Origin of the sequence: Klebsiella sp. A-Nf5, assembly GCF_002810545.1 — a bacterium.
GTDB lineage: Bacteria > Pseudomonadota > Gammaproteobacteria > Enterobacterales > Enterobacteriaceae > Klebsiella > Klebsiella variicola.
On sequence record NZ_PIOG01000268.1, the window covers coordinates 341412 to 429285 of the forward strand.

Below are 87874 nucleotides of genomic sequence, written 5' to 3' on the forward strand. Positions count from 1 at the left end.
AGACTACACCATCCAGCTCAACAACAGCGTCGCGGCGATCACCGTTGACGCCCCGCCGATCCGCGTCGCAATCTGGGCAAACGGCATCAACCCCATTCTGTTTGACGCCGAGAGGATGGCCACATCTCCGGTTCCTCCAAGGCCGCTATGGCAGCTGGTCACAATGGCGGCTTCCACCGGATACATATTCAGGCGAGCAGCGATAAAGAAACCGCTCAGCGCCATGGCAATAACGATGGAGCCGCAAACCACGACGTAGCCAACGGAGAACACCGAGACCACGCTCTCCAGCGGCACATACAGCATGCCCAGGCCGATCATCAGCGGCCACACCAGCGCGGCGGAGACAAACTTGTAGCAGCTATGCGCCCCCAGTTCCATCGCCGCCGGGATAACTTTGGTATATTTGCAGAAGACGGCCGCCAGAATCATCAGCACCGGCCCCGGAATATGCACCACCTTCTCCAGCAGACCACCGACGATGAAAAACGCGCAAATCATCAGCAACCCGGCACCCATGAGCTGAAAATCGGTGGGTTGGGTACTCTGATGTTGCGCAAAGACGCTATTATCGTCATGGCTACGGATCAGCATCCCATTGCCGGATAGCGCCGGACGACGTGCGCCCATGCGCGCCAGAAAACCAGCGCAGATAATGGCGAAAATATTCCCAACCACCGCGGCCGGCGCCAGCTGGGCAACATAGACATCAGGCGTTTGCCCGAGAATGGCCGAATAAGCCAGCGACAAAGGCAGGATCCCTTCGCCGATGCCGCCGCCGATAATTGGCACGATAATAAAAAAGAAGGTGTGGTAAATACTGTAGCCAAATAAGCTGCCCACCAGCAGGCCGGTTAATATTGCCGCCGCGGTCCCCACCACCAACGGGACAAACATACGCACCATCCCCTGGATCAGAATAGTGCGATTCATTCCCAGAATACTCCCGACGACCAGACAGGCGATGACGAAATAGAGGAGATTGGCCTCTTTCATCAGCAAGTGCACAGTATCGAGCGTATGAGCTTCAAACACGCCAAAGTAGACCAACACTGAGGGCATCATCAGGCACAAGATAGCCGGCCCGCCAATGTCTTTTAATACTGGCACCATGCGGCCAATCTTAGCCAGCGCGAATCCCAGGGTCATAATGACCGCCAGTCCGCCAATCATATTTTTCGGTAGCAGACCCGCACTCGCGGAGAGCGCGACGATCGCAGCGATACCAATAAAGAGCGTTAACGGCACGGCACCAACGTCGATATTGGATAAAAATCGTGTCGATTGCCCGTTCGGTTGGGTTTTATCTATCGGGTGGTTGAGTGAATTATTTTCCATATTTTTACCTGAATGATAAGGAGGTAGCGTAGGGTAGTAACGCAATATTAAAATTTGCGTAGCAACATAAACGAAATAGCACTAAACACCGGCTCAACAAAATACACTCAAAACGGTAGCACAGGCGTTTAAAACAAAAAATGACAAACGGTTTTCCGCTGTCGGCTTTGTGACTAAACCATAAAGTTTATTTTAAGTAATTTAATTTATCGTCATAAAGCTAAAGTTAGCATCATCGATAATATTTGCATCTCATTCAAGCAACTCCATGATTTACCCCTGATTTACCCATTTGTAAGTAAAGTATCCGAGGCGAAATTATTTAAAGGCAGGCGACTGTGATGACTATCACCTTTTAAATATTACGGGATCGCTAGATTGGCGACACAACAACCCAATAAAATATGTCAGGACATCTTATGCCTTCACTACTCTTACAATCCCTTTTCCCATTGGTATTTATCATGCTGCTGGGATGGCTTAGCGGTAAACTAGGCTATACCCGGCGCGAGGATGCCTCCGTTCTTGCCACGGTGGTGATCCGCTTTGCGCTTCCGTTCCATCTTTTTATCGGCGCGTTAAATACCAATCCCGATAAAATTAAAAACTTCACCTTTATGGCGGTGTTAGTCATTGGCCTGATGGGATCCTATTTTCTCACGCTGCTGATCTCACGCTATGTTTTCCGTCATGATATTAAAACCAGCGCGATTCAGTCGCTGGTTTGCGCCTTCCCCGATATGGCCTACTTTGGTGCGCCCGTTCTGGCGGTACTGATAGGCCCGGAGGGTTTTCTCGGCGTGCTTATCGGAAACCTGGTGACCAGCGTATTGATGATCCCTCTGACTATCATCCTGATTCGCATGGGAGACAAGCACGGAAGCGCGGATGAACCCCAGCTTCATGCCGGGCAGCTGATCCTGCAAAACCTGCTGAAAGCCGTGAGAAACCCCATCGTCTGGATCCCGATTTCCGGCGTGTTGCTCAGCCTGGCAGGGGTCCAGTTGCCGCATATGCTCAGTATGCCTATTGAAATGGTGGGTAAAATCGCCGGCGGTCTGTCACTGTTCGCCCTGGGGCTGCTGTTTTACGGCGAACGCCCGACGGTCAATATTCAAACCTGTACCAATATCAGTATCAAAAATCTGATCCAACCGGCAATGATGGCCCTGGCCGGACTGGCCTTTGGACTCAGTCATACCTTAATGCAACAGGTTATTATCATCGGCGCGACGCCTTCCGCCATCGCCGCAGGGATGTTTGCTCTGCGCAGCGATACCTATATTGAGCCGGCCTCATCCTCTATTTTGCTGGGTACCGCCATCGGCGTCGTCACCGAAGGCATCATGATTTATCTCATTTCGTAATCACGGAAATAAAACACCAAGACATCAGGCAATGTTTTAATTTGATATTCAGGAGTCATCCAATGTTAGCCACAGAAACCTTATACACTCCCTATAACGGTGCCGTCCTGCTGGAAAATCCGTTATTAAATAAAGGCCTTGCATTTACCGAAAGTGAACGCACGGCATTTAATCTTCAAGGACTGTTACCCCATAATGTTGAAACCATTGAAGAACAAACCGAGCGCGCATGGGGCCAGTTTTGCCAGTTCAAAAAGAGTATTTCGCGCCATATCTATCTCAGGAATATTCAGGATACTAACGAGACATTATTCTATAACCTGCTGCGCAGCCATATGAAAGAAACGTTGCCGGTGATCTATACCCCGACGGTGGGAGAAGCGTGCGAACATTTTTCAGAAATATATCGCCGGGGACGCGGTTTATTTATTTCCTGGCCTAACCGTCACCAGATTGACGAAATGCTGCAGGGGTTTTCCCGCAATGATATCAAAGTCATTGTCGTGACCGATGGCGAGCGCATTCTGGGGCTGGGCGACCAGGGGATTGGTGGCATGGGGATCCCCATTGGCAAACTCTCGTTATATACCGCCTGCGGGGGTATTCACCCGGCATCCACGCTGCCCATTATGTTAGATGTTGGTACCAATAACCCGCAGCATCTGGAGGATCCACTGTATATGGGCTGGCGCCATCCGCGCATCAGCGACGAGCAGTACCTTGAGTTTATGGACATGTTTGTCCATGCCATTCAGCAACGTTGGCCGAATGTATTACTTCAGTTTGAAGACTTTGCCCAAAAGAATGCCACGCGACTGCTCAACCGCTATCGTCACCAGCTGTGCTGTTTTAACGATGATATCCAGGGTACCGCCGCCGTGACCTCAGGGACGCTGATCGCCGCCGCGGCCGCGGCCGGGACGCCGATCCGCGACCAGCGGGTAGTTTTCCTCGGTGGCGGTTCGGCCGGATGCGGCATTGCGGAAAAAATCATTGCGCTGATGGTGGATGATGGTCTCTCGGAGGAGGAAGCGCGCCGCCGCATCTTTATGGTTGACCGCTTTGGCCTGCTGACGGATGAGATGCCCAATCTGCTCGATTTTCAACGCAACCTCGTCACGCCGCGAGCCAGTATTGCCCACTGGGATACCGAGTCCGCCCAGCTGTCGCTGATGGATGTCGTACGCAACGTCCACCCTACCGTACTGATTGGCGTGTCAGGCCAGCCGGGGTTGTTTAGCGAGGAGATTGTGAAAGAGATGCATCGGCACTGCCCGCGTCCGATTATTATGCCGCTGTCTAACCCCACCTCCCGGGCCGAGGCCCAGCCGAAGGATTTGCTGGAGTGGACCCGGGGAAGCGCGCTGATCGCCACCGGTAGCCCGTTCGAACCCGTCTTCTACGACGGCAAAACCTACGATATCGCTCAGTGCAACAACGCCTATATTTTCCCCGGTCTGGGGCTGGGGATCCTCGCCAGTAAAGCGCAGCGCGTCACCGAAGCGATGCTGATCACCTGCAGTAAAACCCTCGCAGCCCACTCGCCTTTGGCGACCCGTGAAACCGGTGCTTTACTGCCGCCGGTTGAAGAGATTGAAATGATTTCCCGGGCTATTGCCGCAGAGGTCGCTCGCGCCGCGCAGCGGGACGGTGTCGCACCGCAGATTGATGAGGCACAGCTGGCGGCGAATATCGATAAAACCTTCTGGCGAGCGCGCTACACCGCCTATAAACGATCGTCATTCTGATCGTCATTCCTCAACTCATCTTGCGGGAAGTCGGCTGGCTTCCCGCCACACCGGGGAACCACGCATGTTCAATGTGCTGATCGTCGATGATGATCCCATGGTAGCCGAACTGAACCGGCTGTTTATCAGCCGGGTGGCTGATTTTCACTGCTGCGGGGTGGCGGCGACGATCGGCGGCGCCAAAGCGATGCTGAGCCATCTGGCGCAGGTCGATCTGCTGCTACTGGATGTCTATATGCAACAGGAGAATGGCCTTGACCTGCTGCCCTCGCTTCGCGCAGATGCGCGGAATATTGACGTCATCATGATGACATCTGCCGCCGATGCGCTCACGCTACAAACGGCGCTGCACTATGGGGTGGTGGATTACCTGATTAAACCGTTTCAGTTTCCGCGCTTTGAGGAAGCCCTGCAGACATGGCGCAACAAGCGTGAGGTGAAGCAGGCGAAATCCTGTTACGCCCAGGCGGATATCGACACCCTGCTGCGTCGCGGGATCCCGCAACAGGAAAGCGCCCGCCGCTTGCCGAAAGGGCTGACTCCGCAAACCCTTCGCCTGGTGTGCCAGTGGATTGACGCCCATCAGGCGGGCGATTTTTCGACCAACGAGCTGGCGGCGGCGCTGCAGATATCCAGGGTGTCATGCCGCAAATACCTGATTTGGCTGGAGCAGATAAACGTGCTCTTCACGACCAATCACTACGGTATCACTGGCCGCCCGGAGTATCGCTACCGGCTTGTCGTCGAGAACGTGATGTTACTGACGCAATATAGCCAGTGAGCCGGGAACGCCCACTGGCTCTCTTTTAGACTACTTCTTTGGGAACAGCTCTTTGCGTTTATAGGGCTCGATTTCACCCGGTTTGCGCGTTTTCAGCAGCTTCAGGATCCAGGTGTACTGCTCGGTGTGCGGCTTAACAAACACTTCCACTTCTTCGTTCATCCGCCGGGCGATCGTCGTATCGTCAGCGTCCAGCAGATCGTCCATCGGCGGGCGGACCAGCACCGTCAGGCGATGCGTTTGGCCATCATAGACCGGGAACAGCGGTACGACGCGGGCGCGGCATACCTTCATTAAACGGCCAATCGCGGGCAGCGTCGCCTTGTAGGTGGCAAAGAAATCCACAAATTCACTGTGCTCAGCGCCGTGATCCTGGTCGGGCAGATAGTAGCCCCAGTAGCCCTGGCGCACCGACTGAATAAACGGTTTGATCCCATCGTTGCGCGCGTGCATACGCCCGCCAAAACGACGGCGCACGGTATTCCACACGTAATCAAAGACCGGGTTACCCTGGTTGTGGAACATCGCCGCCATCTTCTGCCCACCGGAGGCCATCAGCATCGCCGGGATATCCACGCCCCAGGCATGCGGAACGAGGAAAATCACTTTCTCGTTATTACGCTGCATCTCGTCGATGATCTCTTTCCCCTGCCAGTCGACGCGGGCAAGGATTTTCTGCGGATCGCGCAGGCCCAGCTCGGCCATCATCACCATCGCCTGCGGCGCCGAGGCATACATGGCGTCGATGATCGCTTCCCGTTCGTGCTCGCTTTTTTCCGGAAAACAGTACAGCAAATTAATCTGCGCCCGGCGCCGCGAGCTTTTCGCCAAACGCCCTACGAAGCGGCCGAGTTTGCCGAGGATCGGATCGCGAAAGGAAGGCGGCGTCAGCGCGATGCCAGCGAAGGCAAAGACGCCCAGCCACGCGCCCCAGTAGCGCGGCAGTAAAAAGGATTTCTCAAACTTAGGGATAAACTCAATATTATTTTTTTTCGTTTCCATGCCCAATCCGCAGGTCGACTGCTTAATCAAGATAATGGGATAGTGTAGCGAGACGTTGGGTAACCTACAAAAGAAAAAGCCGGCGCCCTGGGGCACCGGCTTTCCACTGACCGGTAGTTAGTCAAACCGCAGCTGCGGGACGACCTCTTTGACCTGCGCCAGGTAATCGGTACGGTCGGAACCGCTCAGCCCTTCGGTACGCGGCAGCTTAGCCGTCAGCGGGTTGACCGCCTGCTGGTTGATCCACACTTCGTAGTGCAGATGCGGTCCGGTAGAGCGGCCGGTATTCCCCGACAGCGCGATACGATCGCCGCGCTTCACTTTCTGCCCCGGTTTCACCAGCAGCTTACGCAAGTGCATATAGCGGGTGGTATAGGTGCGACCATGGCGGATAGCAACATAATACCCGGCAGCGCCGCTGCGCTTGGCCACCACCACTTCGCCATCGCCGACTGCCAGCACCGGCGTCCCCTGCGGCATCGCGAAATCGACGCCACGGTGCGGCGCGACGCGCCCGGTGACCGGGTTCAGACGACGCGGGTTAAAGTTAGAGGAGACGCGGAACTGACGCGCCGTTGGGAAGCGCATAAAGCCTTTCGCCAGCCCCGTCCCGTTACGATCGTAGAATTTGCCGTCTTCGGCACGGATAGCAAAGTAGTCTTTACCATCGGAGCGCAAACGCACGCCCAGCAGCTGACTTTGCTCGCGCTTACCGTCGAGCATTTCACGCGACATCAATACCGAGAACTCGTCGCCTTTTTTCAGCTTACGGAAATCCATCTGCCACTGCATGGCCTTGATCACCGCGCTGATTTCGGTACTGGTCAGCCCGGCGTCGCGTGCGCTGGAGACAAAGCTGGCGCCGACGGTGCCCTTCAGTACATTGTTGACCCAGTCGCCTTTCTGCAGCTCGCTGCTCATTTTAAAACCGTTGTCCACACGGGTATAAGTGCGGGTTTCGCGGCGGGACATCTCCCAGGTCAGACTCTGCAGATCGCCGTCCGCGGTCAGAGTCCAGGAGAGCTGCTGGCCAATCTTCAGATTACGCAGCTCTTTATCGGCGGAGGAAAGCTGGGCGATATCACCCATATCGATACCGTACTGGTTCAGGATGCTGCTGAGCGTATCGCCGGTCGACACCACATATTCGTGACCGCCGGCATCGGTATCGGCCTTCTCGTCGAGCTCATCCTGAGGAATGGCTTCTTCTTCCTGCGGGGCCTGGTCGATCGGCTCGGAGGCTTCCGGCAGCAGGGAACGGATCTCGCTTTTTTCCAGTTCAATGGTTCTGACGATGGGGGCGGATTCCGGGTGGTAAATGTAGGGTCGCCAGACGGCGACCGCTAAGGTAAGAACGCTAAGCGACCCCAACATGACGCGATGAGGTCGTGGCAGATTGTTGAATGCCTGAGTGACAGCGCGGGCTATCTGTTGCACGTATTCACTTCCTCGTTAATCTCCTTTCAGGCAGCTCGAATACTGATTCGCCAGCTGGGTCAGGAATTGTGGGTAACTCGCTTTACCCAACGTAATTCCAGTACCCAGCGGATCCAGGGTTCCCATGCGCACAGAAGTGCCCCGGGCAACAGCTTCGATAACCGCTGGCCTGAACTGTGGCTCAGCAAAAACGCACGTGGCCTTCTGCTCAACCAGTTGTGTTCTGATTTCGTGTAAACGCTGCGCACCAGGCTGTATTTCAGGGTTGACGGTAAAGTGCCCCAGTGAGGTCAAACCGTAGTGTTTTTCAAAGTAACCGTAGGCGTCATGAAAAACGAAATAGCCCTTCCCTTTCAGCGGTGCCAGCTCATTGCTAACCTGCTTGTCAGTTGCCGCCAGCGCGGCCTCGAACTGCTGCAGGTTGCTGTCGAGTTTGGCTCGACTCTGCGGCATAAGTTCCAATAATTTATCGTGGATTGCAACCGCCGAAAGCCGCGCTATCTCTGGGGATAACCACAGATGCATATTGTAAATACCGTGATGGTGATCGCCGTCACTTTTTTCTGCTGCGCCGTGGTCATGACCATGATGATCGTCATCGTCGTCAGCGCCGGTCATCAGCAGCGGCTTCACCCCATCCAGCTCCGCGATGGTCACCTTTTTATTCGCCGCAATGCTTTGCGTCGACTTATCCATAAAGGCTTCCATTTCCGGACCAATCCATACCACTAAGTCTGCGTTCTGTAAGCGTTTTACATCAGAAGGCCGCAGTGAATAGTCATGCTCTGAGGCGCCGTCGGGCAATAGCACCTGAGTATCTGTCACCCCATCGGCGATAGCGGCTGCAATAAAGCCCAGCGGTTTCATGGAAGTCACTACGGCGGCGCTGGCCAGCGGAACCTGCGCGAACAAAAAAACAGCGCTAAGTCCAGCGCAAAGAAGCGTATTTTTATGTAACATAATGCGTCTAGTCATCGAAACGAGTGAATGTGATGTGATATTATAACATTCACTAGCTTGTGCAACCCTAAATTACTATGACAAACCTTGTTACGCTGGAAAATGTGTCGGTGGCCTTTGGCCAACGCCGCGTGCTGTCTGACATCTCGCTGGTACTCACGCCAGGCAAAATATTAACGCTACTGGGCCCGAACGGCGCCGGTAAATCGACCCTTGTGCGGGTGGTTCTGGGGCTGGTAGCACCGACAGAAGGTGTCATCAAGCGGGAAGAACGCCTGCGGATCGGCTATGTGCCGCAGAAGCTGCATCTTGACGCCACACTGCCGCTGACCGTCAGCCGCTTCCTGCGTTTACGCCCGGGTACCCGCAAAGACGACATCCTGCCGGCACTGAAACGTGTGCAGGCCGGGCATCTGATCGACGCGCCGATGCAAAAACTCTCCGGCGGCGAAACCCAGCGCGTACTGCTGGCCCGCGCCCTGCTCAACCGCCCACAGCTGCTGGTGCTGGATGAACCGACCCAGGGGGTTGACGTCAATGGCCAGGTGGCGCTTTACGATCTTATCGACCAGTTGCGCCATGAACTGGACTGCGCAGTGCTGATGGTATCGCACGACCTGCATCTGGTGATGGCCAAAACCGACGAAGTCCTGTGCCTGAACCAGCATATCTGCTGCTCCGGCGCGCCGGAGGTGGTCTCCATGCATCCGGAGTTTATCTCCATGTTCGGCCCGCGCGGCGCGGAACAGCTGGGGATTTACCGCCACCACCATAATCACCGCCACGACCTTCAGGGGCGAATTGTACTGCGTCGGGGAAACAGCCGCTAATGATTGAACTTCTGTTACCTGGCTGGCTTGCCGGGATGATGCTGGCCTGCGCCGCCGGTCCGCTGGGCTCCTTTGTGGTTTGGCGCCGCATGTCCTATTTTGGCGATACGCTGGCGCATGCGTCGCTGCTCGGCGTCGCTTTCGGCTTACTGCTTAACATCAATCCGTTTTATGCGGTGATCGCCGTGACCCTGCTGCTGGCCGGCGGGCTGGTGTGGCTGGAGAAACGCCCCCATCTGGCGATCGATACCCTGCTGGGCATCATGGCGCACAGCGCACTGTCGCTGGGGCTGGTGGTGGTCAGTCTGATGTCTAACGTCCGCGTAGATCTGATGGCATACCTGTTCGGCGATCTGCTGGCAGTGACGCCGCAGGATTTGATTGCCATCGCCATTGGCGTAGTGATTGTGATTGGTATCCTGCTCTGGCAGTGGCGACCTCTGCTGGCGATGACCATCAGTCCGGATCTGGCGTTTGTCGATGGCGTGAAGCTGCAGCGCGTGAAGTTGCTGTTGATGCTGGTCACCGCCCTGACTATCGGCGTGGCGATGAAGTTCGTCGGCGCGCTGATCATCACTTCCCTGCTGATTATCCCGGCAGCCACCGCCCGCCGTTTTGCCCGCACGCCGGAGCAGATGGCCGCCGTGGCAGTTGGCGTGGGCATGTTGGCGGTCACCGGGGGGCTAACCCTATCGGCCTTCTACGATACCCCCGCAGGGCCATCGGTGGTGCTGTGCGCCGCCGCGCTGTTTATCCTCAGCATGACGAAAAAAGCCGCCAGCTGAAAATGAAAAAGCCCGGTCATGCTGTTGACCGGGCCTCCACACGCACTGCTCTGCCGCAACGCACTATGGCATTTCCGGCGGCGTAATGCCGAAATGATTCCAGGCGCGCACCGTCGCCATTCTTCCCCGCGGCGTACGCTGCAGAAAACCCTGCTGAATTAAATAAGGCTCCAGCACATCTTCAATGGTTTCCCGCTCTTCGCCGATCGCGGCGGCAAGGTTATCCAGCCCCACCGGCCCACCAAAGAATTTATCTATCACCGCCAGCAGCAGTTTGCGGTCCATATAGTCGAACCCTTCCGCATCGACATTCAGCATATCCAGCGCCTGGGCGGCAATGTCGGCAGAGATGGTGCCGTCATGGCGCACTTCCGCGAAGTCGCGCACCCGACGTAGCAGACGGTTGGCGATACGCGGCGTGCCGCGTGAACGACGGGCCACTTCCAGCGCGCCTTCGTCGCTCATCTCCAGCCCCATATGGCGGGCGCTGCGGCTGACAATATGCTGTAGATCGGGTATCTGATAGAACTCCAGACGCTGCACGATGCCAAAGCGGTCGCGCAGCGGCGAGGTCAATGAACCGGCCCGGGTGGTGGCGCCGATCAGGGTAAACGGCGGCAGATCGATTTTGATGGAGCGCGCCGCCGGACCTTCGCCAATCATAATATCCAGCTGATAGTCTTCCATCGCCGGGTAGAGCACCTCTTCCACCACCGGCGAGAGGCGATGGATCTCATCGATAAACAGCACGTCGTGCGGTTCGAGGTTGGTGAGCATCGCGGCGAGATCGCCTGCTTTCTCCAGCACCGGGCCGGAGGTGGTGCGCAGATTCACCCCCATCTCATTGGCGACAATGTTCGCCAGGGTGGTTTTCCCCAACCCAGGCGGGCCAAAAATCAGCAGGTGATCGAGGGCGTCGCCGCGCAGTTTCGCCGCCTGGATAAAGATCTCCATCTGCGAGCGCACCTGCGGCTGGCCGACATACTCTGCCAGCAATTTTGGGCGGATGGCGCGGTCAACGGCCTCTTCTGCGCCGCTGCTGTCTGCCGAGATCAGCCGGTCTGCTTCAATCATCCCTTACCTCACAACGCGGCGCGCAGCGCTTCGCGGATTAGCGTTTCACTATTGGCGTCCGGACGCGCGATCTTGCTTACCATCCGGCTGGCCTCCTGCGGTTTATAGCCCAGCGCGACCAGCGCGGCAACCGCTTCCTGTTCGGCATCATCTGCCGTCGGGCCTGCCGGTGAAGTCAGCACCAGATCGGCCGCCGGAGTGAACAGGTCGCCGTGCAGCCCTTTGAAGCGGTCTTTCATCTCGACGATCAGGCGTTCAGCGGTTTTTTTGCCAATCCCCGGCAGCTTCACCAGCGAGGCGACTTCTTCCCTCTCAACGGCGTTGACGAACTGCTGCGCCGACATGCCGGAGAGGATCGCCAGCGCCAGCTTTGGCCCCACGCCGTTGGTTTTAATCAGCTCTTTAAACAGCGTACGTTCCTGTTTGTTGTTAAAACCATACAGCAGCTGGGCATCTTCACGCACCACAAAGTGGGTAAAGACTATCGCCTCCTGACCGGCCTCCGGCAGCTCATAGAAGCAGGTCATTGGCATATGCACTTCATAGCCGACGCCCGCTGTTTCCAGCAACACCAGCGGGGGTTGTTTTTCGAGAATGATGCCTCTGAGTCTGCCTATCACATGGGGCTCCTGCGTTATGGTCTAAGTATCTGGCGGTATCATAAAAAAAGGCTGGATAGATATCCAGCCTGATTTGCGATTATCGTAAGCGCCCTCGCGCCAGATTGAGCCGGGTCTCACTAATCTGAGCGGCATTCTGGCTAACATGGCAGTGGGTGATGGCAATCGCCAGCGCATCCGCCGCATCCGCCTGCGGATTGGCAGGCAGCTTGAGCAAGGTACGCACCATGTGCTGGACCTGGCTCTTTTCGGCACTGCCGATCCCGACAACGGTCTGCTTGACCTGGCGGGCGGCGTATTCAAACACCGGCAGCGACTGATTGGTCGCTGCAACAATCGCCACTCCCCGCGCCTGGCCGAGCTTTAACGCCGAATCGGCGTTCTTCGCCATAAAGACCTGCTCAATGGCGAAATAGTCGGGCTGGAACTGGGTGATGATCTCCGTCACCCCAGCGTAAATCAGCTTCAGCCGCGACGGCAGATCGTCCACTTTGGTGCGGATGCATCCGCTGCCAAGGTAGCTCAACTGCCGTCCGACCTGACGGATCACGCCATAACCGGTGACGCGCGACCCCGGGTCAATGCCGAGAATAATAGCCATCACGCGCCTCCAGTTAACCGTGGATGCGACTGCATCACAGGGTGGCTGCGACCTCGTCGGAGATCTCGCCGTTATGGTACACTTCCTGCACGTCGTCGCAGTCTTCGAGCATATCGATCAGACGCAGCAGCTTCGGCGCCGTCTCGGCATCCATATCCGCTTTGGTGGACGGGATCATCGAGACTTCGGCAGCGTCGGCTTTCAGGCCAGCGGCTTCCAGCGCGTCGCGCACGGCGCCCATCTCTTCCCACGCGGTGTAGACGTCGATGGCGCCGTCGTCATAGGTCACCACGTCTTCTGCGCCGGCTTCCAGCGCCGCTTCCATGATGGTGTCTTCATCGCCTTTCTCGAAGGAGATGACGCCTTTCTTACTGAACAGATAGGACACGGAGCCGTCGGTACCGAGGTTACCACCGGTTTTGGTGAAGGCGTGACGCACTTCCGCAACGGTACGGTTACGGTTGTCGGACAGACATTCCACCATTACCGCGGTACCGCCAGGGCCATAGCCTTCGTAAATGATGGTTTCCATGTTCGCGTCTTCATCACCGCCGACGCCGCGCGCGATGGCGCGGTTCAGGGTGTCGCGCGTCATGTTGTTAGACAACGCTTTATCAACGGCTGCACGCAGACGCGGGTTGGAAGCCGCGTCGCCGCCGCCCAGACGCGCCGCAGTCACCAGCTCGCGAATGATTTTCGTAAAGATTTTACCGCGTTTAGCATCCTGTGCCGCTTTGCGGTGTTTGGTGTTGGCCCATTTACTATGACCTGCCATAAAAAACTCTCCAAAAAGCGCGCCCTTTCAGGCGGCGTTAATTACAAATTCTTCAATCGCCTGCCGGTTGCTCCACGACTTGGTCAGCGCAGCGGCTTCCGTCGCGCTGACCCAGCGGTAGGCCAGATGTTCGGTGAAGGTAATCTCCCGCTCATGAGGCAGCGCAAGACAGAACCAGAATTCTGTATTGCGCTCTACACCCGGCGCATAGCGATGACGCAAATGAGAAAATATCTCGAACTCCACCGTGCGCTGACAGTCAATTAAGGTCAGTTGCTCGCAGGCAACATCAATGGCGACCTCTTCCTTTACTTCACGCGCGGCGGCCTGCAGCGCGGTCTCTCCTGCTTCCAGGCTGCCGGTCACCGACTGCCAGAACGCGGGATCGTCGCGCCGCTGTAACATCAGCACCCGTTTCGTATCTTCGGCGTAAATCACCACCAGCACCGAAACGGGCAGCTTAAATGACATATTACTTGTTCTCCAGAGACGCTTTTGTCTCTTTCTCCACAACCTGAATACCCAGTTCACCAAGTGAGGCAGGATTCGCGAAGCTTGGCGCTTCGGTCATCAGACAGGCCGCCGCGGTGGTTTTCGGGAAGGCGATAACGTCGCGGATGTTATCGGTACCGGTCAGCAGCATAGTCAGGCGGTCAAGACCGAACGCCAGGCCCGCATGCGGCGGCGTACCGTATTTCAGCGCATCCAGAAGGAAGCCGAATTTTTCACGCTGCTCTTGCTCGTTAATGCCCAGGATGCCAAATACAGTTTGCTGCATGTCGCCGCGGTGGATACGCACAGAACCGCCGCCGACTTCATACCCATTAATGACCATATCGTAGGCGTTGGCTACAGCCTCTTCCGGCGCGGCTTTCAGCTCGTCCGCCGTCATATCTTTTGGCGAGGTGAACGGATGGTGCATCGCCGTCAGGCCGCCTTCGCCGTCGTCTTCGAACATCGGGAAGTCGATCACCCACAGCGGCGCCCATTTGCTTTCGTCAGTCAGGCTCAGGTCTTTACCGAGCTTCAGACGCAGCGCGCCCAGCGCGTCAGCCACCACTTTCTTGTTGTCGGCGCCGAAGAAGATCATATCGCCGTCCTGCGCGCCGGTGCGCTCGAGGATGGCTTCCACGATCTCAGCGGTCAGGAACTTCGCCACCGGGCTGTTGATCCCGTCCATGCCTTTCGCACGCTCGGTCACTTTAATATAGGCCAGCCCCTTCGCGCCGTAGATCTTCACAAAGTTGCCGTATTCGTCAATCAGCTTGCGGGTCAGAGAGGCACCGCCCGGGACGCGCAGCGCCGCCACACGTCCTTTCGGATCGTTGGCCGGGCCGGCAAAGACCGCGAACTCCACGGACTTCAGCAGGTCGGCGACGTCCACCAGCTCCATCGGGTTACGCAGATCTGGTTTATCGGAGCCGTAACGACGTTCGGCTTCGGCGAAGGTCATGATCGGGAAATCGCCCAGGTCGACGCCTTTAATTTCCAGCCACAGCTGACGCACCATCGCTTCCATGATCTCACGCACCTGCGGCGCGGTCATAAAGGAGGTTTCCACGTCGATCTGGGTAAATTCAGGCTGACGGTCGGCACGCAGGTCTTCATCGCGGAAGCATTTAACGATCTGATAATAGCGATCGAACCCGGACATCATCAGCAGCTGTTTGAACAGCTGCGGGGACTGCGGCAGCGCGTAGAATTTGCCTTTATGCACGCGGGAAGGCACGAGGTAATCGCGAGCGCCTTCCGGGGTGGCTTTAGTCAACATCGGGGTTTCGATGTCGAGGAAGCCATGGTCATCCATAAAGCGACGCACAAAGCTGGTGATTTTCGCGCGGGTTTTCAGACGCTGCGCCATTTCCGGACGACGCAGGTCGAGGTAGCGGTATTTCAGACGCGCTTCTTCGGTGTTGACGTGATTGGAGTCCAGCGGCAGCGATTCTGAGCGGTTAATGATCGTCAGATCGGAGGCCAGCACTTCGATGGCGCCGGTGGCCATGTCCGCGTTGATGTTTTTCTCTTCACGCGCGCGGACGGTGCCAGTGACCTGAATGCAGAACTCATTACGCAGTTCAGAGGCTAATTTCAACGCATCCGCACGATCCGGGTCGAAAAACACCTGAACGATGCCTTCGCGGTCGCGCATGTCGATAAAAATGAGGCTACCGAGATCGCGACGGCGGTTGACCCAACCACACAGAGTCACCTGCTGCCCAACGTGGGACTGTCGAAGCTGTCCGCAATATTCTGTACGCATGAGATATCCCTTAACTTAGCCGTCGGCGGATTGTCGTCTGCCCTGCAGGCGACGAGGTCGCAGCTTTAGCTGATGTCACAACTGAATGAAAAAAGGCGGCTATTATACTGGAAATTCTGTCGTTCGATAAGTCCGACGCACGATGTACGCTGCTTTGCTGCGCGCTTAACGTCTACACTCACATAAATTAACAATATTTGTTACCCTTTTGCAGAAGCCGCGCAGGTATTGTAGCCGCCTGACAACAGAACAAGATACGGGGATACCATGTTAGAACTCAATGCAAAAAAAACGGCGCTGGTGGTGATCGATCTGCAGGAAGGCATTCTGCCTTTCGCCGGCGGACCACATCGGGCTGACGAGGTGGTGGCGCGTGCCGCTCGCCTGGCAGACCAGTGTCGACAACAGGGTTCACCGGTCATCATGGTCCGCGTTGGCTGGTCGGCCGATTTCGCTGAAGCGCTGAAACAGCCTGTCGACGCTCAGGCCGGGGCGCATACGCTGCCTGAAAACTGGTGGACCTACCCGGCCACGCTCGGTAAGCAGGAGAGCGATATCGAAGTGACCAAACGCCAGTGGGGCGCGTTCTATGGCACCGACCTTGAGCTTCAGCTGCGCCGCCGCGGTATCGACACCATTATTCTCTGCGGCATCTCCACCAATATCGGCGTCGAATCCACCGCCCGCAACGCCTGGGAGCTGGGTTTTAACCTGGTCATCGCTGAAGATGCCTGCAGCGCCGCCTCCGCCGAGCAGCATCAGGGCAGCATGACGCATATTTTCCCGCGCATCGGTCGGGTGCGCAGCACCGAGGAGATCCTCGCCGCGCTATGATTTATATTGGGCTTCCCCAGTGGTCGCACCCGAAATGGGTGCGCCTTGGCATCACCAGCCTTGAAGAGTACGCCCGCCACTTTAACTGCGTGGAGGGCAACACTACCCTGTATGCGCTGCCGAAGCCGGAGATAGTCACCCGCTGGTATGAACAGACCCACGATGACTTCCGCTTCTGCTTCAAATTCCCGGCCACCATCTCGCACCAGGCCGCCCTGCGTCATTGCGACGAGTTAAGCAGTGAATTTTTTGCCCGCCTGGCGCCGCTGGCCTCGCGCATCGGCCAGTACTGGCTGCAGCTGCCGGCGACCTTCGGTCCTCGCGATCTCCCCGCGTTATGGCAATTTCTCGACGGGCTGCCGACGGATTTCACCTACGGCGTCGAGGTTCGTCACCCCGAATTCTTCGCCAAAGGCGAAGCGGAACAGCAGCTCAATCGAGGGCTGCACGAGCGCAACGTTAACCGCGTGATCCTCGACAGCCGCCCGGTCCACAGCGCCGCGGCCACCAGCCCGGCAATGATCGACGCGCAGAAAAAGAAACCCAAAGTGCCGGTACATGCGGTGATGACCGCCCGGCAGCCGATGGTGCGCTTTATCGGCGGTGACGACATGGCCCACAACCGGGAACTGTTTCGCGTCTGGCTGCAGACCCTGCCGAAGTGGCATCAGTCTGGCACCCCGTGGCTGTTCCTGCATACCCCTGACATTGCTTACGCGCCAACACTGGTGGATACGCTGTGGAGCGATCTGCACACCGCCCTGCCGGCGGCAGGAAATGCGCCGTCGATTCCGCAGCAATCCTCCCTTTTCTGATATCCTGCTATCATAATCGGAGCCATCTGCCAGAGTTAAAGGGAGTTTTCGTATGGTCAGCGCGCTGTATGCCGTTTTAGGTGCGTTATTGTTAGTGAAGTTTTCTTTCGACGTGGTGCGTTTACGCACCCAGTACCATGTGGGCTACGGTGACGGCGGCTTTAGCGAGCTGCAGGTTGCCATCCGCGTTCACGGTAATGCCGTCGAATATGTGCCGATTGGCCTCATTTTGCTGCTATTTATGGAGATGAATGGCGCCCAGACCTGGATGGTGCACGTTTGCGGCATTTTATTGATTGTCGGGCGACTGATGCACTCCTGGGGTTTTCATCACCGCGTCTACCACTGGCGCCGCTCCGGCATGAGCGCGACCTGGTGCGCGTTGTTGCTGATGGTGCTGGCCAATCTCTGGTATATGCCCTGGGAGTTGGTTTTCTCCCTCCGTTAGCGCACAATACGCCGTTTTCGTTTTTTCGGGTTTAACGTTATGTCTCACCGCGATACGCTTTTTTCCGCGCCGATTGCCAGCCTCGGCGACTGGACCTTTGATGAACGGGTTGCTGAAGTCTTCCCCGATATGATCCAGCGTTCTGTGCCCGGCTATTCCAATATCATCTCGATGATCGGCATGCTGGCCGAGCGCTTCGTTCAGCCCAACACCCAGGTTTACGATCTTGGCTGTTCGCTGGGCGCCGCCACCCTTTCCGTGCGCCGCAGTATTAGCCATCCAGGATGTCGCATTATCGCCATCGATAACTCCCCGGCGATGGTGGAACGCTGCCGCCGTCATATTGACGCCTATAAAGCCCCGACGCCGGTCGAGGTGATTGAAGGGGATATCCGTGCGGTGGCCATTGAAAACGCCTCGCTGGTTATCCTGAACTTTACCATTCAGTTCCTCGAGCCAGGCGATCGCCAGGCGATCCTGAATAAAGTCTATCAGGGGCTCAACCCCGGCGGCGCGCTGGTGCTCTCGGAGAAATTCAGCTTCGAAGACGCCCACGTCGGCGAGCTGCTGTTCAATATGCATCATGATTTTAAACGCGCGAACGGCTACAGCGAGCTGGAGATCAGCCAGAAACGCAGCATGCTGGAAAACGTGATGCTGACGGACTCCGTGGAAACCCATAAAGCCCGCCTGCGTCAGGCTGGGTTTGAACATGCCGAACTATGGTTCCAGTGCTTTAACTTTGGCTCGCTGGTGGCAGTAAAATCCGGGGAGCAGGCATGATCGACTTCAGTAATTTCTATCAGCTGATCGCCAAAAGCCCGCTGTCTCACTGGCTGGAAACCTTGCCAGCTCAGGTAGCCGCCTGGCAGCGCGAAGCCCTGCACGGCAAGTTTCGCGAATGGGAGCGTGCCGTTGAGTTTCTCCCTGAATTAACGCCCTGGCGTCTGGACCTCCTGCACAGCGTCACCGCCGAGAGCGAAACGCCGCTTAGCGAAGGCCATCAGCTGCGGGTAGAAAATCTGCTAAAAAACCTGATGCCATGGCGCAAAGGGCCTTATTCGCTGTACGGCATTAACATTGATACCGAATGGCGCTCTGACTGGAAGTGGGAGCGTGTCCTGCCGCACCTGTCCGATCTCACCGGGCGGACTATCCTCGATGTGGGCTGCGGCAGCGGCTATCACATGTGGCGAATGATCGGCGCCGGCGCACATCTGGCGGTCGGCATCGATCCCACCCAGCTGTTCCTGTGCCAGTTTGAAGCGGTCCGTAAGCTGCTCGGTAACGATCAGCGGGCGCATCTGCTGCCGCTGGGTATCGAACAGCTGCCGGCGCTGGAAGCTTTTGACACCGTGTTCTCGATGGGCGTGCTTTACCATCGCCGCTCGCCGCTGGACCACCTGTGGCAGTTGAAAGATCAGCTAGCGCCGGGAGGCGAGCTGGTGCTGGAGACGCTGGTGGTCGAAGGGGATGAAAATACGGTGCTGGTTCCGGGCGAACGCTATGCGCAGATGCGCAACGTCTATTTTATCCCCTCGGCGGCGGCCCTGAAAATGTGGCTGGAGAAGTGCGGGTTTATCGATGTGCGCATCGTCGATGCCTGCGTCACCTCGACTGAGGAGCAGCGGCGCACCGAATGGATGACCAGTGAATCACTGGCCGATTTCCTCGACCCGCAGGATCAGCGCAAAACCGTGGAAGGCTATCCGGCTCCGCTGCGCGCGGTGATTATCGCCACCAAACCGGAAACGCAGCAGTCGCTGGCGAAAAAAGCGAGATAAAAAAAGGCCCCTGTTTAATGGGCAGGGGCCTGGTACGGGCAATCATCATATTGGGCGACATGATGTGCAGCAAAAAACCGTTTAACTTCTCCAGGCGGAGATAATCCTTTTCATCTCCGCCACCGCTTCGCCATTAACGGCGTAGCGCCTGTATTCGTCCGCATCAGGATCGGCTGACATCGAAACGCCTGGATGACGAAAGCGCATTTCCGATGGCAACCACTGGCCTGCAGAGCTATGAACCTCTTTCACCCCCGCCTGCAGAAACAGCGGCAGGTTCGCGGCGCGGACTCCCGCACCGGCCATAATGATTGGAGTATCCCCTGCGGCAATAAGTTCCGTAATTAATGAAATACCTTTCTCCGCTGAGGGTTGCTGACCGGAAGTCAGGATACGTTTAATCCCCAGCTCACCCAGTGTATTCCAGGCCTGACGCGGGTCGGCACACAGATCGAACGCGCGATGAAAGGTCACCGCCAGCGGCCCGGCCGCGGCCATTATTTTTTTCATCCGCGGAATATCCACATGGCCATCAGCATCCAGCACACCGGTCACCAGACCAGGGAACCCCAGCTCACGTACCATCTGAACATCGGCAAGCATCGAGGCGAACTCCGCCTCGGTGTAGCAGAAATCGCCACCGCGGGGGCGAATAATCGGATGCACCGGAATGGTCATCGCCTCGTGGACCGAGACCAGCACCCCATAAGAGGGCGTTAATCCCCCTTCCTGCGGCGCGGCGCAGAGCTCGATGCGATCGGCACCGCAGCGCTCAGCCTCCCGGGCGCACGCCGCGCTATAGCAACAGACTTCCAGTACCGCCATTTCCCTCTCCCTGATCCAGACCATCCTTCGAGCATGTCACGATTTCGCGCCACAGACGCCGCGCCGCTTCACACTGTTATGTATCAGCTTGCTCGCTGGCGACGATTTGTTCAATAGACCACGGATGAAATTTCACCGTCACGCTACCGTCGGTCACCGCCAGAGTGGGGTTCGGCAGACGCTCATGCTGCCCTTTCGGCGAACTGGTTTTGACGACGATCCCCGGCTGGCTGAGTCCGTCATCGGCCAGCAGCGCCAGAGCACGGGCATTTAAGGTTGCCGGATCGCCAGGCAGGACAATTTCAATATGCTCCCAGCCTTCATGGGGATAACGCTTTTCACCCGGCCACGGCAGCTCAATGATATGGAAGCGCCAGTGCGCCACGCAGACCGGCTCCGCCAGTTTGAACAGGCAAATGGGCCGGCCGTTGATCATATTCTCCGACAGCAGGGTTCCGCACTGTTCCAGACCGCGGCGCCAGCGTTCCGCCGTGGTATTCTGATGACAGCGCAGGGAGATATGGTCGGCATCAAGTCCGGCTATCTCCAGCCCCAGTCGCGCAGTGAAGCGCTGAAGCGCATCGGAAAATCGCGGGAGATCAGCCGTAATATCGGCCAGTTGTTCAATTTGCTGCCAGTTTGCCATGGGTTTACTCGTCAATGATGCTCGTCAGTAATGAAAAGGTAATTTACCGTGTTTCGGCCTGCGGACCAACCGCCGCCCTGCTGACGGGCAACCGAACGGCGATGGATTGCGCACGCCGCCGCGCCGCGCGCAATGCTGACGGACGGGGACAAATGCAGTATACTCCCGCCCTAATTTGTCCACATTATGGCGCCGCCTCCCTCGGGGGCAGGCGCATTACACGTAAGGTATTCCGGTGAATATTCAGGCTCTTCTCTCAGAAAAAGTCAGCCAGGCCCTGATCGCGGCAGGCGCGCCTGCCGATTGCGAACCTCAGGTCCGCCAGTCAGCAAAAGTTCAGTTCGGTGACTATCAGGCCAACGGCGTGATGGCTGTCGCCAAAAAACTGGGCATGGCGCCGCGACAACTTGCAGAGCAGGTACTGTCTCATCTTGACCTCAACGGCATTGCCAATAAGGTTGAAATCGCCGGGCCGGGCTTTATCAATATTTTCCTCGATCCCGCGTTTCTGGCGGACAACGTCAACCGCGCGCTGCAGTCTGAGCGCCTGGGCGTCACGAAACCGCAGGCGCAGACTATCGTCGTCGACTACTCGGCCCCCAACGTGGCGAAAGAGATGCACGTCGGCCATCTGCGTTCGACCATCATTGGTGATGCTTCAGTCCGTACCCTGGAGTTCCTGGGTCATAAGGTGATCCGCGCCAACCACGTCGGCGACTGGGGCACCCAGTTTGGCATGCTGATCGCGTATCTGGAAAAACAGCAGCAGGAAAACGCCGGTGAAATGGCCCTGGCCGACCTCGAAGGTTTCTATCGCGAAGCGAAAAAGCACTACGATGAAGACGAAGCCTTTGCCGAGCGCGCACGTAGCTACGTGGTTAAACTGCAGGGCGGCGATCAGTACTTCCTGCAGATGTGGCGTAAGCTGGTCGACATCACCATGTCGCAAAACCAAATCACCTACGATCGCCTGAATGTGACGCTGACCCGCGATGACGTGATGGGTGAAAGCCTGTATAACCCGATGCTGCCGGGGATCGTCGCCGATCTGAAAGCCAAAGGGCTGGCCGTCGAGAGCGAAGGCGCCACCGTGGTGTTCCTTGATGAGTACAAAAACAAGGAAGGCGAACCGATGGGCGTCATCATCCAGAAAAAGGATGGCGGCTACCTCTATACCACCACCGATATCGCCTGCGCGAAGTATCGCTATGAAACGCTGCACGCCGACCGCGTGCTCTATTACATCGACTCTCGTCAGCACCAGCACCTGATGCAGGCGTGGACCATCGTGCGTAAAGCAGGCTACGTGCCGGACTCTGTGCCGCTGGAGCACCATATGTTCGGTATGATGCTGGGGAAAGACGGCAAGCCGTTTAAAACCCGCGCCGGCGGTACCGTGAAGCTGGCCGATCTGCTGGACGAAGCGCTGGAGCGCGCCCGTCGCCTGGTCGCGGAGAAGAACCCGGACATGTCGGCTGACGAGCTGGAAAATCTGGCGAAAGTGGTCGGTATCGGCGCGGTGAAATATGCCGATCTGTCGAAAAACCGCACCACCGATTACGTTTTTGACTGGGATAATATGCTGGCGTTCGAAGGCAACACCGCGCCGTATATGCAGTATGCCTATACCCGCGTGCTCTCCGTCTTCCGTAAAGCCGGCATCGACGAAAACGCGATGAACGATGCGCCGGTGGTCATCGCCGAAGATCGCGAAGCCCAGTTGGCCGCGCGCCTGCTGCAGTTTGAAGAGACCCTCTCCGTGGTCGCTCGCGAAGGGACGCCGCACGTGATGTGCGCCTACCTGTACGATCTGGCGGGGCTGTTCTCCGGCTTCTACGAGCACTGCCCGATCCTCAGCGCGGAAAGCGAGGAGATCCGCAACAGCCGCCTGAAGCTGGCGCTGCTGACAGCGAAAACCCTCAAGCTGGGTCTCGATACTCTGGGTATCGAAACCGTAGAGCGTATGTAACCAGTAACCCGGCGAAAGCCGGGTTAGTTTTATTCGGCGCCCCGCCAGCGGGGCGCTCTGCTCAGAAATATTTACGCAGATACTCGGTCAGACAAAGGATCGCCATCGCCTGGCCATAGGGCATCGAGGTAAGCGGGATCTGGCGATAAAAATCAAGGTCTGACCCCATTCCGGTGCCAAACGAGGTCTGCAGCAACTCCCCCTGCGGCGAAATATTCTGCACAATCCCGCGAATCGCTTTTTCAGCCACCCCGGCATAGTGCTGCCCGACGTAACGCTTGCGCACCGCTTTGAGAATGCCGTAGGCAAAGCCGGCGGTCGCGGAGGCCTCAAGATAAGAGTGCGGATCGTCCAGCAGGGTATGCCACAGGCCGCTGTCGTCCTGGCATTTTGCTAAGGCGGCAATCTGTGCGTCGAGTACCGTCATCAGATAACGCCGTACCGCGTTCCCCTCGGGGAGATCCACCAGCTCCAGAAAATCCGGGATCACCATGGTGAGCCAGCTGTTGCCCCGCGCCCAGCGCGCTCGGGCAAAGTTGTGCCGCCCCTCATAGCTCCAGCCGTGAAACCACAGCCCGGTCTCCCGGTTCATCAGGTTCTGCACATGGAGCAGGAACTGATAGGTCGCCTCCTCCACATACTGCGGGCGATTAAGCAGCTTGCCAATTTTGGCTAACGGCAACACGGTCATCATCAGCGTGTCATCCCACATTTGCTGATGGTTCTCCTCCGCCAGGGTCATGTGCTGCATGCCGCCCTGCTCCGTTCGCGGCATCTCATGCATCGCCCACTCCGCCCAGCTCTCGAGCCACGGCAGATATGCCATACGGCCGGTCTCTTCAAAGCGGTAAGCCAGGGTCAGAAACGGGGCCATCGTATTGACGTTTTTGGTCGTTGCCCCCTCGGCGAAGCGGTCGGCAAACCAGCGATCGATGATATCGCACATCTCGATATCGCCGGTTTGCTGGTAATACTGATAGATGCCGTACAGCCCAACGCCGTGGGTCCACTCCCAGCCGGCCCAGCCTTTGGTATCGATCACGCGCCCGTCATCCAGGCGCAGTAAAAATTGCCCGCTCTCATCCTTAATATTCACCAGGTTTTGCGTCACGTTGCGGATCAGTGCCTGCAGTTCGCTGCGGGCGATAAAACGCTCAGGCTGACACAGTAATGGGCTATGTTTGACCGGCCAAACTTTCATGTTGTTAACCTCGGGTGTATGTCGAATTCAAAGCGCCGCCCTGGGTGAGCCCCGGGGCAGCAGGTTTATGACGATTCAGATAGCCAATATTGTTATTGCCCCACAGGCAGTCGTAAGGCATCCCCGCCAGCATCTCGACCACCGCGCGGTGTTCCGCACGGGTCTGTTCCGGCTGGGCACAGCCGAGATCGCGCATTCTGAGGGTTTCACTGCGCAGGATGCTATGGGTGTGCAGGTTGAGCTTGAAGCGTAGCGAGACGAGGAAGCCGCAGGCTAACACCACCAGGGTGCCGACGCTGAGGATCAGTAAAATGGTATGGCTCACGCCTGGCGGTTGTATTTTTTGCCCGGAAACAAACCCCGACAGTTGCATGATGATGCCCACCAGCATGACCGCCCCCGCCTGCGAGGCTTTGCGAGTCAGCGTCATGATGCCGGCAAAAATCCCTTCGCGGCGCTGGCCGGTGATCGCCTCGTCGACGTCGGCAATATAGGTATAGGTATTCCACGGCACGTAATTAATCCCGCCGCGTCCCAGTCCGGCGACAGCAGAGATGAGCAGCAATAAGGAATAGACGTCGCTCAGTCCGGCGTAATAGAGCAGCGCATACGAGAGCGAGCTCAGGCCAAACAGGACCACCACCATGCGGTAGGACGGCGCGGGGCCAAAGCGAATGCACAGCGGGATCATGGCGATCACCGCGATAAACTGGAAGATGGCCATCGTCCCCAGCAGATTCGAGGCGACAGAGGCTTCCTGCATCAGGACAAAGACCACGTAATAGGTAAACACGGCATTGAAGACGTCCTGGGCGATATAGCCCCCCAGATACATGCCGAGGTGCTGGCGGAAAATTTTTATCCGCAGCGTGGAGCTTAGCTCAATCACCAGGCGATTGAGGCTCTGGGCGAGGGTTAAGTTTTGTTTTTCCGCTTCCGCCCGCAGCGCCGCCTCTGACCACGCCTCACGCGGCCGTTCCCACGTGAAGCACCAGACGAAGGTCAGCATCACCGCGCACAGGATCGAGAACACCAGACTGGCATAAAAGAATGAACTGGCATTGTCTTTACCGAGCCAGGTGAGGAGGATCCCCGGCAGAAAGGAGGCTAAAATCGCCGACATTTGCGCCATCGAGATGCGTGCGCCGGAAAATTTGGTTTTCTGTTTAAAATCATCGGTCATCTCCGGCACCAGCGTTTCGTAGGGCACCAGAATCATGGTGTAAACCATATCAAACAGCAGATAGGTGACGAGGTAGTACCAGAAGCCCATCTCGCCGACCCACATCGCTGAATAGCTGAATACGCACGGGATACCGAGCAGAATAAAGAATTTTCTGCGGCCGAAGCGCTTGCCGAGCCAGGTGGTGCCGAAGTTATCGGTGAGAAAGCCCATCAGCGGGCTCACCACCGCATCCAGCACGCGGGCAGAAGCAAATATAAGCGTGGCCTCTATTGGGGAGAGTCCGCAGAAGGTGGTGTAAAAGTAGAGCAGCCATGCGGCGGTTAGCGCCGTCGTGCCGGCGCCGAGGAAATCGCCCGCGCCGTAGGCCAGGTAGTTAGCCAGTCCAATTTTTCGTGTTTTCATCGCCGTGATCCTGTGTCTTTTATTAAAAGAACGCCGACAATCGTTCCGGATTTGCCACCGGAAGGGAGTGGGTACCTGGCTACACTAAAAGCAGTGAAACGACGTTACCTTTGTGTTTTTGCCACGGAACAACCGCCGGTGGCAAAAGGACAAAGAGACGATGCCTCCACTTCACTCATTTATAAAACAGCATTTCTTTTAAATAAAAAGATGGGTTCATTTATGTGATCTTGTGGAGAAAACACGGACTGGCGAAGAGCGTCGCAAATCACGGGAGCAGCCCTTGCGCCGCTGGGGAAACAGGAGTAAAGAATGGAAGAAAGGGTTATTCCGCGTATCTCAAGGAGGCCTGATGCCTTATACACATCTGCTGGTTGCCGTCGCGCCAACGCCGGAGAGTCAGATATTAATTAAAAAAGCGGTGTCGATTGCCCGCCCCGTTAACGCGAAAGTGAGCTTTATCACCTTCGCCACGGACCCGGAGATGTATAACCAGTTCGCCGCACCGATGATGGAAAATCTGCGTGAGCTGATGCAGGAAGAAACGCGGGAGTTTCTCAATGAGCTGGCACGTCAGGCGGACTACCCGATAGAAAAAATGACCATCGCCTGCGGCGAACTGGGTCACCATGTCAAAGACTTTTGCCAGTCGCACAAGGTCGATCTGGTGATCTGCGGCAATCACAACCACTCGCTTTTCTCGCGCGCCACCTGCTCGGCGAAAAATATCGTCGGCAGTAGCGGCGTCGATGTCCTGCTGGTTTCCCTTGAAAAGGGCTAACGCCGGTTAGCCCTTTTCCTGAACTAGGCCAGTTTAGGGAAGGTGGCTATCTTCCCCCGCAGGCGGCTCTCCTCGCTGCGCGGCGAAATATGCTGCAGATCGTCGACAAAGCGCGCCTGCCAGTTATGAATATCATTCTCTCTGATCACCTCCAGCATCGCCGAATGACGGGCGATACGTTCCGCCAGCGGCATGCTGAGAGCACGATCCAGCGCGGTGGCCACCTCATCGCGATCGTAAGGGTTGACGATCAGCGCGCTGGTCAGCTCCTGCGCCGCCCCGGCAAACTGCGACAGGACCAGCACCCCGGGGTTATCCGGATCCTGCGCCGCGACATACTCTTTCGCCACCAGGTTCATGCCATCACGCAGCGGCGTCACCAGCCCGACGTCAGAGTAGCGGAAGACCTTCATCAGCAGCTTACGGTCAAAATGCTGGTTCAGGTAGTAGAGCGGGGTCCAGCCAAGCTGGCCAAACTGGCCATTGATGCGTCCGGATGCCGTTTCCAGCTGGTGACGGATATCCTGATAGGCCTGCACATCGCCACGGGAAGTGGGCGCAATCTGGGTATAACGGATCTTGCCATGATGCTGAGGGTACTTCTCAAGCAGCGTCTCATAGGCAAGGAATCGCTCCGGCAATCCTTTCGAGTAGTCAAGGCGCTCCACGGAGAAAATATTCTTCACATTTTTCAGCTCATTCTTCAGCTGGGCCAGCTTCGGCGGCAGCGGGCCTTTGGCGTTGCGCGTAATTTCGTCCGGATCGATCCCAATCGGATAAACCTCGGTACTGAACGCCTTACCCCATGCCTGATAGCGTTTGTCCCCGAGATCGGAGAGTCGGGTCTGCATGGCAATGCTGTCAAGAAAGGCGGTTCTGTCGCTTTCGGTCTGGAAGCCCAGCAGATCGTAATCGCACAGTTGCTCCAGCAGCTCGGCATGTGGCGGTAGCGCGTTAAAAATCTCCGGCGTCGGGAATGGAATATGCAAAAAGAAGCCGATCCGGTTGTTCACTCCGCGCTTACGCAGTTCACTGGCGAAAGGCAGCAGATGGTAATCATGGATCCACAGCGTATCGTCTGGCTCGATCAGCGGCAGAAGCTTGTCCGCCAACATCGCGTTAACCCGCAGATACCCCTCCCAGGCTTCGCGCTGGAAGCTGACCAGGTCAAGACGATAGTGGAAGGCCGGCCACAGCACGGCGTTGGAAAACTGGTTGTAATATTCATCATGGTCCCGTTCATTCAGGTTGAACGACGCCCAGGAGATATTTCCGCGGGAGACCTGCTTCAGCGGCTGCTGGTCATCGCCAATTTCGCCGCTCCAGCCAAACCACAGACCCCCCGCCGCTTTCAGTGCCCCCAGGATGCCGACGGCCAGACCGCCAGCACTCGATTTTTTATCGTCCGGTAAGGCGATACGGTTAGAGACTACGACTAAACGACTCATGGTCATCCCTCCTTTCGATTTGCGCGTCATACGCCAGATGTTGCACCCACGTCCTTACAGCGGCGGCATCCGCCAACCGCCAGTGCGCCTGAGTTTCCCCTGCGCCGACTTTTACCGACATCCCCTGCAGTTGATTAACCACGCTGAATCCCGCCTCGTCGGTCAAATCATCGCCGACAAAAACCGGTTCGCGACCGGCAAACGGCGCCTCCTGCATGAAGGCGCTGATCGCCTCCCCTTTGTTCACTCCGCGGGGTTTAATCTCCACCACGCACTTGCCCAGCTGCAGTGCCAGCAGCGGGTAGCGCTGAACGATGCGCTGAGCCAGCTCCAGCACCGCGCTCTGCTGCTGCGGAGCCTGACGGTAGTGCAGCGCGAAGGCCATCTCTTTACTCTCCAGCTCGCAGCCGGGAAGCGCCTGCAGCGCCGAGGTCAGTTCAGCCGCGATTTCATCGCGCAGCGCCGACGGCAGAGATACGATATAGGTTTTACCATTGATATCACGGCGTTCTGCCCCGTGAACACCGGCCAGCGGTAGCCGCCAGGGATGGGTTAGCGCGTCAAGTTCAGCCATTGAGCGCCCTGAAATCAATGCCACCGCCCCACCCTGCTGCTGGGCCAGCGCGTTGAGCGCCTGCAGCGTGTTGTCGGGTATCACCACCTGATCGGGGTGCGGTTGGATATCGGCAAGAGTACCGTCGAGGTCAAAGAAAAAAGCGTAGTTTCCGGTTAGCGCAGGCGGTACAGATATCTGGTTATCCACCCTGTTTCCTCCTTATCATGGCCAGCCGAAGCTGGTTGTTAATTATATGTTAGCCATGTAAGTATAGACAGTGTGACCAACCTCGCCATTTTTGATAATTACCGCCAGCGAAACGGGCGCTGGCGGTAATTACTCTGTAGACTTAAAAGTTCGGCCTAAAATCAGGCCGCACGTTTGGCTTTTTGTTTGTAGCGGTCAAAGATCACCGCCGCCAGCAGGATCACACCGCGCACGACGTATTGTGAGAATGGCGAGATGTTCAGCAGGTTCATCGCGTTCTCCACGGTCCCGAGGATCAGGATCCCGGCGACCACGTAGGAGATCTTGCCGATCCCGCCCTTCAGCGATACCCCGCCCAGCACGCAGGCTGAAATAACAATCAGCTCATAGCCAATCGAGGTCATCGGCTGGCCGCTGGTCATCCGCGACGCCAGAATGATCCCCGCGGCGGCCGATACCAGACCGGAGAGAACAAAGATAATAATCTTGGTGCGCACCACCGGGACCCCGGCCAGGCGCGCCGCCTCTTCATTGCCGCCAATAGCCAGCGTATTACGACCAAAGGTGGTTTTGTTTAGTAATAATCCGAAAACCACCAGGCAGGCGACCGTCAGCCAGATTGGCGCCGGCAGACCAAACCAGTTGGCATAGCCGAGGGTGAAGAAACGCTCATCTTCGATCCCCACCGCTTTACCGTCGGAGATAATGTAGGCCAGGCCCCGGACGATTTGCATCGTCGCGAGGGTGGTGATCAGGGCGTTAATCTTCAGGCGCGCAATGACAAAGCCGTTGACCAGGCCACTGACCGCGCCCAGCAGCAGGCCGGCGGCAATCCCCAGCCACAGGCTTTCGCTGAGATTAATCACCACCGCGGTGGTCACCCCGGCGCAGGCGATAACCGACGCCACCGACAGGTCAAAATCGCCGGAGGCCAGGCAGAAGAGCATGCCGCAAGCCACCATCCCGGACATCGAGATCGCCAGCCCCAGCCCCTTCATATTGACGAATGAGGCAAAGTTGGGCACAAAAATAACGCAGCCGATAAACAGCACAGCAAACACCACCAGCATGCCAAACTGATCCCAAATGCGGGCAAAGCTAAAGGCAGAGCGGGTAGCGCCGGACGTAGTCACTGATGACATCATTTACTCCTTACTCAGGCGACAGCCTGACTCACTTTTGGCATCGCAAGGCTTAACGCCTGCTGTTCATTGGCTTCTTCATGCAGCAGTTCGCCGGCGATTTGTCCTTCGCGCATCACCACGATGCGGTCAGCGACGCCCAGCACTTCCGGCAGGTCGCTGGAGGCAAACACCACGGCAACACCTGAGGCGGCGAGGCCATATATCACGTTGTAAATTTCATGTTTGGCGCCGACGTCGATGCCGCGGGTGGGCTCATCGAGCAGGATCACCTTCATCTCTTCCGACAGCCAGCGGCCAAGGATCGCTTTCTGCTGGTTACCGCCAGACAGGTTCATGATCAGCTGTTCCGGGCCCGGCGTTTTAATGTTCAGCGACTGGATATGCTGATCGGCGTTGTCCGCCTCCCAGGCGTTGTTGATCAGGCAGCCAGCGTGAATATGCTTGCGCCGGGCGCTGATATTGATGTTGTCGCGCACGGAGTGAACCGGAATAATCCCCTCCGCCTTGCGATCTTCCGGGCACAGCATCATGCCGGCCCGAATGGCCTGGGCCGGTTTACGAATGTCGACGGGCTGGCCATCGATATACACCTGACCGCCGGTGATCCGCGTCCCGCCAAATAAGCCTTTCATCAGTTCGCTGCGACCGGCGCCCACCAGCCCGAACAGGCCGACAATTTCACCACTGCGTACCGAGAGGCTGACCGGCGTACGCACGCCCGGCGCTTTGACCTCCTCCAGGCGCAGCCGCTCTTCGCCATAGGGGCGAGGCTTCCAGCCGTAAATATCCCCCAGATTGCGTCCCACCATTGCCTGGACCAGCGCGTCATGACTGACGCTCGGCATATCGTCAAAGGTGCAAACATAGCGGCCATCCTTAAAGACGGTGATGGCATCGCTGAGGGCGAAAATTTCTTCCATCCGGTGCGAAACATAGATGATGACCCGCCCCTCCTCCCGCAGTTCGCGGATAACGCGAAACAGGTTGTCTATCTCGCGGGCGGAGAGCGAACTGGTCGGTTCATCGAACGCGATGATCTTGGCGTTGCGCGCCAGCGCTTTGGCAATCTCCACCATCTGCCACTGGCCAATGGAGAGATATTTCAGCGGCGTCTCCGGGTCGATATCCAGCCCCAGATGCTCCAGCTGCAGGCGGGCCTCATAATTGAGCAACGATCGGTTGACGATACCGCCTCTGTGCGGCAGCTGGCCAAGATAGATATTTTCGGCGACGGTCATCTCCGGGATCAGATGCAGCTCCTGGTAGATAATCGCCACGCCAGCGTTCAGCGCCGCCATGGTATTGCTGAACGCCATCTGCTGGCCCCCGATCTGCAGGTGACCGGCGGTCGGGATGTAGTTACCGCTGAGAATTTTCAGCAGCGTCGATTTGCCTGCGCCATTTTCGCCCATCAGCGCGTGGATCTGTCCTGGGTAGCAGTCAAAACTGATATCGGACAAGGCCTTTACGCCAGGGAACGTCATGGTGATGCCGCGAAATGAGAGATAAGGGGTAGACTGTTGCATAACGACTCCGCTCTTCAGCACTCAGCCCCCGCCGCGGCGGGGGCCAGTTCAACCGGGCTGTTACAGCCCTTTTTTCGCCAGCTCTTCTTTGAAGTTATCGCGGGTAATCAGCACCACATCGGTCACCGCCGTAAACTTCGGCGGTTCAACGCCTTTGGTGACCCAGTTGTAGAGCATTTCGCTGGTTTTATAGCCATGAATATCCGGGCTTGGCAGCAGGGAACCATAGAAGCCGGTCGGTTGCGCCTTCGACAGTTCGTTGACCGCATCCACACCGTTGATGCCGATGCCAATCACATCCGGTGCTTTAAAGCCCTGGCCTTCAGTGGCACGCACGCCGCCGAGCACGGTGTTATCGTTCATCCCAACGATCAGCCAGTGTTTCACCTGCGGGTGCTGGACCAGCATTGAGTTACCGGCGTCAAACGCCCCCGGGATATCGTTAGATTTTGTCGGCACGCGGTAGATTTGCGCGTCCGGGAAGCCGGCTGCCTTCAGGGCATCAATGGAGCCGGTGGTGCGACGACGGGCGGTGTCCAGCTCATCGGCGGTGATAGCCATTACCGCAGTGTCTTTGACATCCCAGCCGCGTTTCTGCATCTCTTTATACAGCTCCTGCCCCTGGCGGGCGCCGATTTCGCTGGCCGCCATCATCACCAGCGGCACGCTCTCCATCGGTTTACCTTTGGCGTTGACGAACTGGTCATCGACGGTAATGACCTTCATGTCATAGCCGCGCGCTTTGGCGACAATCGCCGACCCGAGCTTGGGATCGGGGGTACAGATGACAAAACCTTTCGCGCCGCTGGCCGCCAGGCTATCGATCGCGTTGAGGGTTTTCTCACCATCCGGAACCGCAATCTTAATGACGTCAAACCCTAAATCTTTTCCTGCTTTATCAGCAAATTTCCACTCAGTCTGGAACCATGGCTCTTCCGGTTGTTTCACCAGAAAACCCAGTTTTAAATTTTCCGCCATAGCTGATTGTGACATAACCGCAGCGAGACCAATGGCCGCCAGCGCTTTAGTAAATTTGTGCATGGTAAACTCCAGCTTTAATTCGCTTTCATGTAGGGAAAAATCGGAATTAACAATTTTATCGGCATCAAAACAAGGCATTAGAAAAATCGCATTCCCCACTGCCGTTGTTAGAGTAGTAATACCCGGAAATTATTTCTCCATACGAGAGCATTATCACATCGCGGAATTACAGTAATTGCGTACATACATTTAGCAAAAAATGACATAAAAAAAGACATAATTGTCATACAATTTTAGCGACATATAGCAGGATCATCTATACCACCAGCAGACTTATCCTTGTGATGTCAGAGGGTGTTTAACGGAGGGTTACAACGCTGTTATCACCGGAGGTTGACGGCGTCGTGAAGGCCGATCGCGTTTTCACTTTTTCCTGTGACAAGCAGCCTCACACGGCTGGGCTACGTGGCCCACTTAATATCGCGAAAAAACGGATCTTTTGCGTAATTTATTCCGAATTAAAAAAAATATATTCCTCTTCAAAAAAAGCCTGCAACAAAAAATAAAAATAATTTTCATTAGCCTGAAACATTACTGTTGAAATAAGTTATTTCGCTCTGTTCTAAGAAAAATTTCGTAGTCAAATATCTATAACTTATCACTAGCCCGATGCCAGCAAGCCCCGCCAACGGCGCATAATCTCAATCCTGACGCTACTCACAAATAATGGTGTAACAAAACGTAAATTACCGCACTTGAGAGTTTTCTTAATTCCATTCAGCGAGTATTCTTAAATCGTCGGCAAACGGGAAAAATTACCCGACCATATGGAATGTGTAGAGTTTTATTATTCTGCAACAGTGCAGCGTGTCACTATTTTATCTTGCGGTTATCCGCAGGATCCGTTGACACGCATCAGTAACCCCTTCCAGGTTAATAAGGATATTTTTATGGCAGTTCCAGGAATGGCACAAAAGCTAAACACCCAAATGAACCTTGAGTTTCACGCCTCTAACGTTTACCTGAATTTAAGCGAGTGGTGCGCCCGGCATCGGTTCGACGGCGCCGCAACATTTTTGCGCACCCGCGCGCAAAGCAGCATCACCCTCACCATGCGCGTGTTTGATTATCTGAAAAAAGCCGGCAGCTGGCCGATAGTGAATCCCGACCACGCCTGTAATCCCGAGTGTACCTCGCTGGAAGATCTGTTTACCCAAACCCTGAGCGATTACCAACAGCGTAGCAGGATGCTGAGCGGTCTTGCCGAAGAAGCCAGAGCGCACAGCGACGATAACACCTGGCGATTTCTGACGCTGCTGGCGGAGGAGCAGCAACAGGATGGTCTGCTGTTGCAAAGCGTGCTTGAGGAAATCCGCAACGCCGATAAAGCCGGTCTCGGGATGGAGCAGACCGATCGGCGTCTGATGGCATTGGTCGGGGAATCGCGGAAGCCACATTAGTCGGACACTTCGCTCTGCCGGGGGAGCGCGACCGCGCTGCCCCGTCTCTCGCTTTAAATCAGTTATGTCAATTTTCCCACCTCATTTATTCCCCAATAGAATAAAAAAGTTTTAGCGCGATCGCATTCCCACGTCACCGCTATCCCTTCTCAGGGATTAGTGAGCGCGGTCACTTTTTATCAAGCCACAAAGAAATATAAAAACAGTGTTTCAAAAATATAAAACACGAGGTTTATTTTTTTATGGCTAGATATACGGCTTCAGCCCCTGAAGGGCTGCAGGGAAGACCGATCTTGTTACGCCATCAGTTAGCTTACGGCGGTGGTAATCTGTTGGGGAGTGGCGCACTGGCGATAAGCGGCGCCTGGCTGCTCTATTTTTATACGACCTTTTGCGGCCTGACGCTGATCGAGGCCTCATTTATCTTCTCCGTCGCCAGCATCATTGATGCTATCAGCAACCCGCTGATGGGTTATCTCACCGATAACTTTGGCAAAACGCGCTTAGGCAAGCGCTTCGGCCGCCGACGTTTCTTTCTGCTAATCGGTATTCCGCTGATGATGTTCTACCCGCTGCTGTGGGTGGAAGGCCTGAGTTTCTGGTACTACCTCTGCACCTATGTGGTGTTTGAGATCATCTACACCTCTATCATGGTGCCTTATGAAACGCTGGCGACAGAGATGACCGATGATTTCTCGCTGCGCTCAAAACTGACCGGCTATAAAGCCATTTTCGGCAAGCTAGCCAACTTCCTTGCGGCGTTTATTCCCGGACAGTTCATTCTGCTGTATGGCAAAGATTCTGCCACCCCTTTCTTCCTCACCGGTCTGACCTACGGCGCTATCCTGATCGTCGCGATTTCCTGCCTGTGGCTGTGCAGCTGGGAGCGCGAACGCGAGGAAGAAGTGGAAACCAGCGCGAAAAAAGGACTACTGAGCACCCTGCTGTCGCTGGCAAAAGATATGCGTTCCACCTTTTACCTGCGCGTATTCCGCAAACATCTCGGTATGTACCTGTGCGGGTTTGGCGCTGAATGGCTGTTTGCCTCCATCTTCACCTATTTCGTGATATTCGTTCTGCAGCATGACCCGGCGATGGTCGCCGGACTGAATAGCCTGAACTCGATTCTGCAGCTGATCTCTACGGCGCTGTTTATCGGCCTGTGCGTGAAAAAGGGCTTCAGCAAACCCTATATCCTGGCGCTGGGGATCGTGATTTTCGCGGTCCTGCTGTATACCTCGCTGTGGTTCTTCCATCTGCCGTCAGGCCTGGCGACGGTGCTGATGTTCGGCATTACCGTGCTGTTCGGCCTGGGTACCGGCGGGGTTTACTACATTCCCTGGACCGTTTACACCTTCCTGGCCGATGTCGATGAGATCTACACCGGACGCCGTCGGGAAGGGATCTATGCCGGCGCCATGACCTTCTCAGGGAAAATTCTGCGCTCGATTGTGGTGTTCTCGATGGGGGCGATCCTGAGCTTCTACGGTTTCCAGTCAAAAGCGCACAGCCAACCGGAAAGCGCGGTGACCGCTATCGCAGTGGTATTCTGCGTCGGGGTGATCGCGTTAGCGTTGGCCGCCATCGTCTTCAGCAAGCAGATGAAGCTGGATCGTAAAGCCCATCTGGTGGTGTTGCAGGAAGTCGCGCGGATCAAAGCGGGCGGAAAAATCAGCGATATCGCGCCGGATGTACGAGTTATCGTGGAAGATCTGGTCGGCCACCGCTACGAAGAGTGTTGGGGCAACAGCAAATTGTTCAAAGATACGGCCCCTGCGCCTGCGCAGACCGTGATTTCCCATTAAAGAAGAAGGCCCCGCCGGTGACCGGCGAGGCCTGTTATTAATGCGTTTCTTCCTGCGGGGTAAACTTCAGCTCAATCAACGCGATCGCTTTTTGCACCGCGCGAAGGGTCACCGGATCGGCAGAGGCCGGATGGCTGGCGAAGTCGATAGCTTTCAGCTGAGTGGTCATTTTTTCACGCACTTCCACGGGCGCAATGACGTCAATGACGTCGAGGATCTGTTTGATAACCAGCTGGCAGGCAACCACATCGGAAACCAGCTCATCGTGTTCGGTAAGATGTTGAGACATTAATTACTCCTTTTTTCAGGAGCGTAATAGTACCCTAAATCGTCACAGATAAAAAAACCTGCCGTCGCAGGTTTTTTTATCTGCCCTACTGGCTGGCGGAACTTCTCCTGCCGCTTTGCCCAGGTTCACACTCTTGATGGCATTAACAACATGACTACCACGATCTCTTCCAGAGACGAACGTGCTTTTTCAGCGCCTGCGCTGCTGGTGGCCGGTGCTTTTTTTATGGAGTTTCTCGACGGGACGGTGATCGCCACCGCGCTGCCCGATATGGCGAAAGATTTTGGCGTCACCGCGGTCGAACTGAATATCGGCATCAGCGCCTATCTGATCACCCTCGCGGTACTGATCCCAGCCAGCGGTTGGATCGCCGATCGCTTCGGCGCTCGCGCTATTTTTACCCTCGCCCTGGCGATCTTTACCCTTGCCTCGGTCTTCTGCGGCCTCTCCACCGAGGTGCATACCTTTGTCGCCATGCGTATCCTGCAAGGGATCGGTGGCGCGTTGATGGTCCCCGTCGGTCGCCTGGCGGTACTGCGAACCACGCCGAAACACCTGCTGATCAAAGCCATCGCTACCCTCACCTGGCCGGCGCTGGTGGCCCCCATTATCGGCCCGCCTTTAGGCGGCTTTATCACCCGGTACGCCAGCTGGCACTGGATCTTCTTTATCAATGTCCCGCTGGGCCTTGCAGCCATCATCCTTGCGCTGCGCATTATCCCTGATATTCGCGAAACGGAACGGCGCTCCTTCGATCTCACCGGCTTTATCACCACCGCAGTCGCGATGGTCAGTCTGGTCACCGCGATGGAACGGCTCGGCGATCGCCAGCCGCAGATCTGGCCGACGCTGGCCCTCGCCGCGCTTGGCTTCGGCTGTCTGGCATATGCTATACGCCACTTCCGCCGGGCGACGGCGCCGATGGTTCGTCTCGACGCGCTACAGGTACCTACGTTCCGGGTGACGATGTACGGCGGCTCGCTGTTCCGCTCCTCCATCAGCGCGGTCCCCTTTCTGCTGCCACTGCTGTTTCAGGTAGGGTTCGGCATGGATCCCTTCCACTCCGGCCTGCTGGTGCTGGCGGTGTTTGTCGGCAATTTGACCATCAAACCCGCCACCACGCCGCTGATCCGCTGGCTGGGCTTTCGCCGGCTGCTGTTGATCAACGGTGCGCTGAACGTCTGTTCACTGCTGGCCTGCGCGCTGCTCACGCCACAGACGCCGGTCTGGGCCATCATGCTGATCCTTTATCTCGGCGGGGTATTTCGCTCTATCCAGTTTACGGGCGTAAGCACGCTGGCTTTTGCCGATGTCCCCGCCGCGCAGATGAGTGATGCCAATACGCTGTTCAGTACCGCGTCGCAGCTGGCGGTAGGACTGGGGATCACGCTCGGGGCAATTGGTATTCGCCTGGGTGAGCAGGTCGGCGACTGGCTGCACCTTTCCACGCTGCCGGGGATCAGCTTTCGCCTGTCGTTTGTCTTTATCGCGTTGATCTGTCTGGTGGGGATGATCGACAGCCTGCATCTGGCCAAAACGGCCGGCAGCAGCGTGTCGGAGAAGAAGACATAAATGATGGAAGGGCCAGCGGCGCTGGCCCTGATGACGGTTAACCGACGATCTGGCGAACGAAGGCTTCGATGGCTTTATCCTGACAGTTTTCGAAGAAGCACTGCTGGAAGCGTGGGCCGGATACCGCGGTTTTCACCAGCTCCGGATCGATGGCGCGCAGGGTGTCGAGATAGTTTTCTTTTACCACTGCCGCTTTAACCTGGTTGAGGATCCCGGCATTTCGCACCTGCGGCTCTTTGCGCTCCGGCGGATAGCCTTCGCCGTTGCGGCCGGTAAACGCTTTTTCAAAGATAAAGCGTACATTCAGCTCCGCGCCCCAGCCGAAACCTTTGGCAAACGGCAGCGACAGCGCATTACCATTGTTGATCTGAGCAAACAGGAACGCGTCCGCCGGATCGATACAGTAGCCGCAGACCACGCCCGGGTGAATATTCAGCGACATCAGCGCTCCCTGACCGGTACCGCAGCCGGTGACCACGAAGTCGACCGCTTTCGAATTCAGCAGGATGCTGGCCATGATCCCGAGGTGAATGTAGGTCAGATGATGATCGTGCTCATCGCTCATACCGACGTTGTACACCGGGAATCCTTTTTCATCGGCAACGGCGTTAAGCTCCTTAAGGATGATGGCGTTTTTGTTCGCCTGGCTGTTCTCCATCATCAGTGCAATCTTCATGGTTTACTCTCCTGAATGCTGTGCGGGCCTGCCCGCAGAATGTCATTGGCGTTGACTGCACTCTACTACCTGAAAAACAAACTTTCAAATTTTATGAAAAGTTGTTTTAAAAATTACGCAGCGCTTCACACTTTCGCCCTCTCCGCCGGTCCAGTCGCCAGGTCCACGCCCCCAGGCAAGCAACCCCACCTCGCGGTTTGAACTTCGTCAGCCAGTTGGAAGGTCATTTGATTTTCCAATACGATTAATAATAAATTAAAACCATTCTCATTTATTATTAAACTGCCAATGCGTGTTATTCCCATTAGCATTTTAAATAAAACATTTTTAAATTTACTTTTTGCAAATAATTAAATAACAAATTATAGTGGCATCCTATAACATCTATTTTTAATTCCAGGAGCGCGACAATGCTGAAAACGGAAATGATCGACAAACTGAATGAACAGATGAATCTTGAACTTTATTCTTCTCTTCTTTATCAGCAGATGAGCGCTTGGTGCAGTTACCACAGTTTTGAAGGGGCTGCGGCCTTCCTGCGTCGCCATGCCCAGGAAGAGATGACCCATATGCAGCGCCTGTTCGACTACCTGACCGACACCGGTAGCCTGCCGCGCATCAACGCTATCGCCTCCCCGTTTGCCGAATATGCCTCACTGGACGAGCTGTTCCGCCAGACCTATGAGCACGAGCAGTTGATCACGCAAAAAATTAATGAACTGGCGCACGCCGCCATGACCAGTCAGGATTACCCGACCTTTAATTTCCTGCAGTGGTATGTTGCTGAACAGCACGAAGAAGAGAAATTATTTAAATCGGTGATTGATAAACTGACCCTCGTTGGAAAAAGTGGCGAAGGTCTGTACTTTATCGATAAAGAACTGGCGACCCTCGACACACAGAATTAATCTTCCGTGCCGCGACATCCCCATGTCGCGGCCCTTTTAATGCCGGCAAATCTTATTTTCTGCGGTAGTAAAGCCTTCCTCTCTGGCAATAAATTTGCCTTTTTTCTCTAAAAACGCCACCAGCTCTGCGGCGCTTAGATTCGCTGCTGAACAGGTGTGAAACCGCGCCTCTTCGCCAAAGCGATGGCGAATGGCGGCCTCCAGCGAGGCGACCGTCCAGGACTCACCCGAGGCGAGCATCATCTGCAGTACTTCATGACCATGAATAGAAGACATAACCCCTCCTGAAAACCACCAGCTTAGGCCAGCCATGCCATCGGCGCCTTGCGCCAGCGCAGGCTTTCCCCCCTTTAACTTCGTAAAGTTTACATTACACCCCTTGTAACCCTCATTTGACGAATGCCGTAATATCCCCTACTCTGCGCGGCATAATTTATTGTTATTTGCTGTAGGGATAGCGAAAAGCGTGAAAAACCGCACTCTGGGCAGTATTTTAATCGTAGCTGGCACCACTATCGGTGCAGGAATGTTGGCGATGCCATTGGCTGCCGCCGGCGTCGGGTTTACCGTCACGCTGGGTTTACTTTTCACCTTGTGGGCACTGATGTGCTATACCGCCCTGTTGTTGCTGGAAGTCTACCAGCACGTGCCTGCCGACATGGGGCTCGGTTCCCTGGCCGCACGCTATCTGGGCCGCTACGGGCAGTGGATTACCGGGTTCTGCATGCTGTTTCTGCTGTATGCCCTCACGGCGGCCTATATCAGTGGCGCCGGTGAATTGCTCGCTTCCAGCCTCAACCAGTGGCTGGACTGGCAGCTGCCGCCGGCGGCCGGCGTACTGTTATTTACGGCGCTGGGCGGGGCGGTGGTGTGCATCGGTACCTCGCTGGTCGACTTATTCAATCGCTTCCTGTTTAGCGCCAAAATTATCTTTCTGGTGATTATGCTGGCGCTACTGATGCCGCATATTCATCAAGTCAATTTGTTGACGCTGCCGGTTGAGCAAGGCCTGGCGCTGTCGGCCATTCCGGTGATCTTTACCTCCTTTGGCTTTCACGGCAGCGTGCCGAGCATAGTCAGCTATCTTGGCGGCAATATCCGCAAACTGCGCCGGGTATTTATTATCGGCAGCTTTATTCCGCTGGTGGCTTATATTTTCTGGCAGCTGGCGACGCTGGGGAGTATCAACCCTCCCGCGTTCACCGCCCTGCTGGCCAAAAACGCCGGTCTGAACGGACTGCTGGAGGCGATCCGCGAAGTGGTGGCGTCTCCACACGTGGAGCTGGCCGTACACCTGTTTGCCGACCTCGCGCTGGCGACCTCATTCCTCGGCGTCTCGCTCGGCTTGTTTGATTATCTGGCCGATGTGTTTCAACGCAAAAACAGCGTGAGTGGGCGTCTGCAGAGTGGAGCAATCACCTTCCTGCCGCCGGTGGCGTTCGCCCTGTTCTATCCACGCGGTTTTGTTATGGCCCTGGGCTACGCCGGGGTGGCGCTCGCCGTGCTGGCCCTGATGTTGCCTGCTCTGCTGGCAATGAAGAGCCGCCGACAACATCCGCAGGCTGCCTGGCGGGTGGTCGGCGGCGCGCCGGCGCTGTGGCTGGTTCTGCTGTGCGGGATCGGTATCGTGGCGATTCAGTTCAGTATCGTCGCCGGACTGCTGCCTGCGGTGGGATAAAAAAAGGGGCCGGCTGGCCCCTGGTTTTATTTTGCTAAGCAGCACTGCTTATACTTTTTTCCGCTCCCGCACGGGCAGGGATCGTTGCGTCCGACCTTCGCCTCATTTCTGACCGGTTGCTGAACCACCACCGGCTGCGGATTCGCCATCCAGTACTGGTAAAGCGCCAGCGCTGCCGGCGTGATACGCTCGATGCTGTCGATAAACTCATCCGCCGTCAGATTATCCAGCGCGGTAAACTGCGCCTCGCTGCCGTGGAGTGCAATCGCGTCCAGTGCCGGCTGAAGCTCAGCGGGCAGCGTCGACCAGTCGCTCAGCGCTACGCCGCGCAGGTAGCCAAAGCACCACTCTTCGACGATCGTCAGTTCCTGACCTTCCGCTTCGCGGGTGCCAAACAGCGGTTCGAACTGTTCGGGATAGGACTCCAGCCGTTCGGCGATGTCGCTCATATGCTGCAGCGTCAGATCGACAAAGCGATCGCGCTCGCGGTCATTGGCCCAGCGCGGCACATTGTCCACCCCGCCCCAGATGGCCACCAGCCACTGGGCTGGTTCGATATCAGTCGGTGCTGAGAGAATAGCCGTCAGCAGGCCATCCAGTTCAGACACATCCAGAATAGCGCCTTCGGTGGCGTATTTCGCCAGCGTTTCGTCCAGCCATTCCAGTTCGTTTTCGTTTAAAGGTCCGGTATTCATTCACAGGCTCGCATGGTAAAAATCGGGCCTACAGTAGCCGAATTGCCGACAGAAAGCCACCCGGCGCGGCAATCCGCCTGCCCATGCGCATCAGGCCAGGCCCTGCAGCGCCGCCGCCACGTCGCGAATGGCCTCCTCCCCTAACGGCAGCAAGGGCCGGGGAAGACAGTCAGGATCGCACAGCCCGAGAATGGCCGCCGCACTGGCTATCACCCGCAGGCTGCCGCCATAGCGGTCAAAGCATCGCCAGAGCGGGGTCAGCTGCGCATTCAGCGCCGCAACCTGCGCCGCGTCGCCAGTACGAATCGCCCTTACCAGCGCCCCCGAAAGTTGGGGAAAGAGCCCGCCGCAAACCGAGTACCAGACTTCGCAACCGGCCTGCAATCCCGCCGTCGCCAGGGCGTCGCCACTGGCGCCAAGCGTAACGCGGGCAGGAAGATGACGGCGCAGCGTTGCCACTCGTTCACGCGCCTGTGGCTCAGGCAAACCGGGAATTTTAATCGAGGCGATGGCCGGCAAGGCGGCGATGCGCCCCTGCAGCTCATCCGCCAGCGTGACGTGAGTAGTGCGGGGATTGTCATACAGGCAAACCGGAACCGAGACGTGCCGACAGACCTCTTCGTAAAAGGCAAAGATCTCCTCCGCAGAAAGCGGCTGATAGGACATCATCGGCAGTAATAACGCATCCGCCCCGGCCTGCTGGGCATCCTCCACCAGGCGCAGCACTTCGCTGGTGGCGATGGCGCCGACACCGACCATCATCGGGATCGACCCAACATGCGCTTTCGCCACCTGCACCACCCGCTTGCGCTGCTCACGACTCAGATAAGCGTAGCTGCCGGTCGAGCCCAGGATGCCCAGCGAGTCGACGCCGGTATCGGTAAGACGAGAGAGAATACGGATAAACGCCTTTTCATCAATATGCTGCTGATGCAGCGGCGTCAGCGGAAATGCGCAAAGCCCTGTGAACATGATGCCTCCGGCAGGCTGGGATACGAATCCGGTTGATAGTAGCAAGGAGAGATCGTTTTGTCCTGGGACAAATGAAAGGTTGACTGAACGGCCTAATCTGAAGGGTAGAAGAAGGTTATCTTACGAGGATGTCAGGAAAAGGGAGGGATAGAAACAAAAAAACCACCCGTAGGTGGTTTCACGACACTGCTTATTGCTTTGATTATTCTGCTTTTATCCCAATGGTACCCGGAGTGGGACTTGAACCCACACAGCGCGAACGCCGAGGGATTTTAAATCCCTTGTGTCTACCGATTCCACCATCCGGGCTCGGGATATAAAGTGGAGGCGCGTTCCGGAGTCGAACCGGACTAGACGGATTTGCAATCCGCTACATAACCGCTTTGCTAACGCGCCTTTAATACTGAAGCACCCGCAACTGCCGATGCTGATAATCTGGAGCGGGAAACGAGACTCGAACTCGCGACCCCGACCTTGGCAAGGTCGTGCTCTACCAACTGAGCTATTCCCGCATTATCAAGTTATTTGCTAATTACTTGATTTTGTTATCGTCTGGAAGACTGTGCTGCCGTTCGATGCGTTGCATTCTACTTATCTCTCGCGGTGAGTCAACGGTATTTTTCGCAACTTTGCATCGTTTGCTGAAAATAACGGCGAAACGATCACTGATCAAGCAAATCGCCGCGCGCTGCGTTCAGATACTGCAGCATCGACCACAGCGTCAGCACCGCCGCCACGAGGAAAAGCGCGATCCCGGCCCACTCTACCCACGGATAAGGACGCCACAGCATCCATACCAGGGCGGCCATCTGTGCGGTCGTTTTGACTTTGCCAATCCACGAGACCGCCACGCTGCTGCGTTTCCCCAGCTCAGCCATCCATTCGCGCAGTGCCGAAATAATAATTTCACGGGCAATCATAGTCGCCGCCGGCAGCGTGACCCACCAGGTGTGATAGTGCTCGGCAACCAGCACCATGGCGATAGCCACCATGACTTTATCCGCCACCGGATCCAGGAAGGCGCCAAACCGGGTGCTCTGATTCCAGCGACGGGCCAGAAAACCATCAAACCAGTCGGTCACGGCGGCGACAAAGAAAATCAGCGCGCAGGCAAACGGCGCCCAGCTAAAGGGGAGATAAAACGCCAGCACAAAGAACGGGATCAGGATGACGCGAAACAGAGTAAGCAACGTAGGGATATTAAATTGCATAGTGACGGGTAACTATCTGTTGTAAGTAAAAATTAGCCCTATGTTGCTACAGAGCCCCTAATGTTTCAACGAGTAGAAGATCTTTTCTGCCAGACCGTGAGAGATGCCCGGTACTTTGGCAATTTCCTCGACGCTGGCCTGCTGCAGCCCCTGCAGCCCTCCCATATACTTCAGCAGCATCTGGCGACGCTTCGGCCCCACTCCCTCGATAGTCTCAAGCGAGCTGGTGCTCTTCACTTTCGCCCGTTTTTTACGATGTCCGGAAATCGCATGATCGTGCGATTCATCGCGGATGTGCTGGATTACGTGCAGGGCGGGCGAATCCGGCGGCAGGCTAAACCCCTCACCTTCCGGTTCAAAGAATAACGTTTCCAGGCCGGCTTTACGATCGCTGCCTTTCGCCACGCCCAGCAGCAGCGGATGATGTTTATCCCAGGGAACGTCCAGTTCGGCAAACACCGCTTTCGCCTGTGCCAGCTGCCCCTTTCCGCCGTCGATCAGGATCACATCCGGAATTTTGTTGTCATCAATCACTTTACCATAGCGTCGACGCAGGACCTGATTCATCGCCGCATAGTCATCCCCAGGGGTGATGCCGGTGATATTGTAGCGTCGGTACTCCGCACGCAGTGGGCCATTGCTGTCAAACACCACGCAGGACGCCACCGTCTGCTCGCCCATAGTGTGGCTGATATCAAAGCACTCCATCCGCTTCACGGCCGGCAGCTCCAGCACGGTGGCCAGCGCCTGCAGACGCTGATGAATGGTCGACTGCTGAGATAACTTGGTGGTTAACGCCGTCGCGGCATTGGTGCGCGCCAGCTTAAGGTAACGCGCCCGGTCGCCGCGCGGTTTAGTCTGCACATTGATTCGGCGCCCCGCCAGCTCCGACAGCGAATCGGCCAGCAGCGTCTTATCGCCGAGGTTGAAGTCGAGCAAAATCTCGCCCGGCAGGGTGCGCATCTGGCTACCCTGCAGGTAGAACTGACCGACAAACGTCTCCACGACCTCTCCCAGCTCAGTGCCGCCCGGGACTTTCGGGAAGTAGCTCCGGCTGCCCAGCACTTTGCCCTGGCGGATAAACAGCACATGGACGCAGGCCATTCCGGACTCAAAGGCGACGCCGATAACGTCGAGATCGTCGCCGGTGTTAGAAACAAACTGTTTCTCCGTCACCCGGCGCACGGCCTGAATCTGGTCGCGAATGCGCGCGGCCTCTTCAAACTCCAGACTTTGGCTCGCTTTCTCCATTCTGGCGATGAGCTGGGTCAGGACCTGATCGTCCTTGCCGGCAAGGAACAGCCGTACATATTCAACCTGCTGAGCATACTCTTCTTCGCTGACCAGCCCCGCCACGCACGGCCCCAGACAGCGGCCAATCTGATACTGCAGGCAGGGACGCGAGCGGTTGCGATAGACGCTATTTTCACACTGGCGAACAGGGAAAATTTTCTGCAGCAGCGCCAGGGTCTCCCGCACGGCATAGCCGTTGGGGAAAGGACCAAAGTACTCGCCTTTCGCATGTTTGGCGCCGCGATGCATCGCCAGACGTGGATGAGTATCACCGCTGAGGAAAATAAAAGGATAAGACTTATCATCGCGCAACAGCACGTTGTAACGCGGCTGGTACAGCTTGATATAGTTGTGCTCCAGCAGCAGCGCTTCCGTCTCGGTGTGGGTGACGGTCACGTCAATCTGCGCAATCAGCGCCACCAGCGCTTCGGTTTTACGCGACGCGAGATTGCTGCGGAAATAGCTGCTGAGCCGCTTTTTCAGATCTTTGGCTTTGCCAACATAGATGACGGTCCCGCCAGCATCATACATCCGATACACACCGGGCTGGCTGGTCACCGTTTTCAGGAAAGCTTTTGCGTCAAAAACATCACTCACTGGCTTGCTAACGACTCCGCATTACACAGGCCATGGCGAATTGCCAGGTGGGTCAGCTCCACATCGCCATGAATGTTTAATTTGCTGAACATTCGGTAGCGATAGCTGTTAACCGTTTTGGGACTCAGATTGAGCTGCTCTGAGATCTCATTCACCTTCTGACCTTTGGTGATCATCAGCATAATCTGCAATTCGCGTTCAGACAAACTGGCAAACGGCGATTCCGTTTTTTCCGGTTCAATCTGACTTAGCGCCATTTGCTGAGCAATATCGGAAGCAATGTAACGTTGTCCGGACGCCACGCAACGGATCGCATTTACCACTTCCTGCGGCGCTGCCCCCTTACTGAGATAGCCCGCCGCCCCCGCCTGCATGACCTTGGCAGGTAGAGGATTCTCGGTATGCACGGTGAGCATGATCACTTTCGTGCCCGCCACGGAGCGCGCGATTTTGCGCGTGGCTTCAAGACCACCGATCCCGGGCATGTTCATGTCCATCAGGACGACATCTGCGGAATTAGCCCGGCACCACTTCACGGCGTCCTCGCCGCAACAGGCTTCGCCAGCGACTTTAATCCCTTTTATATCTTCCAGAATGCGTCGTATCCCTGCGCGCACCAGTTCGTGGTCATCAACAAGAAGAACGTTGATCAAAGGAATAATCTCCAGAATGAGGGATAACGCTACTGATACTTTATCTCCCACATATTACCGGGTTTTATTGCTAATTTAAAAGGCAAAAAAATGCCCTCGCCTCGATTTGACTCTCATTTATGGCAATGTCTGTGCACACACAGTGGAAAGTCATTGAGAACAGTCAGTTGCCATGGTCTTATTTTTTAACAATCCTCATACAGAAAGCACAAAAAACACAACAGATTACGTAGCGCATAAATAGGAGGCAAAATATGTAACAAATATTAACGTGCTAAATATATGGAATAAATTAATGGCAGTCTGGCGGCTATTACGTATTATCCGAAGCACGGAATCATTCACAGCTCAGATGAGAGAACAGAAATTAAGCACTCCTTTTTTTTCCGCCGCTTGTGGTATACTGCGCGGCCTTCACATTGGGTAAGGCGCATTAGCGCAGCGAGTAAACGAGGATATCGATGAGCACACCAGATTTTTCCACTGCAGAAAATAATCAAGAACTGGCGCAGGAAGTCTCCTGCATGAAAGCGCTGATAACGCTGATGCTGCAGGCGATGGGCCAGGCGGATGCGGGTCGCGTGATTATTAAAATGGAAAAGCAGATCGCGCAGATGGAAGATGAGGCTCAGGCCGCCGTATTCTCCAGCACCGTTAAGCAAATTAAACAAGCTTACCGTCAATAATCCTGTGCCGGCTGAAAGTATCCCTGACAGCCGGTGTCACGTCTGGCACGCAGAACGACAGGCGCTCTCAGATTAACCCTGTCGCCACCGCGTAACAGGCTATCTGCGTTTTGTTCGGCGCATTGAATTTCCGTTGCATATTCTTCTGGTGGAAATTCACCGTATTTTCCGAAATAGAAAGAATCATCGCCACCTCCGCCGAGGTCTTCCCTTCCGCGGTCCATTTCAGAATTTCCAGTTCACGGCGGCTGAACTTCATTTCCGGCGGCATCACCATCTCATCTTCCAGACGCAGGAGCGTCAACAAGCTTAGCTCTGTCAGCATGCGCAGGCGCATCTCCAGTTCATCTTCAGGATAAGCGTCCGGCAAACGGTTATTCGCGGAGACGGAGAGAAAACCCTGCGCATGGTTGGGCAAGGTCAGACACTGGGTCACCCCTTTTTTCAGACCATGATCGCGGGCGCCGTCCCATAATGCCGCCGCATCGCGAAACAACCCATCCTCCCATGGCAGATGACCACGCATAAAATTCTCCGGGCGTAATACCGGATCTATCGCGAAATAGTTCTCGGCCTGGTAGTGCGACATCCATGCGCGGGGATAGGTCGACTGGAAGGTGACGCGGGGGCGAGTGAAAGGCACCGGATGGCGTACACAAAGCGTGTAGTAATCATATTCCAGCGCTTCGGTTTCTCGTTGCAGGAGATTATAAACCTCCTCACCAGCAGCCACGGACTGAAATTGATGCAGCATATCCCGCCGCCAGCTGAAAAAATCATTGTCCCTCATAGCTGTGCAAATAACTCCTGATTGATAATCATTATTATAAATACAGAAAACTAACACATAAATCTTATTTATATGTATAAAATATTGTCGCCGTCGCATTTATTAGTCTGAAGGCTTGCCTTTTTCCCGTTCTCAGCGCAGAACCTCGTGCCCACTCTCTTGTCATTTTCTACACCCTACAAAGGGGGGATGGGAAGCGGTGTATACGGCCACCGGGAGAAATCGCACAAAGAGGTGACGACGAGCGTGACGCGCCGCAGGGAAGACAGGCTGTACGCGGCGGCCCTCCCCCGGGAAAGCCGCCGCGCCAGCACATGGTTTACTGCATCAGAAATTTTTCGAGGAACTGGCGAGTGCGCGGCTGCTGCGGGGAGGCGAACAATGCTTTTGCCTCTCCCTGCTCGACAATGCGCCCTTGATCCATAAAGATGGCCCGATCGGCAACGTCGCGAGCGAAACTCATCTCATGGGTTACAATAACCATGGTGCGTTTCTCCTGCGCCAGTTGCCGGATGGTGTTGAGCACCTCCCCCACCAGCTCAGGATCGAGGGCTGAGGTCGGTTCATCAAACAGGATCACGTCCGGACGCATGGCCAGCGCGCGAGCAATAGCCACCCGCTGCTGTTGACCGCCGGAGAGGCGACGCGGATAGCTATTCTCTTTACCGCTGAGCCCCACTTTCGCCAGCAGATCGCGCGCCCGCACAATCGACTCCTGCTTATCTTCACCTTTTACGATGACCGGCCCCTCAATAATATTCTCCAGCACCGTACGGTGGGGAAACAGATTAAAGTTCTGGAAGACAAAGCCAACATGCTGGCGTAGCCGGCGGATGAGTCCTTTCTGTGACCCCAGGCTGCGACCGGCGTCGATGGTCACATCGCCAACGCGGATGGTGCCGCTCTCCGGTTGCTCCAGCAGGTTGATGCTGCGCAACAGAGTGGTTTTACCCGAGCCGCTGGGGCCGATGATCGCCACCACTTCCCCTTTCTGTACCTCCAGGTCGATACCGTGGAGCACCGTCTGGCCATGGAATTTCTTCACCAGGCTTTTCACTTCTATCGCACTCATTTCGGATCACGCTCCTGGCGGTTCAGCTGGTTTTCAAAATAGTTCTGCAGCGAGGAGAGGACGGTCGCCATCACCCAGTAGATCAGAGAGGCCGCCAGATACATGGTGAAGACCTCCAGGGTTCGGGAGGTGATAAGCTGCGCCTGACGGAACAGCTCTGGCACCTGGATCGTCGCTGCCAGCGAGGTATCTTTTACCAGGCTGATAAAACTGTTGGACAGCGGCGGCAAAGCGACCCGTGCCGCCTGGGGTAAGATGGCCCGGCGCATTGTCTGCCACGGCGTCATGCCGATACTGGCCGCCGCTTCCCATTGCCCTTTGTCGATCGAAGCGATGGCCGCGCGCAGGGTTTCCGCCGCGTAGGCCGCCGTATTGAGCGACAGGCCGATCATCGCCGCCGGAATCGGGTCAAGCTCGATGCCAAACTGCGGCAAGCCGTAGTAGATCATAAACAGCTGGGCGATAAGCGGCGTGCCGCGAAAAATGGAGATATACATGCGCGCCAGCCATTTTACCGGCCAGAGGGGCGACATGCGCATCAGCGCCAGGATAAAGCCCAGCACCAGGCCGAAAAACATCCCGCCAATGCTCAGCTGCAGCGTAAAGACGGCCCCTTTGAGCAGAAAAGGAGCGGAATCGATGACCAGTTGGATACTTTCTTGCATGCTGTCGTTTCTGTATTAGAGGTGAGGATGATAGGCAAACAGCGCCGGCGCCCCGCCGGTATGGACGAACAAAATCGGTCCTTCATCCTTAAAACGCTTCTGCGTAATGCCGTCGATAAGCCCGGCCATCGCTTTGCCGGTATAGACCGGATCGAGCAAAATACCTTCCAGCTCCGCCAGTAGCTTCACGGCGGCCATGCCTTCCTCGTTCGGCGTACCGTAGCCTGGGGCAAAGTAATCATCCCACAGGGTGATGTCGGCTTTCGCCTGCAGCTCGAGGCTGTTGGCCACGGCCTGCTGCAGCGCCACCACTTTTGGCAGTTGGTCAGCTACAGAGCGCGATACCGTCACCCCAATCAGTTCCGCCTGCGGCATCAACTGTTCGAGCCCCACAGCCAGCCCGGCATGCGTACCGGCGCTGCCGGAAGCCACCACCACCGATGAGATCTCCACCGCGCCTTCGCACTGCTGGGCAATTTCCAGCGCGCTTTCCACATAGCCTAACGCCCCGAGCGCATTGGATCCGCCGACCGGGATGACGTAGGGGCGATATCCCTGCGCCTCGATGCGGGTCGCCAGCTCGTCGAGCTGAGCGGCAGGATTGGAAAGGGCATCGCACATCTCAACCTGGGTGTTAAACAGATCCAGCAGCAGGCGGTTGCCATTGCTCAGATAGTTCTCCGCCCGAGTGCCGATGGGGTTTTCCAGTAGCGCCACGCAGTGCAGCCCCAGTTTCGCGGCGACCGCCGCCGTCTGACGCACATGGTTGGACTGGATCGCGCCGGCGGTGATTAAGGTATCCGCCCCTTCGCGCAGCGCATCGGCGGCGAGAAACTCCAGCTTGCGCAGTTTGTTGCCCCCCATCGCCAGCGGCGTTGTATCATCGCGTTTGATAAAAATCTCGCGCCCAAGGTGATCGGACAAACGCGGCAGATACTCCAGCGGCGTCGGTGCGCCAATTAATTCCAGACGCGGAAAGCGGGTTAAATTTTGCAGTGACATGGCCCCTCCTGACTCAGTTATGCTTCATTATGCACACAGTTACGCGCTAAATAAAAAAAGGCGCTTCCAGGAGCGCCTTTTTTCACCACTGACCGTTATTTCGTCACGTCAGCGCCAAACCATTTCTCTGACAACGCCTTCAGGGAGCCATCTTTCTGCATATCCGCAATCGCGGCGTCTACCGCTTTCAGCAGATCGTCGTTGCCTTTGCGCAGCGCCACGCCAGCCTCCTGACGGGAGAACGCATCACCGGTTACTGCCAGCGTGTTGTTGGTTTTCTTCACCAGATCCAGCGCGGCCAGACGATCAACCAGAATGGCGTCAATACGGCCTACGCGCAGATCCTGGTATTTCGTCGGGTCATCATCATAGGTGCGGACATCAACGCCCTGGACGTTCTGACGCAGCCACTCTTCATAGTTAGTGCCCAGTCCGACGCCGACTTTCTTGCCTTTCAGATCCGCCGCGGTTTTAATCGCGCCTTCGTTACCTTTCTTCACCAGCGCCTGCACGCCAGAGATGGTGTACGGGGTTGAGAAATCGTATTTCTTCTTACGCTCATCGGAGATAGTGACCTGGTTAATCACCACGTCGATGCGTTTGGAGTCCAGCGAAGCCAGCATACCGTCCCATTTGGTCGGTTTGAGATCGGCTTTCACACCAAGATGTTTCGCCAGCTCGTTGGCAAACTCCACTTCAAATCCGGTCAGCTTGCCGTCATCACCCTGGAAGCTAAAAGGAGGATAGGTGCCTTCGAGGCCCACACGCAGGGTACCGCGCTCTTTAACCTGATTGAGCAGGTTTTCCGCTGCAAAAGTTTTCACGCTAACGCCAGCCATCAAAACAACGGCCATCGCGCCCATCAGCGCCTGACGACCCAGAAGTGCTAATTTCATAGATACCCCGAAGGTTAGGATTTTCCTGTAGTGTAAGGCGCTTAACAGCCTGACACCAACATCGTTACGCTACATCTTATGCCAATTTATTATATATGATCCCTGTTAGGGTATAGCGAAAATCAGGGCTTTCCTCACCCGTTTTGCGGGATATCTCCCATACTGCAAAGGTCAGCCTGTTGACGTCTGGAGCATGGAAGATGAAAAACCCCACTTTGTTGCAATGTTTTCACTGGTACTACCCCGCCGGCGGCGAATTGTGGCGTGAAGTCGAAGCGCTGGCCCCCAGTCTGAATGAAATCGGCATCAATATGGTCTGGTTGCCGCCCGCCTATAAAGGCGCCTCGGGTGGTTATTCCGTCGGCTATGACACCTACGATCTCTTCGACCTTGGTGAGTTTGATCAAAAGGGCTCAGTCGCCACCAAATATGGCGATAAAGCGCAGCTGCTGGCGGCGATGAAGGCTCTAAAAGAGCATGATATCGCCGTGCTGCTGGATGTGGTGGTGAACCACAAAATGGGCGCCGATGAAAAAGAAACCCTGCAGGTGCAGCGCGTCGATGAGCAGGATCGCACCCAGATTGCCGAGGAGATCATTGAATGCGAGGCATGGACTCGCTATACCTTTCCGGTGCGAGCCGGGCAGTATTCGCAATTTGTCTGGGACTACAAATGCTTTAGCGGCATCGACCACATTGAGAACCCGACGGAAGATGGCGTGTTTAAAATCGTCAACGATTACACCGGTGAAGGCTGGAACGAGCAGGTCGACGATGAGCTTGGCAACTTCGACTACCTGATGGGTGCCAACATTGATTTTCGTAATCACGCCGTTACCGAGGAGATCAAATACTGGGCGCGCTGGGTCATGGAGCAGACCGGCTGCGATGGTTTTCGTCTTGACGCCGTGAAGCATATCCCCGCCTGGTTTTACAAAGTGTGGATCGAGCACGTCCAGGAGGTGGCGCCGCAGCCGCTGTTTATTGTCGCGGAGTACTGGTCCCATGAGGTGGAAAAGCTCCAGCAGTATATCGACCTGGTCGAGGGCAAGACGATGCTGTTCGATGCCCCGCTGCAGATGAAATTTCATGAAGCCTCACGCCAGGGACGCGACTATGACATGAGCCAGATCTTCAGCGGCACGCTGGTGGAAGCCGACCCTTTTCACGCTGTGACGCTGGTGACAAACCATGATACGCAGCCGCTGCAGGCCCTTGAGGCGCCGGTTGAACCCTGGTTCAAGCCCCTTGCCTATGCGCTGATCCTGCTGCGTGAAAATGGCGTGCCGTCGGTCTTTTATGCCGATCTTTTCGGCGCATCCTATGAAGATACCGGCGGCGATGGACAAACTTACGCCATTGAGATGCCCGTTATCGAACAACTGCATGAACTGATCGACGCCCGTCAGCGCTTTGCTCACGGCGTGCAAACGCTGTGGTTCGATCACCCCAACTGTATTGCCTTCAGCCGAAGCGGCACCGACGAGGATCCCGGCTGCGTGGTAGTGATGTCCAATGGTGATGAGGGAGAAAAGACCCTGACTCTGGGCGAGAACTATGGCAATAAACGCTGGCGGGATTTTCTCGGCAACCGGGAAGAGATTGTCGAAACCGACGACGACGGTAGCGCGACCTTTACCTGCAACGGGGGCAGCGTGAGCGTGTGGGTGATGGAAGCCGTGCTGTAGTCAGCAGGCGATGCACCTGGCGGGCCGAACGGGCCCGCCGGAACCTCAGCGCGCGGAAGCCGGCGCGCTGACGGTCCCTGTCGTACGCGCTTTGGCCCACGCCTTTTCGCACTCAGGGGTGAGGCGTTCAACGCGGGTCAACGTCATACGGTCGTAGGAGAGGGTATTACCCTCACGCTCGATCGGATAGATATCCAGGGAAGCCGTAACATTGTAGATCTGGTTATCGCGGTTCATCAGTTTACCCGGCTGCGCGATCACGCGCTGCCACTGGCGGCAGTCGAAGGTATCCCCTTCTTTGGTGACGATCAGGCTGGCGATCGCGTCAGGGCTCATCATTTCACTCTGCGGCCCTTTCGATTGCCAGTAGCCCTCAAGGCCAGCCGGCGCCGGCGCTTTAACGACGTCATCGTAATGATCAACCTGCACACATCCGGCCAGCGCCAACACCATGCCAGCAAAAACTAACTGTTTCATCATTCATCCCACAAGCCGATAAAAAAGTATTGTGGCATTAAAGCGTTAAGCCTTCCACCCCCGCCCCCGGCGGAAAAACCGGGCAAGACAGAAGCCGGCAATCTGACCTTCATTTGAAATAAGGAAATTCCGAAAATAAAATATTGTTTGGGGCCTAACCATAGCATCTGTGGGCACTTTTTGTTTTTAATCCGCTCACACTACCGGTTCTCGACTTTACTTTAAGAGTTTTCCTGGCAAATTATATGCATAGATGCGGAATAGTTTAATGGAACTAATGGGTTCTTTCTTAAACCTACTATATACCGCTCGCAAGGACTGCTTCACAAAGTGAGTGTGAAGTGAATATCGTTACGTGTTGATTGAGGATGGGTCATGTCAACGATGATTATGGATTTGTGCAGCTATACCCGGTTAGGCTTAACGGGTTATCTGACCAGTCGGGGAATTAAAAAACAGGAAATCGTTGAGGTCCATAGCGCGGTAGATCTGCAAAAACATTGCGCCTCGTGCTGTCCGGCAGTGGTGTTTCTTAATGAAGACTGCTTCGTGCATGATGATGAAAGTAATGGCATTATTCGCCAGATCATTACGCAAAACCCGGCGACGCTGTTTGTTATCTTTATGTCGCTGGCAAACATTCATTTTGACCGCTATTTGCGGGTACGGAAAAACCTGCTGATCAGTTCTAAATCGATAACGCCAAAAGACCTTGATGTTATTCTGGTTAATTATCTTAAATACAAAAACAGCAGTCTGGGGCAATTAAATTTACCGACTTTATCGCTGAGTAAGACTGAATCCAATATGCTGCAAATGTGGATGGCCGGGCATGGCACGTCGCAAATTTCAACGCAAATGAACATCAAAGCGAAGACGGTATCGTCACATAAAGGCAATATTAAAAAGAAAATACAGACGCACAATAAACAGGTGATTTACCATATCGTTCGGCTTACCGAAAACGTCACTTCAGGTATTCAGGTGAACCTGCGCTGAAACAAACTGGCGGTGGTTCCGCCAGTCCCGTTTTATGAGGTTTCTTTTTCGACGAAGATCCCATCCGGGTGCCCCACTTCATTGAAAAACCAGATCCCTAAAGGATAGTCTTCCAGCGAAACCAGATACATCGTCCCTTCACTAAACGACTCAATTGCCAGCACTACCCCCGATCGACGTGGGCCACCGTCGGTCTTCACCGTGACACGATCGTTCACCTGCATATTCAATCTCCTCTATTTTTCAGCCAGTGTAGAACAAAACCACGCAACTCGCAGCGTTGCGGCCCATGACTGGTGTTTTTTTAGACTGACTATACTTAAAGAGGCTTGAGCGACGCTCAGCGAGGGGGTAATGATGAAGAATCGATTGACAGGCCAGGCCGGGAACGACGTTGATATCAATGTTGATGCTCTGCTGGCAGCGATTAATGAGATTAGCGAAAGCGAGGTCCATCGCACACTGGATGACCCGCATCGTGCCAGTATTGATGGTCGAGGAGCCCATACCTGGCGCGAACTGGCGGAGGCATTCGAGCTCGATATTCACGATTTCAGCGCCAGTGAAGTCAACCGCTAACGGTGGGCGAAAAAAATCCCGACTCGCAGGAGTCGGGATCAAACTTGCTAATGCAAGAAGCACTTGAAAATTCGTTACACCGGGAAATCCGATGCGTTAAAACATTATCCTCAATTATTTTGCATGACAAGAGATATTCATGGCGCAAATTATTGAGAATGTTGGCGCTTTGCAAGGAACAGGGCTACAAGGCTGATGCGAGAAGGCTTCGCCGCAAACCGGTTTCATTCGATAGCGCGATCCCTGTCGAACACTTTAAGAAAAATCTCATTTTAGCTGATTCTGGCGAAACGTTTTGCTCACGCTTCGCTGTCAAAGCAGACCTGATTGCGGCCGTTCTGCTTTGCCTGATAGAGACGACGATCGGCTACCGACTGCAAGGCTTCAAACTGATACTCCCCCTGCTCTTCACTGGCACTGACCCCCAGTGAGGCACTGACCCGCAGCGTCACATTGTTATGCAAAAAGACCTCCCGGCGCTGGATACGCAGGCGTAGCCGCTCTGCCACCACCGCCGCTTCCTGAAGCGTGGTATCCGGCATCACGACACAAAACTCCTCCCCACCCACGCGGCCCAGCAAATCGCCCTCACGAACGGTGCTGGCAAGGGTACTGGCCACCGTCGACAGCACTCTGTCGCCCGCCTGATGACCATAGCGATCGTTAATGCGTTTGAAGTGATCCAGATCGAGCTGGATCACCGCCAGCGGTCGTCCACTGCGCTGGCAGGCGCTGGCTACCGCCATCGCCTGTTCAAACAGCGCCCCGCGATTGAGCAGACGGGTTAAGGCATCGTGCCATGCCTGCCATTCGAGGGAGGTTTGCAGGACGCTCATATTGCGGACCATGCGGCGGATCACCAGCCAGGAGAGCAATAGCATCAAGGTGAAGAGCACCCACATCAGGGTCAGAGCGATGGTGATGGTACCAAAATTGCCCCGCACGCCTTCCCGCAGAGTGTGGATCCGCAGCAGCACGCCGTCAAAATTGCGCAGTTTGGCCCAGCTGATATAGCGCGTCAGCAAGCGCAGTCCCCCCTGGTTATCATGGACAAACGCACGGCTGAGCAGTTCTTGTTCACGGGGGGACAATAGGGTCAGAACATTCCCCGGCGCGGAAGAGGCCAGCAGGTTCAAATGGCTATCATAAAGCTGGTACTCCCCCTCCTGCCCCCCCTGCATAGCGCTGACCAAAAACGCTTTTATTTCACTGACCGAGAAGTCCATCGCCAGCACCCCGCGCCAGTAGCCGGCGAAATCCAGCGGTATCGAGGCGGTGACCACCTGCTCTTCCAGCTGTGGATCGTCGTCAGGAAAGGTTTGCCAGATAACGCCCCGCCCCGGATTATTCCGCTGGCTCTGTCGGGTAAACCAGAGGGCGCCGATGGCTTGCGAATAGTGGGTCATCACCTGTGACTCGTCCCGCAGCGGCAGGGTCGAGGTGAAAAAACCACTGCGGGAGATATACTGCATTCGCTCAGCGAAATCGCGGTTATGTTGCGTCAGATTCAACAGATACCCCAACTCCAGCGTCGCCATCAGTTCATCAGCCGCGAGCGGATCGTCTTTCAGCAGCATAGGGTTGTTGCCGACGACGCTGCCCGAGACGCCAAACACCGGCAGCGTACGACGGTTCGGCAGCGCCACACGCCAGGCCTCCTGGTGACGCTGGCTCAGATAGCGCTGGCTGGCACTACGCAATACGTCGATATCAAGCGGCTGTTCAAGCGCAGACTCCATGCCGTGGCGAAAAAACATCATCCGGTCGATGTTGAACTGCAGTAGTCCATCCATTTCATGGGCGACATTAGCCAGATTATTACGCTGATTGGCCACGTAGGCCTCTTCCAGGACGTTGATTTCACGCCAGATCAGTACCGTGGAGAAAAAAAGCACCACGATAAAACAAACGTTAACCACATGCGCCGGGCGAGTCAGGTGGCGGAGCTTTTTCATCTTCAACCGAAGTGGCTTATCCATCATTCTCTCGCAGTACGTAGCGCAAACCTGACGATGTCAGCGCCCCGGGTTCTGTCGATGCCGGGCGCGCTTTTAGCGTAGACGACGCAGCGCCGTCGCGCTGTATGCAACCACACTACTTCACCGACCGGCGCAGGCTGCTCACCACTTTCACGCCCGCCAGCACCACTGCGCCAATGACAAAACCCAGCACCAGGTTGGCAATGACCGGCAGCAGGGAAGCCAATATCCCGCCCAGCCCCGCGCTCCAGTGCTCAATGGCATGATGCAGTGGCGCAATGCCGTGAACCACAATTCCGCCGCCGACAAGGAACATCGCCAGCGTCCCAACGATGGAGAGCACTTTCATCAGCCAGGGGGCTACCACTAACAATCCTTTGCCCAGCCATTGCGCCAGCGCAGCGCGTTTCTCCGCCAGCCAGTAGCCCATGTCGTCCAGCTTAACGATCACGCCCACCAGACCATAGACCCCGATAGTGACCAGAATCGCGATCCCGGAGAGGATCAGGATCTGATTGAGCAGCGGCGCTTCCGCCACAATGCCGAGGGTGATGGCGACAATTTCCGCGGACAAAATAAAATCGGTGCGAATCGCCCCTTTCACTTTGTCACGCTCAAAGGCCAGCGGGTCACGTTCCGCCAGCGCCTGAAGACGCTGCTGCCGTTGCGCAGGATCCTCTTTGTGCTTGCGCGCCTCCAGGCTGTGAAGCACCTTCTCCACCCCTTCAAAACAGAGGAACGCGCCTCCCAGCATCAACAGCGGCGTAATCGCCCAGGGAATAAAAGCGCTGATCAATAGCGCCAGCGGCACGAGGATCACTTTATTAACGAACGAACCTTTCGCCACGCCCCAGACGACCGGCAGTTCACGATTCGCTCGCACGCCGGTCACCTGCTGAGCATTGAGCGACAGATCGTCCCCCAATACCCCGGCTGTTTTTTTTGCCGCCAGCTTGCCCATCACGGAAATATCATCCAGTAGCGTGGCGATATCATCGAGTAACGTTAAAAGACTACTTCCTGCCAAAATAATTTCCTTCTCTTTTCATCAATGTCTCCCTCGAGTATGCGTTAAAAAACGGCCGGTGCCCAAGGTACAATTAGTCAATATAAATTTAACAAACTCGCGCAAATTAAGCGCTCGCCAGCACGATAGTTTTCACGTTTACTATATGTCCCCTTTCTATCTCTGCACCGTCGTGAGGAAGTATGTCTACCCGTCAGCTGTTACCGCTTATCGGGGCGCTGTTTGCGCTGTATATCATTTGGGGCTCTACCTATTTTGCCATCGCCGTCGGCGTCGCCAGCTGGCCGCCGCTGATGATGGCCGGTATTCGCTTTCTCTCTGCCGGCGTGCTACTGCTGGGCTGGCTGCTGGCCACCGGCCATAAGCTGCCAGCGCGCCGGCCGTTGCTTAACGCCGCGCTGATCGGGGTTTTGCTGCTTGCCGTCGGCAACGGCTTCGTCACTCTCGCCGAACATCAGCACGTTCCGTCAGGGATCGCGGCGGTGATGGTCGCCACCGTGCCGCTGTTCACCCTGTGTTTCAGCCGCTTTTTCGGCATCGCCACCCGTAAACTGGAATGGCTGGGCATTGCCATTGGCCTGGCGGGTATCGTGATGCTCAATAGCGGTGGCAATTTAAACGGTAATCCGTGGGGCGCACTGCTGATCCTGGTGGGTTCGCTAAGCTGGGCGTTCGGTTCGGTTTACGGGTCGCGGATTGAGCTGCCAACCGGCATGATGGCGGGGGCTATCGAGATGCTCGCCGCCGGGATCGTCCTGCTGGTCGCGTCATGGCTGACCGGTGAGACGTTAACCCATGTCCCCTCATGGTCCGGGATCGCCGCCCTGGCCTACCTGGCTATCTTTGGCTCGCTAATCGCCATCAACGCCTATATGTTTTTGATCCGTAACGTCACCCCGGCGGTAGCCACCAGCTATGCCTACGTTAACCCGGTGGTGGCCGTCTTGCTCGGCACCGGGTTTGGCGGTGAAAGCCTGTCGCTCATTGAATGGTTGGCGCTGGCGGTGATTATTTTCGCCGTAGTGCTGGTGACGCTGGGAAAATATCTCTTCCCCGCTCGCAGCGAGGCTACTCCTTGTAAGGCGTCGAAGTAAACGCCAGCTCGCGGATCCCCTGCGTATCGATCTGCGCGTCGTGCCCGGCGCCGCAGATCCACTCTTCCAGACGCTCGGTGAGCGCTTCATCATTTAGTTTCAACCGGCCGCGCAGAGCGCATTCCCAGATGATAAGCACCCGCCAGCCCTGCTCAGCCAGCTGTTGCCGGTCGCGGGCGTCACGCGCCACGTTGCCGGCGATTTTATCCAGCCAGAACGCCGTCCGGGTGGCCGGTACCTTAAACAGATAACAGTCATGGTGATGCCAGAAACAGCCGTGAGTAAAGATAACGCAACGGTAGTCGGGCAAGGCGAAATCGGGGCGTCCCGGCAGCGCGCGATCCTGGGCGACAAAGGTGAATCCCGCCCCGGTCAGCAGCGCCGCTATCCGCTTTTCAATCGCCGTATCGCGCGTAGCGATAGCCCGCATATTTTTACTGCGCGTGGCTTTATCGTGAACATCCGCCATCGTTATCATCCGCTTCGCGACGCGCCACCGCCTGGGCGATACGCGGCGCCAGGAGCTTCGCCACCGCGGCGAAGACCGGAACCACCACCGAGTTGCCGAACTGACGATAGGCCTGGGTATCCGACACCGGAATGCGGAAACGCGAACCCTGGGGCGATTCAAAGCCCATCAGCCGGGCGCATTCGCGCGGTGTCAACCGGCGAGGCCGCCGCTGTTGGTTCTGCGGATCGTCAAAATACTGCTCGCCCAACGGCCGGTCCCAGCCGCGATCGACGAGAATTTCGGCACCGTCTTTATAGTAGCGGGCAGACAGCGTTCGAGCCACGCTGTGGGGATTACCGGGGTCTACCAGGCCATAACCAAAGCCATTACCCCGCGCCTGATGCTTGCGGGCATAACGATAGAGATATTTCCACAGCACCGGCGTAAGGATAAATTTGGCATCCACCGTCGGCTCCAGCAGCTCGCCAAACGTCGGCCGCACCGCCGGATAGAGCGCAGCGATATCGCGCAGCGTAAATCCTTGATGCAGCTGCAGGTCGCGGCGGAAACCCACCAGCACGATGCGCTCCCGGTGCTGTGGTAAGAAATGGCGCCCGTCGATGACCTTAGGGTCATCCGGCCCGGTATGCCCGGCATCGGCCACCTCATACCCCAGCTCATCCAGCGTCTGCATGATGATGCGGAAGGTGCGCCCCTGATCGTGGCTTTTGAGGTTTTTGACATTCTCCAGCACAAAAATCGCCGGCTGACGTGCGGCGATGATTCTCACCACATCAAAAAACAGTGTCCCCTGGGTTTCGCAGGCAAAGCCGTGCGCGCGGCCCATGGCATTTTTTTTGGAGACGCCGGCAAGTGAAAAAGGCTGGCAGGGAAAGCCGGCCAGCAAGACATCATGCTGAGGAATAGTCTCGCGGATATGCTGCGCCGCTTCGTCATCGCTGACGTCGGGGCGGTGGCTGAGCGTGACATCGCGGATATCTTCATTAAAACGATGCTGTTGCGGATCACAGTACCAGTTGGCCTTGTAGGTACGCACCGCGTGCTTGTTCCACTCGCTGGTAAAGACGCACTGCCCGCCGATGGCTTCAAAACCGTTGCGGATCCCGCCGATACCGGCAAACAGATCGACAAAGCGGAACGCATAATGCGGGTGATGAACTGGCGGCGCCGGCAGCAGCGTCGCCAGATGGGCGATCTCCTGCGGACGCAAACGCCCCGCCGCGCGGGGGAGCGCCGCCACGCGTTTGAGGATCGCCGCGCTCCAGTGCTGTTCGCCGACGCTTACCAGTTCGGCGACCAGCGTTTTCACATCATAGATCGTCATCAGCTGACGCAGCAGCGCCTGAGCCTCTTCCCCGGCCTGCTCTGCCAGCGGCAACGACCTGTTTTCCTTAATTAACTTTTGCGGCATATCCTCAACCAGCGCGGACGATTTTTGCAGAGAGTACCATAAATCACTGGTCGGTTGACGCCTGCGGTGCAAAGCGGCGCAAAACCGCTTCATCCAGCGCCTGCGGCTCCCCCTGCAGCTCGGCGCTGAGTTTGGCCATAAATTCGACGAGGAAACGGGCATTGTGCTGCGCCATCTCTTTTCCTCTGGCCGTCTGCATGGTCTCCGGCAGGCGCAGGAGTTTGCACTGGAAATGGTCAAGGGCATATCTGCGGTCATCCAGCGCCCGCCGGTCAGCAAAAGGATCTTCAGCATCAAACAAGATGGTATTCAGGGCGCCGGCGACGGCAAAGACGCGCGCCAGACCAATCGCCCCCAGCGACTCAAGACGGTCGGCGTCCTGGACGATTTTCGCCTCCAGCGTACGCGGGGGGATCGACGCGCTGAAGCTGTGCGCCTCGATGGCATGGCTGACCGCCGCGTAACGCTCCACGGGAAAATCGGCAAAAGAGGACTGCAGGATCGCGAGGGTTTTCTCGGCGGCCATCATCGAGGAACGGCTGCGCTCCGGATGATTCTTCGGCAAGCTGACGATGTCATGAAAATAGCAGGCCGTGAGGAGCACCAGTCGGTCGACTTCCTCCCCGGCGGCCAACTGGGTAGCCGTGGCCCAGACGCGACGAAAATGGGACAGATCGTGTGCGGCATCATCCTGCGCGTAATGCATCAGTATCCAGTGCTCAAATCGTTGCTGCCAGTCAACCAGGTCCATAGGCTTTCCTTTATGTGAAGGTCAGCCTCGAGCATAGCAACTTTACCGCTGATGATCCTGCTCGCCGCGAGACGGCCGGGTATACCAGACGACCGCCCCGAGGATCGCGCCAATGCCCGCAAGCACTAACATCCCCAACAGCGCACCAAGCCATTTACCTGCCGTGGTTCCAAAATCGCCCTCCACGCTGGCGCCGGGAACGCTCTGAATTTTTCCGACCACCCACCAGTAACGCACAATGACCCAGACACAATATCCGCAAAAAGCATACAACGCCCATAACGCGAGCTTCCCTCCGGGGCTGCGTTTTGCCTGCTCTTCCATCTCATTCCTCTCCGTGACACAACACACTACCGCCACTCAAAACGTGACAAGCGTCACATTATACCGTCAACCTGTGCAGCAGGCAGCAGTTTCATCCCCATCTTCTGCGTCAACCTGCGACTTATGCTGCCGGTGAGCGGGCGCTGAAGTGCTTTATTTATTCTTCTCCCCATGCAAAAAGTTTATTCCGTCGCGGGAGGTCGCTTATTGTATTGATAATGTATTGATTATTTTTCCCAGCCTAAAAGCAATTTTCGTGATGAATGATGCCTTGATGTTAATTCATACAACCCATTTCATTGAGTTAACAAAATCTATCAAATAACGTCATATCCTGTTGCTATATAACAAAATGATACCCCACTCAAAACCATTCATAAAAAATATAAAGAACCAAATAGAAATAAATTGAAATATTTTACATTATTTATTTACATCTTTTATTTTAAATAAAAATGAACTTAGTCGTTAGTATCTGATAGTCATTCCGGAGGGATTGTCATAATTCATAGAAATTATCATTAAAAGGGAATATATAATGAAAAGAAAAGTACTGGCACTCATGGTACCGGCATTATTAATGGCCAATGCCGTTAATGCCGCGGAAATCTATAACAACAACGGCAACAAACTGGACCTTTACGGAAAAGTTGACGGCCTGCACTACTTCTCTGACGACGCTTCAGAGGATGGCGATCAGACCTATGTTCGCTTTGGCCTGAAAGGCGAAACGCAGATTACCTCAGAATTAACCGGCTACGGTCAGTGGGAATACAATATTCAGGCAAATACCACTGAAAAAGAAGGCGCAAACTCCTGGACCCGTCTTGGCTTCGCCGGGCTGAAGTTTGCCGACTACGGCTCACTGGATTACGGTCGTAACTACGGCGTAGTGTACGACATCGAATCCTGGACCGATATGCTGCCGGAATTCGGCGGCGATACCTACACCCAGACCGACGTCTACATGACCGGCCGTACCAACGGCGTGGCAACCTACCGTAACAGCGACTTCTTCGGCCTCGTCGACGGTCTGCATTTCGCTCTGCAGTATCAGGGTAATAATGAAAACGCCGATTCTGGCGAAGGCACTAATAACGGCGGCAAACGTAAACTGGCGCGGGAAAATGGCGACGGTTTCGGTATCTCCAGCTACTATGACCTCGATATGGGGATCAGCGTAGGGGCAGCGTATTCGTCTTCTGACCGCACCCATAACCAGCTGGCAGAGGCTCGTAGCAGCCAGCGCTACGCCAATGGCGATAAAGCCGATGCCTGGACCGTCGGCGCGAAATATGACGCCAACAACATCTATCTGGCCGCCATGTATGCTGAAACCCGCAACATGACCTTCTACGGCAACGATAGTTTTGGTGGGATTGCCAACAAAACGCAGAACTTCGAAGTGGTCGCGCAGTACCAGTTCGACGACTACAATTTACCGCTGCGTCCGTCTATCGCCTATCTGCAGTCGAAGGGTAAAGATCTCTACACCTATTCTCGCTACGGCGACAAGGATCTGGTCAAGTATGTCGACGTGGGCATGACCTACTACTTCAACAAAAATATGTCCACCTATGTGGATTACAAAATCAACCTGCTGGATGAAGACGACCGCTTCTACAAAAACAGCGGTATCGCGACCGATGATATCGTCGCCCTCGGTCTGGTTTACCAGTTCTGATGCCCGTCAAAGCCCGCGTTCAGCGGGCTTTTTTATGTTCCCGCTCCGTTGAGATCACTCTTTTCGACATTGCCGCTTTCCAGGCGTACCTTCCCTCTTTATGATGCGTTTAAGCTCGTTCGGGCAAAAATCGGCGATAAGGTCCTAAAAGGATAACGCGCGCAACCGCGGCTCTACGCTGAAACCAGGACGATGATGATGGCGATACCCCAGCGCAGGCGTTATACCTGAAGCTAACGGTGTGATTGAAGGGGAATGGTCATAAAGAGAAAAGTGGCGGAGAGAGGGGGATTTGAACCCCCGGTAGAGTTGCCCCTACTCCGGTTTTCGAGACCGGTCCGTTCAGCCGCTCCGGCATCTCTCCGCTGTTGTGGTTGCTATAATGCCAGGATCTTTGGCATTTTAATAGCTCCCGTTTCGGTAATCGTGTTCAAGTGACGACTTTGCGAGCGATATGATGTTTAAATGGCCCTGGAAAGCAGATGATGAGTCCGGCAACGCAGAGATGCCCTGGGAGCAAGCGCTTGCCATTCCGGTTTTAGCCCATCTTTCACCCACTGAGCAGCGCAAGCTTACTCAGATGGCTGCCCGTTTCTTACAGCAAAAACGTCTGGTGGCCCTCCAGGGGCTGGAGCTCACCCCGCTGCATCAGGCACGCATTGCCATGCTCTTTTGTCTGCCGGTGCTTGAGCTGGGAATAGAGTGGCTGGACGGTTTCCATGAAGTGCTGATCTACCCTGCCCCGTTCGTCGTGGATGATGAATGGGAGGATGATATTGGTCTGGTCCACAACCAGCGGGTGGTGCAATCAGGACAAAGCTGGCAGCAGGGGCCTGTGGTGCTGAACTGGCTGGATATTCAGGACTCCTTTGATGCGTCAGGCTTTAACCTCGTGGTGCACGAGGTAGCGCATAAACTGGATGCGAGGAATGGCGATCGGGCCAGCGGCGTGCCGCTTATCCCGCTACGCGAGGTCGCTGGCTGGGAACACGATCTCCATGCGGCAATGAATAATATTCAGGATGAGATAGACCTGGTGGGGGAAAGCGCTGCCAGCATTGACGCCTATGCCGCCACCGATCCTGCGGAGTGCTTTGCCGTCCTCTCGGAATATTTTTTCAGCGCGCCTGAGTTGTTCGCGCCCCGCTTCCCCGCCCTGTGGCAGCGTTTTTGCCACTTTTACCAGCAAGATCCGCTGAAGCGGATACGTGAGAATGGCCTGCAGGATGAAGACGATCGGCGCATTGTTCACTAAAACAACGCCTTGAGCTAAATTTAGCCATTTGAATCAGCAGGTTAATTTTAGTGTTGACACAAAAATACGAGGCCAGTAGTATGCGCCTCGTTCACACGATTCCTCTGTAGTTCAGTCGGTAGAACGGCGGACTGTTAATCCGTATGTCACTGGTTCGAGTCCAGTCAGAGGAGCCAAATTTAAAAAAGCCTGCTTTCGAGCAGGCTTTTTGCTTTTCGGTTTTCATGCCTCTTCACGAATCTTTATACGATGTAGATTCAACAAGCTAGCGTGAAAAATTTTCCTGATGCATTTTCATTCCTTCCTCCGCATCAGGCAATATTCGGGGTCATTTCAGTTCGATTTTGCGGTGATCTATGTCTTTTGCGACACCAAACGCCGCAGTTTTAAGCCTACCGAAAAACCTTTTAAGTTTACTCAGCGGGACTGAGTTTCGCGCAGGCCGATGCAATGCGCCGTCCGGCTTCAGCTACCGTGGCGTTGTCTGTGGCAATCGATAATCGGAAATAGGGCGACAAGCCGTATGCGCTGCCGCCAACGCCGGACACGCCGCTTTCCAGCAGATAATCCAGCACGTCAGCTTCGTTTTCGATTTTCGCCCCGTCTGGCCGGTAACGTCCGATTAATCCGGCGCAGCGGCAAAAGACAAAGAAACCGCCCTGCGGCACCCGCAACTCCAGCCCGTCAATATTCGCCAGAATGTCGGTTATCACATCGCGCCGTTGCTGATAAGCCGCCACCTGTGGCGCAATAAAATCCAGCCCGCCGTTAAAGGCTGCCAGCGCAGCCGCCTGACTCACCGAACTGGCACCGGAACTGATTTGCGACTGCACCACGGTCATGGCGGCAATAAGCGCTTGTGGCCCGGCACCGAAACCAATCCGCCAGCCGGTCATCGCATAAGTTTTGGATACACCGCCCACCAGCAGACTGCGCCCCTGTAAATCAGGGGCCACGTTGAGCAGATTCTGGTGTTCACAGCCATCAAACAGAATGTGCTCATATAAGTCATCGAGCATGACCAGCACCTGCGGATGTCCGCGCAGGACGGCGGCCAGCGCCTGCAATTCCGCGGCGGAATATACCGCGCCGCTCGGATTACCTGGATGATTGAGCACCAGCCAGCGGGTGCGCGGCGTAATACTGGCGGCCAGCTGTTCCGGCGTCAGTTTGTAACCCTGTTCCAGATGACATTCGACCAAAACCGGTGTGCCACCATTAAAACGCACGCTGTCCGGAAACGTCGGCCAGTACGGAACCGGCACAATCACTTCGTCGCCATCATTGAGCGTAGCGGCAAAGGCATTGAAAATGACCTGCTTGGCACCGTTGGCAATCATAATATCGGCAACAGCGAATGGCAGCCGGTTTTCCCGCTGCAATTTCTGTCGCACCGCCTCACGCAGCGCTGGAATGCCCGGCGTCGGCGTGTATTTGGTTTCACCACCCGCAATCGCCTCGTATGCCGCCTGTTTAATGTGAGCGGGCGTATCAAAATCCGGCTCACCGGTGGTGAGATCCAAAATATCCACCCCAGCTTTTTTCAGGTCATTGGTGCGCTGTTTCGCCGCTGCATTGGCGGAAAGTGACACGCGCTGAACGCGGTCTGACAAAGAAATCGTCATCGTAATGTTCCAACGCTAAAGTTAAGACTGGCGGTTAAAGTCAGGCTCAGGCAGACCAAGGTTTTCACGCAGCGTGCTGAATTCATATTCTTCACGGAATAACCCGCGACGGCGCAATTCGGGGATCACCAGCTCAACAAACAGCGAAAGCTGTTCCGGCATCACTGCAGGCATGATGTTGAAACCGTCTGCCCCGCCTTCTTCAAGCCAGTGCTGGAAATCATCGGCGATAACGTCCGCCGTACCGACCAGTACCCGGTGCCCACGCGAACCGGCAGCAATCGCGGCCAGTTCACGCAGGGTCAGATTTTCGCGATACGCCAGATCGGTCAGCAGTTTCACTCGGCTCTGATTACCTTCACCAGCAGGCACATCCGGCACCGGTCCATCGAGCGGAAACGCACTCAGATCCATATTAAAACGGGTGGAAAGCTGGCGGATGCCGTTATCAATATCCACCAGCGAATTCAGTTCACGCCAGGTTTCATGCGCTTCTTCCAGCGTGCGCCCCACGATGGGCATTACGCCTGGCAAAATCAGCACGTGATCTGGATTACGTCCAGCCTCTATCACCTGCTGTTTCTGCGCACGGTAAAACGTTTGCGCTTCTTCCAGCGTGGCGGCCGCAGTAAACACGACTTCCGCCGTGGCCGCCGCCAGTTTCTGGCCGTCAGCAGAAGAACCGGCTTCAATAATGACCGGACGCCCCTGCGGCGAACGAGTGATATTCAGCGGACCCTGTACCTGAAAATACGTGCCCTGATGATTCACCGGCTGGATTTTCTCGTTCACGAAATACTGGCCGCTGGCCTTGTCCGGCTGCACCGCCCCCTCCTGCCAGCCTTCCCACAGTTTGAACGTCGCCTCGAGAAACTCATGCGCCACGGCATAACGTTCGGCATGCGTGGGCATATCATCGCGGCTGAAATTGCGCGCCACGTCAGTGGAAAACGACGTCACTACGTTCCACGCCGCGCGGCCGTGGCTGATGTGATCAAGAGAAGAAAAGCTGCGTGCCAGATTAAACGGATCGCTGAATGTCGTTGAAGCCGTGGCGGCCAGCCCGATATGGCGTGTTTGCACTGCCAGCGCCGACAGCAAGGTCAGCGGCTCAAGCCGCGCCATGGTGGACGGCAACCGGTAGACGCTGGTCGCCAGAGCATCGCCGACGAAGAACATATCGAACTTGCCCTCTTCGGCTTTTTTGGCGATCCCCGTCAGCCAGTCGATGTCGGTCGGCGAACCCAGGTTTTCAGTTAAGCGCCAGCCACTGACGTGATGCCCGAGCGGCTGTACAAACAGGCCAAGACGCAATTGACGGGTGTTTTTTGCAGAAGATGAATCAGAGGTCATGGCGTTATCCCTGTGAATAAGAGTGAGTTTCGGTTTTCTGCAGGGCTTTTTCGATATTTTCCGCTGCTATTGAAAACGGTAAACGGGCGGCATTTTCGGCGGAGAATTTTACTTCGCGGGCCATGGCCGCGATGATCGCCTCCCGGTCACCATTCAGTGGCGGCAATGCCAGCGGCGCGTCATATTCACGTAACAACGACAGCAACTGCACCTCCGGCTGGCCGTCATCGCTTTCCAGCAGGGACTGCACCAGCAACCCGAAACCCACTTTCTCGCCGTGCAGCCAGTCATGCAATTCCGGCTGATGGGTGAAACGGTTATGGATCGCGTGCGCCACGCCCGGCGCAGGGGTTTCATCGCGCATGCTGTTAGCCATACCTGCCACCGCGATATTGGCGTCGATAACTTTCATCAGCGCCGGTGTGACTTCATGGCGGGCGTTGTCCTGCACCGCCTGAGCGCCGTATTGTTCAAAGACGTCCACCGCCAGTTTTGCCGCCTGAACTTTCAGATTCAGCGCCAGACTGTCGTCGTTTTTCTGTTTATACGGGCGGAATTCGTACCATTTCGCCAGCGCATCCACGATGCCCGCTTTGAGATAACGCACATCGTTTTGCGCAATCACATTCGTGTCGACCAGCAGCATCAGCGGCATACGCGACAACGGCTGGCTGCGCACATGCCCGCCGTGCTCATTATAAATAATGCTGACCGGCGACCAGGCGGCACAGGTCGCGGCAACGGTCGGTATGGTCACCAGCCCGACGTGGGACAGCAGATTCGCCACCGCTTTGGTACAATCAAGCACCCGCCCGCCGCCAATGCCCAGTACCAGCGTGGCATTTTGTTCCCGCACGCTGTTCAGATGGGTTTCGATAGCCGCATCGGTACATTCCGTGGTGAGAAAATTGATCTGCCAGCGAATACCGGCTGCCTTCAGGCTGGTTTCCAGTTGCGGATTCACCGCCCGCCACGCTTTCGGGCTGGTGATGATCGCGACATCGGAGGAATGAACGGCAAGTAGCTCACCGGTGCGTGAAAGCAGGCCGGGCTGATGATGATAGGTCTGCGGTGATTTTATGGCGAACACATCGATGCCCTGTATTTGTCGTCTGGTTAAAGAGAAACGCCCCGTAATTAAACAGGAATTTGATATGGGATATATTCAAGTGTTATTAAAAGCATCCTACGAGAATTGAAAAAATTAACAAAGTGCTAAGTGGGGATCCTTATTAACTTATTCTCAATAGCATAGATTGATTTTTGCTATAGCCTATAAACCCCTTGCATGCTGTGCTGGATCAAAGAAATGATAGTGTCAGACAGGGCTAATTTAACGCAATGAAAACAGACGCATCTGGCATCTTCCCATACCTGATACGCCATTTCGATATCGTGTTTTTAATGACGACCTTAAAACAACGTTAATTATCCCTTATATAAGACGAGAGTATTATGTCCTCACATCCGATAGATTTTCTTTTACTTGGCAACAATTTTGGCACACCCGAAATGCGGGAAATCTGGTCAGAGCAAAATCGCCTGACACAGCAAATCAATGTCGAAGTTGCGCTGGCATTGGCCGAAGGTGAGCTGGGTGTGATCCCGCAACAGGCCGCGCTGAGCATTGCGGAGCTGGCCAATGCCAGCCAGCTGAATATTAAGGACATCGCCGCCTCCGGCGCGCAGATGAAACATTCTCTGATGCCGGTGCTCACTGCATTGCAACAGCAATGCGGTGACGCAGGGGAATACATTCATTACGGCGCAACCACGCAGGATATCATCGATACCGCCACCGTTTTACAGCTGGCACAAACTCTGAAAGTGATCGTCCGTGACAGCACCGCCGTGGCGAATGAGCTGAAAGCGCTGGCGCGTGAGCATCAGTACACGCTGATGACAGGCCGCACCCACGGTATGCAGGCGTTGCCCACCACGTTTGGCTTTAAAGTCGCCGTCTGGCTGGATGAGTTTATCCGTCATCTCGACCGTCTTGCCGCCATCACGCCGCGTCTGCTGACCGGTAATATCAGCGGCGCGATCAGTACCTACGCTGCGCTTGGCGAAGTGGGTCCGGAGGTAGAACGCCGCACACTGGCGCGCCTGAACCTCAGTACGCCGAATATCGGCTGGCAGGCTGCGCGTGACCGCTTTTCAGAATACGCCTCGGTGGCGGTGCTGATCAGCGGCACACTGGGCAAAATCGGCAACGAGCTTTACAACCTGATGCGCACCGAAATTAATGAAGTCGAAGAGCCGTTCAGCAGCGGGAAAATCGGCTCCACCACCATGCCGCACAAACGCAATCCCGCGGCCCTCGAAGGTCTTGCCAGCCTGACACAGCCGCTGTTGCACAGCGCATCACTGATTTATCAGTCGATGCACGTGGAGCATGAACGTGATGCGATGAGCTGGCGCGCCGAGTGGATCGCCCTGCCGGAAATCTCGATTTATCTCTCTGCACAGCTGCAAAATGCTCAGTCGATTCTCTCCGGCCTGACGGTCAATAAAGCACGCATGCTTGCGAATTTGCAAATGCAGGACGGCCTGCTGCTGTCCGAAAAAGTGATGTTTGAGGTCGGTAAAAAACTCGGTAAACAAACCGCGCATCATCTGGTTTATGAATGCGCCATGCAGGCGTTTGAAAAACGACACGCTTTTAAAACCGTTCTGCTTGCGCATCCGGTGCTGGCGGCCTGTATTACTGAACGGGATCTTGACCACTGGTTAGATCCGGCTCATTACACCGGCTGCGCCGCGCAAAAAGTCGATGACGTCATCCGCTTTGCCGAGCAGTCCGGTCATCTGACTTCTCCTGAGGGATCTGGGTTATGACACAATATTTCAGGCGGCTGACGCTGGATGATAAACACGATTATCTGACACTGATGCTGGCCGCCTACGCGCCAATCAAAGCGCTCGGGATTCAGTTTGATGCTGCCACCGCCGATCTGGTACGCGTGACACAACACCTCGACGATCATGCGGTGTTTGCGCTCTTTGATGACCAGCGGATGGCGGCTTCGGTTACCCTGCGCTTCCCGTGGGGCGCAATGCCCGGCCCTTTGGGCCTGCCGCATATTGGCTGGTTTGGCACGCATCCAGATTACGCCGGTCAGAGCCTCGGCAAAAAACTGTTGGGCTGGCTGGAAGACAACATTCTGATCCGCGAACTGAAAGCCCCGGCTTACTCACTCGGCACCGCCACCAGCCATCCGTGGCTGCGCGATATGTACCTGAAACTGGGTTTTCAGCCGGTCTTTGAAAGAGACCTCGGCAAAGGACACATCACGCTGTACCTGAAAAAAATTCTCGATGAAAAAAGCCACGCCCGCTGGCTGGAACGTCAGCCACCTACAGGAGTTTAAATGTTAGATATCACGCAGGAACATCAGCCACTGGCGGCGTTTATTCAGGATTTTCGCCACCACCTGCACCGCCATCCGGAGCTGTCCAACGACGAATTTAACACCACCGCCAGTATCCGGGCGGTACTGGAGAAGTATCAAATCCGCGTGATAGATTTGCCGCTCAAAACTGGTCTGGTGGCAGAGATTGGCGGCATCAATCCCGGCGAACTGGTGGTGCTACGTTCTGATATCGATGCCCTGCCGATTGAAGAAAAATCCGCTGTGGATTACACCTCGCAAAATCCCGGAGTGATGCACGCCTGCGGCCACGATTTCCACACCTCGGCGGCACTTGGCGCGGCGATTTTGCTGAAAGCGCAGGAAGATTCGCTTTCCGGCACGGTGCGCATTCTGTTTCAGGCGGCGGAAGAAACCGGTCACGGTGCGCCGACGCTGATTAGCACCGGCGCGCTCGATAACGCTGCCGTCATTTTCGGCATTCATAACGATCCCTCTTTGCCGGTTGGCGTTATCGGCAGCAAAGACGGCGCATTAACCGCCGGCGTGGATCGCTTTGCGATCGCCATCTCCGGTACCGGCAGCCACGCGGCGCGTCCACACGAAGGCAACGACCCGATTATTATCGCCGGACAGGTGATTTCCGCGCTGCAAACCCTGATCGCCCGCAACGTGCCGTCCGCACACAACGCGGTGGTTTCTATCACACAGGTTCACAGCGGGAGTACCTGGAACGTGATCCCGGATTCCGCCTGGCTGGAAGGCACCGTCCGCACCTTTAATCAGGACACACGGGAACTGATCGAACGCCGTTTGCGGCAGATTCTTACGGGTATCGCTGCGGCATTTGATACCGACATCAGCCTCGACTGGCAGCCCGGCCCGCCGTCAGTGGTCAATACGGCTAAATGGGTGGATTTCGCGCTGGCGCACGGTGAAGGCTCCGGCTTTGAAGCCCGTCGCGTTGAAGCCAGCCCGATAGGGGAGGACTTCGCGTTCTATCAGCAAAAATTGCCCGGCGCATTCATCATGATCGGCTCCGGCGGTCCTTACGCGCTGCACCATCCACAATTTCGCGTTGACGATCGCGCCCTGTTTCCGACTGCACATTACCTGTCGCAACTGGCGGTACAAGCGCTGCGCACTCTCAGTGCGGAAATAAACAGCAAGGATAAAAGCGCATGAATCGACAAGCAGGCACCGACTTGCCAGGCATGGATTCTCATCGTTGACCCTTGACGGGCACCCGATTTCAGACGCCCTGCTGGTGCAACTGCATGCGCTCTGCGAGCGTGAACCTTTCGTTAATTTATTATCTCCGGTCGCTCAGGCCTGAAACGGGGAATACACCGATGACATTAACGCCATCGCTGGCGAAACTTATCGTCAGCTCGTCCCCTTCCCCCGCGGCTCGTGAAGCAGCACGGGAAGGGTTGCTGGATTTTTTGGCGGTTACCCTGCCGGTTTTACGCGGCAACTTCCCCGATGCAGGACTGAACAGTTTGCATCAGGTTTACCGCGCTGACGATCCGCCGACCCGCGCGTTGCTGCTCGGGTATGTCGGGCACGCGCTGGATTTTGACGATTTCCATCCCGATTTTCGCGGTCACCCCAGCGTGGTGATTTTGCCCGCGCTTCTGGCGCTGGTCTCACAAAGACCCGATATCAATGGCGCACATTTTTTCGATGCGTACGTGACCGGAGTGGAAATGTCCGGACGCCTCGGGCTGGCCGTCGGTTCTCAGCATTACACCCTCGGTTTTCACAATACCGCTACGCTCGGCACGATTGCCGCCGCCGCTGCCTGCGCGCGGCTGGTGAATGCCACGGAAAGGCAAACGGCAGTGATTCTGGGTATCGCGGCGACGCAGTCTGCGGGTTTACGTGCGCAGTTCGGCAGTGATGTCAAACCGTTGCACGCGGGCCTGGCGGCGCAGACCGCCGTCATTGCCACACAGCTCACGCTGGCAGGCTTTCACGGCCAGCCGGACAACGTGCTGGACAGCTTTTTATCGACTTATTGCGCCGGTCAGCAGCAGCCGGAAAAACTTATCTCAGACTGGGGGGCGCCGTGGCGGATTATCTCGCCCGGTCTGGAATTCAAACCCTATCCGACCTGCGGAGGCACGCATAGCGCCGCCGATGCCGCACGAGCTCTCCGCCAGGAGTGGCTGCAAACGGGCAACGGCGCGGATGTACTGATCGCAGCCATCGAACGCATTGAAGTGTCTTTTCCGCCGGGCGGTGATATTGCGGCGTCGGTGCGAAAACCCAACACCGGCGTTGAAGCCAGGTTCAGTCTGGAATACGTGATTGCGGCATGTTTGCTGCGCGGAGAACTACGTTTAGAGGATTTCTCATCGGCGCCGGTGGCGACAGATATTGCCGCGCTGGCAGAAAGTGTGGCGCGTTGCCCGGATTTCTCCGCACCGCCGGACGAGCTGAACCCGGCCGCGCGTTTTCATCAGGTGACGGTGTTTTTGCGTGACGGCAGCGTGCTGCAACAGCGCTTCACGCGGCAGCAAAGCCTGGCGATCCCGTTTGATTTACCGGCAAAACTGCGTGCCTGTTTGCCCGACCTCACAGACGCAAAGCGGGTGGAGCTGGTGGCGCTGAGCAGGCTGGAAAACCGCGACAGTCTGCCGCGGCTGGTTGATATGTTATTTGCGAAACAAATTAACGCAGCGTCATTATAAAACCGTCGACAGGAAATTACGGACACGGACGTTCTCCGTTTCATCGAGTACACTTTTCGTTGGCCCCGACGCCACAATCTTGCCACCCTCCATAAAGATGACGTTATCTGCCACTTCTCGTGCAAAGCCGATTTCGTGGGTGACAATCACCATCGTTATCCCGGAGTGCGCCAGCTTTTTGATCACCTGCAACACTTCGCCCACCAGTTCAGGATCCAGCGCGGAAGTGGGTTCATCGAACAACATCACTTCAGGATCCATCGCCAGCGCACGGGCAATGGCTACACGCTGCTGCTGCCCGCCGGAAAGCTGCTGCGGCCAGTCATCTTCACGACTGGCTAACCCAACCTGCCGGAGCAACGCGCGGGCTTTACTGAGTACCTGCTCACGGTTTTGCTTCTTCACCCGCAAAGGCGCATCGGTAATATTTTGCAAAACGGTGCGGTGCGGAAACAAGTTAAATTGCTGAAATACCATGCCGGTACGGCTGCGCTGCGCGGCGATTCTGCGGCTGCTCAGTTCATACAATGCCTGCCCTTTCTGCTGATAACCCACCAGTTCGCCACCGATACGGATCGTGCCGCCATCCAGTTTTTCAAGATGATTAATACAACGCAGCAAGGTGGATTTCCCTGAACCGGAAGGCCCGAGGATCACCGTGACCGAACCGGCCGGAATATCGAGGCTGATTTCATCCAGAATGGTATTACCGGAGAAACGCTTAGTGACTTTGCGAAATTCAATGGCTTCACCCATGGCTGGTTTCTCCTGCGCTGATACTGGGGGTACTGACCGCGCCGGATGCCGACGCTTTCCCGGCTTTGCGTTTTACCTTGCGGTGACTACTGCGGCTGAAATGTCGTTCAACGTAATACTGAATCACTGAAAGCAATGATGTCAGCAGCAGGTACCACAACGTGGCGACCAGCAGCAGCGGGATCACTTCATAGGTGCGCTGATAAATAATCTGCGCGGAGAACAGCACATCCTGTAATGAAATCACCGAGACAACCGCTGTGGTTTTCAACTGACCGATCACTTCATTCCCGGCCGGAGGCAGAATGGCGCGCATCGCCTGCGGCAAAATGGTGTGGAGGAATATTTGTGCCGGGCGATAACCCAGAGCACGTGCAGCCTCGACTTGCCCGGTACCGACGCTCTGGATCCCGGCGCGGATAATCTCTGCGGCATAGGCAGACTGATGCATGACTAATGCAATCACGGCAGCACTGAACGGGCTAATCAGTGAGTTCGCAGAAGCGCTCCAGATCTCACCAACCCACGGCAGCGAAATCGAAATAGTCGGGTAAAGCGCGGCAATGTTGTACCAGAGAAATAACTGAACCAGCATCGGCACCCCGCGGAAAAACCAGGTATACCCCCAGCTGACAGCGACCAGCACCGGATTGGATGACAGGCGCATCAGCGCCAGGATCGTGCCGCCTGCAAAGCCAAAAATCACGGAAATAGCGGTCAGTTGCAATGTCATCAGTACGCCCTGAATGATCGACGGGCCGGTAAAGTTTTCGGCAATCACCGACCATTCAAAACGCGGATTGCTGAGCATGGAGTTCCCCATAGCCAGCAATATCAGCAATACGATCAGGGCGCTTATCCAGCGCCCGATATATTTTTTACCGATGATCCGCAGTTCTTCCGGCTGCTGATCGTGTGTTTCACTGCTCATCCGAAAATCTCTTCATTACGTTTTGACTCTTTGACTGCGCCAAAACCGATGGACCATTTATCGAGGATTTTCTGGTAAGTCCCGTCCTTGATCAGCGAGTTCAGGGATGCCTGCACCGCCTCTTCCAGCCCCGACTGTTTAGGGAACGCCACGGAGACAGGCGCATCATCAACATGAATAGTGCCGGTCAGCGTCAGCGGTTTGACCTGGCTAACCTGATAGGTCAGACCTTCATACGGGCCGAAGAACATCGGTACGCGACCGCTGACCACGGCCTGTACGCCTGAAGGGCGATCCGGGAATACGGCAATCTTGATCGGCGGCTTACCCGCATCAGTACAAATTTTGCTCGCAGCTTCAAGACGCCCAATCTGCGTAGTGCCCGCGCCGGCGCCCACTTCCTGCCCGCACACAGCCTCAAAAGAGGTAAATGGCGCAATATTGGCGTCTTTACGCGAGATGACCCCCAGGCGCGACGCATCGTAGTAACTGACGAAATCGACCTGCTCGAGACGTTTTTTGGTGGCGTTGATATTGGATAGTGCGACGTCATAGCGACCCGATTTCAACCCCGGAATAATATTGTCGAAACCGCCGGTATCCTGCCAGCGCACTTCCACACCGAGCCTTGCCGCCACGGCATTCATCACATCAATCTCACGCCCGGCAAGCGTTTTATTGTCTTCCTGGAAAAAAGTGGTTGGGGGCGTATTCGGATTGGTGCCTGCAACAATATATCCGCGTTTGGCGATATCCGGCGGAAGCTTACTTTTCAGCGCCTCATCAGCGGTGACATGAAAGGTGGTAGAAGACGGAACAACCTGCCCGGCAGCCCACGCAGAAGAGAGATTCCCGGCAATCAGCAAAGGAAGCAGTAATTTAGATAACGTCATAAAGAAGCCTTTTCCTGGTTAAAACCTGTAAAAACCACAAAAGAGGTGTGGTAAAAGAGGCAAGGCCATCAGAGGGGTTTTATCATTGATAGTGCAACACCCGCCCTGCCTTAGACATGATTCTGCGGGCATATGCCTTTTACTGACAAATGAGAAAAAGAGATAAAGATTTCGAAAAAATGGGAAAGTCAGGGGCGGGCTAAAGAACGCTTTTCATTCAAACTCAAGGTCAGCGCCGTGGGCTCGCAGCACTCGCTGGCTCAAAAGAATGTTAAACCACTCCCTTTGATATTCTGCGATTTTTAACCGTGCGCTCACGCCTGCTATGCGTCAGGTAAATCGCCTTGATACCAGAGGCAAGTCATTAGCCTGGCGCACGCGTACTGGTCAAACGCGCCTCATGGCTTCATCACGACGCGGCCAAGCGGTTTCGCTGTCTCAGCGAATTCGTGGGCCGCGGCAGCGTTAGCCAGGGGGAAGATACGGTCAATGACCACCTTGATACGCCCTGCTGCTACAGCCTGCAACAGGTCGTCCACACTGGCCCGCACGCCAGGCCTTGCAAAAAGGGGGCCCATGAAGACTCCCATGAGTGTCTGGTTAGACTGCATTGGCGACCACAAGTCGACAGTCAGACTCCCCCCGCCCGCATTACCGACGAAGACGAGACGTCCTTCCGGGGCAAGTGCAGAAAGCGAAGCAGGCAGCGTCGTCCCCACCGGATCGATGACGAGGTCAACACCGGTACCCTGGGTGTACTGTCGGACACGGTCTACGATGTTGTGCTCGGCACGATCCACGACATGATCGGCACCCAGTTCAAGCAACCGACTCCTGCGCTGCGTTCCGCTTGCCACGGCGATGACCGTTGCACCTGCTTGTGAGGCAAGCTGAACGGCCGCGAGCCCCACGCCACCCGCCGCGGCCTGAATAAGGACGGTTTCTCCGTGTCGGAGCATGCCTCGGGTGAAAAGACAATGATGCGCGGTTGCAAAAGAAATCGGTACCACCGCCGCTTCAGGCATCTCCACGCCATCGGGGATAAGCCAGGTGTGTTCCGCGGGTACCGCCCAACGTTCCGCATGTGATCCCTGCAGGTGAAAAGCAGCGACTCTGTCCCCAACCTTACGGCTACGGACATTCGATCCGACGGCAACCACTGTGCCCGCGGCCGCGTAGCCCACGACCCATGAAGGAAGCGGCGGCGGAGTTGAACGGCGGTTGATCAGATCGCCTCCTTCAATGGAGATTGCCTCGACAGCAATCAGGATATCGTCAGGCCCGGTGATCGGATCGGGGATATCGACATATTTCAGGACGCCGGGAGCGCCTGCCACGTCATAAACCGCTGCTTTCATAAATTGTCCTCTGTCCCCTCCGTTAATCCGCACCCGTCTGGCTAACTCTCCCGATCCAGCATAGACCTCCACAGGCAGCGCAGGCTGCCCTATTGAATTTTCGACTGGCGGAAAGACTCATAACGCTTAGGGCAGTCTGGCAATGACCTTTATCTCAAACGTGAATCCGTAAAGCCAGGTCACGCCGATCCCGGTCAACGTAGGGTAAGGCGCCTCCCCCCAATATTCTGGCAGAATACTCCAGATAGCGTCGAGATTTGACTCGGGATCGACGACAAAGAGGGTAACGTCTACCACGTCACCAAACGTGCAGCCCGCCGCCGCGAGCACAGCATTAAGATTATTGAACGCCAGCCTGACCTGCGCTTGCAGATCGTGCTCAGGCGAGCCGTCCTCGCGGCTACCAACCTGCCCCGAAACGAACAAAAAACCATTGGATTTGATGGCCGGTGAATAGCGATTGCGCTCATAGAGCGTCTGTCGACCGAAGGGAAAAACGGCTTCGCGTGCAGTCATGTTTGTACCTTTATCGTGGGGCGAAATCAGCCCGGTGAATATAAAGACACTTTACAGCGGCGAGATCGGGCGGATAAACAAGCGACTTTGTCCATCATTGTTTGTAATATCCAAACAATCGGTGAAAAGAGAGGATAAGGAATGGATCGTTTCGATGCGATGCGCGCCTTTGCTCGCGTGGTGGAGGCAGGTAGCTTCACGAAGGCTGCCCAAACGCTTCATATGAGCAAAACCACGGTGACGCAACTCATTCAGCAGCTGGAAGCGCGCCTGCGCGTCAAATTGCTCCATCGCACCACCCGCAAACTCGGTGTGACTCCTGATGGCGCGGTCTACTACGAACGCATCATCCGTCTCCTGGCGGACATGGAGGATGCTGAAAACAGCCTGTCCAGTGCGGCGATGACGCCCAGGGGACGGCTACGGGTGGATGTACCCAGCCCGCTGGCCCGCCTTATTCTGGTGCCGGCGCTACCGGCTTTCCACGCCCGCTACCCAGATATCCAGTTCGACATGGGTGTGAGCGACCGGGTGGTGGATCTGATCGGCGACAACGTGGATTGCGTTCTGCGCGGTGGTGAAATCACCGACCAGTCCCTAATCGCACGCCATGTCGGCGATTTGCAAATCGGCGTCTACGTCGCCCCCCGTTATGTTGAACGCCTTGGCGCCCCTGCGCACCCGCGAGAACTGCAAAGCACCGACCATCGCATAGTAGGATTCGTCTCCTCACGCACCCGTAAGATTGATCCTCTGGTTCTGCGCAGTGAGAGTGAACAGATTGAAATTACGGGCAATTATGTGCTTGCCGTAGATGACGGCAATGCTTACCTCGAAGCTGGATTAGCCGGGTTAGGCGTGATTGCGCTGCCAATCTATATGGCGGCAGCACATCAGGCTGTTGGCGCTTTGATTCCGTTATTTACACAATGGCGTATCAGCCCAATGCCCCTGCACCTGGCGTTTCCGCCGAACCGCCATGTCAACGGCAAACTGCGCGTTTTTATTGACTGGATCGTTGAATTGATGCAGCAGCATGTCCCCATTACCAACAATAAGTAACGACATCCCAACTCCCTGATTCGCTTATCAACGACGATGGGTGATCATTCCCGTTGTTTTGAACGAAAGTGAATAATAGAAATCGTTTTCCCAATTTAAATATTTATAACGAATCCGAGAACTATAATGCGGGATTGCCGTCCTATTCGGGACTCGCTGGAAATATTTCCCCTAACACTAGTCTGTTTGCCTAACTACAGTATTCATGGGATTACCGATGAGGTACACTTTATCTTTAATATCGTCATTCCCGCACCATTCATTATAATTATAGAAAATTGCATTTAATAAAATAAGGATATTAATTTATGATAAAAGGTATAAAAATTATCGTCACTGTAATTTTCGTGATTCTGGCATTGCTGAGCGGCATGATGAGCTTCATGATCGTCGGGATGGGGGTCAGCGGTAGTGGCTGTGGTCAGGAGTGTTTTGATAATATGGATTCTGCAAAACTCATTAGTATTATATTCTGGATATTGGCTATCATAAGCGGTATCTTCGCTTTCATGGACAATGGCAGCCAAAAAAAAGATCCTCAGTAACAATATTAAGTCCATAGATATATTTGCAGATTTTATCATCTCCTCCTGAGCATCTCCTGGCACCCTCATTAAAACGCCATCACCGCCACTGCTCATAAGTTAAGGATCGGTTTCCCGATCCTTATCCCCAACAACGTTGAATGCATCGACAGCAAAAGAGCCTTCTTACAATAACCGTTAATCAGGCTAAACGACCCGCTACAAACTCCCCTGCACCGCTGAGGCGCTAATATTCACCGGCATGCCGGAGCGGCGTTGCAGAGTTTGCTCGGCCTGCGAAGGACTCACTCCCGGCCCCTGGGTAAACTCGCGCAGCGCCGAGGTCATCGGTAGCGGGACCTTTCGGTCGGATTCAAATTCCGCCCGGTTGCGCGACAGCGGCTCGTGCACCTCCAGCCAATGGCTACCGTCCGGCTCCACGGTGTACTTCACCGGCTGATCGATCAGCTGGACGCGCGTCCCCACTGGTACGTTATCAAACAGGAATTTAATATCGTCATTGCGCAGGCGAATGCACCCCTGGCTGACGCGCAGCCCGATGCCAAAGTTAGCGTTGGTGCCGTGGATGGCATACAGCCTGCCGATGTAGATCGCATACAGCCCCATCGGATTATCAGGCCCGGGCGGCACCAGCGCCGGCAGGGTTTTGCCCTCTTTCGCATACTCGCGCCGGGTATTGGCGGTCGGAACCCAGGTGGGTCCCTCCTGCTTGCGCTCTACCGCCGTCACCCAGTTACGCGGGGTTTCGCGCCCGGCCTGGCCAATGCCTATCGGCAGCACTTCCACACTATTGCCCAGCGGCGGGTAATAATAGAGACGCATTTCGGCGACGTTGATGACGATCCCTTCGCGCACAGTGTCAGGCAGGATCAACTGTTGCGGAATAGTCAGCGTCGAACCGGAGTGCGGCAAATAGACATCGACGCCGGGGTTGGCCTCCAGCATATTGCTCAACCCCTGGCCGTACTGGGCAGCAAAACTTTCCAGCGGTTGGGTGTTGTTCTCCGGGACGGCGATGGTAAATGCGCTGCCCACCAGACGGCTTCCCTCCGGCGGCAGCGGGTAGCTGACGGCCAGTGCGCCGTGGCTGGCGAGCAGCATCAGCGCAGAACAAAGTAATTTCACACGCCGCATCGTCATTTTCCCTTCCTCAGTCGCGACTCTCGTGTGTGAATTATAGCGTTATTTCCTCGCCTCGATCCGCTGACCCACCATGACTTAAATCTGATAGTCGATAGCAGCCTCTTCCGGCTCCATCGCCTGACGCTTAATTTCATCCAGCGACAGTCCGGCATTGCACAGTTCGATAAAGCGCCACACGTAGTTGCGCTGGAGCTGGCCCCGCTTCAACCCCAGCCACACGGTATTGGCATCGAACAGATGGCGGGTATCGAGGCGCGTAAAGGTGTCCGCTTCCCGGGCATCCCCGGACTGCTCGGCAACCAGCCCGACGCCCAGCCCCAGCTCGACATAGGTCTTGATGACATCGGAATCCTGGGCGCTCAGCACAATATCCGGCATCAGCCCTTTGCGGTTGAAGGCCTCATCGATTCGCGAACGGCCGGTGATCCCCTGGCGATAGGTGATTAACGGCCAGCGGGCGATCGCCTCCAGCGTCAGAGGAGAAACCTGCGTCAAAGGATGATCCTTCGGCACCAGCAGGCTGTGATGCCAACGGAACCAGGGGAAAGCCGCCAGCATCGGGTCGTTGCTCAGGCGCTCGCTGGCGATACCGATATCCGCCCCGCCGTTATGCAGCAGCGCTTCGATTTCCTGCGGGGTGCCCTGCACCAGCTCGACGCGAACATCTGAGAACAACTCGCGGAAGGCTTTAATCACCGGCGGCAGGCTGTAGCGCGCCTGGGTGTGGGTGGTGGCGATGGTTAAGACGCCGGAGGCATCATTGGTAAAAAGATCCGCCAGCCGCCGGACGTTGCTGGCTTCATTGAGGATGCGCTCGGCAATGGATAACAGCGCTTTACCCGGCTCGGTCATGCCTAACAGGCGCTTACCGCGACGGATAAAGATCTCAATCCCCAGCTCCTCTTCCAGTTCCCGGATATGGCGGCTGACGCCTGACTGCGAGGTATAGAGCATATTCGCGACTTCCGTCAGGTTGTAATCCTGACGGGCCGCCTCACGGATAATTTTCAGTTGCTGGAAGTTCACCCTTTCCTCCGGGCCAATGGACTTAACGTATCTGCTATTGTTAAAGTCTGTTGTCCCAGGTAACAAATAATAAAAACCAGCAACTTATTCCTTAAGAGAATATAGCCTAACTAACCAGCTGCAGTTCACGGTTCTCCAGCGACGGGCGGCTCACCAGAGACAGCAGGATCTCTTTCACCGCTTGCGCCTGCGGCGACAGACTGCCGCGTGCCGACATATTCAGCGACAGCGACAGGCTCATCGACGGCGTGCTAATCCGCGCCATCCAGCCGTTTGCCGCGCCGCACAGGGCGCGGGCAGCGGATTCCGGCAGGACCGTCGCTCCCATGCCGCTGGCGATAGCCGCGGTCAGGGTGGTAATGGATTCGATCTCACCGATAATTTTCGCCGACAGACGACGCAGGGTGAACGCCTCGGTGACCCGCGCCCGAACCGCGCTGTAATCCCGCGGCAGGAACAGGTTCATCTCCGCCACTGCCGTGAGGTCCACGCTCTGTCCCGGGCAGTCGCGGGTACCCACCAGGTAGAGATCCTCTTTCAGCAGCGGCTGGCTGACGATACCGGCCACTGGCGAACGCTCATACAGCACCGCCATATCCAGCTGACCCGCCAGCAGCTTGTCATTCAGCGCAGTGCCGCTGCTCTCCTGCAGATAGACCATCACCTCGGGCAACTCATTACGCACCGTCTGTAGCAACGGCATGGTAATGGCAGAAGCTGCCGTGCCCGGCGCCAGGCCAATCGAGACCTGACCACGCAGCGTCTGGCCGACGTTATTGACCGCCAGCTGCGCCTGCTCACACTGGCGCAGGATGGTTCGCGCATGGGTGTAGAGAATTTTACCGGCTTCTGTTGGCGTGACCCCTCGCTTGGTGCGTATCAGCAACTGCTGGTCCATTTCACCTTCCAGGGTCGCGACCTGCTGGCTCAGGGCCGGTTGTGCGATGTGCAAGACTTCAGCGGCCTGGGTCAGACTGCCGATATCGACGATTTTCACAAAATATTTCAGTCGTCTTAAGTTCATTTTGCCTCCTGTAAGGAACGCCAGCGTCAACGCTGGAAGTATGATGCAACTGGTTCTGCAATTTGCTTGCCAGCTTTTCAATTGCGCTGCCGCTGCCCGCCAGAGGCCGTGTTATAAGGGATAGTGATAACAATCCAGCTTTTATTTGCCCGGTAAGCAGATTGTGGTATGCCCCATTAGGGGTATTTTTGCACCGCAACGGTGCGCAATGGTGAAAAAAGCGGCGCCCAGCCAGGGGTTGTTGAAATTGTCAGCAGTTGAACGCAATTCTTTGAATCAGGCTTTGACAAGGCCGGATGGCATCGTTAATATGCGCCCCGTTCACACGATTCCTCTGTAGTTCAGTCGGTAGAACGGCGGACTGTTAATCCGTATGTCACTGGTTCGAGTCCAGTCAGAGGAGCCAAATTTAAAAAAGCCTGCTTTCGAGCAGGCTTTTTGCTTTTCGGTTTTCATGCGGCCTTACGCGGGTTGCGGCGTCATTGCCGCGCGGCAAATCGGGCAACCTGTTCGGCGAGAAAATCAATTTCCTGCGGCGTGTTATAAAAAGCCAGCGAAGGCCGGATGGTACTCTCATAGCCCAAACGACGCAGGATCGGTTGCGCACAGTGATGCCCGGACCGCACAGCGATGCCAACCTGACTGAGATAGCGCCCCACGGCTTCATTTTCATGCCCCGCCAGCACAAAAGACAAGACGCTGGTTTTGTTCGCCGCGGTGCCGACCAGCGTCAGGCCCGGAATAGCCGACAGCTTCGCAATCCCATACTCCAGTAAGGCATGCTCATACTGCGCAATATTTTCAATCCCCAGTGAGGTCACATAGTCGATGGCCGCCCCCAGACCGACGGCATCGGCAATATTGCCCGTTCCCGCTTCAAACTTATTCGGCGAAGGCTGATAGCGCGTCAGTTCAAAGGTCACGTCGGCAATCATGTTCCCGCCACCCTGGTACGGGCGCGCCTCTTCCAGCACCTCCTGCTTGCCATAGACGACGCCGATCCCGGTAGGTCCAAAAATTTTATGCCCGGAGAAGACGAAGAAATCGGCATCCAGCGCCGTGACGTTGGTCGGAATATGCGAGATAGACTGCGCGCCGTCGATGGCGATACGCACGCCAAAACGATGGGCGATCTGCACCAGTTCCTGAACCGGCGTCACGGTCCCCAGGGCGTTGGAAACGTGAGTGGCGGACACAAAACGGGTTTTATCGTTGAATAACCGAATATACTCCTCGACGATCAGCTGTCCGTGCTCATCAACCGGCGCAACGCGGATCGTCGCACCCGTCTCCTGCGCAATAAGTTGCCACGGGACAATGTTGGCGTGATGCTCAAGCTGCGTGAGAATAATTTCATCCCCAGGGCGTAGCAGCGGCTTCACGTAGCTGTGCGCGATAAGGTTGAGTCCCTCCGTGGTGCCGCGCACGAAGATGATATTCTCCGGGCCGCGGGCGCCAATAAAGCGCGATACTTTCTCCCGTGCGGCTTCATAAGCATCGGTGGAACGGGCGGCAAGCGTATGCGCCGCCCGATGAACGTTCGAGTTCTCGTGCAAATAATAATGGCTGATGCGATCGATAACCTGCTTCGGGCGCTGGGTCGTCGCGGCATTATCCAGCCACACCAGCGGATGCCCCTCCACCTGTTCGGCGAGGATCGGAAAATCCGCACGGATCCGCTCAACCGGGATCTGCCCAACCCGCGCCGCTGGCGCAGGCCGGGAGCCGAAAGCAGGCAATGACGCAAACCCGCGAGGGGCGATATCCGCCCTGCTCTCCTGGCCCAGTGGCACCACCCGCGGCGCGTAGGCCGCCTCCACTCCGCGCGGACGGGCGGGCGTATCGCCTAACAATCCTTGCAGATCCCGCGCGTCGGGCAGGCCATAATCGCGTGCAGAGGGGGCGTCACCCACCTCGCCGGGCCATCCGCCTGGCGCATAGGGAAGCGTGAATAAATTACTCGTAGTCATAATATTCACCCACTTCAACATCTTCCAGCACGGCAATGGCGTCATCGGCCAGGATCGCGGCGGAGCAATAAAGTGAGAGTAAATAAGAGGCCACGCCGTTGTCATCGATCCCGCGGAAGCGCACCGACAGCCCGCGAGACTGCTCGTTTGGCAGCCCTTCCTGATAAAGTCCCAGCACGCCGCGTTTATTTTCCCCGGAGCGAATCAGCAGAATATTAGTTTTCCCGCCCTGGCTTTTTGGGTTCTTCAGTCCGTCGACAAACAGTTTATCGGAAGGGATCAGCGGAATACCGCGCCACAGAATAAAAGTCCCGCCATGCAGGTTCACCGTGACCGGCGGCACACCGCGGCGCGTGGCCTCACGCTGAAAGGCGGCAATGGCCCGCGGATGGGCGAGGAAGAAGGAAGGCTCTTTCCACACTTTTGACAACAACTCATCCAGATCATCCGGCGTCGGGCGGCCGTTGCGGGTCTGAATGCGCTGCGAGTCATCAATATTTTTCAGCAGTCCATATTCATCATTATTGATAAGCTGGCTTTCCTGACGTTCACGCAGGCTTTCGATCGCCAGCGCAATTTGCTCTGACGCCTGGTCATAGGGCGAACTGTAGAGATCGGCGATTTTGGTATCGACGTTAATAATGGTCGAGATCGAATCCAGCTGATATTCACGCGGTGTGGTCTGATACTCAATATAGCCCTGCGGTATCTCTACGCGCGAAGGATCCTGGCTGCATAATACGTCCAGCGGCGTCTCCCCCTCCACGACCTTGTTGACGCGATAAATTCCCGACTCCAGCCCTTTATAATCGAGAAAACGGCTGACCCAGCGCGGAGTAATTGCCGCGAATTGCGGCGCCGTTTTGGTCACGTTCGCTAACTGATACGCGGCTTCACGCCCCAGTGCATTAATGCTTTTTTGTTCTGCCATGTTAAGTCCTTAGTGTTTGAAAGAGTGGAGCTGAAGGTTAGTACTGCGGTAAACGGGTATCGACATCCCGCGCCCAGGCGTTTAGGCCATCTTTTAAATTCATCACGCGCCCCTGATAACCTGCGCGCTGGAGTGCCCGAATGGCGAAAATACTGCGCTGCCCTATCTTGCACAGAAACACCGCATCGACCGTCGGATCGAATTCATCGATACGTCTGACTATCTGGCCCAGCGGCATCACTTTGGCCTGCGGAAATTTTGCGATCGCTCTTTCGTGGGGCTCACGAATGTCGATCAGTTGCAGGGGTTTTCCCTCCTCTATCCAGGCGTGAAGCTCAAGCGCCGTGACGCTTTCAATGGGTACTTCTGACTCATCGGGTTTCAGCCCGCAAAACTCCTCATAGTCGATGAGCGCATGGATCGACGGATGCTCACCGCAGACCGGACAGTCGGGGTCCCTCTCCAGCCGCAGTTCACGTTGCTTCATCTGCCACACATCAAAGAGCAGCAGACGGCCGATCAGGCTCTCGCTGCCGCCGACGATAAGCTTGATGGCTTCCGCGGCCTGAATCGTGCCAATAATTCCCGGCAACACACCGACCACACCGCCTTCCGCGCAGGAGGGCACCAGACCCGGCGGCGGTGGCTCGGGATAAAGGCAGCGGTAGCAGGGTCCTTGCCCGGCATAAAAGACGCTAGCCTGTCCTTCAAACTGGAAGATGGAGCCGTAGACCAGCGGCTTACCCAGTAACACGCAGGCATCGTTGATCAGATACCGGGTGGGATAATTGTCCGTGCCGTCGACCACCAGGTCGTATTCGCGGATGATCTCGAGCGCGTTTTTACTGCTCAGGGTGGTGTTATAGGTTTCCACCTGAATCTCGGGGTTGATTGCTTTAATCTTGTCTTTCGCCGAAGCGACTTTGGGCCGGTTAATATCTTTGGTGCTGTGAATAATCTGCCTTTGCAGGTTGGAGATATCGACAAAATCAAAGTCGACAATCCCCAGCTTACCGACACCCGCCGCGGCCAGATAAAGCGCCACTGGCGCCCCCAACCCGCCGGTGCCAATAAGCAACACGCGGGCGGCCTTCAGACGCTTTTGCCCCTCAAGCCCGACTTCCGGCAGCAGCAAGTGGCGGCTGTAACGGGCAATTTCAGCATGCGTCAGTTCCGTCAGACGGTCGTCCGGGATAATACTCGGTCTACTCATATCGCCTTCCCGACGCCACCGGCAATGGCGGGAACCAGCAGCACTTCCGCCCCATCGCTAACCGGCGTCTCCAGCCCACCGGTAGTTTTAATATTGTGTTCTCCCACATACAGATTGATAAAGCTGCGCAACGCGCCTGCGTCGTCATACAGATGCGGCTGAATGTCCGGATATCGCGCCGCCAGCGCCGCGACCAGTTGCCCAACGGTGTGACCTTCGAGGGTCACCTTCCCCTGACCGTCGGTGAACGCGCGTAGCGCAGTGGGGATCAGTAATGTCGATGCCATAGTGATAATCTCTCCGTGTTTTGCTCTGGTTTCCGGCAACGTTGTGCCTGTTATTCACGTCATGAAACGATGTGCACTTCCTCCTGCAAAAAGTGCAGACGGTCCTGCGTGAGCCGCCAGCTGGTCAGCGCCCCCGCCTGCCGCTGCGCGACCGCCACGATGATGTAGGCGTAAAACGGCAG

General features: G+C 55.9%; 85 protein-coding genes, 6 tRNA genes and 1 pseudogene. 33 read left to right on the forward strand and 59 right to left on the reverse strand.

Translation table 11 applies throughout. The features are described from left to right. Positions 1-3: 3 nt before the first annotated feature. The gene (locus tag CWM53_RS26795; protein ID WP_100729548.1) at positions 4-1338 is read right to left on the reverse strand and encodes a 2-hydroxycarboxylate transporter family protein; all 1335 of its coding nucleotides are present in this window, start codon (positions 1336-1338) and stop codon (positions 4-6) included. 419 nt (positions 1339-1757) lie between these two features. Between CWM53_RS26795 and CWM53_RS26800 the strand changes: the two genes are divergently transcribed. The 3 genes from CWM53_RS26800 (at position 1758) to dcuR (ending at position 5234) form a co-directional block, all read left to right on the forward strand. After that, complete coding sequence (locus tag CWM53_RS26800; RefSeq protein WP_061154102.1) at positions 1758-2705, forward strand: AEC family transporter; 948 nt, start codon at positions 1758-1760, stop codon at positions 2703-2705. A 62-nt stretch (positions 2706-2767) separates the two neighbouring features. Next, complete coding sequence (locus CWM53_RS26805) at positions 2768-4453, forward strand: NAD-dependent malic enzyme (protein ID WP_100675383.1); 1686 nt, start codon at positions 2768-2770, stop codon at positions 4451-4453. A 64-nt stretch (positions 4454-4517) separates the two neighbouring features. Further along, complete coding sequence (gene dcuR, locus CWM53_RS26810) at positions 4518-5234, forward strand: two-component system response regulator DcuR (protein ID WP_100729549.1); 717 nt, start codon at positions 4518-4520, stop codon at positions 5232-5234. Positions 5235-5264: 30 nt separating this feature from the next. On the opposite strand, the gene lpxM is transcribed toward dcuR, so the two are convergent. The 3 genes from lpxM to znuA form a co-directional block, all read right to left on the reverse strand. Then, positions 5265-6236: a lauroyl-Kdo(2)-lipid IV(A) myristoyltransferase gene (gene lpxM, locus CWM53_RS26815; protein WP_008804253.1), complete on the reverse strand. Its 972-nt coding sequence runs from the start codon at positions 6234-6236 to the stop codon at positions 5265-5267. A gap of 117 nt (positions 6237-6353) precedes the next feature. After that, positions 6354-7673, reverse strand: a complete 1320-nt coding sequence (gene mepM / locus CWM53_RS26820; protein ID WP_061154098.1) for a murein DD-endopeptidase MepM — start codon at positions 7671-7673, stop codon at positions 6354-6356. A 15-nt stretch (positions 7674-7688) separates the two neighbouring features. Next, complete coding sequence (znuA, locus tag CWM53_RS26825; protein ID WP_100630725.1) at positions 7689-8633, reverse strand: zinc ABC transporter substrate-binding protein ZnuA; 945 nt, start codon at positions 8631-8633, stop codon at positions 7689-7691. A gap of 110 nt (positions 8634-8743) precedes the next feature. Between znuA and znuC the strand changes: the two genes are divergently transcribed. Together znuC and znuB are read left to right on the forward strand one after the other, a co-directional pair. Further along, positions 8744-9463 carry a zinc ABC transporter ATP-binding protein ZnuC gene (znuC, locus tag CWM53_RS26830; protein ID WP_233446057.1) on the forward strand — a complete coding sequence of 240 codons (720 nt, stop codon included), beginning with the start codon at positions 8744-8746 and terminating at the stop codon, positions 9461-9463. Continuing rightward, on the forward strand, positions 9463-10248 hold the full coding sequence (gene znuB, locus CWM53_RS26835) for a zinc ABC transporter permease subunit ZnuB (protein ID WP_074385450.1): 786 nt from the start codon (positions 9463-9465) through the stop codon (positions 10246-10248). Before znuC ends, znuB begins: the two co-directional genes overlap by 1 nt. Before the next feature lie 63 nt (positions 10249-10311). Here znuB and ruvB read toward each other — a convergent pair whose 3' ends face one another. From ruvB to aspS, 6 genes are all read right to left on the reverse strand, one after another. Then, positions 10312-11322, reverse strand: a complete 1011-nt coding sequence (ruvB, locus tag CWM53_RS26840; protein WP_074385449.1) for a Holliday junction branch migration DNA helicase RuvB — start codon at positions 11320-11322, stop codon at positions 10312-10314. Positions 11323-11330: 8 nt separating this feature from the next. Continuing rightward, complete coding sequence (gene ruvA / locus CWM53_RS26845; protein ID WP_002911454.1) at positions 11331-11942, reverse strand: Holliday junction branch migration protein RuvA; 612 nt, start codon at positions 11940-11942, stop codon at positions 11331-11333. Positions 11943-12021: 79 nt separating this feature from the next. Then, a complete protein-coding gene (gene ruvC, locus CWM53_RS26850; protein WP_061154094.1) occupies positions 12022-12543 on the reverse strand; it encodes a crossover junction endodeoxyribonuclease RuvC in 522 nt (173 codons plus the stop codon). 34 nt (positions 12544-12577) lie between these two features. Continuing rightward, entirely contained in the window at positions 12578-13318 is a 741-nt protein-coding gene (locus CWM53_RS26855; RefSeq protein WP_061154093.1) for a YebC/PmpR family DNA-binding transcriptional regulator, read from the reverse strand. A 27-nt stretch (positions 13319-13345) separates the two neighbouring features. Continuing rightward, on the reverse strand, positions 13346-13789 hold the full coding sequence (nudB, locus tag CWM53_RS26860; RefSeq protein ID WP_002911477.1) for a dihydroneopterin triphosphate diphosphatase: 444 nt from the start codon (positions 13787-13789) through the stop codon (positions 13346-13348). 1 nt (position 13790) lies between these two features. Next, the gene (aspS, locus tag CWM53_RS26865) at positions 13791-15578 is read right to left on the reverse strand and encodes an aspartate--tRNA ligase (RefSeq protein WP_061154091.1); all 1788 of its coding nucleotides are present in this window, start codon (positions 15576-15578) and stop codon (positions 13791-13793) included. A 267-nt stretch (positions 15579-15845) separates the two neighbouring features. Here aspS and CWM53_RS26870 point away from each other — a divergent pair, with 267 nt between their 5' ends. From CWM53_RS26870 to cmoB, 5 genes are read left to right on the forward strand one after another with little or no spacing between them, the layout of a single operon-like run. Then, on the forward strand, positions 15846-16412 hold the full coding sequence (locus CWM53_RS26870) for a hydrolase (RefSeq protein ID WP_100630728.1): 567 nt from the start codon (positions 15846-15848) through the stop codon (positions 16410-16412). Next, on the forward strand, positions 16409-17227 hold the full coding sequence (locus CWM53_RS26875) for a DUF72 domain-containing protein (RefSeq protein ID WP_100630729.1): 819 nt from the start codon (positions 16409-16411) through the stop codon (positions 17225-17227). The genes CWM53_RS26870 and CWM53_RS26875 overlap by 4 nt, the downstream gene beginning before the upstream one ends. A gap of 52 nt (positions 17228-17279) precedes the next feature. Beyond that, on the forward strand, positions 17280-17675 hold the full coding sequence (locus tag CWM53_RS26880) for an MAPEG family protein (RefSeq protein WP_008804243.1): 396 nt from the start codon (positions 17280-17282) through the stop codon (positions 17673-17675). Between the two features lie 39 nt (positions 17676-17714). Beyond that, the gene (cmoA, locus tag CWM53_RS26885) at positions 17715-18458 is read left to right on the forward strand and encodes a carboxy-S-adenosyl-L-methionine synthase CmoA (protein WP_100630730.1); all 744 of its coding nucleotides are present in this window, start codon (positions 17715-17717) and stop codon (positions 18456-18458) included. Beyond that, a complete protein-coding gene (gene cmoB, locus CWM53_RS26890) occupies positions 18455-19459 on the forward strand; it encodes a tRNA 5-methoxyuridine(34)/uridine 5-oxyacetic acid(34) synthase CmoB (RefSeq protein WP_100630731.1) in 1005 nt (334 codons plus the stop codon). The genes cmoA and cmoB overlap by 4 nt, the downstream gene beginning before the upstream one ends. Positions 19460-19540: 81 nt before the next feature. Here the strand turns inward: cmoB and cutC are convergent, their stop codons facing one another. Then, complete coding sequence (gene cutC / locus CWM53_RS26895) at positions 19541-20284, reverse strand: copper homeostasis protein CutC (RefSeq protein WP_074385445.1); 744 nt, start codon at positions 20282-20284, stop codon at positions 19541-19543. A 76-nt stretch (positions 20285-20360) separates the two neighbouring features. Next, positions 20361-20930 (reverse strand): VOC family protein, encoded by a 570-nt coding sequence (locus tag CWM53_RS26900; RefSeq protein ID WP_008804239.1) that lies wholly within the window; start codon positions 20928-20930, stop codon positions 20361-20363. A gap of 235 nt (positions 20931-21165) precedes the next feature. Between CWM53_RS26900 and argS the strand changes: the two genes are divergently transcribed. Beyond that, the gene (argS, locus tag CWM53_RS26905) at positions 21166-22899 is read left to right on the forward strand and encodes an arginine--tRNA ligase (protein ID WP_100630732.1); all 1734 of its coding nucleotides are present in this window, start codon (positions 21166-21168) and stop codon (positions 22897-22899) included. 61 nt (positions 22900-22960) lie between these two features. Here the strand turns inward: argS and CWM53_RS26910 are convergent, their stop codons facing one another. Both CWM53_RS26910 and CWM53_RS26915 read right to left on the reverse strand, forming a co-directional pair. Then, positions 22961-24100, reverse strand: a complete 1140-nt coding sequence (locus CWM53_RS26910; protein ID WP_100729550.1) for a glycoside hydrolase family 105 protein — start codon at positions 24098-24100, stop codon at positions 22961-22963. 4 nt (positions 24101-24104) lie between these two features. Further along, positions 24105-25688 (reverse strand): MFS transporter, encoded by a 1584-nt coding sequence (locus CWM53_RS26915; protein ID WP_100630733.1) that lies wholly within the window; start codon positions 25686-25688, stop codon positions 24105-24107. Between the two features lie 352 nt (positions 25689-26040). On the opposite strand from CWM53_RS26915, the gene uspC reads away from it, so the two are divergent. Beyond that, a complete protein-coding gene (gene uspC / locus CWM53_RS26920) occupies positions 26041-26469 on the forward strand; it encodes a universal stress protein UspC (RefSeq protein ID WP_100630734.1) in 429 nt (142 codons plus the stop codon). A gap of 23 nt (positions 26470-26492) precedes the next feature. Here uspC and otsA read toward each other — a convergent pair whose 3' ends face one another. The 5 genes from otsA to CWM53_RS26945 form a co-directional block, all read right to left on the reverse strand. Further along, a complete protein-coding gene (gene otsA / locus CWM53_RS26925; RefSeq protein ID WP_100630735.1) occupies positions 26493-27917 on the reverse strand; it encodes an alpha,alpha-trehalose-phosphate synthase in 1425 nt (474 codons plus the stop codon). After that, the gene (gene otsB, locus CWM53_RS26930; RefSeq protein ID WP_061154081.1) at positions 27892-28680 is read right to left on the reverse strand and encodes a trehalose-phosphatase; all 789 of its coding nucleotides are present in this window, start codon (positions 28678-28680) and stop codon (positions 27892-27894) included. Before otsB ends, otsA begins: the two co-directional genes overlap by 26 nt. Before the next feature lie 161 nt (positions 28681-28841). Further along, entirely contained in the window at positions 28842-29822 is a 981-nt protein-coding gene (gene araH / locus CWM53_RS26935; RefSeq protein WP_004203438.1) for an L-arabinose ABC transporter permease AraH, read from the reverse strand. Positions 29823-29836: 14 nt separating this feature from the next. After that, positions 29837-31351 (reverse strand): L-arabinose ABC transporter ATP-binding protein AraG, encoded by a 1515-nt coding sequence (araG, locus tag CWM53_RS26940; protein ID WP_074385443.1) that lies wholly within the window; start codon positions 31349-31351, stop codon positions 29837-29839. A 60-nt stretch (positions 31352-31411) separates the two neighbouring features. Beyond that, positions 31412-32392 (reverse strand): arabinose ABC transporter substrate-binding protein, encoded by a 981-nt coding sequence (locus CWM53_RS26945; RefSeq protein ID WP_002911518.1) that lies wholly within the window; start codon positions 32390-32392, stop codon positions 31412-31414. A gap of 890 nt (positions 32393-33282) precedes the next feature. Between CWM53_RS26945 and CWM53_RS26950 the strand changes: the two genes are divergently transcribed. Beyond that, positions 33283-33792 (forward strand): non-heme ferritin-like protein, encoded by a 510-nt coding sequence (locus CWM53_RS26950; protein ID WP_100630736.1) that lies wholly within the window; start codon positions 33283-33285, stop codon positions 33790-33792. 293 nt (positions 33793-34085) lie between these two features. Then, positions 34086-35597, forward strand: a complete 1512-nt coding sequence (locus tag CWM53_RS26955) for an MFS transporter (protein WP_165784173.1) — start codon at positions 34086-34088, stop codon at positions 35595-35597. A 37-nt stretch (positions 35598-35634) separates the two neighbouring features. Here the strand turns inward: CWM53_RS26955 and CWM53_RS26960 are convergent, their stop codons facing one another. Continuing rightward, positions 35635-35886: a DUF2766 family protein gene (locus CWM53_RS26960; RefSeq protein ID WP_002911524.1), complete on the reverse strand. Its 252-nt coding sequence runs from the start codon at positions 35884-35886 to the stop codon at positions 35635-35637. 150 nt (positions 35887-36036) lie between these two features. Between CWM53_RS26960 and CWM53_RS26965 the strand changes: the two genes are divergently transcribed. Continuing rightward, complete coding sequence (locus tag CWM53_RS26965; protein ID WP_074385440.1) at positions 36037-37458, forward strand: MFS transporter; 1422 nt, start codon at positions 36037-36039, stop codon at positions 37456-37458. A 37-nt stretch (positions 37459-37495) separates the two neighbouring features. Here CWM53_RS26965 and CWM53_RS26970 read toward each other — a convergent pair whose 3' ends face one another. Further along, positions 37496-38134 (reverse strand): RpiB/LacA/LacB family sugar-phosphate isomerase, encoded by a 639-nt coding sequence (locus tag CWM53_RS26970; protein WP_061154076.1) that lies wholly within the window; start codon positions 38132-38134, stop codon positions 37496-37498. A 243-nt stretch (positions 38135-38377) separates the two neighbouring features. Between CWM53_RS26970 and CWM53_RS32130 the strand changes: the two are divergent. After that, a pseudogene (locus CWM53_RS32130) lies at positions 38378-38488 on the forward strand (hypothetical protein); the annotation flags it as partial. A 56-nt stretch (positions 38489-38544) separates the two neighbouring features. Beyond that, complete coding sequence (gene ftnA / locus CWM53_RS26980) at positions 38545-39042, forward strand: non-heme ferritin (protein WP_008804225.1); 498 nt, start codon at positions 38545-38547, stop codon at positions 39040-39042. 36 nt (positions 39043-39078) lie between these two features. Here ftnA and CWM53_RS26985 read toward each other — a convergent pair whose 3' ends face one another. Next, the gene (locus CWM53_RS26985) at positions 39079-39318 is read right to left on the reverse strand and encodes a YecH family metal-binding protein (RefSeq protein WP_061154075.1); all 240 of its coding nucleotides are present in this window, start codon (positions 39316-39318) and stop codon (positions 39079-39081) included. 190 nt (positions 39319-39508) lie between these two features. Here CWM53_RS26985 and tyrP point away from each other — a divergent pair, with 190 nt between their 5' ends. Then, entirely contained in the window at positions 39509-40720 is a 1212-nt protein-coding gene (tyrP, locus tag CWM53_RS26990) for a tyrosine transporter TyrP (RefSeq protein WP_074385438.1), read from the forward strand. 26 nt (positions 40721-40746) lie between these two features. On the opposite strand, the gene CWM53_RS26995 is transcribed toward tyrP, so the two are convergent. The 8 genes from CWM53_RS26995 to uvrY all read right to left on the reverse strand — a co-directional run bounded on the left by CWM53_RS26995 (position 40747) and on the right by uvrY (position 46141). After that, positions 40747-41415 (reverse strand): YecA family protein, encoded by a 669-nt coding sequence (locus CWM53_RS26995; RefSeq protein WP_100630737.1) that lies wholly within the window; start codon positions 41413-41415, stop codon positions 40747-40749. A 90-nt stretch (positions 41416-41505) separates the two neighbouring features. Continuing rightward, positions 41506-42387, reverse strand: coding sequence for a dihydrodipicolinate synthase family protein (locus tag CWM53_RS27000; protein ID WP_074385436.1), 882 nt, complete (start codon positions 42385-42387; stop codon positions 41506-41508). A gap of 222 nt (positions 42388-42609) precedes the next feature. Beyond that, positions 42610-42696 (reverse strand) — tRNA-Leu (locus tag CWM53_RS27005). A 13-nt stretch (positions 42697-42709) separates the two neighbouring features. Next, positions 42710-42783: transfer RNA gene (locus CWM53_RS27010), tRNA-Cys, on the reverse strand. A gap of 40 nt (positions 42784-42823) precedes the next feature. After that, positions 42824-42899: transfer RNA gene (locus CWM53_RS27015), tRNA-Gly, on the reverse strand. Between the two features lie 150 nt (positions 42900-43049). Next, a complete protein-coding gene (gene pgsA / locus CWM53_RS27020) occupies positions 43050-43598 on the reverse strand; it encodes a CDP-diacylglycerol--glycerol-3-phosphate 3-phosphatidyltransferase (RefSeq protein WP_008804219.1) in 549 nt (182 codons plus the stop codon). A 57-nt stretch (positions 43599-43655) separates the two neighbouring features. Continuing rightward, a complete protein-coding gene (gene uvrC / locus CWM53_RS27025; RefSeq protein WP_074385435.1) occupies positions 43656-45488 on the reverse strand; it encodes an excinuclease ABC subunit UvrC in 1833 nt (610 codons plus the stop codon). After that, a complete protein-coding gene (uvrY, locus tag CWM53_RS27030) occupies positions 45485-46141 on the reverse strand; it encodes a UvrY/SirA/GacA family response regulator transcription factor (protein ID WP_002911539.1) in 657 nt (218 codons plus the stop codon). The genes uvrC and uvrY overlap by 4 nt, the downstream gene beginning before the upstream one ends. A gap of 461 nt (positions 46142-46602) precedes the next feature. Here uvrY and CWM53_RS27035 point away from each other — a divergent pair, with 461 nt between their 5' ends. After that, positions 46603-46827 carry a DUF2594 family protein gene (locus CWM53_RS27035; protein ID WP_061154045.1) on the forward strand — a complete coding sequence of 75 codons (225 nt, stop codon included), beginning with the start codon at positions 46603-46605 and terminating at the stop codon, positions 46825-46827. Positions 46828-46894: 67 nt separating this feature from the next. On the opposite strand, the gene sdiA is transcribed toward CWM53_RS27035, so the two are convergent. The 5 genes from sdiA to tcyJ all read right to left on the reverse strand — a co-directional run bounded on the left by sdiA (position 46895) and on the right by tcyJ (position 51252). Beyond that, positions 46895-47617, reverse strand: a complete 723-nt coding sequence (sdiA, locus tag CWM53_RS27040) for a transcriptional regulator SdiA (protein WP_074385434.1) — start codon at positions 47615-47617, stop codon at positions 46895-46897. Positions 47618-47936: 319 nt separating this feature from the next. Further along, positions 47937-48689, reverse strand: coding sequence for an L-cystine ABC transporter ATP-binding protein TcyN (gene tcyN, locus CWM53_RS27045; protein ID WP_100675376.1), 753 nt, complete (start codon positions 48687-48689; stop codon positions 47937-47939). Further along, the gene (gene tcyL, locus CWM53_RS27050) at positions 48686-49354 is read right to left on the reverse strand and encodes a cystine ABC transporter permease (RefSeq protein WP_008804215.1); all 669 of its coding nucleotides are present in this window, start codon (positions 49352-49354) and stop codon (positions 48686-48688) included. The genes tcyN and tcyL overlap by 4 nt, the downstream gene beginning before the upstream one ends. A gap of 15 nt (positions 49355-49369) precedes the next feature. After that, positions 49370-50356, reverse strand: coding sequence for a D-cysteine desulfhydrase (gene dcyD, locus CWM53_RS27055; protein ID WP_061154042.1), 987 nt, complete (start codon positions 50354-50356; stop codon positions 49370-49372). 95 nt (positions 50357-50451) lie between these two features. Then, positions 50452-51252, reverse strand: coding sequence for a cystine ABC transporter substrate-binding protein (tcyJ, locus tag CWM53_RS27060; RefSeq protein WP_061154041.1), 801 nt, complete (start codon positions 51250-51252; stop codon positions 50452-50454). A gap of 200 nt (positions 51253-51452) precedes the next feature. Between tcyJ and amyA the strand changes: the two genes are divergently transcribed. After that, complete coding sequence (gene amyA / locus CWM53_RS27065) at positions 51453-52940, forward strand: alpha-amylase (protein ID WP_061154040.1); 1488 nt, start codon at positions 51453-51455, stop codon at positions 52938-52940. A gap of 45 nt (positions 52941-52985) precedes the next feature. Here the strand turns inward: amyA and yedD are convergent, their stop codons facing one another. Continuing rightward, positions 52986-53420, reverse strand: coding sequence for a lipoprotein YedD (gene yedD / locus CWM53_RS27070; protein WP_165784168.1), 435 nt, complete (start codon positions 53418-53420; stop codon positions 52986-52988). A 372-nt stretch (positions 53421-53792) separates the two neighbouring features. Between yedD and rcsA the strand changes: the two genes are divergently transcribed. Continuing rightward, a complete protein-coding gene (rcsA, locus tag CWM53_RS27075) occupies positions 53793-54416 on the forward strand; it encodes a transcriptional regulator RcsA (RefSeq protein ID WP_074385429.1) in 624 nt (207 codons plus the stop codon). Positions 54417-54448: 32 nt separating this feature from the next. On the opposite strand, the gene dsrB is transcribed toward rcsA, so the two are convergent. After that, positions 54449-54640, reverse strand: a complete 192-nt coding sequence (dsrB, locus tag CWM53_RS27080) for a protein DsrB (RefSeq protein ID WP_061154037.1) — start codon at positions 54638-54640, stop codon at positions 54449-54451. A 133-nt stretch (positions 54641-54773) separates the two neighbouring features. Between dsrB and CWM53_RS27085 the strand changes: the two genes are divergently transcribed. Continuing rightward, a complete protein-coding gene (locus CWM53_RS27085; RefSeq protein ID WP_165784174.1) occupies positions 54774-54995 on the forward strand; it encodes a YodD family protein in 222 nt (73 codons plus the stop codon). Between the two features lie 299 nt (positions 54996-55294). Here the strand turns inward: CWM53_RS27085 and dgcQ are convergent, their stop codons facing one another. Both dgcQ and CWM53_RS27095 read right to left on the reverse strand, forming a co-directional pair. Then, positions 55295-56974 carry a cellulose biosynthesis regulator diguanylate cyclase DgcQ gene (gene dgcQ / locus CWM53_RS27090; RefSeq protein ID WP_074386162.1) on the reverse strand — a complete coding sequence of 560 codons (1680 nt, stop codon included), beginning with the start codon at positions 56972-56974 and terminating at the stop codon, positions 55295-55297. 115 nt (positions 56975-57089) lie between these two features. Then, positions 57090-58001 (reverse strand): DUF808 domain-containing protein, encoded by a 912-nt coding sequence (locus CWM53_RS27095; protein WP_074385427.1) that lies wholly within the window; start codon positions 57999-58001, stop codon positions 57090-57092. A 182-nt stretch (positions 58002-58183) separates the two neighbouring features. On the opposite strand from CWM53_RS27095, the gene yedA reads away from it, so the two are divergent. Then, a complete protein-coding gene (yedA, locus tag CWM53_RS27100) occupies positions 58184-59095 on the forward strand; it encodes a drug/metabolite exporter YedA (protein ID WP_061154034.1) in 912 nt (303 codons plus the stop codon). Here yedA and CWM53_RS27105 read toward each other — a convergent pair. The 4 genes from CWM53_RS27105 to drpB form a co-directional block, all read right to left on the reverse strand. Beyond that, a complete protein-coding gene (locus tag CWM53_RS27105) occupies positions 59070-59564 on the reverse strand; it encodes a very short patch repair endonuclease (protein WP_044649871.1) in 495 nt (164 codons plus the stop codon). The genes yedA and CWM53_RS27105 overlap by 26 nt on opposite strands. After that, on the reverse strand, positions 59545-60945 hold the full coding sequence (locus tag CWM53_RS27110) for a DNA cytosine methyltransferase (protein WP_165784175.1): 1401 nt from the start codon (positions 60943-60945) through the stop codon (positions 59545-59547). Before CWM53_RS27110 ends, CWM53_RS27105 begins: the two co-directional genes overlap by 20 nt. A gap of 76 nt (positions 60946-61021) precedes the next feature. After that, on the reverse strand, positions 61022-61729 hold the full coding sequence (locus CWM53_RS27115; protein WP_074385425.1) for a phosphohydrolase: 708 nt from the start codon (positions 61727-61729) through the stop codon (positions 61022-61024). A 42-nt stretch (positions 61730-61771) separates the two neighbouring features. Next, positions 61772-62053, reverse strand: coding sequence for a cell division protein DrpB (gene drpB / locus CWM53_RS27120; protein WP_061154030.1), 282 nt, complete (start codon positions 62051-62053; stop codon positions 61772-61774). Between the two features lie 538 nt (positions 62054-62591). Between drpB and ompC the strand changes: the two genes are divergently transcribed. Beyond that, entirely contained in the window at positions 62592-63737 is a 1146-nt protein-coding gene (ompC, locus tag CWM53_RS27125; RefSeq protein ID WP_074385424.1) for a porin OmpC, read from the forward strand. A 274-nt stretch (positions 63738-64011) separates the two neighbouring features. On the opposite strand, the gene CWM53_RS27130 is transcribed toward ompC, so the two are convergent. Beyond that, positions 64012-64101: transfer RNA gene (locus CWM53_RS27130), tRNA-Ser, on the reverse strand. A 90-nt stretch (positions 64102-64191) separates the two neighbouring features. Here CWM53_RS27130 and mtfA point away from each other — a divergent pair. Beyond that, the gene (mtfA, locus tag CWM53_RS27135) at positions 64192-64992 is read left to right on the forward strand and encodes a DgsA anti-repressor MtfA (protein ID WP_162677286.1); all 801 of its coding nucleotides are present in this window, start codon (positions 64192-64194) and stop codon (positions 64990-64992) included. A 100-nt stretch (positions 64993-65092) separates the two neighbouring features. Next, a tRNA-Asn gene (locus CWM53_RS27140) sits at positions 65093-65168 on the forward strand. Positions 65169-65405: 237 nt separating this feature from the next. Here the strand turns inward: CWM53_RS27140 and CWM53_RS27145 are convergent. The 3 genes from CWM53_RS27145 to CWM53_RS27155 are packed head-to-tail and all read right to left on the reverse strand — an operon-like array spanning position 65406 to position 69060. After that, on the reverse strand, positions 65406-66617 hold the full coding sequence (locus CWM53_RS27145; RefSeq protein ID WP_100730314.1) for an aminotransferase class I/II-fold pyridoxal phosphate-dependent enzyme: 1212 nt from the start codon (positions 66615-66617) through the stop codon (positions 65406-65408). Positions 66618-66638: 21 nt separating this feature from the next. Next, positions 66639-67970, reverse strand: a complete 1332-nt coding sequence (locus CWM53_RS27150; RefSeq protein WP_061154000.1) for an LLM class flavin-dependent oxidoreductase — start codon at positions 67968-67970, stop codon at positions 66639-66641. 4 nt (positions 67971-67974) lie between these two features. Further along, positions 67975-69060, reverse strand: a complete 1086-nt coding sequence (locus tag CWM53_RS27155; RefSeq protein ID WP_100730315.1) for an iron-containing alcohol dehydrogenase family protein — start codon at positions 69058-69060, stop codon at positions 67975-67977. A 365-nt stretch (positions 69061-69425) separates the two neighbouring features. Between CWM53_RS27155 and purB the strand changes: the two genes are divergently transcribed. The 4 genes from purB (at position 69426) to CWM53_RS27175 (ending at position 74037) form a co-directional block, all read left to right on the forward strand. After that, positions 69426-70808: an adenylosuccinate lyase gene (gene purB / locus CWM53_RS27160; RefSeq protein ID WP_049156838.1), complete on the forward strand. Its 1383-nt coding sequence runs from the start codon at positions 69426-69428 to the stop codon at positions 70806-70808. Further along, positions 70805-71341 (forward strand): GNAT family N-acetyltransferase, encoded by a 537-nt coding sequence (locus CWM53_RS27165; RefSeq protein ID WP_100730316.1) that lies wholly within the window; start codon positions 70805-70807, stop codon positions 71339-71341. Before purB ends, CWM53_RS27165 begins: the two co-directional genes overlap by 4 nt. Continuing rightward, on the forward strand, positions 71342-72526 hold the full coding sequence (locus tag CWM53_RS27170) for an amidohydrolase (RefSeq protein WP_100630761.1): 1185 nt from the start codon (positions 71342-71344) through the stop codon (positions 72524-72526). 167 nt (positions 72527-72693) lie between these two features. Beyond that, entirely contained in the window at positions 72694-74037 is a 1344-nt protein-coding gene (locus tag CWM53_RS27175) for an MmgE/PrpD family protein (RefSeq protein WP_100730317.1), read from the forward strand. On the opposite strand, the gene CWM53_RS27180 is transcribed toward CWM53_RS27175, so the two are convergent. The 5 genes from CWM53_RS27180 to CWM53_RS27200 form a co-directional block, all read right to left on the reverse strand. Next, complete coding sequence (locus tag CWM53_RS27180; protein ID WP_008804191.1) at positions 74032-74793, reverse strand: amino acid ABC transporter ATP-binding protein; 762 nt, start codon at positions 74791-74793, stop codon at positions 74032-74034. The genes CWM53_RS27175 and CWM53_RS27180 overlap by 6 nt on opposite strands. Further along, the gene (locus CWM53_RS27185; RefSeq protein ID WP_008804190.1) at positions 74786-75724 is read right to left on the reverse strand and encodes an amino acid ABC transporter permease; all 939 of its coding nucleotides are present in this window, start codon (positions 75722-75724) and stop codon (positions 74786-74788) included. Before CWM53_RS27185 ends, CWM53_RS27180 begins: the two co-directional genes overlap by 8 nt. After that, complete coding sequence (locus CWM53_RS27190; RefSeq protein ID WP_008804189.1) at positions 75721-76617, reverse strand: ABC transporter substrate-binding protein; 897 nt, start codon at positions 76615-76617, stop codon at positions 75721-75723. The genes CWM53_RS27185 and CWM53_RS27190 overlap by 4 nt, the downstream gene beginning before the upstream one ends. Before the next feature lie 398 nt (positions 76618-77015). Continuing rightward, positions 77016-77975, reverse strand: a complete 960-nt coding sequence (locus tag CWM53_RS27195) for a quinone oxidoreductase family protein (RefSeq protein WP_008804188.1) — start codon at positions 77973-77975, stop codon at positions 77016-77018. Between the two features lie 126 nt (positions 77976-78101). Further along, the gene (locus CWM53_RS27200) at positions 78102-78491 is read right to left on the reverse strand and encodes a RidA family protein (protein WP_100730318.1); all 390 of its coding nucleotides are present in this window, start codon (positions 78489-78491) and stop codon (positions 78102-78104) included. A gap of 141 nt (positions 78492-78632) precedes the next feature. Between CWM53_RS27200 and CWM53_RS27205 the strand changes: the two genes are divergently transcribed. Then, complete coding sequence (locus CWM53_RS27205; RefSeq protein ID WP_100730319.1) at positions 78633-79553, forward strand: LysR family transcriptional regulator; 921 nt, start codon at positions 78633-78635, stop codon at positions 79551-79553. A 308-nt stretch (positions 79554-79861) separates the two neighbouring features. Further along, on the forward strand, positions 79862-80098 hold the full coding sequence (locus CWM53_RS27210) for a hypothetical protein (protein WP_074385370.1): 237 nt from the start codon (positions 79862-79864) through the stop codon (positions 80096-80098). Positions 80099-80296: 198 nt separating this feature from the next. On the opposite strand, the gene ldtA is transcribed toward CWM53_RS27210, so the two are convergent. The 3 genes from ldtA to nac all read right to left on the reverse strand — a co-directional run bounded on the left by ldtA (position 80297) and on the right by nac (position 83291). Next, positions 80297-81238, reverse strand: a complete 942-nt coding sequence (gene ldtA / locus CWM53_RS27215) for a L,D-transpeptidase (RefSeq protein WP_061153989.1) — start codon at positions 81236-81238, stop codon at positions 80297-80299. A 78-nt stretch (positions 81239-81316) separates the two neighbouring features. Next, on the reverse strand, positions 81317-82267 hold the full coding sequence (gene cbl / locus CWM53_RS27220) for an HTH-type transcriptional regulator Cbl (RefSeq protein WP_100730320.1): 951 nt from the start codon (positions 82265-82267) through the stop codon (positions 81317-81319). Positions 82268-82373: 106 nt separating this feature from the next. Continuing rightward, entirely contained in the window at positions 82374-83291 is a 918-nt protein-coding gene (gene nac / locus CWM53_RS27225) for a nitrogen assimilation transcriptional regulator NAC (RefSeq protein WP_100730321.1), read from the reverse strand. Positions 83292-83621: 330 nt separating this feature from the next. On the opposite strand from nac, the gene CWM53_RS27230 reads away from it, so the two are divergent. Continuing rightward, a tRNA-Asn gene (locus CWM53_RS27230) sits at positions 83622-83697 on the forward strand. Positions 83698-83770: 73 nt separating this feature from the next. Here CWM53_RS27230 and CWM53_RS27235 read toward each other — a convergent pair. From CWM53_RS27235 to CWM53_RS27250, 4 genes are read right to left on the reverse strand one after another with little or no spacing between them, the layout of a single operon-like run. Then, positions 83771-85261, reverse strand: coding sequence for a cysteine desulfurase (locus tag CWM53_RS27235; RefSeq protein WP_077268370.1), 1491 nt, complete (start codon positions 85259-85261; stop codon positions 83771-83773). After that, positions 85248-86192, reverse strand: coding sequence for a family 2A encapsulin nanocompartment shell protein (locus CWM53_RS27240; protein ID WP_074385369.1), 945 nt, complete (start codon positions 86190-86192; stop codon positions 85248-85250). The genes CWM53_RS27235 and CWM53_RS27240 overlap by 14 nt, the downstream gene beginning before the upstream one ends. Positions 86193-86229: 37 nt before the next feature. Then, complete coding sequence (moeB, locus tag CWM53_RS27245; RefSeq protein WP_100730322.1) at positions 86230-87405, reverse strand: molybdopterin-synthase adenylyltransferase MoeB; 1176 nt, start codon at positions 87403-87405, stop codon at positions 86230-86232. Further along, positions 87402-87692, reverse strand: a complete 291-nt coding sequence (locus CWM53_RS27250) for a MoaD/ThiS family protein (protein ID WP_008804180.1) — start codon at positions 87690-87692, stop codon at positions 87402-87404. The genes moeB and CWM53_RS27250 overlap by 4 nt, the downstream gene beginning before the upstream one ends. Between the last annotated feature and the right edge of the window lie 182 nt (positions 87693-87874).

What these genes read in the sequence shown, in the direction of transcription:
- CWM53_RS26795 (WP_100729548.1), bottom strand. Translation starts at nt 1,338, where the DNA reads ATGGAAAATAATTCACTCAACCACCCGATAGATAAAACCCAACCGAAC.
- CWM53_RS26800 (WP_061154102.1), top strand. Translation starts at nt 1,758, where the DNA reads ATGCCTTCACTACTCTTACAATCCCTTTTCCCATTGGTATTTATCATG.
- CWM53_RS26805 (WP_100675383.1), top strand. Translation starts at nt 2,768, where the DNA reads ATGTTAGCCACAGAAACCTTATACACTCCCTATAACGGTGCCGTCCTG.
- dcuR (WP_100729549.1), top strand. Translation starts at nt 4,518, where the DNA reads ATGTTCAATGTGCTGATCGTCGATGATGATCCCATGGTAGCCGAACTG.
- lpxM (WP_008804253.1), bottom strand. Translation starts at nt 6,236, where the DNA reads ATGGAAACGAAAAAAAATAATATTGAGTTTATCCCTAAGTTTGAGAAA.
- znuA (WP_100630725.1), bottom strand. Translation starts at nt 8,633, where the DNA reads ATGTTACATAAAAATACGCTTCTTTGCGCTGGACTTAGCGCTGTTTTT.
- znuB (WP_074385450.1), top strand. Translation starts at nt 9,463, where the DNA reads ATGATTGAACTTCTGTTACCTGGCTGGCTTGCCGGGATGATGCTGGCC.
- ruvB (WP_074385449.1), bottom strand. Translation starts at nt 11,322, where the DNA reads ATGATTGAAGCAGACCGGCTGATCTCGGCAGACAGCAGCGGCGCAGAA.
- ruvC (WP_061154094.1), bottom strand. Translation starts at nt 12,543, where the DNA reads ATGGCTATTATTCTCGGCATTGACCCGGGGTCGCGCGTCACCGGTTAT.
- CWM53_RS26855 (WP_061154093.1), bottom strand. Translation starts at nt 13,318, where the DNA reads ATGGCAGGTCATAGTAAATGGGCCAACACCAAACACCGCAAAGCGGCA.
- nudB (WP_002911477.1), bottom strand. Translation starts at nt 13,789, where the DNA reads ATGTCATTTAAGCTGCCCGTTTCGGTGCTGGTGGTGATTTACGCCGAA.
- aspS (WP_061154091.1), bottom strand. Translation starts at nt 15,578, where the DNA reads ATGCGTACAGAATATTGCGGACAGCTTCGACAGTCCCACGTTGGGCAG.
- CWM53_RS26870 (WP_100630728.1), top strand. Translation starts at nt 15,846, where the DNA reads ATGTTAGAACTCAATGCAAAAAAAACGGCGCTGGTGGTGATCGATCTG.
- CWM53_RS26875 (WP_100630729.1), top strand. Translation starts at nt 16,409, where the DNA reads ATGATTTATATTGGGCTTCCCCAGTGGTCGCACCCGAAATGGGTGCGC.
- CWM53_RS26880 (WP_008804243.1), top strand. Translation starts at nt 17,280, where the DNA reads ATGGTCAGCGCGCTGTATGCCGTTTTAGGTGCGTTATTGTTAGTGAAG.
- cmoA (WP_100630730.1), top strand. Translation starts at nt 17,715, where the DNA reads ATGTCTCACCGCGATACGCTTTTTTCCGCGCCGATTGCCAGCCTCGGC.
- cmoB (WP_100630731.1), top strand. Translation starts at nt 18,455, where the DNA reads ATGATCGACTTCAGTAATTTCTATCAGCTGATCGCCAAAAGCCCGCTG.
- cutC (WP_074385445.1), bottom strand. Translation starts at nt 20,284, where the DNA reads ATGGCGGTACTGGAAGTCTGTTGCTATAGCGCGGCGTGCGCCCGGGAG.
- CWM53_RS26900 (WP_008804239.1), bottom strand. Translation starts at nt 20,930, where the DNA reads ATGGCAAACTGGCAGCAAATTGAACAACTGGCCGATATTACGGCTGAT.
- CWM53_RS26910 (WP_100729550.1), bottom strand. Translation starts at nt 24,100, where the DNA reads ATGAAAGTTTGGCCGGTCAAACATAGCCCATTACTGTGTCAGCCTGAG.
- CWM53_RS26915 (WP_100630733.1), bottom strand. Translation starts at nt 25,688, where the DNA reads ATGAAAACACGAAAAATTGGACTGGCTAACTACCTGGCCTACGGCGCG.
- uspC (WP_100630734.1), top strand. Translation starts at nt 26,041, where the DNA reads ATGCCTTATACACATCTGCTGGTTGCCGTCGCGCCAACGCCGGAGAGT.
- otsA (WP_100630735.1), bottom strand. Translation starts at nt 27,917, where the DNA reads ATGAGTCGTTTAGTCGTAGTCTCTAACCGTATCGCCTTACCGGACGAT.
- araH (WP_004203438.1), bottom strand. Translation starts at nt 29,822, where the DNA reads ATGTCATCAGTGACTACGTCCGGCGCTACCCGCTCTGCCTTTAGCTTT.
- araG (WP_074385443.1), bottom strand. Translation starts at nt 31,351, where the DNA reads ATGCAACAGTCTACCCCTTATCTCTCATTTCGCGGCATCACCATGACG.
- CWM53_RS26945 (WP_002911518.1), bottom strand. Translation starts at nt 32,392, where the DNA reads ATGCACAAATTTACTAAAGCGCTGGCGGCCATTGGTCTCGCTGCGGTT.
- CWM53_RS26950 (WP_100630736.1), top strand. Translation starts at nt 33,283, where the DNA reads ATGGCAGTTCCAGGAATGGCACAAAAGCTAAACACCCAAATGAACCTT.
- CWM53_RS26960 (WP_002911524.1), bottom strand. Translation starts at nt 35,886, where the DNA reads ATGTCTCAACATCTTACCGAACACGATGAGCTGGTTTCCGATGTGGTT.
- CWM53_RS26965 (WP_074385440.1), top strand. Translation starts at nt 36,037, where the DNA reads ATGACTACCACGATCTCTTCCAGAGACGAACGTGCTTTTTCAGCGCCT.
- CWM53_RS26970 (WP_061154076.1), bottom strand. Translation starts at nt 38,134, where the DNA reads ATGAAGATTGCACTGATGATGGAGAACAGCCAGGCGAACAAAAACGCC.
- ftnA (WP_008804225.1), top strand. Translation starts at nt 38,545, where the DNA reads ATGCTGAAAACGGAAATGATCGACAAACTGAATGAACAGATGAATCTT.
- CWM53_RS26985 (WP_061154075.1), bottom strand. Translation starts at nt 39,318, where the DNA reads ATGTCTTCTATTCATGGTCATGAAGTACTGCAGATGATGCTCGCCTCG.
- CWM53_RS26995 (WP_100630737.1), bottom strand. Translation starts at nt 41,415, where the DNA reads ATGAATACCGGACCTTTAAACGAAAACGAACTGGAATGGCTGGACGAA.
- CWM53_RS27000 (WP_074385436.1), bottom strand. Translation starts at nt 42,387, where the DNA reads ATGTTCACAGGGCTTTGCGCATTTCCGCTGACGCCGCTGCATCAGCAG.
- pgsA (WP_008804219.1), bottom strand. Translation starts at nt 43,598, where the DNA reads ATGCAATTTAATATCCCTACGTTGCTTACTCTGTTTCGCGTCATCCTG.
- CWM53_RS27035 (WP_061154045.1), top strand. Translation starts at nt 46,603, where the DNA reads ATGAGCACACCAGATTTTTCCACTGCAGAAAATAATCAAGAACTGGCG.
- sdiA (WP_074385434.1), bottom strand. Translation starts at nt 47,617, where the DNA reads ATGAGGGACAATGATTTTTTCAGCTGGCGGCGGGATATGCTGCATCAA.
- tcyN (WP_100675376.1), bottom strand. Translation starts at nt 48,689, where the DNA reads ATGAGTGCGATAGAAGTGAAAAGCCTGGTGAAGAAATTCCATGGCCAG.
- tcyL (WP_008804215.1), bottom strand. Translation starts at nt 49,354, where the DNA reads ATGCAAGAAAGTATCCAACTGGTCATCGATTCCGCTCCTTTTCTGCTC.
- dcyD (WP_061154042.1), bottom strand. Translation starts at nt 50,356, where the DNA reads ATGTCACTGCAAAATTTAACCCGCTTTCCGCGTCTGGAATTAATTGGC.
- tcyJ (WP_061154041.1), bottom strand. Translation starts at nt 51,252, where the DNA reads ATGAAATTAGCACTTCTGGGTCGTCAGGCGCTGATGGGCGCGATGGCC.
- amyA (WP_061154040.1), top strand. Translation starts at nt 51,453, where the DNA reads ATGAAAAACCCCACTTTGTTGCAATGTTTTCACTGGTACTACCCCGCC.
- yedD (WP_165784168.1), bottom strand. Translation starts at nt 53,420, where the DNA reads ATGATGAAACAGTTAGTTTTTGCTGGCATGGTGTTGGCGCTGGCCGGA.
- rcsA (WP_074385429.1), top strand. Translation starts at nt 53,793, where the DNA reads ATGTCAACGATGATTATGGATTTGTGCAGCTATACCCGGTTAGGCTTA.
- dsrB (WP_061154037.1), bottom strand. Translation starts at nt 54,640, where the DNA reads ATGCAGGTGAACGATCGTGTCACGGTGAAGACCGACGGTGGCCCACGT.
- CWM53_RS27085 (WP_165784174.1), top strand. Translation starts at nt 54,774, where the DNA reads ATGAAGAATCGATTGACAGGCCAGGCCGGGAACGACGTTGATATCAAT.
- dgcQ (WP_074386162.1), bottom strand. Translation starts at nt 56,974, where the DNA reads ATGGATAAGCCACTTCGGTTGAAGATGAAAAAGCTCCGCCACCTGACT.
- yedA (WP_061154034.1), top strand. Translation starts at nt 58,184, where the DNA reads ATGTCTACCCGTCAGCTGTTACCGCTTATCGGGGCGCTGTTTGCGCTG.
- CWM53_RS27105 (WP_044649871.1), bottom strand. Translation starts at nt 59,564, where the DNA reads ATGGCGGATGTTCACGATAAAGCCACGCGCAGTAAAAATATGCGGGCT.
- CWM53_RS27115 (WP_074385425.1), bottom strand. Translation starts at nt 61,729, where the DNA reads ATGGACCTGGTTGACTGGCAGCAACGATTTGAGCACTGGATACTGATG.
- drpB (WP_061154030.1), bottom strand. Translation starts at nt 62,053, where the DNA reads ATGGAAGAGCAGGCAAAACGCAGCCCCGGAGGGAAGCTCGCGTTATGG.
- ompC (WP_074385424.1), top strand. Translation starts at nt 62,592, where the DNA reads ATGAAAAGAAAAGTACTGGCACTCATGGTACCGGCATTATTAATGGCC.
- mtfA (WP_162677286.1), top strand. Translation starts at nt 64,192, where the DNA reads ATGATGTTTAAATGGCCCTGGAAAGCAGATGATGAGTCCGGCAACGCA.
- CWM53_RS27145 (WP_100730314.1), bottom strand. Translation starts at nt 66,617, where the DNA reads ATGACGATTTCTTTGTCAGACCGCGTTCAGCGCGTGTCACTTTCCGCC.
- CWM53_RS27150 (WP_061154000.1), bottom strand. Translation starts at nt 67,970, where the DNA reads ATGACCTCTGATTCATCTTCTGCAAAAAACACCCGTCAATTGCGTCTT.
- purB (WP_049156838.1), top strand. Translation starts at nt 69,426, where the DNA reads ATGTCCTCACATCCGATAGATTTTCTTTTACTTGGCAACAATTTTGGC.
- CWM53_RS27165 (WP_100730316.1), top strand. Translation starts at nt 70,805, where the DNA reads ATGACACAATATTTCAGGCGGCTGACGCTGGATGATAAACACGATTAT.
- CWM53_RS27170 (WP_100630761.1), top strand. Translation starts at nt 71,342, where the DNA reads ATGTTAGATATCACGCAGGAACATCAGCCACTGGCGGCGTTTATTCAG.
- CWM53_RS27175 (WP_100730317.1), top strand. Translation starts at nt 72,694, where the DNA reads ATGACATTAACGCCATCGCTGGCGAAACTTATCGTCAGCTCGTCCCCT.
- CWM53_RS27180 (WP_008804191.1), bottom strand. Translation starts at nt 74,793, where the DNA reads ATGGGTGAAGCCATTGAATTTCGCAAAGTCACTAAGCGTTTCTCCGGT.
- CWM53_RS27185 (WP_008804190.1), bottom strand. Translation starts at nt 75,724, where the DNA reads ATGAGCAGTGAAACACACGATCAGCAGCCGGAAGAACTGCGGATCATC.
- CWM53_RS27190 (WP_008804189.1), bottom strand. Translation starts at nt 76,617, where the DNA reads ATGACGTTATCTAAATTACTGCTTCCTTTGCTGATTGCCGGGAATCTC.
- CWM53_RS27195 (WP_008804188.1), bottom strand. Translation starts at nt 77,975, where the DNA reads ATGAAAGCAGCGGTTTATGACGTGGCAGGCGCTCCCGGCGTCCTGAAA.
- CWM53_RS27200 (WP_100730318.1), bottom strand. Translation starts at nt 78,491, where the DNA reads ATGACTGCACGCGAAGCCGTTTTTCCCTTCGGTCGACAGACGCTCTAT.
- CWM53_RS27205 (WP_100730319.1), top strand. Translation starts at nt 78,633, where the DNA reads ATGGATCGTTTCGATGCGATGCGCGCCTTTGCTCGCGTGGTGGAGGCA.
- CWM53_RS27210 (WP_074385370.1), top strand. Translation starts at nt 79,862, where the DNA reads ATGATAAAAGGTATAAAAATTATCGTCACTGTAATTTTCGTGATTCTG.
- ldtA (WP_061153989.1), bottom strand. Translation starts at nt 81,238, where the DNA reads ATGACGATGCGGCGTGTGAAATTACTTTGTTCTGCGCTGATGCTGCTC.
- nac (WP_100730321.1), bottom strand. Translation starts at nt 83,291, where the DNA reads ATGAACTTAAGACGACTGAAATATTTTGTGAAAATCGTCGATATCGGC.
- CWM53_RS27235 (WP_077268370.1), bottom strand. Translation starts at nt 85,261, where the DNA reads ATGACTACGAGTAATTTATTCACGCTTCCCTATGCGCCAGGCGGATGG.
- CWM53_RS27240 (WP_074385369.1), bottom strand. Translation starts at nt 86,192, where the DNA reads ATGGCAGAACAAAAAAGCATTAATGCACTGGGGCGTGAAGCCGCGTAT.
- moeB (WP_100730322.1), bottom strand. Translation starts at nt 87,405, where the DNA reads ATGAGTAGACCGAGTATTATCCCGGACGACCGTCTGACGGAACTGACG.
- CWM53_RS27250 (WP_008804180.1), bottom strand. Translation starts at nt 87,692, where the DNA reads ATGGCATCGACATTACTGATCCCCACTGCGCTACGCGCGTTCACCGAC.